At 58.0% G+C, this 115,343-nt stretch carries 92 protein-coding genes and 22 pseudogenes (2 of these 114 cut by a window edge); 64 read left to right on the top strand and 50 right to left on the bottom strand.

Annotated elements, in window-relative coordinates:
* The 4 genes and pseudogenes from nodU to NL154_RS28650 all read left to right on the top strand — a co-directional run.
* A protein-coding gene (gene nodU / locus NL154_RS28665) for a nodulation protein NodU (protein ID WP_430961119.1) crosses the window boundary here: on the top strand, positions 1–1,722 show its 3' portion. 3 nt of this gene lie to the left of the window's left edge; the window shows 1,722 of its 1,725 coding nt (coding positions 4–1,725); its start codon lies beyond the left edge, outside the window; it ends in the stop codon at positions 1,720–1,722.
* Positions 1,710–2,624 carry a nodulation factor ABC transporter ATP-binding protein NodI gene (gene nodI, locus NL154_RS28660; protein ID WP_430961120.1) on the top strand — a complete coding sequence of 305 codons (915 nt, stop codon included), beginning with the start codon at positions 1,710–1,712 and terminating at the stop codon, positions 2,622–2,624. Before nodU ends, nodI begins: the two co-directional genes overlap by 13 nt.
* Before the next feature lie 3 nt (positions 2,625–2,627).
* Positions 2,628–3,416, top strand: a complete 789-nt coding sequence (locus NL154_RS28655) for an ABC transporter permease (protein ID WP_430961121.1) — start codon at positions 2,628–2,630, stop codon at positions 3,414–3,416.
* 217 nt (positions 3,417–3,633) lie between these two features.
* A pseudogene (locus NL154_RS28650) lies at positions 3,634–4,235 on the top strand (OmpW/AlkL family protein); the annotation flags it as partial.
* Positions 4,236–5,035: 800 nt separating this feature from the next.
* On the opposite strand, the gene NL154_RS28645 reads toward NL154_RS28650, so the two are convergent.
* Entirely contained in the window at positions 5,036–5,323 is a 288-nt protein-coding gene (locus tag NL154_RS28645) for a hypothetical protein (RefSeq protein ID WP_430961122.1), read from the bottom strand.
* 543 nt (positions 5,324–5,866) lie between these two features.
* Here NL154_RS28645 and NL154_RS28640 point away from each other — a divergent pair.
* The 4 genes and pseudogenes from NL154_RS28640 to NL154_RS28625 all read left to right on the top strand — a co-directional run bounded on the left by NL154_RS28640 (position 5,867) and on the right by NL154_RS28625 (position 10,784).
* On the top strand, positions 5,867–6,085 hold the full coding sequence (locus NL154_RS28640) for a hypothetical protein (RefSeq protein WP_430961123.1): 219 nt from the start codon (positions 5,867–5,869) through the stop codon (positions 6,083–6,085).
* 1,297 nt (positions 6,086–7,382) lie between these two features.
* Complete coding sequence (gene hisC / locus NL154_RS28635) at positions 7,383–8,489, top strand: histidinol-phosphate transaminase (protein WP_430961124.1); 1,107 nt, start codon at positions 7,383–7,385, stop codon at positions 8,487–8,489.
* Positions 8,490–8,851: 362 nt separating this feature from the next.
* Positions 8,852–9,880 (top strand): LLM class flavin-dependent oxidoreductase, encoded by a 1,029-nt coding sequence (locus NL154_RS28630; protein WP_430961125.1) that lies wholly within the window; start codon positions 8,852–8,854, stop codon positions 9,878–9,880.
* Between the two features lie 416 nt (positions 9,881–10,296).
* Positions 10,297–10,784, top strand: a pseudogene (locus tag NL154_RS28625) (MucR family transcriptional regulator).
* A 5-nt stretch (positions 10,785–10,789) separates the two neighbouring features.
* Here the strand turns inward: NL154_RS28625 and NL154_RS28620 are convergent.
* Both NL154_RS28620 and NL154_RS28615 read right to left on the bottom strand, forming a co-directional pair.
* Complete coding sequence (locus NL154_RS28620; RefSeq protein WP_434734556.1) at positions 10,790–10,909, bottom strand: AbrB family transcriptional regulator; 120 nt, start codon at positions 10,907–10,909, stop codon at positions 10,790–10,792.
* A gap of 332 nt (positions 10,910–11,241) precedes the next feature.
* A protein-coding gene (locus NL154_RS28615; protein ID WP_434734541.1) for an IS3 family transposase occupies positions 11,242–12,344 on the bottom strand; the annotation gives its coding sequence in 2 pieces (ribosomal slippage) (positions 11,242–12,083 and positions 12,083–12,344; 1,104 coding nt in all).
* A gap of 95 nt (positions 12,345–12,439) precedes the next feature.
* Between NL154_RS28615 and NL154_RS28610 the strand changes: the two genes are divergently transcribed.
* Positions 12,440–13,632 (top strand): IS3 family transposase gene (locus NL154_RS28610; protein WP_434734555.1). Its coding sequence is split into 2 segments (ribosomal slippage): positions 12,440–12,692 and positions 12,692–13,632, totalling 1,194 coding nucleotides; the frame shifts between segments, so codons are not numbered across the junction.
* Positions 13,633–13,675: 43 nt separating this feature from the next.
* Positions 13,676–14,778 (top strand): IS3 family transposase gene (locus NL154_RS28605; protein ID WP_430961217.1). Its coding sequence is split into 2 segments (ribosomal slippage): positions 13,676–13,937 and positions 13,937–14,778, totalling 1,104 coding nucleotides; the frame shifts between segments, so codons are not numbered across the junction.
* A gap of 350 nt (positions 14,779–15,128) precedes the next feature.
* Here NL154_RS28605 and NL154_RS28600 read toward each other — a convergent pair.
* Entirely contained in the window at positions 15,129–15,350 is a 222-nt protein-coding gene (locus NL154_RS28600; RefSeq protein ID WP_430960997.1) for a hypothetical protein, read from the bottom strand.
* 129 nt (positions 15,351–15,479) lie between these two features.
* Here NL154_RS28600 and NL154_RS28595 point away from each other — a divergent pair.
* Positions 15,480–15,593, top strand: a pseudogene (locus NL154_RS28595) (transposase domain-containing protein); the annotation flags it as partial.
* 459 nt (positions 15,594–16,052) lie between these two features.
* Here NL154_RS28595 and nifT read toward each other — a convergent pair.
* The 13 genes from nifT to NL154_RS28530 form a co-directional block, all read right to left on the bottom strand.
* Positions 16,053–16,295, bottom strand: coding sequence for a putative nitrogen fixation protein NifT (gene nifT / locus NL154_RS28590; protein ID WP_430960998.1), 243 nt, complete (start codon positions 16,293–16,295; stop codon positions 16,053–16,055).
* Positions 16,292–16,618, bottom strand: a complete 327-nt coding sequence (locus tag NL154_RS28585; protein ID WP_430960999.1) for a nitrogen fixation protein NifZ — start codon at positions 16,616–16,618, stop codon at positions 16,292–16,294. The genes nifT and NL154_RS28585 overlap by 4 nt, the downstream gene beginning before the upstream one ends.
* Positions 16,619–16,698: 80 nt before the next feature.
* Positions 16,699–16,893, bottom strand: coding sequence for a 4Fe-4S binding protein (locus NL154_RS28580; RefSeq protein WP_069456679.1), 195 nt, complete (start codon positions 16,891–16,893; stop codon positions 16,699–16,701).
* Between the two features lie 34 nt (positions 16,894–16,927).
* Entirely contained in the window at positions 16,928–18,409 is a 1,482-nt protein-coding gene (nifB, locus tag NL154_RS28575) for a nitrogenase cofactor biosynthesis protein NifB (protein WP_434734554.1), read from the bottom strand.
* Between the two features lie 224 nt (positions 18,410–18,633).
* Entirely contained in the window at positions 18,634–20,280 is a 1,647-nt protein-coding gene (gene nifA / locus NL154_RS28570) for a nif-specific transcriptional activator NifA (protein WP_430961001.1), read from the bottom strand.
* A gap of 196 nt (positions 20,281–20,476) precedes the next feature.
* A complete protein-coding gene (locus NL154_RS28565; RefSeq protein ID WP_430961002.1) occupies positions 20,477–20,770 on the bottom strand; it encodes a ferredoxin family protein in 294 nt (97 codons plus the stop codon).
* A gap of 13 nt (positions 20,771–20,783) precedes the next feature.
* Positions 20,784–22,091 (bottom strand): FAD-dependent oxidoreductase, encoded by a 1,308-nt coding sequence (locus NL154_RS28560; protein ID WP_430961003.1) that lies wholly within the window; start codon positions 22,089–22,091, stop codon positions 20,784–20,786.
* A gap of 11 nt (positions 22,092–22,102) precedes the next feature.
* Entirely contained in the window at positions 22,103–23,215 is a 1,113-nt protein-coding gene (locus NL154_RS28555; RefSeq protein WP_416068586.1) for an electron transfer flavoprotein subunit alpha/FixB family protein, read from the bottom strand.
* 17 nt (positions 23,216–23,232) lie between these two features.
* Positions 23,233–24,084: an electron transfer flavoprotein subunit beta/FixA family protein gene (locus NL154_RS28550; protein WP_430961004.1), complete on the bottom strand. Its 852-nt coding sequence runs from the start codon at positions 24,082–24,084 to the stop codon at positions 23,233–23,235.
* 179 nt (positions 24,085–24,263) lie between these two features.
* Positions 24,264–24,626 carry a nitrogenase stabilizing/protective protein NifW gene (gene nifW / locus NL154_RS28545; RefSeq protein WP_430961005.1) on the bottom strand — a complete coding sequence of 121 codons (363 nt, stop codon included), beginning with the start codon at positions 24,624–24,626 and terminating at the stop codon, positions 24,264–24,266.
* Positions 24,627–24,727: 101 nt separating this feature from the next.
* Positions 24,728–25,927, bottom strand: a complete 1,200-nt coding sequence (gene nifS, locus NL154_RS28540; protein ID WP_430961006.1) for a cysteine desulfurase NifS — start codon at positions 25,925–25,927, stop codon at positions 24,728–24,730.
* Positions 25,928–26,041: 114 nt separating this feature from the next.
* On the bottom strand, positions 26,042–26,362 hold the full coding sequence (locus tag NL154_RS28535; RefSeq protein WP_430961007.1) for an iron-sulfur cluster assembly accessory protein: 321 nt from the start codon (positions 26,360–26,362) through the stop codon (positions 26,042–26,044).
* Positions 26,363–26,797: 435 nt separating this feature from the next.
* Entirely contained in the window at positions 26,798–27,337 is a 540-nt protein-coding gene (locus NL154_RS28530) for a peroxiredoxin (RefSeq protein ID WP_430961016.1), read from the bottom strand.
* Between the two features lie 552 nt (positions 27,338–27,889).
* Here NL154_RS28530 and NL154_RS28525 point away from each other — a divergent pair.
* The 18 genes and pseudogenes from NL154_RS28525 to NL154_RS28440 all read left to right on the top strand — a co-directional run.
* Positions 27,890–28,564: a nitrogen fixation protein NifQ gene (locus tag NL154_RS28525; protein WP_430961008.1), complete on the top strand. Its 675-nt coding sequence runs from the start codon at positions 27,890–27,892 to the stop codon at positions 28,562–28,564.
* Between the two features lie 111 nt (positions 28,565–28,675).
* Positions 28,676–30,004 carry a dicarboxylate/amino acid:cation symporter gene (locus NL154_RS28520; RefSeq protein WP_430961009.1) on the top strand — a complete coding sequence of 443 codons (1,329 nt, stop codon included), beginning with the start codon at positions 28,676–28,678 and terminating at the stop codon, positions 30,002–30,004.
* A 243-nt stretch (positions 30,005–30,247) separates the two neighbouring features.
* Entirely contained in the window at positions 30,248–31,465 is a 1,218-nt protein-coding gene (locus tag NL154_RS28515) for a cytochrome P450 (protein WP_430961010.1), read from the top strand.
* Between the two features lie 537 nt (positions 31,466–32,002).
* A pseudogene (locus tag NL154_RS28510) lies at positions 32,003–32,478 on the top strand (nuclear transport factor 2 family protein).
* Between the two features lie 196 nt (positions 32,479–32,674).
* The gene (locus NL154_RS28505) at positions 32,675–33,592 is read left to right on the top strand and encodes an SDR family oxidoreductase (protein ID WP_430961011.1); all 918 of its coding nucleotides are present in this window, start codon (positions 32,675–32,677) and stop codon (positions 33,590–33,592) included.
* Positions 33,570–33,749: pseudogene (locus tag NL154_RS28500) on the top strand (short-chain dehydrogenase); the annotation flags it as partial. The gene NL154_RS28505 and the pseudogene NL154_RS28500, both read left to right, overlap by 23 nt.
* Positions 33,742–34,041, top strand: a complete 300-nt coding sequence (locus NL154_RS28495; protein WP_430961012.1) for an SDR family oxidoreductase — start codon at positions 33,742–33,744, stop codon at positions 34,039–34,041. The pseudogene NL154_RS28500 and the gene NL154_RS28495, both read left to right, overlap by 8 nt.
* Before the next feature lie 192 nt (positions 34,042–34,233).
* Positions 34,234–35,266: pseudogene (locus NL154_RS28490) on the top strand (LLM class flavin-dependent oxidoreductase).
* Between the two features lie 587 nt (positions 35,267–35,853).
* The gene (nifH, locus tag NL154_RS28485) at positions 35,854–36,747 is read left to right on the top strand and encodes a nitrogenase iron protein (protein ID WP_430961013.1); all 894 of its coding nucleotides are present in this window, start codon (positions 35,854–35,856) and stop codon (positions 36,745–36,747) included.
* A 100-nt stretch (positions 36,748–36,847) separates the two neighbouring features.
* On the top strand, positions 36,848–38,401 hold the full coding sequence (gene nifD, locus NL154_RS28480; protein ID WP_430961014.1) for a nitrogenase molybdenum-iron protein alpha chain: 1,554 nt from the start codon (positions 36,848–36,850) through the stop codon (positions 38,399–38,401).
* A gap of 75 nt (positions 38,402–38,476) precedes the next feature.
* Positions 38,477–40,018, top strand: coding sequence for a nitrogenase molybdenum-iron protein subunit beta (gene nifK, locus NL154_RS28475; protein ID WP_430961015.1), 1,542 nt, complete (start codon positions 38,477–38,479; stop codon positions 40,016–40,018).
* A gap of 59 nt (positions 40,019–40,077) precedes the next feature.
* A pseudogene (locus NL154_RS28470) lies at positions 40,078–41,142 on the top strand (nitrogenase component 1); the annotation flags it as partial.
* Between the two features lie 60 nt (positions 41,143–41,202).
* Positions 41,203–41,685 carry a nitrogen fixation protein NifX gene (gene nifX, locus NL154_RS28465; protein WP_430961098.1) on the top strand — a complete coding sequence of 161 codons (483 nt, stop codon included), beginning with the start codon at positions 41,203–41,205 and terminating at the stop codon, positions 41,683–41,685.
* 4 nt (positions 41,686–41,689) lie between these two features.
* Positions 41,690–42,178 carry a NifX-associated nitrogen fixation protein gene (locus tag NL154_RS28460; protein ID WP_430961097.1) on the top strand — a complete coding sequence of 163 codons (489 nt, stop codon included), beginning with the start codon at positions 41,690–41,692 and terminating at the stop codon, positions 42,176–42,178.
* A gap of 1,068 nt (positions 42,179–43,246) precedes the next feature.
* A complete protein-coding gene (fdxB, locus tag NL154_RS28455; protein ID WP_430961096.1) occupies positions 43,247–43,564 on the top strand; it encodes a ferredoxin III, nif-specific in 318 nt (105 codons plus the stop codon).
* Between the two features lie 368 nt (positions 43,565–43,932).
* Positions 43,933–45,035 (top strand): annotated as a pseudogene (locus tag NL154_RS28450) (IS3 family transposase).
* Between the two features lie 107 nt (positions 45,036–45,142).
* Positions 45,143–45,382: pseudogene (locus NL154_RS28445) on the top strand (tyrosine-type recombinase/integrase); the annotation flags it as partial.
* A 125-nt stretch (positions 45,383–45,507) separates the two neighbouring features.
* Positions 45,508–45,630: pseudogene (locus tag NL154_RS28440) on the top strand (transposase domain-containing protein); the annotation flags it as partial.
* A gap of 125 nt (positions 45,631–45,755) precedes the next feature.
* Here NL154_RS28440 and NL154_RS28435 read toward each other — a convergent pair.
* Entirely contained in the window at positions 45,756–46,706 is a 951-nt protein-coding gene (locus NL154_RS28435) for a LysR family transcriptional regulator (protein ID WP_430961093.1), read from the bottom strand.
* Positions 46,707–47,843: 1,137 nt separating this feature from the next.
* Here NL154_RS28435 and NL154_RS28430 point away from each other — a divergent pair.
* Positions 47,844–48,857, top strand: a complete 1,014-nt coding sequence (locus NL154_RS28430; protein ID WP_430961092.1) for a LysR family transcriptional regulator — start codon at positions 47,844–47,846, stop codon at positions 48,855–48,857.
* A 1,186-nt stretch (positions 48,858–50,043) separates the two neighbouring features.
* Here NL154_RS28430 and NL154_RS28425 read toward each other — a convergent pair.
* Complete coding sequence (locus NL154_RS28425; protein ID WP_430961091.1) at positions 50,044–51,021, bottom strand: nodulation protein NodZ; 978 nt, start codon at positions 51,019–51,021, stop codon at positions 50,044–50,046.
* Between the two features lie 276 nt (positions 51,022–51,297).
* On the opposite strand from NL154_RS28425, the pseudogene dnaE2 reads away from it, so the two are divergent.
* The 5 genes and pseudogenes from dnaE2 to NL154_RS28400 all read left to right on the top strand — a co-directional run.
* Positions 51,298–51,826, top strand: a pseudogene (gene dnaE2 / locus NL154_RS28420) (error-prone DNA polymerase); the annotation flags it as partial.
* Complete coding sequence (locus NL154_RS28415) at positions 51,809–52,246, top strand: hypothetical protein (RefSeq protein WP_430961099.1); 438 nt, start codon at positions 51,809–51,811, stop codon at positions 52,244–52,246. The pseudogene dnaE2 and the gene NL154_RS28415, both read left to right, overlap by 18 nt.
* A gap of 54 nt (positions 52,247–52,300) precedes the next feature.
* Positions 52,301–52,732 carry a type II secretion system protein GspK gene (locus NL154_RS28410; RefSeq protein WP_430961090.1) on the top strand — a complete coding sequence of 144 codons (432 nt, stop codon included), beginning with the start codon at positions 52,301–52,303 and terminating at the stop codon, positions 52,730–52,732.
* Positions 52,668–52,997, top strand: a complete 330-nt coding sequence (locus NL154_RS28405) for a hypothetical protein (protein ID WP_430961100.1) — start codon at positions 52,668–52,670, stop codon at positions 52,995–52,997. The genes NL154_RS28410 and NL154_RS28405 overlap by 65 nt, the downstream gene beginning before the upstream one ends.
* 528 nt (positions 52,998–53,525) lie before the next feature.
* Complete coding sequence (locus tag NL154_RS28400; RefSeq protein ID WP_430962009.1) at positions 53,526–54,047, top strand: hypothetical protein; 522 nt, start codon at positions 53,526–53,528, stop codon at positions 54,045–54,047.
* A gap of 164 nt (positions 54,048–54,211) precedes the next feature.
* Here the strand turns inward: NL154_RS28400 and NL154_RS28395 are convergent.
* Positions 54,212–54,563 (bottom strand): annotated as a pseudogene (locus NL154_RS28395) (nitrogen fixation protein NifQ); the annotation flags it as partial.
* 1,618 nt (positions 54,564–56,181) lie between these two features.
* Here NL154_RS28395 and NL154_RS28390 point away from each other — a divergent pair.
* The 3 genes and pseudogenes from NL154_RS28390 to NL154_RS28380 all read left to right on the top strand — a co-directional run bounded on the left by NL154_RS28390 (position 56,182) and on the right by NL154_RS28380 (position 57,926).
* Positions 56,182–57,552 (top strand): hypothetical protein, encoded by a 1,371-nt coding sequence (locus NL154_RS28390; RefSeq protein ID WP_430961088.1) that lies wholly within the window; start codon positions 56,182–56,184, stop codon positions 57,550–57,552.
* A gap of 126 nt (positions 57,553–57,678) precedes the next feature.
* Positions 57,679–57,791, top strand: a pseudogene (locus NL154_RS28385) (IS110 family transposase); the annotation flags it as partial.
* Positions 57,765–57,926, top strand: coding sequence for a hypothetical protein (locus tag NL154_RS28380; RefSeq protein WP_430962010.1), 162 nt, complete (start codon positions 57,765–57,767; stop codon positions 57,924–57,926). The pseudogene NL154_RS28385 and the gene NL154_RS28380, both read left to right, overlap by 27 nt.
* 577 nt (positions 57,927–58,503) lie before the next feature.
* Here the strand turns inward: NL154_RS28380 and NL154_RS28375 are convergent.
* Positions 58,504–59,606 (bottom strand): IS3 family transposase gene (locus tag NL154_RS28375; RefSeq protein WP_434734541.1). Its coding sequence is split into 2 segments (ribosomal slippage): positions 58,504–59,345 and positions 59,345–59,606, totalling 1,104 coding nucleotides; the frame shifts between segments, so codons are not numbered across the junction.
* Positions 59,607–60,039: 433 nt separating this feature from the next.
* On the opposite strand from NL154_RS28375, the pseudogene NL154_RS28370 reads away from it, so the two are divergent.
* From NL154_RS28370 to NL154_RS28340, 7 genes and pseudogenes are all read left to right on the top strand, one after another.
* Positions 60,040–60,645, top strand: a pseudogene (locus NL154_RS28370) (AAA family ATPase); the annotation flags it as partial.
* A gap of 25 nt (positions 60,646–60,670) precedes the next feature.
* The gene (gene nifE / locus NL154_RS28365; protein ID WP_434734553.1) at positions 60,671–62,176 is read left to right on the top strand and encodes a nitrogenase iron-molybdenum cofactor biosynthesis protein NifE; all 1,506 of its coding nucleotides are present in this window, start codon (positions 60,671–60,673) and stop codon (positions 62,174–62,176) included.
* Complete coding sequence (gene nifN, locus NL154_RS28360; RefSeq protein WP_430961207.1) at positions 62,173–63,555, top strand: nitrogenase iron-molybdenum cofactor biosynthesis protein NifN; 1,383 nt, start codon at positions 62,173–62,175, stop codon at positions 63,553–63,555. Before nifE ends, nifN begins: the two co-directional genes overlap by 4 nt.
* A 31-nt stretch (positions 63,556–63,586) precedes the next feature.
* A pseudogene (locus NL154_RS28355) lies at positions 63,587–63,793 on the top strand (4Fe-4S binding protein); the annotation flags it as partial.
* A gap of 276 nt (positions 63,794–64,069) precedes the next feature.
* A protein-coding gene (locus NL154_RS28350; protein WP_430961217.1) for an IS3 family transposase occupies positions 64,070–65,172 on the top strand; the annotation gives its coding sequence in 2 pieces (ribosomal slippage) (positions 64,070–64,331 and positions 64,331–65,172; 1,104 coding nt in all).
* Between the two features lie 319 nt (positions 65,173–65,491).
* Positions 65,492–65,719: a hypothetical protein gene (locus NL154_RS28345; protein WP_434734552.1), complete on the top strand. Its 228-nt coding sequence runs from the start codon at positions 65,492–65,494 to the stop codon at positions 65,717–65,719.
* A 65-nt stretch (positions 65,720–65,784) separates the two neighbouring features.
* Entirely contained in the window at positions 65,785–66,780 is a 996-nt protein-coding gene (locus NL154_RS28340; RefSeq protein WP_434734551.1) for an IS30 family transposase, read from the top strand.
* Positions 66,781–66,879: 99 nt separating this feature from the next.
* Here the strand turns inward: NL154_RS28340 and NL154_RS28335 are convergent, their stop codons facing one another.
* Together NL154_RS28335 and NL154_RS28330 are read right to left on the bottom strand one after the other, a co-directional pair.
* Positions 66,880–67,617 (bottom strand): hypothetical protein, encoded by a 738-nt coding sequence (locus NL154_RS28335; RefSeq protein WP_434734550.1) that lies wholly within the window; start codon positions 67,615–67,617, stop codon positions 66,880–66,882.
* Positions 67,618–68,005: 388 nt separating this feature from the next.
* Positions 68,006–69,169, bottom strand: coding sequence for an IS110 family transposase (locus NL154_RS28330; protein WP_430961210.1), 1,164 nt, complete (start codon positions 69,167–69,169; stop codon positions 68,006–68,008).
* Positions 69,170–69,398: 229 nt separating this feature from the next.
* Here NL154_RS28330 and NL154_RS28325 point away from each other — a divergent pair, with 229 nt between their 5' ends.
* A complete protein-coding gene (locus NL154_RS28325) occupies positions 69,399–69,596 on the top strand; it encodes a hypothetical protein (protein WP_430962022.1) in 198 nt (65 codons plus the stop codon).
* 702 nt (positions 69,597–70,298) lie between these two features.
* Positions 70,299–71,147, top strand: a complete 849-nt coding sequence (locus tag NL154_RS28320; RefSeq protein WP_430961200.1) for a DUF932 domain-containing protein — start codon at positions 70,299–70,301, stop codon at positions 71,145–71,147.
* 179 nt (positions 71,148–71,326) lie between these two features.
* Here the strand turns inward: NL154_RS28320 and NL154_RS28315 are convergent, their stop codons facing one another.
* The 3 genes and pseudogenes from NL154_RS28315 to NL154_RS28305 all read right to left on the bottom strand — a co-directional run.
* Positions 71,327–72,304, bottom strand: coding sequence for an antitoxin Xre/MbcA/ParS toxin-binding domain-containing protein (locus tag NL154_RS28315; RefSeq protein ID WP_430961201.1), 978 nt, complete (start codon positions 72,302–72,304; stop codon positions 71,327–71,329).
* 2,119 nt (positions 72,305–74,423) lie between these two features.
* Positions 74,424–75,452, bottom strand: coding sequence for an IS110 family transposase (locus tag NL154_RS28310; RefSeq protein WP_430961170.1), 1,029 nt, complete (start codon positions 75,450–75,452; stop codon positions 74,424–74,426).
* A gap of 468 nt (positions 75,453–75,920) precedes the next feature.
* A pseudogene (locus NL154_RS28305) lies at positions 75,921–76,083 on the bottom strand (transcriptional regulator); the annotation flags it as partial.
* Here NL154_RS28305 and NL154_RS28300 point away from each other — a divergent pair.
* The 3 genes and pseudogenes from NL154_RS28300 to NL154_RS28290 form a co-directional block, all read left to right on the top strand.
* Positions 76,073–76,313, top strand: a pseudogene (locus NL154_RS28300) (aldehyde dehydrogenase family protein); the annotation flags it as partial. The pseudogenes NL154_RS28305 and NL154_RS28300 overlap by 11 nt on opposite strands.
* A gap of 333 nt (positions 76,314–76,646) precedes the next feature.
* Positions 76,647–77,132, top strand: a complete 486-nt coding sequence (locus tag NL154_RS28295; RefSeq protein WP_430961171.1) for a transposase — start codon at positions 76,647–76,649, stop codon at positions 77,130–77,132.
* A gap of 110 nt (positions 77,133–77,242) precedes the next feature.
* Complete coding sequence (locus tag NL154_RS28290) at positions 77,243–77,836, top strand: hypothetical protein (protein WP_430961172.1); 594 nt, start codon at positions 77,243–77,245, stop codon at positions 77,834–77,836.
* Positions 77,837–78,612: 776 nt separating this feature from the next.
* Here NL154_RS28290 and NL154_RS28285 read toward each other — a convergent pair.
* On the bottom strand, positions 78,613–79,047 hold the full coding sequence (locus tag NL154_RS28285; protein ID WP_430961173.1) for a DoxX family protein: 435 nt from the start codon (positions 79,045–79,047) through the stop codon (positions 78,613–78,615).
* Positions 79,048–79,075: 28 nt separating this feature from the next.
* On the bottom strand, positions 79,076–79,684 hold the full coding sequence (locus NL154_RS28280) for an FMN-dependent NADH-azoreductase (RefSeq protein ID WP_430961174.1): 609 nt from the start codon (positions 79,682–79,684) through the stop codon (positions 79,076–79,078).
* A 114-nt stretch (positions 79,685–79,798) separates the two neighbouring features.
* Between NL154_RS28280 and NL154_RS28275 the strand changes: the two genes are divergently transcribed.
* A complete protein-coding gene (locus tag NL154_RS28275) occupies positions 79,799–80,731 on the top strand; it encodes a LysR family transcriptional regulator (protein WP_430961175.1) in 933 nt (310 codons plus the stop codon).
* Positions 80,732–80,811: 80 nt separating this feature from the next.
* Here NL154_RS28275 and NL154_RS28270 read toward each other — a convergent pair whose 3' ends face one another.
* The 4 genes and pseudogenes from NL154_RS28270 to NL154_RS28255 form a co-directional block, all read right to left on the bottom strand.
* The gene (locus tag NL154_RS28270; protein WP_430961176.1) at positions 80,812–81,288 is read right to left on the bottom strand and encodes an Lrp/AsnC family transcriptional regulator; all 477 of its coding nucleotides are present in this window, start codon (positions 81,286–81,288) and stop codon (positions 80,812–80,814) included.
* 121 nt (positions 81,289–81,409) lie between these two features.
* Positions 81,410–81,553 (bottom strand): annotated as a pseudogene (locus NL154_RS28265) (diaminopropionate ammonia-lyase); the annotation flags it as partial.
* Positions 81,554–81,794: 241 nt separating this feature from the next.
* Positions 81,795–82,004, bottom strand: a pseudogene (locus NL154_RS28260) (aminopeptidase P family N-terminal domain-containing protein); the annotation flags it as partial.
* Between the two features lie 1,193 nt (positions 82,005–83,197).
* Positions 83,198–84,088: pseudogene (locus NL154_RS28255) on the bottom strand (trans-sulfuration enzyme family protein); the annotation flags it as partial.
* A gap of 81 nt (positions 84,089–84,169) precedes the next feature.
* On the opposite strand from NL154_RS28255, the gene NL154_RS28250 reads away from it, so the two are divergent.
* The 4 genes from NL154_RS28250 to NL154_RS28235 all read left to right on the top strand — a co-directional run bounded on the left by NL154_RS28250 (position 84,170) and on the right by NL154_RS28235 (position 89,749).
* Positions 84,170–85,657, top strand: a complete 1,488-nt coding sequence (locus NL154_RS28250; RefSeq protein ID WP_430961181.1) for a PLP-dependent aminotransferase family protein — start codon at positions 84,170–84,172, stop codon at positions 85,655–85,657.
* Between the two features lie 231 nt (positions 85,658–85,888).
* Entirely contained in the window at positions 85,889–86,380 is a 492-nt protein-coding gene (locus NL154_RS28245) for an MOSC domain-containing protein (RefSeq protein WP_430961180.1), read from the top strand.
* A gap of 27 nt (positions 86,381–86,407) precedes the next feature.
* Positions 86,408–87,337 carry a PDR/VanB family oxidoreductase gene (locus tag NL154_RS28240; RefSeq protein ID WP_430961179.1) on the top strand — a complete coding sequence of 310 codons (930 nt, stop codon included), beginning with the start codon at positions 86,408–86,410 and terminating at the stop codon, positions 87,335–87,337.
* 15 nt (positions 87,338–87,352) lie between these two features.
* The gene (locus NL154_RS28235; protein WP_434734549.1) at positions 87,353–89,749 is read left to right on the top strand and encodes a transketolase; all 2,397 of its coding nucleotides are present in this window, start codon (positions 87,353–87,355) and stop codon (positions 89,747–89,749) included.
* A 276-nt stretch (positions 89,750–90,025) separates the two neighbouring features.
* On the opposite strand, the gene NL154_RS28230 is transcribed toward NL154_RS28235, so the two are convergent.
* The 10 genes from NL154_RS28230 to NL154_RS28185 all read right to left on the bottom strand — a co-directional run bounded on the left by NL154_RS28230 (position 90,026) and on the right by NL154_RS28185 (position 100,505).
* Positions 90,026–90,757: an ABC transporter ATP-binding protein gene (locus tag NL154_RS28230; RefSeq protein WP_430961033.1), complete on the bottom strand. Its 732-nt coding sequence runs from the start codon at positions 90,755–90,757 to the stop codon at positions 90,026–90,028.
* A complete protein-coding gene (locus NL154_RS28225; RefSeq protein ID WP_069456852.1) occupies positions 90,754–91,521 on the bottom strand; it encodes an ABC transporter ATP-binding protein in 768 nt (255 codons plus the stop codon). The genes NL154_RS28230 and NL154_RS28225 overlap by 4 nt, the downstream gene beginning before the upstream one ends.
* Complete coding sequence (locus NL154_RS28220; RefSeq protein ID WP_430961031.1) at positions 91,521–92,387, bottom strand: branched-chain amino acid ABC transporter permease; 867 nt, start codon at positions 92,385–92,387, stop codon at positions 91,521–91,523. The genes NL154_RS28225 and NL154_RS28220 overlap by 1 nt, the downstream gene beginning before the upstream one ends.
* Positions 92,388–92,390: 3 nt before the next feature.
* On the bottom strand, positions 92,391–93,245 hold the full coding sequence (locus NL154_RS28215; RefSeq protein WP_083265208.1) for a branched-chain amino acid ABC transporter permease: 855 nt from the start codon (positions 93,243–93,245) through the stop codon (positions 92,391–92,393).
* Positions 93,246–93,302: 57 nt separating this feature from the next.
* Complete coding sequence (locus NL154_RS28210) at positions 93,303–94,550, bottom strand: ABC transporter substrate-binding protein (RefSeq protein ID WP_430961029.1); 1,248 nt, start codon at positions 94,548–94,550, stop codon at positions 93,303–93,305.
* A 130-nt stretch (positions 94,551–94,680) separates the two neighbouring features.
* Positions 94,681–95,841 carry a M24 family metallopeptidase gene (locus NL154_RS28205; protein WP_069456849.1) on the bottom strand — a complete coding sequence of 387 codons (1,161 nt, stop codon included), beginning with the start codon at positions 95,839–95,841 and terminating at the stop codon, positions 94,681–94,683.
* A 56-nt stretch (positions 95,842–95,897) separates the two neighbouring features.
* Positions 95,898–96,710 (bottom strand): 2-keto-4-pentenoate hydratase, encoded by an 813-nt coding sequence (locus NL154_RS28200; RefSeq protein WP_069456848.1) that lies wholly within the window; start codon positions 96,708–96,710, stop codon positions 95,898–95,900.
* A 50-nt stretch (positions 96,711–96,760) separates the two neighbouring features.
* Positions 96,761–98,233, bottom strand: a complete 1,473-nt coding sequence (locus tag NL154_RS28195) for an NAD-dependent succinate-semialdehyde dehydrogenase (RefSeq protein WP_430961037.1) — start codon at positions 98,231–98,233, stop codon at positions 96,761–96,763.
* A gap of 2 nt (positions 98,234–98,235) precedes the next feature.
* Positions 98,236–99,486, bottom strand: coding sequence for an iron-containing alcohol dehydrogenase (locus NL154_RS28190; protein ID WP_430962005.1), 1,251 nt, complete (start codon positions 99,484–99,486; stop codon positions 98,236–98,238).
* Positions 99,487–99,500: 14 nt separating this feature from the next.
* Positions 99,501–100,505, bottom strand: coding sequence for an Ldh family oxidoreductase (locus NL154_RS28185; protein WP_430961028.1), 1,005 nt, complete (start codon positions 100,503–100,505; stop codon positions 99,501–99,503).
* 25 nt (positions 100,506–100,530) lie between these two features.
* Between NL154_RS28185 and NL154_RS28180 the strand changes: the two genes are divergently transcribed.
* Complete coding sequence (locus NL154_RS28180; protein WP_430961027.1) at positions 100,531–101,292, top strand: GntR family transcriptional regulator; 762 nt, start codon at positions 100,531–100,533, stop codon at positions 101,290–101,292.
* A gap of 147 nt (positions 101,293–101,439) precedes the next feature.
* On the opposite strand, the gene NL154_RS28175 is transcribed toward NL154_RS28180, so the two are convergent.
* The 3 genes from NL154_RS28175 to NL154_RS28165 form a co-directional block, all read right to left on the bottom strand.
* On the bottom strand, positions 101,440–101,625 hold the full coding sequence (locus NL154_RS28175) for a hypothetical protein (protein ID WP_430961035.1): 186 nt from the start codon (positions 101,623–101,625) through the stop codon (positions 101,440–101,442).
* 136 nt (positions 101,626–101,761) lie between these two features.
* Positions 101,762–102,136: a hypothetical protein gene (locus NL154_RS28170; protein WP_069456843.1), complete on the bottom strand. Its 375-nt coding sequence runs from the start codon at positions 102,134–102,136 to the stop codon at positions 101,762–101,764.
* Positions 102,123–102,485 carry a winged helix-turn-helix transcriptional regulator gene (locus tag NL154_RS28165; protein WP_069456842.1) on the bottom strand — a complete coding sequence of 121 codons (363 nt, stop codon included), beginning with the start codon at positions 102,483–102,485 and terminating at the stop codon, positions 102,123–102,125. Before NL154_RS28165 ends, NL154_RS28170 begins: the two co-directional genes overlap by 14 nt.
* Positions 102,486–102,626: 141 nt before the next feature.
* On the opposite strand from NL154_RS28165, the gene NL154_RS28160 reads away from it, so the two are divergent.
* On the top strand, positions 102,627–103,466 hold the full coding sequence (locus tag NL154_RS28160; protein ID WP_430962004.1) for an SDR family oxidoreductase: 840 nt from the start codon (positions 102,627–102,629) through the stop codon (positions 103,464–103,466).
* A gap of 360 nt (positions 103,467–103,826) precedes the next feature.
* Here the strand turns inward: NL154_RS28160 and NL154_RS28155 are convergent, their stop codons facing one another.
* On the bottom strand, positions 103,827–105,560 hold the full coding sequence (locus NL154_RS28155) for a methyl-accepting chemotaxis protein (protein WP_434734548.1): 1,734 nt from the start codon (positions 105,558–105,560) through the stop codon (positions 103,827–103,829).
* A gap of 80 nt (positions 105,561–105,640) precedes the next feature.
* On the opposite strand from NL154_RS28155, the gene NL154_RS28150 reads away from it, so the two are divergent.
* The 6 genes and pseudogenes from NL154_RS28150 to NL154_RS28125 all read left to right on the top strand — a co-directional run.
* On the top strand, positions 105,641–106,912 hold the full coding sequence (locus tag NL154_RS28150) for a hypothetical protein (protein ID WP_430962003.1): 1,272 nt from the start codon (positions 105,641–105,643) through the stop codon (positions 106,910–106,912).
* Positions 106,913–107,348: 436 nt separating this feature from the next.
* A complete protein-coding gene (locus NL154_RS28145; protein WP_430962002.1) occupies positions 107,349–108,440 on the top strand; it encodes a type IV toxin-antitoxin system AbiEi family antitoxin in 1,092 nt (363 codons plus the stop codon).
* Positions 108,431–109,294 (top strand): nucleotidyl transferase AbiEii/AbiGii toxin family protein, encoded by an 864-nt coding sequence (locus tag NL154_RS28140; protein WP_430961021.1) that lies wholly within the window; start codon positions 108,431–108,433, stop codon positions 109,292–109,294. Before NL154_RS28145 ends, NL154_RS28140 begins: the two co-directional genes overlap by 10 nt.
* Before the next feature lie 418 nt (positions 109,295–109,712).
* Positions 109,713–110,873, top strand: coding sequence for an ImmA/IrrE family metallo-endopeptidase (locus NL154_RS28135; protein ID WP_430961020.1), 1,161 nt, complete (start codon positions 109,713–109,715; stop codon positions 110,871–110,873).
* Positions 110,870–111,364, top strand: coding sequence for a DUF4411 family protein (locus tag NL154_RS28130; protein WP_430961019.1), 495 nt, complete (start codon positions 110,870–110,872; stop codon positions 111,362–111,364). The genes NL154_RS28135 and NL154_RS28130 overlap by 4 nt, the downstream gene beginning before the upstream one ends.
* A 208-nt stretch (positions 111,365–111,572) precedes the next feature.
* Positions 111,573–111,704: pseudogene (locus tag NL154_RS28125) on the top strand (helix-turn-helix domain-containing protein); the annotation flags it as partial.
* Between the two features lie 13 nt (positions 111,705–111,717).
* On the opposite strand, the gene NL154_RS28120 reads toward NL154_RS28125, so the two are convergent.
* The 4 genes from NL154_RS28120 to tnpA all read right to left on the bottom strand — a co-directional run bounded on the left by NL154_RS28120 (position 111,718) and on the right by tnpA (position 114,425).
* Positions 111,718–112,014 (bottom strand): hypothetical protein, encoded by a 297-nt coding sequence (locus tag NL154_RS28120; protein ID WP_028747203.1) that lies wholly within the window; start codon positions 112,012–112,014, stop codon positions 111,718–111,720.
* Positions 112,014–113,645, bottom strand: a complete 1,632-nt coding sequence (gene tnpC, locus NL154_RS28115; protein ID WP_434734557.1) for an IS66 family transposase — start codon at positions 113,643–113,645, stop codon at positions 112,014–112,016. Before tnpC ends, NL154_RS28120 begins: the two co-directional genes overlap by 1 nt.
* 64 nt (positions 113,646–113,709) lie before the next feature.
* On the bottom strand, positions 113,710–114,057 hold the full coding sequence (gene tnpB / locus NL154_RS28110; protein WP_028749098.1) for an IS66 family insertion sequence element accessory protein TnpB: 348 nt from the start codon (positions 114,055–114,057) through the stop codon (positions 113,710–113,712).
* Positions 114,054–114,425 carry an IS66-like element accessory protein TnpA gene (tnpA, locus tag NL154_RS28105; RefSeq protein ID WP_430961194.1) on the bottom strand — a complete coding sequence of 124 codons (372 nt, stop codon included), beginning with the start codon at positions 114,423–114,425 and terminating at the stop codon, positions 114,054–114,056. The genes tnpB and tnpA overlap by 4 nt, the downstream gene beginning before the upstream one ends.
* 97 nt (positions 114,426–114,522) lie before the next feature.
* Between tnpA and NL154_RS28100 the strand changes: the two are divergent.
* Positions 114,523–115,343: pseudogene (locus tag NL154_RS28100) on the top strand (ISNCY family transposase) (its annotated part continues 484 nt past the right edge of the window); the annotation flags it as partial.

The following is a 115,343-nucleotide window of genomic DNA, read 5'->3' as shown; positions in this document are numbered from 1 at the left end:
CGCATCTGCGGAATTAAACTCACACACGACGGAGCAGTTGCCCTCATCGAAGACGGGAAACTTATCTTCTGTATTGAGCAGGAGAAGCGCAACAACAACCCCCGCTATCAAGCTATCGACAACCTTGACGCGATTGTCCAAGCCCTGAACGAACACGGTTTGAGCGTAGGGGACGTTGATCAATTCGTCATCGACGGGTGGGACGGAGAACTTAAATCAGAGTTCCAGGTCTTCAGCGAAGGCCTCCCCATAACTCTCAGTGGAGCTCCCTATGTCGAACCGTGGCCAGAGAGCCCTCTAAAGTCCCATGACAGCTCGGGTCTCGCGCTCAGCGGCTCGATCCTTCCCTACAAAAGTTTTCCGCACGTCATAAGCCACGTAGTCTCCGCGTACTGCACCAGTCCGTTTGCCAAAGCCGGAGAACCTTCGTTCTGCTTGGTATGGGATGGCTGCATATTTCCACGGCTCTACTATGCGGAGCCAAAAGGAATCCGATTAATCAAGTGCATGTTCCCGATGATAGGTCATGCCTATGCTGTCGCCGGCCATCACTTCGGGCCGTACAGGAAGGCGGATCCAAAAAGCTGGAACCTGGGTGTCGCCGGAAAGCTAATGGCCTACATTGCACTTGGCGCGGCTCAGGAGAACATCCTAAACGTGTTTCGGGAGCTCTACGAGGAACACTTCGCCGGAGAAACGCTGCTCGCGGTCGGTTATAGGGAAAACATTCATAATGCAGACGCATTGCTTGGACGCGTCAATGATTACTTCGACGCAAGCGCGTCCCGGTTACAGTGTGAAAAACCCCAGGATGTACTTGCTTCATTTCATGTTTTCCTTGAACGCCTCCTCGTTGGCGAGATGACGATTGCTCTACAGATGCAGTCGCAATTCGAATCCCGAAACTTGTGCGTGGCCGGCGGATGCGGCCTTAACATCAAATGGAACAGCGCGCTCAGAGCGAGTGGTCTGTTTGAATCAGTCTGGGTGCCCCCATTTCCCAACGACAGCGGATCGGCTATTGGCGCCGCCTGCTGCGCGCGTGCTGTCGAGCGTGGTCTCGCTCCGCTTGACTGGTCAGTTTACAGCGGCCCTAAGCTGAAGAGTAGCGCAATCCCGCCAGGGTGGGAAGCTGCTCCATGCACCTTGGCCGAACTCGCCAGGATATTGGCATCTAACGAACCGGTTGTTTTTCTTGCCGGCCGTGCAGAACTTGGGCCACGGGCGTTGGGAGGCAGAAGCATCTTGGCCGCCGCGACTTCCCCGAAAATGAAGGATCATCTCAACGAAGTGAAATTCCGCGAGCATTTCCGACCTGTAGCCCCAATTTGCTTGGAAGACCGCGCACAGGAAATCTTCGACCCCGGCACTCCAGATCCCTACATGCTCTTCGATCATACGACACGCCCGGAATGGCGAGCACGGATCCCCGCCGTAGTGCACCTTGATGGAACTGCGCGACTTCAAACGATCTCGCGAAACTATGAGCACGAAGTCTCGAAGCTTTTGGCCGAATATGAAAGTCTCACCGGTATTCCGCTGCTTTGCAACACGAGTGCCAACTATCACGGCCGGGGTTTTTTCCCCGACGCTGCAGCGGCCTGCGAGTGGGGACAAATAGGCCACGTATGGTGCGATGGCTTGCTGCTTACAAGGACGAGCGAAACCGATGTATCCCCGGTGGACTGCACGGCTTTCTCGGCAAGCACATGGCCGCGATAGCAATCAGTTTGATTGACGTCACGAAAACCTATATCGACCGAACTGTTGTCGATCGGTTTTCGTTCGCCGTCAAAAAAGGAGAGTGCTTCGGGCTCCTCGGGCCCAACGGTGCCGGCAAAAGCACGATTGCGCGCATGGTCCTTGGTATGACGCCGCCCGACGCAGGCAAGATCACGGTGCTTGGCGCACCAGTGCCTGCGCAGGCTCGTCTGGCGCGGGCAAGCATTGGGGTGGTTCCGCAATTCGACGACCTCGATCAGGAATTCACAGTGCGTGAGAACCTGTTGGTCTTTGGGCGCTACTTCAATATGAGCACCCGTCAGATCGAAGCCGTTATCCCGTCACTCCTAGAGTTTGCCAGACTTGAGAGTAAGGCGGATGCGCGGGTCGCAGGCCTTTCCGGTGGTATGAAACGGCGCCTGATGCTGGCACGCGCGCTCATCAACGACCCACAACTGCTCATATTAGATGAGCCCACCACCGGTCTCGACCCGCACGCGCGCCACCTGATTTGGGAGCGGCTGCGCTCGCTGTTGGCACGCGGCAAGACGATCCTGCTTACTACGCATTTCATGGAGGAGGCAGAGCGGTTATGCGACCGGCTATGCGTTCTTGAAGAAGGACAGAAGATCGCCGAAGGTCGGCCCCAAGGGCTGATCGACGAGCAGATCGGCTGCCAAGTCATTGAGATCAATGGCGGCAATCCACATGAACTGCGCGCGCGTATCAAAACATGCGCGCAGCGCATTGAGGTAAGCGGAGAAACCCTCTTTTGTTACTCCTCCGCTCCTGAGCAGGTGCGAATACAATTGCGGGACCGTACGGATCTGCGTCTTTTACAGCGCCCCCCCAATCTCGAGGACGTTTTTCTACGACTGACTGGGCGAGAGATGAAGGATTGAAAGATGTGGGAAAATTATGCGGCAGTTCTGCCTGCCAATGGCTGGAACTGGACTGCGATGTGGCGCCGCAACTACCTTGGGTGGAAAAAAGCCGCGCTTGTGTCAATTCTCGGCAACCTAGCAGATCCCATGGTCTATCTTTTTGGTCTGGGGACCGGCCTTGGTTTGATGGTCGGACGAGTCGAAGGCATGTCATATATTGCTTTCCTGGCAACTGGCATGGTAGCGGCTAGCGCGATGACGGCGTCTACGTTCGAAACCATCTATGCGGCCTTCGCGCGCATGCGCGATCAACGCAGTTGGGAGGCGATCTTATACACGCAGATGACCCTTGGCGACGTAGTGCTGGGAGAAGTCGCCTGGGCAGCTACCAAGGCGCTTTTGGCCGGAACTGCGATTGCGGTCGTCGCAGCCATTCTGGGTTATGCGGTTTGGTCATCCATTCCTTATGTGGTGCCGGTGATAGCCCTGACCGGAATCGCGTTTGCGAGTCTGGCAATGATCGTTGTGGCGCTCGCGCCCAGCTACGACTATTTCATCTTCTACCAGACCCTCATTCTCACGCCGATGCTGTTCTTGTCCGGTGCTGTCTACCCGGTAACTCAATTGCCCGGTAAAGTTCAGCAGATGGCGACATTCTTGCCGCTGGCACATGCGATCGACCTCATTCGCCCGGCAATGTTCGGCCGGCCAGCCGCCGACGTCATGTTCCATCTTGGAGTACTTTTCATTTTTGGCGTATTGCCCTTCTTCGTATCGACTGCCTTACTTCGGCGACGCCTAATGTCATAAAATCGGCGCCAAACACCAAGTTGAAAGGCACAGTCATCGACGTAGGACGGCACTACCGCGGGCGGCGCTCAGATTCAGCGGCTCTCCAGGTGATCCTCGGTTAGGCCGAGGTAATGCTTGTTTCAAGGAGACGTCAAATGAACATGGATGACGCACGGCTGAGATGGATCGCGGGCGTGGGTGCGGCTTTTTTCGCATGCGGGGCGGCCGCCGCGAACCTGAGATCATCGCCTGTGTGGCAGAGGATGTAGCGGCTGGGCTAAGCCCCTGGCAGATCCGCGTGCGTGGTTTGGGTGTCATCACTTCATCACTGAGGACAAGGGTTTAATCAACAGCGTGCCCGGCTCCGACCTTTCCTAGTCGGACTCGCTGATCCCGGAACTCGACATCAGCTACCTCTTCACCGACACATCGCCGCTGAACTTATCCTTGGCACGACCTATGCCAACATCAAGGAAAATGGCGCGGGCGGCGTGCCGGTCCGGAGGGCTTGGCTGCTGCCGCCAACGCTTACGCTGCAGTACCATCTCACCGATTTCGGCGCCTTCGAGCCCTATGTCGGCGCTGGCATCAACTACTCGATATTCTACAACCGGAGCGAAAAGCCCGGTTTCCATAACCTCGACGTCGACAATCATGTGGGCGCCGCGCTGCAGGTCGGTTTCTACTACATGGTTGACGAGCATTGGGGCGTGAACTTCGATGTGAATCTTCCTCGAAACCGAGTGGAAGGCTGATCATAGCGTTCTCGGGCCGCTGAGTGGCAAGGCAACAATCGATGCGTGGTTGATCGGCGCTGGCGTGACCTACCGTTTCTGAATGGACGATCACGGCCGGAGAAGGAGCCTTCTCTTCGATAGCGCCTCCCCATCCGTAATCGGCCTTGTGCGGTCTCGGAAGGCGGCGGCCACGGCCCTCGGCCTCTGTCTTTTTGCGAACGATACGGTGCGCGATTACGGCTCGACTGCGCGGCCTGAGCCCGGCGTTCTCATGGATGTTCTTCCGTTCCCCCGAGAATCGCGCATGCAACTGGAATATCATTCACCGTACCGCAGACCGACCGCCAACGCCTGGCCGATCAGAGACGCAACTCGCCGCAGAGTCACGTCTGGTGCGGCGAGATCACCTGGTGAGTGCCAACACGCTAGGCACGCTCTAGATCATGCGCCAGACCAGCAAGTCGAAGACCTGATGCGGCGCTGAACGTTTCGCGCGGCCGGCGTGCGCCTCGGCTACGTGCTTGCAGATGGCGGTTATGTGATAGCTCGCTTTCAAGCGATTTCCACACCCGCTGTCGATTGCGCGCCCACAGCCCCCACATTCCACATGGCCCCACGACATCACTGACCGCCTCATGTATTTCTCCACCTCTCGCCCAGCTGTTCATAGCTACGTCCATCGAACCATAGCACATGCCAAACAGAAAAAGTGCGATCGCCAGTCGCAGTCGCAGTATTGTCGGCGCAAGCCTATGTTGTCACAACCTTTCAGGCCCCAGTATACGTTCATTTCCTTGTTACTGCCGTGGTGGCCGGTGGGATCCTGCCGCAATGACTTGTTGGACAAGGTACGCTGTCCCAGATCGGCTTCAGTCGCGACAAGTGACGTCAACAACTCACTCAGTCCCGGTCCAGTACGATTTTCAATGACCTGAGGACGTCGGCTGCGTCGATGAGAGCGTCCCGGACTTGTTCCGGCGGCAGGTCGCGAACGCGCTCCGAGCATAACCTGAGATCAATCAGAACGTCTCGAGCACTGTGTATTCCTGCGACGCTTGTCTGCCTACGCATGTCGCGGATGGTATCGATTGATCGGTCTAAGAGGCGGCTTACCTCATAGTGCGTGAGTTTCTCTACGCCGTTTGCAGCCCTGATCAGCTCTGCAATAAAATCCGTCTTTAAGCTCATGGTCCAAATCCTGCCGGCTCATTCTTGAGACAACTGTGCCGAGTCTCGCGGCGGTGCTAAATGTTCCTCCGGCCTACATGCGATTCTAGTTGTAACATTGGGGAAGACGGGTCCTCCGCATGGTACAATCCGCGCTCTGCATTAATCAAGCCGCGTGTCTCAAGAGCGGCGACTCGGCCTTGTCGGGGGTTTTTGAGTCACTGAATGTCTTCTCGCACTCGCGCAAACGGACAGGAGGTACGTCAACGATGGCGATACACTGACCAGTCTGCTTTAGCCCCGCAAAAGCCTGAGTTTCCTGCAAGAATAAGGCCCCTCGAGGGAACATCATCATCTGTGACAAACACCGAATCGATGGGTCGATTACCGGTTGGCAGCATTGGAAATGCGCAGCAGCGTCCCAATGGTATCGATGGAGAATGATATGACTTGCTTCCGTCATTACCCGCAGACGATTTTCCCGCCAAGAGGCTGTGGGTACCGGCCAAGAATGGTGAAGGCTGTTAGACCATCCCGCAGTCCTTGCTCATCCAGGAATAGCCAATGCGACTCGTCAAAGTGGACCATCTGAGTAACCGCACAACCGAGCAAGTCACTGATCGGCTCAATACCGACGGCGCCGACAAGCTCAACAGCTCGAAGAGCGCAGTTCTGGATAAACTGTTTTTCACGGCATCGCACCCTGAAACGGCGGGCGGATGTGCGCCACGATCCCTGTCGCTGTTTCCGTCGCCGTCAGTCCTGTGCGACAAATGGCCCTGAACTGCGGCATTTGATCTGCTATGTCGCGCCGCCTTCGCGCGCAATCATGTTTTATGCCACACGCAAGATAACCGCCCTGTTCTGCGGATTGTAAGGAACGAAACGTAAGCGATCATGAGACCACCAAGAGGCACCGTATGGCTGCCGAACGCTTGGCTTCCGGGAGCCGATTGGGCTGATCGCTACGAGATCCTCGCTCTGGCCCAACGGGTGACAGCAGCTGAGGCGGCCCGGCGAGCGCTTGGTAGCGCACCCCGCTCGGTGCGAAACATTCTGAATTTTCGAAACCGCCTCATGCCGTTGGTCGGTCTGAACGCAACCGCGGACACGAGGCATTTCGACCTGGTCGCCAGCTCCCACTAGTGCACAGCGACGACTGCCAAACATTCGGCTATGATGACCCTCACCTGCTTTTTCGCCTGATCTTGGATGTCGCTGAAGGGCCGGCTGATGGCCAGATGTCGGCATGACCACCCTGGTGCGCCGCAGGAGCCTTACCGGGTGGCTCTATCTTGCGGCTGCCATTCGCTTTCATAAGACGATTATCCCGCCCTTGCTCACGGTGGTTGAACGCCTCTGCTGAAACAGCCCAGTTGTTCGGCGACAGTGGAATTCGTCCAAGTGGAAGGCGCCGCGCGATACGTACTCAAAAACGTCCGCATTCCTCTACCAGCCGAAGCGCCTCCGTTCGCCTTCCATTTTCCAAAGCGCGCGGGACGCATCGCTCGCCGGCTGTGGAAAGCATTATGAAAACAACAACTCTGATCATCCTGCGTGGAGATGCTCAGCGGAATCTCAAAGCGGAAACAGATTCAACTCGTCCACACGTTTTTCGCGAACCTGCGATCACAAGCTCCGGCAAGCGGAGTAGTGAACGGGTAAAGCAGTGGCCGGCATTGTGGGGATACACCACATCGCTGCAGTTACTCACTACCGTGAGCTCTTGCTTCGCCATGCACCACACGTAGTTACCTCTGAGTCGGGCCACCAACGGACCCCCTCGTCAGTGTCGAGACAATTTCGTCCAGGCACTTGAGCTCGGGTCGAGGCGCTCGAGCAGAGCCACTGTGTCTTCAACGCCCAACACATGAGTGATCGTCCTAATCCAAGTATGTTTTTCATATTCATCGCATCTATGGCTGCGATGCAAATAAACGATTTTGCTTGAGCGGCAGACCTGAACTAGAAGAATCGTGCATTGAGTTTTTAGGCCAGTAACCGCACGGCGCCTGATAATTGACTCGCGGTGAATGGCTGAGATAGCGACTATCCTCTGCGACTGCAAAAGAGAAGAACTATGTCTGATACCAAACTGCAACGCGTGCTTTCGTCTCTTTCAGAATTGTATAGACAGCTAAATCCTCTTCCGTCAGGTCCGGGACCAGATGCCGACTGCGTCAAACTAAACACAAACGAGAATCCATTTGCCTTGCCGGCAGCGGTGATGCAGAGCGCTGTTGCTGCTCTCGAACGGCAGTATCTATATCCGGAGGATGATAACGTCAGCTTGAGGGAAGCAGCTGCCGCATCCTATAACCTTTCCCCGGATCAGGTGATCGCCGGCAATGGGTCCTCCGAACTTCTTTCGCTTCTATACAGAGCATTCCTTGATCCCGGTGACAGCGTCGCAATGTTGTCACCTGGCTTTGCATACAACCACAAGCTCGCGCTGCTGCAAGGTGCTCGATTGCTTGAAATCAGATCCGGCGAGCCTTGCTCGTTGCCGATACACAAACTGCTTTTCGGTCCTGCAAAGAAGGCCAAGTTCATTCTCTTGGCTAATCCGAACAATCCTACCGGCACTTTTGCCCCGATTGCCGATATTGAAAGCCTCGTCGCACAGTCTGACCGGTTGATCGTGCTGGACGAAGCCTATGTTGACTTTGCGCCTGACAGTGCTCTCCGTTTAATTGACCGCTATTCGAACCTTCTGATATTACGAACGTTCTCCAAGAGCTATGCGGCGGCCGGCATTCGCGTTGGCTTCGGCTTTGGCCATCCTGAGGTTATAGGGCGGCTGCGCAATCTCCAGAACATGTTCAACATGAATGTGATCGCCCATGCGGTCGGCGTCAGCATCCTTGCTCACCGCACGGACTACGAGGAGAACCGTAGACAGATTAAGTTTGAGAGAGAGCGCGTGAGGTTCGCACTGTCGCAACTTGGGTTCTCTGTAGCGCCGTCTCATGCGAATTTCCTGCTGGCCCGCGTGCCATCAGGGCGAGACGGCGCTTGGTGGCAAACCTACTTGAAGCAAAAAAAGATACTAGTGGCCGTACTCCCTGATGAGGGTCTGGAAGATTGCATTCGCGTTAGCATCGGGACAAAATTGCAAATGGATGCATTCCTTGAGGCTGTCGATGAGATTTTGGGAGCTGAGAGCTCCACACGATGGGCCGTTTAGCAGCTACATTCCGTTCTGTGCGAATGATGGCAGCAATAAGACAGAGAGCAACGATTGCAAGATCTCCCCACGGCGTTGGCCAGCTCTACCACTCCCTGGGGAAGGAGGCTGTTGCATGGCCCGCTTGCACGTGTCTACGTCGTGTTCTCCAGCCGTCAAACTGCAGAACCAGCATACAGTCGCGAAGGCAATGAAGCTTTTCACGGCAGAAGCACACTAAAGATGTTGAGCAACGGCCGGGCGTGCAAGGACGTGTGGCCCGGACTCTGCATCAGTAGTGATGTCCGGCCAAGAAAAGCCCTGAATCTAATTTCGCTTGAATCAAGGTCCGGAGCTCTCGGAACAAAGTCGGAGACGGTTTAATGAGAAAAGCCCTTCCTTCAAACCTAACTTTCGGTATATTCGACCATCTGGACGAGGATGGTAACGACGTTGCACGACAATACGCAGACCGTCTCAAGCTGGCGGAAGCGTATGATCGGCTCGGCTTTTATGCTTACCATGTCGCGGAGCACCATTGCTCGCCGCATGGAAGAGGCCCATCACCAAACCTGTTCTTATCGAGTGTCGCGCAGCGCACCCGTCACCTTCGTCTCGGCCCCCTCACCATGCTGCTTAGCCTTTGTCATCCGCTGCGTGCATTTGAGGAGATCTGCATGCTTGACCATTTGAGCGGTGGCAGGGTCGAGTTGGGGATAGGCCGCGGCTCCCTTCCGATCGAGCTAGCTTACTTCGGGATTGGTGCGGACGCAGTGCCAGGACGATATCTCGAAGCCAGCGAAATCCTGATGGAGGCGATGAGGGGCGGCACTCTTTCTTACCGCGGCCACCATTTTAAGCTAAACGATGTTCCTTTGACCCTGAAGCCTCATCAGCGCCCGCACCCGCCGACATGGATCGCCACCAACAAACCCGAGTCTGCACGCTGGGCCGCTGCAAACGGCGCGAACATCGCGTCCCTAGGTCCTGCCTCATTCGTTCGCAAGGTCACCGACGCCTTCCGCTGCGAGAAAGGACACAACAGTTACGCGAACGACCAGGCGCCATTCCTCGGACTGCTTCGCATGATTGTGGTCGGGCAGTCTGCAGACCATGCATATTCGCTCGCCGCTCCTGCTTTCGAACGATGGCTTGAAACTTTCAAATTCCTGTACGTTCTAAATGAAATCCCGGTTCCGCCGAATCTCCCCTTGAGCTTCGATGCAGCAATCGAAAGTGAATTGTGCGTGGTGGGAACGGCGGATTTTGTCCGACGGGCTCTGCTAGATCAGGTGGAAGAGGCGGGAGCAAACTATCTCCTTTGTCAGGTGGCTTTTGGGAGCCTGCCCTTGGACGCTTCGCTGTACACCGCGAGGATGCTTCAATCCGAACTCATGGATCGGGTTGGCTGAGTACCATGGTGCCTTGTCGAACTCAGATATGCGGAAACGCACTTCTTTCTCTCCCCATGCGTGGCGCAGTCCATATGCTTGATTAAGGTCAGGTCCGAAACGGGTGTTCCTTATCTGCGAGTTGAATGTTGAATGGCCGTCATGCGCGATCAAGAAGCGGGTTTGAGCACGAGGCGCGGAGGAAGAGGGGAAGTGGTTTTAACGCCAGAATACTGATAGTGACGTACGGCGCGCGGGCATGAAAGTCCACGCCAATGAAACGATTGGCAAGGCTGGAGGGGACAACCGCACTGTTGTCCGACGCATTCTTTGCGTTCTCGATTAACCCAGTGGTCAAGTTTTCGGTCGGATGCCTTTGCATTAACTTGGCCGAACTCTACTAGGCACAAATTGACGGGCGAAGAGCAATTAGCAAAATGCGTTCGAACGCCAATGAGCGGCAACTCAAGCTTGCCGGCAAGATCGTCGCGGCTTATCTAATCCGCAATGTCGTCTCGATCAACGATTTGCCGCATGTGATTCAGCAAACCCATGCGGCGCTGAGGAGTGCCTCTCGAATATTCCAAGGCAAGGAGGAGCCTGTCGTCGGAAAGCGGCGCCCCGCAGTGCCGATCAGGAAAGCGGTCGCCGAGGACTTCATCATCTGCTTGGAAGATGGCAAAAAGTTCAAGCTGCTGCGGCGGCACCTGATGGCAAATACGGTCTGACGCCGGAACAATACCGCTGCAAATTGGGACTCCCGGCCGATAACCCGATGATCGCCCCGAGCTATTCTCGTCAGCGCTCCCAGCTTGCTGCGTCAAGATGGAGTAGGACGGGGACGAACGTCCCATCCACCGTCCGCACGGGCCCACCCATTTCAGCGATCATGGAACCCGCATGGCCCTTGCAAGAGCTTTTCTGAACTCCTTAGCGCTTCACCCATCGAAACACGGCAGCCGCTCCCGCTACTATTAGAAAGAGACGGACGATATGGTGGAGAACAACGAACGGGACCTCGACGCCAAGCGAGAGAGCGATGACGCTCATCTCGGCGACACCTCCCGGCGAGTAGGCGAGCGCGAGGGAGGCGAACCGGTCTCAACGTTCATCCATTGCAAAGATCAAACCAACCCTCCATAGTTGCGCTCAATGTAAGGGTTGGGTTGTGATGCTTAGACAAACTTACGATCCGAAGGTGACGCGAGAACTCGCGGTAATGAAGGTTACATTCCCTTTGATTGGATTTGTGATCTGCGTCGCCATTCTTGGCCTTTATTGACCTGCCACGGGTAATTTCCTCCAGAATGGATTAGAGTCCGGCCCATTGTGAACCGCCCCCAAACGTTGGACCAGCGAAGGCTGGAGTTTTCCGGCTTCTTTCAGGGAGGCGGGCTGGTTGCGCTTCCCGAATTTATCAGCGATATCGGCACCTTGTTGCCGATCGCGCCATGAGGCCGTTCTTCGTTATAGTATCTAAGCCAATCCTCCATCTTTTCGCGGGCATCCGCAAGGGTCAGAAACCAGTGTTGGTTCAGGCATTCGGCGCGGAAGCGGCCGTTGAACGCTTCTATAAAGGCGTTGTCGGTCGGTTTTCCAGGGCGTGAGAAGTCCAACGTGACGCCCTTAGCATAGGCCCAGAGATCGAGATCGCGAGACACGAACTCGGTCCCCTGATCGACACGGATCGTCTTGGGATAGCCAACGTTCCGGCATACTCGTTCCAAGGTTTGCACGACATCTTCACCTCGATAGCTGTGACGCGGATCGAGCACCGGCACATAGCGTGAGAAGGTATCCACCACCGTGAGCACCCGCAGTTTCTTGCCGGTCGCGAGTTGGTCGTGAACGAAGTCCATAGCCCAGACATCGTTCGGACCGACTGCCATTTGCCGACCTTCCCTCAGCTTGGCTTTGACCCGGCGTTTCGGTGTCTTATTACGCAATTGCAGGCCCAAGTCCCTGTAAATGCGGTAGGTCCGCTTGATGTTGGTACCCCAACCCTCGCGTTCCAACAGTACCTGCACACGACGATAACCGTAGCGGACACGGGTCTCACAGATCTCACGGATACGACGTTCCAGACCGGCCTGATCGGCACGACGAGAGGTGTAGTGGTAGGTTGACCGATCGAAGTTCAGCGCCCCACAGGCACGCCGGATCGAGATCGCCCAATCCCGGCACATGCCCTTCACCATCTCCCGCTTGCGAGCAGGCCTTAGAGCTTTCGGCGAATGACGTCCTGCAGCATCTCACGATCGAGCGTCAGGTCCGCGACAATCTTCTTCAGCCGCGAATTCTCGTCCTCGAGCTGCTTCAGCTTCTTCATCTCCGGCGGCAACATGCCGGCATATTTTTTCTTCCAGTTGAAATAGGTCGCCTGGCTGATCCCCGCCTTGCGGCAGATCTCTGCAACGGGCACACCTTCGTCGCCTTGCTTCAGAATGAACGCCTTCTGGGCGTCCGAAAACTGCGATGCCTTCATCGTCTTCCGTTCCTTTCCCAGCCAGGAAAATGCACCGGAAACTCTAACCAAAACTGGTCCAGTTTGAAGGGTTCAGATCAATTGAGGACGGACACATGAAGAAGCAGAGATTTACAGAAGAGCAGATTATTTTGGTGCTGAAGGAGCAGGAGGCGGGCGCGAAGGTGGCCGACTTGTGCCGCAAGCACGGGATTTCAGACGCGACCTTTTATAACTGGAAAGCCAAATACGGCGGCATGGAAGTCTCCGAGGCGAAGCGACTGAAGGCGCTCGAAGAGGAGAATGCCAAGCTGAAGAAACTGCTGGCCGAACAGATGCTGGATGTGGCCGCACTCCGCGAGCTTCTCGCAAAAAAATGGTAGGGCCTGCCGCCAAGCGTGACGCCGTTGCGCATCTGAGGGACATTATGGGTCTTTCGGAACGGCGGGCCTGCCAGATTGTGTCGGCTGATCGCAAGATGATCCGCTATCGGTCCTGCCGACCGCCGGAGGTCGAATTGCGAACGAAGCTGCGCGATCTGGCCAATGAGCGGCGGCGTTTCGGATACAGACGACTGTTCATTTTGCTTCGGCGTGATGGAGAGCTGTCCGGCGTCAACCGCATCTACCGGCTGTATCGGGAGGAAGGCCTTTCCGTTCGCAAGCGCAAAGCCAGACGGCGTGCCGTGGGTACGCGTGCGCCGATCCTGGTCGAAGCCAAGGCTAATGCCCGCTGGTCTCTGGATTTTGTCCACGACCAGTTCGCCTGCGGACGACGATTTCGGGTGCTCAATATCGTCGATGACGTGACACGTGAATGTCTGGCGGCAATCCCCGATACATCAATCTCGGGACGTCGCGTTGCCCGAGAGCTGACAGCACTCATCGAACGACGCGGCAAGCCCGGCATGATCGTTTCCGACAACGGCACGGAACTCACCTCGAATGCGATCCTCGCGAAGGACCACAAGGTCGAGTGGCACTATATCGCGCCGGGAAAGCCTATGCAGAACGGCTATGTTGAGTCCTTCAATGGCCGGATGCGCGACGAGTTGCTCAACGAAAGTCTGTTCTTCGGCCTCGATCATGCTCGTAGTGCCATTGCCGAATGGGCCGACGATTATAACAATTTCCGGCCACACTCGTCGCTCGGATACCAAACCCCGGCAGTCTATGCCGGGACCATCGCCGCAACCGGCTCCAACGCTGCGCAAGATGAAAGCTACGCGTTTCCGCCGGTTGCTACCAACGCGCCATTCGGCGTATCAGAAAATGATCTGAACCCTTCAAACTGGACCAGTTTTGGTTAGAGTTTCCGGTGCATTTTCCTGGCTGGGAAAGGAACGGAAGACGATGAAGGCATCGCAGTTTTCGGACGCCCAGAAGGCGTTCATTCTGAAGCAAGGCGACGAAGGTGTGCCCGTTGCAGAGATCTGCCGCAAGGCGGGGATCAGCCAGGCGACCTATTTCAACTGGAAGAAAAAATATGCCGGCATGTTGCCGCCGGAGATGAAGAAGCTGAAGCAGCTCGAGGACGAGAATTCGCGGCTGAAGAAGATTGTCGCGGACCTGACGCTCGATCGTGAGATGCTGCAGGACGTCATTCGCCGAAAGCTCTAAGGCCTGCTCGCAAGCGGGAGATGGTGAAGGGCATGTGCCGGGATTGGGCGATCTCGATCCGGCGTGCCTGTGGGGCGCTGAACTTCGATCGGTCAACCTACCACTACACCTCTCGTCGTGCCGATCAGGCCGGTCTGGAACGTCGTATCCGTGAGATCTGTGAGACCCGTGTCCGCTACGGTTATCGTCGTGTGCAGGTACTGTTGGAACGCGAGGGTTGGGGTACCAACATCAAGCGGACCTACCGCATTTACAGGGACTTGGGCCTGCAATTGCGTAATAAGACACCGAAACGCCGGGTCAAAGCCAAGCTGAGGGAAGGTCGGCAAATGGCAGTCGGTCCGAACGATGTCTGGGCTATGGACTTCGTTCACGACCAACTCGCGACCGGCAAGAAACTGCGGGTGCTCACGGTGGTGGATACCTTCTCACGCTATGTGCCGGTGCTCGATCCGCGTCACAGCTATCGAGGTGAAGATGTCGTGCAAACCTTGGAACGAGTATGCCGGAACGTTGGCTATCCCAAGACGATCCGTGTCGATCAGGGGACCGAGTTCGTGTCTCGCGATCTCGATCTCTGGGCCTATGCTAAGGGCGTCACGTTGGACTTCTCACGCCCTGGAAAACCGACCGACAACGCCTTTATAGAAGCGTTCAACGGCCGCTTCCGCGCCGAATGCCTGAACCAACACTGGTTTCTGACCCTTGCGGATGCCCGCGAAAAGATGGAGGATTGGCGTAGATACTATAACGAAGAACGGCCTCATGGCGCGATCGGCAACAAGGTGCCGATATCGCTGATAAATTCGGGAAGCGCAACCAGCCCGCCTCCCTGAAAGAAGCCGGAAAACTCCAGCCTTCGCTGGTCCAACGTTTGGGGGCGGTTCAAAAACGCTGGACCTCTAATCGCAGCCGGATGAAAGTTCAGTGGCAGGTCATTATCTATGGCGACTTCATCATTTTGAGCGTTCCGTTGTGACAATAGAGGCCGTTTGGGAAGAGGAAGTCAGTCGTCGTGGCGTGACGGTCATAATGATGGCCGATCTATCTTTTTCAAGGACTACCCCCACCGGGGAGTCCTTGCCGTGTAGATACCAGTTTGAGATCGGGACGCCTCATGATGGATTCAAGGTCGGGGACAGGCTCGACATCGTGCCAGCGACCGGTACTTGCCAACGGGCTGATATCATTGGGCGAAGCGCGCTTCGCTCAAATCCTGCGGGGCATATCCATTGCCAACATGCCAGTCCATCAGGTCTCGAAACAGGCTCAGCGAGCGCCACGTGCATTGCCGACCCAAACCTTCGTTTGACATTTTGGCGGCGTAAACGCCCGCAAACTCCCGATATGGACCGTAGACCAGCTTCCGGTATAGGGCGCTGCGATTCAAATAGTCAGTTGCGTTCAAGTGTCCTCTCCTTCGCGTCAATTGCGACGGAGAGACCCTAAGTTATGCCGACTAGGCGACCGCTATACTGCAGAAAACGTTGGCAAAAACTTGCTTAATCGGCATAGTTCGACGGTCGGCATTAACGGCAAAATGAACAACGTCGATCCGCTCGCCTGGCTCACGCAAACGCTCGAGCGCATCGCCAACGGCTGGCCGAGTTCAGAAATCGACGCGCTGATGCCGTGGAACTACGCCGGCTGAATGGCCTCAGCTTGCCGCTTACAACCATCACACGACCTTCGCAATTCCTCTTGTCCACGGGGATTGGGATGCTACGGCCGAAGACGGTGACACCGTTAATCATCCTGGCCGAACCTTCGCGCTCGACAAATCGCGTCGTCGTCGCGCCGCGAGCGTTAGACTTCAGTTCCCCACGGCGCAGGAAAGGTGCCATTGCGGTAGTCATGGTGAACTCCTTCATTAGAGGGCTTGGGCCCCCAATTGCAGCAACGGGGTCCATTCCATCGGCAGGCGCACTGCGGCAAGTCTAGGGCTTGAGAGTGATGCACCGCCGGCGGCGAAGGACAACGGCTGCTCTACCACGAGCGCAGAGTGTACGTACGAAGCAGATCTGACCTATTCGACGCCACAGGTTCATCCGCGCCGGGTCACGCTGCTTCGGGTCGCGGCTCCGACGACGCCCGGAAGTCAGTGATGATTTCATGATGTTCCTCTTTGGGCTACTATACCAACATCATCGTTCACGATCTTTCTTGCCTCGACGGTGACCGGTAGACGGGTGTCCTTCGGAAGCTCGGGCAGTAGGAGCCGCCAGCCGTTTGCAAGCACCACAAAGCCGCCCCATATGCTTTCGTTCTCAATCTCGACGATCGGCTCTTCAATATCCTTCCTGGGAACATATGCTGATAAGCCATTGTCAGTTCTGCGGATTGTTATTTTCATCTGGCTTTTCCTTCGCTCCGATGCGTGCATTCGGCAGCAGATTTCAGACTTGGGACCTCCTCGAGGCTCATCAGTTCACGCGCACGCATTCCTACGACGATGCCACGATCAATCCATTCGACGGCATAGATGTAAAACTGCTGGAGAAAAGTCCCCACATCGCGCACAAAACCCGCGTCGCCTTTCCTGACGAGGCTTGCTCCGATCTCTTTCCCGGGATAGGTGCCGTCGTTCTTGATGTGACGTGTCGCACAAACCCGCTCACCCGGCATAAACCGCGGAGGATTATGGATTTCGACCTCCTCTTCGCGTCCAACACCCATCGCCATTTCTTTCATCGTTGCGGTTACAGGGAAGACTCATGGCCGGCCGCGCGCGTAAGCCCGGCCATTGCATTCCGGGTTTAAGCCGGCACGCAGGTCTTCGGCATCGGACATACCGAGGCGCATTGCTGTGCCTCGTAAACTCCCTCGCATTCGGTGCACTTGTCAGGGTCAATCACGTACTTCTCGCCCTTCAACTCGATGGCATCGGAAGGACATTCGAACTCGCAGGCACCGCATTGGGTGCATTGGGATGCGATGATTTTGAAGGCCATTGATCAACTCCTGTTTTTGTCTGGATAGGCAAGCTCAAGCTGTTGCCTGCGATAGATCGATGCCATGCTCAGCCGCGTAAAGAGCGCTAATCGCGGCTTCGATGTAATAATAGCCAAAGGCCTCCGTTGCCCGGATCCCAGCTTCCATGAGCTGCTTCTTGGGACAATTTCCAATCTTGGCGCACAACACTACGTCTATGCCTTCGAGTGCAGCAATGATACCACCGAGGGTGCCTTCCTCGCCCCAGCCCCCACGGCAATACGGCTCGATCTTGCGATGCCCCACAAATTTAATCCCTGTCTGCGAGGCTTCATAAACTTGGAACTCCTTCGCATGGCCGAAGTGTTCGTTGATGCGTCCGCCCCCCTTCGTCGCAACAGCCACTTGAAGCGACCCGCGCGTGCTCATTGATGCAAGCGTCGTCATAGCCTGGTTCTTGGCTGCCAAATGGTCATCGAGTATGTGTGCGACCACCTCGCGGTAAGCACGACGCTTGCCACCGTTGTAGCCAAGTTCGGGCGGAATCTGGTCGAGCGTGAACTCCTGGCCGCGATCAGTGCCGAGAAGGCCGACTGCATCGGCACGGCACTGTCGGCAGTGACGCATCAGCTTGGCGCCGCCTTCGAGACGATCCTGAAGCGCCTTCAGTTCGTGCGCATTTGGGCCGCGCTGTCCAGTCAGGCCAAAGCAGGTGCCGTGTGCCGGGTCGGAGATCAGCGGCATGACGTTGTGCAGAAATGCGCCGCGCTCTTTGACCCATTTGTTGACTTCGATCAGGTGCTGGTCATTGACGCCGGGGATCATCACCGAATTAATTTTTGTTAGGATGCCGCGTTCGCTCAGTATCTCAAGCCCCAACATCTGCCGCTCATGCAGGATTTTGGCAGCATCCATACCGGTGTATCGGCGATGACGATAAAAGATCCACGGGTAAATCTTCTCGCCGACTGCAGGGTCAACCATGTTGATGGTGATCGTCACGTGGCTGATGTTCATTTCGGCCAACTGATCGACATGCTCCGGCAGGGCAAGTCCATTAGTGGAAATGCATAGCTTGATGTCCGGGATCTCCCTAGCGACGCGTTCGAAAGTCGCCCTCGTCTTCTCCCAGTCGTAGCAGGCATCGCCCGGACCCGCGATGCCGAGAACGGAAAGCTGCGGCAATTCGTTGGCGACGGCAATCACCTTACGCAGCGCCTGGTCCGGTGTCAGCTTTTCCGAAACGACACCAGGCCGACTTTCGTTGGCGCAATCATATTTACGATTGCAGTAGTTGCATTGGATATTGCAGGCTGGTGCGACTGCGACGTGCATACGCGCAAAATAGTGGTGCGCTTCCTCTGAAAAGCATGGGTGATCCTTGATCTTCTCCCAGGTAGCCGAATCCATGTCGGTTGGCCTCGAGGACAAGCCGCAGGACGAGGATGCGCAGCCACCGGATTTCGCGGTTGTCAGCAACCGCCCAGAGGATGTCGTCTTGGCCAGGCTTTCAAGCGAAATAATCGGTGCACTCATCGAACAGCTCCACTGGTGAGTAAGGTCGTTGTCAGAAATGCAAGCGCTGTGCCAACCAAATAAGACCGTAATTTCAATACGTTGCTGTTTCGTGTTCGATTTGCGACAATTGCTCCGACGCCGTTTTGTCGAAGTCGCGACAATAAGCAGCCAAATTGGACAATAGACCCGCGTGCCTGAGGAAGAGGGGTTGGTCACGCCCAAGATAACGTCGGCTCACCGACTTAGATCTTCTTCACCGGTATACGATGGCGACGTAATGCATAGCCAACTTGCCGCGGTGTGAGGCCCAGAATCCGAGCTGCCTTTGCTTGAACCCAGCCGGCCTTCTCCATAGCACTGATTAGCAACTCTCGGTTGGTTAGATGTGGTGCCACCGTTAAGCCGGCCGGTCCGGTGGAGTAACCGCAGCTGACCGGGGATTCGACCGTTCCATTGAGTGTATTGCCCGCAAGTGGACGGTCAGCGCTTTTCCAGAGCATTGAAGAAAGGCATTGGTCTTTCAGACAGGAGAAATCTGATGGAAGGATCGTCCCCGTACGCGCGAGAGTGGCGGTCCTCCGGACGCAATTTTCAAGCTCTCGGACGTTGCCGGGAAAGTTGCATTTTGACAAGAGCTCGAGCGCAGCTGGCGTGAATGTGAGATCCCGATTGTTTTCTCGGTTGAATCGGTCGAGGAAAACCGTCGCAAGGCGTGAAATATCTCCATTTCGCTCCCTGAGAGGCGGCAAAAATATGGGTACCACATTGATCCGGTAGTAGAGGTCGGCCCTGAACTCCCCATCCGCGACTGCCGCCTCTAGATCCTTGTTCGTGGCGCATATGAGTCGAACGTCCACCTTGAGTGTTTTTGTGCCGCCGACTCGCTCAAGCTCACCCTCCTGCAGGACGCGCAACAGTTTCGCTTGAAAGACCGGCGAAATCTCGCCGATCTCATCGAGCAGCAGGGTTCCACCGTGCGCCAATTCGAAACGACCGGCGCGCTGGGAGATGGCCCCAGTAAAGGCGCCCTTTTCATGTCCAAACAGTTCCGATTCCAGCACGCCTGCAGACAGTGCGGCGCAGTTCAACTTCACGAAGGGCTTCTTTCTTCGAGGTGAAAGCTCGTGAATCGCCTTTGCAAAGAACTCTTTGCCTGTGCCGCTTTCACCCCTGAGAAGTACTGCAGAATTGGTTATTGCAACAACTTTCACGCTTTCGACCACCTGTTTGAGCGAAGGGCTTTCCCCAACGATCCAATCGATTTTTGTGAGGCGCTGGCCAGGTTCGGGGAGTTCCTTCTTGCCTGAACTAGTTTTGCGGGCTTCTTCCTCGCCCAAGGTTGGTTGACCATCGCGGCTCTGGTGGCGATCCAACCGAACGGCCCGGGCCGCAAGGTTGGCAATCATGGACAGGAAACGTACCTCTTCCTCGAATTGTATCCTGGTGCCGCCATCCTGGATGCGGTCGAGCCATAGCGTTCCAAGCGTTTCTTGATCCACCTTCATCGGGACACCAACGAAGGTGGTCGGGCCGGTGGCATTCGAGCTGGTTTGGAGCTCAGCCTGGAACAGGTCCGACTTGCAAGTGTCCGGTACGACCAGTGGCGCGCCTTTTGCGACGATTCTGTCTATTGCAGCCTTCGCCGGAATGCAGCGAGCGCCTTGAGATGCTTGCTCCACGCCAAGCGTTGCAACCATCTCGGGCGCTCCTCCAGCATTCAGAACGACGATTGCGCCGCGCCGCATTGGGAGCATTGCGGAGAGGGCGCTAATGACATTGGCAAGCTTGGTCTCGAGACTGGCTGGACCAATCAAGACTTTCGATACCCGATAGATACCTCTGGCCCAGAAATCCGGTTTGTGCATGGTTTGAGCGGATCGTTCAGTCATACCCTCATTGAGCCCATTGTGCAGCATTTCAGCCTGGAGACACCGTCCGGACCGCTCATGCTCCCAACGAGAACATACCGCGATGCTAATATTATCAGGTGCTTACATCGGCACTTGAGAGTACGCGAATGTAGCCGTCTTGCTCGATAAAAGCGAGATGCTTTTGGGTTTCATGAGGACTAGAGTTAGCTGCTCATTAACCGAATTTGAAGAGGACACCGAATCCACCTCGTGGGTAGCTCCAATCGATATCACCGTTTGCTTCGCACAATACTCTACATGTACCGCACTCCATGCACCCGTCAGCAGTAACTTCCACTTGTCCGTTTTCATTCACCTCATAACATTGGGCTGGGCAGATCCGCGTCAGTGCGAACAAGTTTGCGCTCGGAGACAGATGCGGTCGCACTTTAATATGTGGCCGCCCCGCATCCACCAGATAGCGATTCTGGTAAAGCCTGTCCTCGATGCGAACGAATGGAGCTGTCATCTCGTTTCTCCCTTTAGCGCCAAGCAAGTGCCAAGCGGACCGCGTCGCTGAACAGTCCCCATCGCGAACGTGCCTTGACAAAGGCGGCCGTAGTCGCTTTTTCCTTCTCGATCTTGGGTGTGCCGTCGACGCGCACGAAATTTTGCGCTGCCTTGGACAGCAGCTGCGGGTACGTAAAAAAAAAGTTGCGTGAGTTCGTGTGGAGCAGGGCAGGCATGTCCTTGTATTTTTTAAGGTCTTTCACAACAAAAGATTTGTCCAGCATGGCCTTGTAAAGGGAGAGGTTTTCCTGGGCCATCGAGCATCCTTGGCTCTTGATTATGGATATCGCCTCGCCGGCGATGCGGCCCGACGTCATGGCGAGATTAGAGCCCTCGCGGTGCACGGCATTGTTAAGCTGCCCCGCGTCACCAACCACAACCCAGCCGTTTCCAAAGAGCTGCGGAATTGCCTTGTACCCACCTTCCGGAATCAGGTGCGCCGCATATTCCTTAACCTCCGAGCCCGCAAGTAGTGGGCGGATTGATGGGTGGTCCTTGAAGTCGTCAAGAAGGGTATATGGACTTTCCATGGTCGCTGCGAAATCGGAGACAAGGCAGCCGAAACCGAGTGAGACTGATTCCTTGTTGGTATAAAGAAATCCCAATCCGGCCATTCCGTGCGAGATTGTCCCAGCCGCTTCAATAACACAGCCTTGATCGCCGGTAAGGCCGAAGCGCTCGCGGATGACCTCTTCCGGCAGGAAATGCATTTCCTTGACAGCGAGTGCCACGGCCTCGGGTTTCGGCACCTTACGAAATCCTGCTCTCGTGCCGAGCAGGCCGTTGACACCTTCTGCGAGGACGACCACTTCCCCGTGGATGGGATCACCAGCACGATCGGTGCGTACGCCTATCACCTTGCCCCCGCCATCGAGAACCAGCTCCGTCGCCGTCGTCTCGCACAGAACTGTCGCACCGGCCTCGCGCACTTTGCGCGAAAACCACTTGTCGAACTGGGCGCGAATGATCGTGTAGCGGTTCGGCGTCGGCTCATTAAAATCGTCCGACCGGTAGTGCACTCCAGTGTGCGAAGTGTCGTCCATCAGCCAAAAACGCTGCTCGATTAGATGCCGCTCAAGAGGTGCGTCATCCCGAAAATTCGGAATGATTGTCTCCAGCATGTTGGCGTACAGTATGGCGCCTTGGACGTTCTTGGAGCCCGGGTACTCTCCGCGTTCCAACTGCAGCACCTTTAGGCCGCGTCTTGCCATCGTGTAAGCAGCCGCGTTTCCAGACATACCGGCGCCGACGACGATAGCGTCGAATTTCTCGTTGGTCATAGGGTCCTACCTCAGTTCACTAGTCTGATATGATTGCCCGGTGCCAACCGTCTGATGAAAACTTCCGTCAGTGCCGGCAAAAAACTGACCGCGTCGGCGACAACACCGATATTGGCGAAATCGAAGATTGGCGCGTTCGGATCAGTGTTGATAGCGACTATGAGATCAGCTCCCTCGACGCCAACGCGATGCTGGACCGCGCCCGATATCCCAGCCGCGATATAGAGTTTCGGCCGGATCGTTTTGCCAGTTTGGCCGATCTGCCGATCAGCCGCCATCCACCCCTTTTGCACTAACGGCCGAGAACAGCCATAATCGCCGCCGATCGTTTGCGCGAGATTCTTCAGGAGCTGCAGGTTGTCAGCAGCGCCGAGTCCAAGCCCGCCGGCAACTACTACATCCGCATAGGCGAGATTAGCGTTTTCCGATTGGCCATCGGAAAGGAAACCGACGACTTTCGTGACGATCTCATCCTCGAGCATCCGCAAATCATGCCGGATTACCCGCCCGATTCGCTTGTTTGACCGCTGTGGCATGCGCATGACCCTTGGTCGCACAGTTGCCATCTGAGGACGGCAATTGAGCGTATAGATCGTGCAAAGCAAGGAGCCGCCGAATGTGGGCCGGGTGGCTGCGAGGGAACCGTCGGCATCCACATCAAGTCCAGTGCAGTCGGCTGTGAGCCCCGTCAGCAGTGTGGTAGCTACGGAACCGGCGAGGTCCCGACCGAGCGTCGTCGCGCCGAGAAGCAGAATTTCGGGTTTATAGGTGTTGACGAGATCTGTTAGTGCTTTGGTAAAAGACTCGTTTATATAATCGGTGAGCAGCGGCTTCTCGACGAGGTAGACCAGGTCGGCATCATAGGCGAAAGCCTCAGCGACAGCATGCTGGGTAGAATCTCCGGGCGGCCCGAGAACAACACCCGCGAGCTGCACGCCCAGCTGGTCAGCTAGTCTGCGTCCTTCGCCGAGAAGCTCGAACGAGACCGGGTGGACCTGACCGCGCTCCAGCTCGATGAAAACCCAGACGTGCTGGTAGTTCTTGAAGTGGTCAGGAAGGTTCTTCTTGGTGCCGGCTCGGCCGAGCGCAGCGGGTGGCGGTGCTTTAGTTTTTCGAGTTCCCATTATCTGCTCCTATTTCGTCACGCGCTATCAGCAGAGGAGAGTTCGTGTTGCAGCGCCGGCTGGTGAGTGAAGATGGACGCGACCAGCTCTTTAGCTATGTCGTGCACTCTCTTGTCGGTAGTGTCGATTTGCACCGCTTTTTGTTCTCGCGGGGTTGGAGCGAAGACCCGCTTGACGACCGTCGGTGAACCCCGCAGCCCGCATTTGGTGATGTCTTCAATGCCGGCTTCCTCCGCATTCCACTTGACGATCTCGCTGCGCGCTGCGCGCAAGGCGTCATCAAGTGAGCCGCGGCGAATGACGGTGGTGCCCTCTAGCATGGTGATGAGGCAAGGCAATTTGCTTTTCAGAACGTGCGTTCCGCCTTCCGAGCGGCGCTCGACCGTAATCGCGCGCGCGCTGAGATCTATGGAGGTAATCTTCGCAACATAGGTCAACTGCACGAGGTTCAGGCGCTTTGCTACTCCAGGGCCGACCTGGGCGGTGTCGCCATCGATTGTCTGCTTGCCTGTGAAGACGATATCGGGCGTGTCAAAGCTGTTGCCAATCTGCGATATTGCCTGAGAAAGTGCGAAGGAAGTCGCCAACGTGTCAGAGCCGGCAAAGTGACGGTCAGTCAGGAGTATCGCCCGGTCTGCGCCATAAGTGAGTGCCTTGCGCAGTGCTTCCTCTGCCATGGGCGGGCCCATGGTGAGCACCGTGACTTCGCCGCCATGGAGGTCGCGCACTTTGAGGGCTTCTTCGAGAGCAAACAGGTCGTAAGGGTTTATAATGGTCGGCACGCCTTGGCGCATAATCGTGTTTGTCACGGGATGGACGCGTATCTGCGCTGAGTCCGGTACCTGCTTTATACAGACTACAATGTGCATGAGGTTTCTTTAGCTCCGATCGCATTTGGCCCGAAGGTTTCGCCTGTCTTCAAAGCACCAATCATGCCAACCACATGACTTGTCAGTAACCGACTGGAATTTAAGCATTGTTCGTTTCTGTACGATTGGATTGCTGACAGTCTTGTCGGATTTGGGACATAATATGTCGTAAACCAAACTCACCTGTCGCTTCCGAAAGACTTCAGCACGGTTTCCAACGGTACAAACGTCTGCCCTGGCGCGGCAGTTTTAGTCGGATCGCGTTGCTCAAGCACCCTGAACACCCGATGTGATAGTGGCGAAGAAGTCGCAAAATCCGCGTAGGCGCGTTCCAGCGCGTCGCGCGCACGTGCGCGGTGGTCTGAAAAGTTCCCCTCAGCCAGGTACTGTCCCATGCGTTTCATGATGTGGAGCCGTGAGACGTCGAGCACCTTCGACTCATACGAAACGTCAAGGACCTCAAAGAATTCCTCGGCAGTCGACAAGCTCAGTAGCCGCGCGAAAATTGCGTCACTCGAAACGGCCTCGCCATCACAAGTCATTGCATTCTCCTATAGGTGGGATTAGTTTTCTGGTCCTAGTTGCTTGCTAGACGCTGAAGCCGACCCGGCAGCGGACCTTTCAAGCCGTTCCCGTAAAATGATCAGCGTGCTGCGGCCGCGGAGTTGTCTATCCTCCGCCTTTCACCTGCCGCAGAGAATGGAAACGAACCGCGAAGTTTCATCACAATTCCAGGTATCACCTCGAGTACCTGATCGACATCCTCCTCGCGGCTGAAGTGTGAAAAGGAGAAGCGAACTGCGCCGAGTGCCGCAGCGTCGGGGTTCATCGCCTCGAGAACATGGCTCTTTCGCGAGGAGCCAGAGCTGCAGGCGGAGCCAGACGAGCAGGTGATGCCGTGGCGATTGAGGAGAAACTGAACGGCTTCACTGCCGATGCCCTCGAAGACCACATTTGTCGTGTTAGGTAACCGCGCGAGCGGATCGCCGGTGACGAAGGTCTTGGGAATGCGTTCGAGAAGTCCTTCCTCCAAACGATCGCGAAGCGATTTCACCCATGTGATTTCCTCGTCCATGCGCCACAAGGCAAGTTCGCCTGCCTTGCCCAAACCTACAATCCCGGGCGTGTTCTCTGTTCCCGCGCGTCGGTTGCACTGCTGGTGCCCACCCATGATAAGTGCATGAAAGGGCACGCCGCTCTTTATGTAGAGTGCTCCGACGCCTTTCGGTCCATGGAACTTGTGACCGGAGAGCGACAGCATGTCGATTGCGGTCGATTTCAGGTCCACCCGAAGCTTACCGATCGCCTGCACTGCGTCAGTGTGGAAAATTGCGCCGACATTCTTGGCCATCTCAGAAAGCCTGGCCACGGGGAAGGTCGTCCCGGTCTCGTTGTTCGCCCACATAATTGAGACGATTGCTACACGATGGGTGAGGGCGGCCCGATAGGCGTCGAGATCGAGTCGGCCATGTTGATCGACCGGGATCCGGTGCACCTTGATTCCTCTTGTTTTTTCAAGGTGACCACAGAGCGTTAGAACCGCCGGGTGTTCAACCGCTGAAGTGACGATTTCTGATCGCTCGGGCATCACGTCCAGCGCCGAAAGAATCGCCGCATTGTTGCTTTCGGTCCCGCCCGACGTAAAGATGATCTCATGATCGAACTTGGCACCGATCAGCGCTTGCAATTGCTGGCGCGCCGTCTTCATCGCTGCGCCGGCAGCGGCGCCAATGTCGTGCATCGACGAGGGGTTGCCAAACTGGTCCGCAAAGAACGGCAGCATTGCCTGGAGAACTTCGGAATCGACGCGTGTCGTTGCATTGTTATCGAGATAGATCGACATCCAGGATGGCCCTCCGCCTACTTAAATGACGCCAGGAGCACGCTGGGACACCAGCACTGATGCGGCATTCTTGATCCTCCTTTCATGATGATCTCGTATTCTCCTTCTGCCCGGTCAGCTAAAGGACTTCCCGCAGGCGCAGTTCTCGCTCGCGTTGGGATTGTCGAAGATGAATCCGGGTGAATTCACATCCGTTGTGAAATCGACTGTCATGCCGCCGACGTGAGGTTGAGAGTCTGAGTCTACGAATAGTTTGACCCCTCCCGCCTCAATGACAGCATCGCCGTTGCGTGACTCGCTTTCCAAAACCAGGTGGTATTTGAAACCAGAGCAGCCGCCCGCTTGCACTTTGATGCGTAATCCAGTCGCCGGCTTGGGAGCCTTTGAAAGCGCAAATTTCACTGCGGCAATGGCACTGTCGGTGAGCGTTATCATAACCCGTTTCCTGTTTCCAAGTTGCGCTTGCGAAAAAGCGATGCACTTGGCGTGCCAACAGAAAAACTGTTCGAAAACAACACCCCATCCTAACACAGAGGTGTCGCATGTATGACACCGTTGAAAATCCGACATTGCCGAGTTGATCACACCGAGTTCGTGTTAGGGTTTGCCGGGGCTGGGCAAAGGAGGCTATCCTCTGCCCCCCGACATCAGATGGGCGCCGCGACGCAGACGGGCGAAGCTTAGAGGCTATAGCGGGCAGCGCGTCGGACGAAACGCGCTGACTGTGTGGAACTCCGTCTTTTGCCCTGCTCAGCGGCGGGGATCATAAGAGAGTGCGATGGATTAGTGCCGACGGCAGCTGCGGAGCGCAACGTCAGCGCTCGGGCTCCACGACATCCACAGAAGCATCAAAATCCTGTTGGGGACCGCTCAAGAGGCGGGAGCGGTCCTCAAGGTTTCGAGAATGTTCTGCGGAGAAGAGACCTCATAGGGATCGGACTCGCAGTTGTCAGAGAGACCTTCCTCTTCAAACCATTTTTCCACTACGCCATCATTGACCACGGCGGCGTAGCGCCAAGAGCGCATCCCGAAGCCAACATTGTGCTTTGCGACCAGCATGCCCATTTTGCGAGTGAATTCGCCGGAACCATCCGGAATGAGATTGACCTTTTCTACCCCCAAGGCCTTACCCCACGCATTCATGGCAAAGGCATCATTGACTGATAGGCAGTAGACCGACTCAATCCCCGCATCCCGGAACTCGTCATATAGCTTCTCGAAATCGGGCAATTGCCGAGTCGAGCAAGTCGGGGTGAACGCACCGGGAAGCGAAAATAGAACGACGCGCTTGCCGCTGAAGTAATCCTCGGTTGTTCTGACTTCCCACCGGTAGAGATTCGGCCCCTTCACTGTCTCGTCGCGAACGCGCGTATGAAAGGCAACGAAGGGAATTCTTTTTGTCATCGGCATCTGCATTTCTCCTTTTTCATTGGCATCAGCATCCTTCGGAAGAGAACCGGCGTCTTCGCCGCGATTGGCAGCTTGGCGGCTACCGACGAGCAAGCAGCAAGGGCCGTGCCACTTGACATCCAAACTGTAGCAGCACTGCTTTGTGGCGGCATGGCCATGTTGGTGTGCGCGTATTGGCTTTGGCCACAAACTCCAGCAGGCGCCTTTCAAGGCCCAGCCCGTCGGCGCGATGGGCCGGCAGCTGCTGGCGCGTACTATCGCCTGCGAGGCCGATTTGCCGCGTTACGGTTCGGCGTTTCCTGTTTAGTATCCGGCCGCTACTCTTGGCAGAGAACCGACATCTCATGTTATCCTTGTCGTCCTCCTGACACGGCCGCATCCCCCCGAGCTCCTGCCAGACTTTCGTTTAGTCCTTGACTAGCAACCACAAAGTTACCTCTTCGGCTCGGCAGATTCGATTGGCACGACACTTGAACCGACTTGGCCAGAATTGCCTTGCGGCAAGCACCCGCGGGCGCTCGGTGTGGTGGAACGAAGAGGGAAGGAAGCAACATGTCAAATCTAGCTCAAGTCCGCGCTTTGTCGAAAGGGAGAACAGTCCTTGGAGCCGGAATCTCCGATCGGCCCGGTTGGCGACAATTGTCCAAACTTCTAGGCCCCGGAGTCTGGCCGTCCGTAGATCTCAAAATGGATTTCGATCAGTACGTGCTTACTTGTGTCCTTTCGCGTGCGCTTGAGGAGATCGATGCCGGCGAGGCAACTGCGACAGAGGCAACGGGCCTTTCGCAAGTCGAGCTTCGAGACATCGTGAACCGCAGTTTTCCCGCACCAACGATTCACGCTTTCTCCCTGGAAGACGTCAGCGATGCGGAGCCTGGCATGGAGGAGGAGCTTCTGCGCGGTCTGCTGCTCGCGCATGCTCGACCGGACGATTCAGCGAGCGTAAGTTTCGCCAAGATCATAGCCCGCCGTGCTTTACGCCACGACCATCTCTGGAGGGAGCTCGGCCTTTTCGATCGGGTCGAACTCAGCCGTTTGCTCTCAACCCATTTCCCCAAGCTTGCAGCCGGCAATACCGACAACATGAGGTGGAAGAAGTACTTTTACCGCAAGCTCTGCGAGGCTGAGGGATTTTCGCTGTGCACGGCGGCCGCTTGCCAAGAATGCAAGGAACTGGAGAGCTGCTTTGCCCCTGAGGAAGGGGAAAGCGTTCGCGTGGAGCCCTAGTGGGAGCCAACGCTGAGGCAGGCACCGCCGCCGACACCGGCTGTGGGCCGCTGCGCCTCGCCGATTCAGCGTGCCGGTTTACGACACGTGCATGTACCCGTGGAGGCTATCATGTCGATTGCAGAACATTACGCGGAGGTCCGCGGCAAGACACCCTTTTATCGTCACCTCTATGTCCAGGTGCTGGCAGCGGTCGCCGCAGGCATCCTGCTCGGCCATTTCTATCCGGATATCGGCACTGAGCTCAAACCGCTCGGCGACGCCTTCATCAAGCTCGTCAAGATGATCATCGCGCCTGTCATCTTCCTGACGGTCGCGGCCGGTATTGCTGGCATGACCGATCTCGCGAAGGTCGGCCGTGTCGCCGGCAAGACAATGCTCTACTTTCTAACCTTCTCCACTCTCGCCCTCGTCATCGGCCTGGTGGTCGCGAATGTGGTGCAGCCGGGCGCGGGTATGCATATCGATCCGGCCTCGCTCGATATAAAAGCGGTCACCACCTATGCCGAGAAGGCGCACGAGCAGTCAGTCACCGGCTTCCTCATGAGCATCATTCCGACGACATTTGTCAGTGCTTTCGCCGAGGGCGACATCCTGCAGGTGCTCTTCATCTCGGTCCTTTTCGGCATTTCGCTCGGCAAGGTCGGCAACAAGGCCGAGCCCGTCGTCCATTTCCTGCAGGCGCTGACGCTACCGATCTTCCGGCTGGTCGCCATACTCATGAAAGCCGCGCCGATCGGCGCCTTTGGCGCCATGGCCTTCACCATCGGCGAGTATGGCATCGCCTCGATTGCCAACCTCGCCATGCTGATCGGCACCTTCTATCTGACGTCGTTCCTGTTCGTCTTCGTCGTGCTCGGTGCCGTTGCCCGCTACAACGGCTTCTCAATTCTCTCGCTCATCCGCTACATCAAGGAGGAGTTGCTGCTGGTGCTCGGCACCTCCTCCTCGGAAGCAGCACTCCCGGGCCTCATGAACAAGATGGAGAACGCGGGCTGCGCGCGCTCGGTGGTCGGCCTCGTCATCCCGACCGGCTATTCCTTCAACCTCGACGGCACTAACATCTACATGACGCTTGCGGCACTCTTCATCGCTCAAGCGACCGACACTCCGCTCTCCATCGCCGACCAGATCCTGCTCCTGCTCGTCGCTATGCTGAGCTCGAAGGGGGCCGCCGGCATCACCGGCGCCGGCTTCATCACGCTCGCTGCCACTCTCTCGGTCGTTCCGTCCGTACCGGTCGCCGGCATGGCGCTGATCCTCGGCGTCGATCGCTTCATGTCGGAATGCCGCGCGCTAACCAACTTGATCGGCAATGCCGTCGCGACTGTGGTAGTGGCGAAATGGGAAGGCGAGCTTGCCAAGGCGCATCTTGCAGCCGCCCTTGCAGGCAAGGCGCCAATCCAGACCATGCCGGCGGTTGTCAAGCCAGCGGAGTAATGCTCTTGAGGCCGGACAATAAATGCTTTTTTTGCGCGACCTATTTCGCAGATCGCGTCCACTTCTTGCGGCGCCGCCACAGGCTGCCTGTCTGTGCAGCAGGTATTTACCCCAACATTCCCGCATTCTTGATCGTCGCCCAAGGGGCAAAGAACGATTTCTGACGGAGTTCTCCCGATCGGTTCCGCTCAGATCCTCGACAGCCCACGCAGTTGATGAGTGATTGACAGAAGGACAAAGCGCGTGACGACCAACACCATTCCAGATCATGTACCGCGCGAACTGGTGCGGGACTTCAGTCTTTTCAGTTCACCTGGCATGGCTCCGACGCCTAACGGCGATCCGCACGCTGCCATTGCCTGTGTTCATGACGGCCCTCCGATCTTTTACTCTCCGTCCAACACGCGAGATGGGCGAGGTACCTGGGTCATAACACGCGCGAGAGACCAGCGGCGGGTGCTGCAGGATACAAGGACCTTTTCCAGCCATCGCAGCATCTTGGGCTCCGCACTTGGCGAACATTGGCCGGTCATCCCGCTCGAACTGGATCCGCCGACCCATGGTGTCTTTCGTGCACTGCTAGATCCTCTGTTCTCATCCAAGCGGGTGATTGCACTCGAGCCGACTATCCGCGAGAGAGCGCGCGCGCTGATCGACCGCATAGCGAGAGAGAGAACCAGCTGTGACGTCATGAGGGAGTTTGCCTTGCCCTTCACGGTCAGCGTCTTCCTTAGCTTTCTCGGGCTTTCGCAGAGGCGATCTGAAGTGTTTGTTGGCTGGGTAAGCGATTTACTCCACGGTAACGCAGACAAGCGAACGGCAGCAGCCCGGTCTATCGTGGGCTTCATTGACGAACTTGCAGCCAGGCGCCGCAGGACACCAGCTTTTGATTTCATGACTTTTGTCGTGCGGGCGGAGATTGATGGCCGCTCCTTAACAGAAGAGGAAGTCCGTGGCATCGGTGTGCTTTTCTTGGTCGCGGGACTCGACACGGTCGCGGCTGCCATAGGCTTTGACATGGCCTATCTCGCACGCAATCCAAAGGACCAAGAGTTGTTGCGGAACGAACCGGATCGGGTCATGCTCGCCGTTGAAGAATTGCTGCGCGCCTATTCAACCGTTCAGATGATCCGCGTGGCCGCGAAGGATATCGTGTTCGAAGGCGTGCCGATCCGTAAGGGTGAGTATGTTTCGTGCGCCACTATGATTGCGAATCGTGATCCATCGGAATTCGCGTCCCCTGAGACTATCGATCTGGCACGACGGGGGAACCACCACACCGCTTTTGGCTATGGTCCACACGTTTGCCTCGGAGCGCACCTTGCACGGCGAGAAATTGTCGTTGGCCTACGCGAATGGTTGGCGCGCATCCCGACTTTCCGCATCAAAGAGGGTACGGCGCCGATTACCCGTGGCGGTCATGTATTCGGGATCAAGGATCTCACTCTGACTTGGACCTGATCGGGCTCCGGCCTGTACGCAGACGCGCACGGCTCAAAACGCCCAACCGCTCAACGACCTGCAGCGGCTTTAAGGGCGTTAAGACGACTGTCGCCTTTATCGGCGTTACGACAGAGGCTCGTTCGAGCCCATTTCTCCTACATTGAGGCTAAGTAGCTGGGCGCTCATTTAAATGCATTCTTGGGGTGGTCAGCCAGGTTGGCATGAACTTTGAACGTCCTCCATTGAGCGGCAGCGCCAAGTTGCTAGTGAGCACACTACCACGGATCTGAGGTCCGAGTGGCCGCGGTTTCAGGAACCATTACCGCACATTCGGTTGAGTTCTCGGGTCAAGGTGGAAGCTTAGACCGTCGTAAGCGAAAGGGAAAAACGAGGTGATGAAGACCAGACCGGCCCTGTTGGGGAAATCTGGAAAACTTCGTTGTCCGGTCCAGGTGTGGCAGCAATGAGCTTCGCGCCGGAAACCGTGAATCTTCGCCGATAACGCGTGGTCCTGAGGACACGCTTCATAGAATTTTCAGAACCTCTATTGAGCCGATGCATCAACCAACCATGACCCAACTCTTCGACCGGGAAGCAATCCGCGACTGTCTCCAGACGAGGCCGCTTTACGCAGCATTGGCCGGATGCAACTGACAATCACGGAAGTTACTGCGGCTCCGCCGGAGGGTTCATTCAGCTTGCGCTTAGTGTCTTCAAAACCCAGCCGCGCAACATCCACCAGCTTGCAAACATAATGGTCGAGTTCGTGGGCTCGGCAGAGGCCGCGATCGAAAGTTATTTCATCGCGCTGCAGCGCGGACCCGATGAGGCAGATGCTCCTGTGCGGACGCTACTGTGATTTGGTTCAGAAAAGGGAAGGGGAGTGGCGCATCCTCGAACGCACCGTAGTCTATGATTGGGTTGAAGAGCAGAGGCCCGCGACTTTCACTGAAGCTGAGCGGTTTGGTCCTCGCCAGCCGATTGGGGCACCGCACCCGAATGATCCCGCCTACAAACTCTCTGCCCTGTGAAGACACGTCTGGACGATTCCCCGGTTCAGCCAGGGCGGGTCATCATCGTGACAGATGCGGCAGGGGGTATTGGTCGTGCGCTGGTCGATATATTTGCCACGAGTGGAGACATCGTAGTCGCGGTTGACCTTCCAGACAGCGGTGTGTCGAACTGAGCCGTCATCTCGGCAAGCCCCATCTCGGCCTTGAGTTCGAAGTGTCGCGACACGACGATGTCCTCGCATTCTGTACCCTTCTGGACAAAGGATTCTCGCAGATTGGAGTGCTCGTCAATAATGCGGGAATAGGGCCGACGATGGCTGCGACCGTCGATACGCCCATCCAAGATTTTCAAAGCGCTCCAGCAGTAAACCTCATCGGGCCGTACTGGGTGGCGTGCGAAATCGCCAAGCTGATGAAACCTGGCGCAGCCATCGTCAACGTCGCTTCGCTTGCTGGCCTCCTCGGCAACCCAAAGCGCAATGGTTACGCCGCTTCGAAAGCTGCGCTGATCTCAATCACGAAAACGCTGGCGTGCGCAGGGGCTTCGCGTGGCATCCGCGTGACAGTGGTAGCCCCCGTTTACGTGCATACGCCAATGGTCGCGGAATTAGAAACAGCTGGCAAGTTGGACGTTAGGGCAATAAGGCGCGGCGTGCCGATAGGCCGATTGGCTCGTCCCGACGAGATCGCGCGAGCTGTGCACTTCATGGCCAGTGAGCAGGCAAGTTACATCACCGGATCGACGCTTGTAGTCGATGGTGGCTGGATGTCATTCAGCCAGCCTCGTGAAGCCCACCGGACTCAGGGTAGGACGCCCGGAGTAGAACTCTTACGCCCGGTCGAGGACACCGATGCGCGAACGGTGGTCGTGATAGACGGTGCTAAAGGCATAGGCGCGGCTATCGCTCGCCGCTTTGCAGCGAGGGGCGATACGGTTGTGATCGCTGACGGAGGCGGTGGTGCAGCGGTAAAGCTCGCTGACTTGCTCGGCGACAAGCACCTGTCAAAACGCGTGGAAAGGACAGTCGAGAGCGACGTCGTCGCTCTCTTCGAAGAATTGCGGAAGCGCTCCAGCCACATCGACGTCTTCGTCAACGGCCTTGGCGTGAATGCACATTCGCCCCGATCTTGAGCAGCCTGCGGCAGGGCTCAAAAACACTCTGCGCATAAATCTAACTGGCGCCTTCACCTGCTTACGCGAGGCGGCGATATCGATGCGACCTGGTAGTGTAATCCTGTATCTCGCAATGAGTTGCAGGCTCTTACCGCTCTCGATGAATCATGCTTACGCCGCGTACAACGCCGGCCTTGATATGCTTACCCGGTGCATGGCGGCCGAATTCGGGGCCGCTTGGAATCCGCATAGCCACAGTCGCTCCACGTCACATCCGCGCGTCTGGCGACATCCAGTGCGAAAAGGCTACCGGCACAGGCCCGAGATCGCTCCGACAGGAGATCCCTTTGGGCAGGTTTGGGGAACCGGAGGAAGTCGCCGAAGCCGTCTACTTTCTGGCATCGTCTGATGCCTCGTATATCAACGGCTCGATCCTGCACGTGGACCGAGGCTGGAGCTCGTCCTGAGACGCGGGGAGCTGAGAATTCCCATATTGGTTGTGGAGCTCTTAACCACAATGAAACCCCGTCGACAGAGTCGCTTCATCGATCATGGGAGCGTGCTCGTGAATCGAGGTCGTGCCGGGCACACCTACATGCCCGTATTGACCGCCCAGTCATCACGAGCTGTGTGATCCTTGCCGCAAACAAGGAGACACAATGGAGTTCGCAATCATCCTGGCTGCCCAGCGAGGCTATCTACCATCTTGCGATAGCGTCATCCGCAACTCAGTAGAGCAGGCCGTTCTTTCGGAGCAGGCTGGCTTCCGCACAGCTTGGTTCGCCGAGCACCACTTCACCAACTACAGCCTTGTTCCGTCGCCCTTGCTGATGGTCGCCCACTGTGCCGGATTGACGAGCACCATACGCCTCGGCTCCGCGGTCTGCGTACTGCCACTCTATCGACCGCAGCGCCTGCTGGCGGAAATCGGCTTTGTCGATATCGTTGCGAACGGCCGACTGGAGCTCGGCGTTGGTTCAGGATACCAGCAGTTTGAATTCGACCGCTTCGGCGTCAATGTAGATGAGGCGCCGGCCGTCTTTTCGGAATGCCTCGACATCTTGCTCAAGGGTCTCAAGCAAAAGATCTTTTTACGCAGATACCTGCGACGGCGATTTCAGTGCGAACTCTTCAAAAGCCAGCCCCGCCGATCTGGATTGCCACCGGGTCCTCCAAAACAATGTGCCGAGCCTATCGTGAGGGACACAACCTTTTCGTTACGGCCTCCATGAGGGCTTGGAAACTCTGGGCATGCTGCGAGACATCATCCAGACCGCCGCTATATCCGAGGGCAAAAGGTCCGTGACGCCAAGCTGTCGCTTTTGCGCTGCTGCTATGCCAGCGATAATGGAGCGGAAATCAACCACTACCTCGATAACGCGCGCTTTCAGCGCCGGCTGTCCGAGGCCCTGCATCAGCGTCGCAACAGAGCAAGGACGGCTACATGTTGGAGGAGGTGCCGACGCACCAGAACCTCTCGTTCGGACTATGCGCAAGAACCTGCCCATCGGGAGCATAAATCGCGTGATTGATCGCCTTCTGGAGGAGATCGAAGTCTTGAGGCCGGACCAGATTGCAATTCAGACGCAGTTGGGGGATCTGAACCAAAGAACGATGCTGCGCCAGATAGAGCTCTGGGGAGACAGGATCATCCCAGCAGTCCAGAAATCTCTCGGGCAGCCGGACACTTGAAGTTGTCTGCCTGATTTTCAGATCAGCTCACCTTCCTCACACGCTATCGCAGTACCCGGCAAGTGCAAGCCGGGCCTCCAGATGTAGGGCACACATGGAGCTCTTCCGAAGGCACCAGCTCGTGGATCGTCATAGGACGAATGCACATTCATACGACAGTACCCATTTGAGCTCCGATGGCCGAAGTCAATCGCGGTTTAATCCAGTGAGGGCCGGGAAAGCAGCGTGAAGCACACTTGGACGAACGTCTGGCACTTCGCGTTGATAAAGCCTCCACGAGAAGAGCGCTCCCATCCCCTCCTCAGCCCTGATCGGCAGCATCGTCTTGTCGGATCTTACGTCTGATAGGCGACGCTTACGACAATTGCTGGTTACAATTGTCGGTTCCGCGACAAGGATTTGCTTTGTGATGCAGGTAGTCTCGTTTCCGCATAAGTAACTGGTAACGTACAACAATGTAACTCTGTTCGGTCTACCCGCCGAGTTGGCACGGGTCTTGTAACCATCCCTACGCAGGCGGCAAAAGCTGCCGGCGACATTCATTCTGCGGGCAACCGCGATGGTTCGAACAAACGAAGGAAAGCAACATGGCAGGTCTGCGTCAAATCGCATTCTACGGCAAAGGTGGTATCGGCAAGTCCACCACCTCTCAAAATACGCTCGCGGCCCTAGTCGATCTCGGGCAGAAAATCCTTATCGTGGGCTGCGATCCCAAGGCCGACTCCACCCGCCTCATCCTGAACTCGAAGGCGCAGGACACGGTCCTGCATCTCGCGGCAAAGGAAGGTTCGGTGGAAGACCTCGAGGTGGAGGACGTGCTGAAGGTCGGTTACAAAGGCATCAAATGCGTAGAGTCGGGCGGCCCCGAGCCGGGCGTCGGTTGCGCCGGGCGCGGCGTCATCACGTCGATCAACTTCCTGGAAGAAAACGGCGCCTACGATGATGTCGACTACGTCTCCTACGACGTGCTCGGCGACGTGGTGTGCGGCGGCTTCGCGATGCCCATCCGCGAAAACAAGGCCCAGGAAATCTACATCGTAATGTCCGGCGAGATGATGGCACTCTATGCCGCCAACAACATCGCTAAGGGGATCCTGAAATACGCCCACTCGGGCGGCGTGCGGCTTGGCGGGCTGATTTGCAATGAGCGACAGACAGACCGCGAACTCGATCTCGCCGAGGCACTCGCGGCCAAGCTCAATTCCAAGCTCATTCACTTCGTGCCACGCGACAACATCGTCCAGCACGCCGAGCTCAGGAAGATGACGGTTATCCAGTATGCACCGGACTCCAAGCAGGCGGCGGAATATCGCGCGCTAGCCGAGAAGATCCACGCCAATTCGGGCCAGGGCACCGTCCCGACCCCGATCACGATGGAGGAACTCGAGGACATGCTGCTCGACTTCGGCATCATGAAGACGGACGAGCAGATGCTTGCAGAACTCCAGGCCAAAGAAGCGGCGGTAGCAGCAGTCCAGTGACTGCCTCGCAGACGAGGTCGGAACTTTACCCGGCGCAACATTCCACCAACGCTGCCTCTTCTTGGAGGCATCACCCGAACCGCGAAAAGGGGGCAGGCGAATGAGCCTCGATTACGAGAATGACAGTGCTCTCCATGAGAAGCTTATCGAGGAAGTGCTGTCGCATTACCCAAACAAAGCGGCGAAACGTCGCCAAAAGCACCTCAGTGTCGCATCGGATAGCGAGGAGGTCTGCGAGGAGGGCCAGGCCATCTCCGAATGTGACGTAAAGTCGAACATCAAGTCCATTCCAGGCGTAATGACGATCCGCGGCTGCGCCTATGCTGGCTCCAAAGGCGTGGTCTGGGGCCCGGTCAAGGATATGGTCCATGTCTCGCATGGGCCGGTCGGCTGCGGTCAATATTCATGGTCGCAGCGACGCAACTACTATGTCGGCACAACAGGTGTCGATACATTCGTAACGATGCAGTTCACCTCCGACTTCCAGGAGAAGGACATCGTCTTCGGTGGCGACAAAAAGCTGGAAAAGATCATCGATGAGATCGAGGAACTGTTTCCCTTGAACAAGGGCCTCACTATTCAGTCCGAATGTCCCATCGGTCTCATTGGCGACGACATCGAGGCGGTGTCGCGCAAGAAGGCCAAGGAGTACAAAAAAACAATCGTGCCGGTACGCTGCGAAGGCTTCCGCGGCGTCTCGCAATCGCTCGGCCACCACATCGCCAACGACGCCATCCGCGACTGGGTGTTGGACAAGGCAACCTTAGATTTCGAGCCCGGCCCCTACGACGTAAATATCGTCGGCGACTACAACATCGGCGGCGACGCCTGGGCCACCCGCATTCTGCTCGAGGAAGTGGGGCTGCGCGTGGTCGGCAACTGGTCGGGGGACGCGACGCTCGCGGAAGTGGAGCGTGCCCCTAAGGCCAAGCTCAACCTCATCCACTGCTACCGGTCGATGAACTACATCTGCCGGCATATGGAGGAAAGATACGCCATCCCCTGGATGGAATATAACTTCTTCGGCCCCTCCCAGATCGAGGCCTCTCTGCGCAAGATTGCCAGGCATTTCGGGCCTGAAATCGTGGACAAGACCGAGGCGGTCATCGCCAAGTACCGGCCCCTTGTCGATGCGGTCATCGATAGATATCGACCGCGACTCGAAGGCAAGAGAGTGATGCTCTATGTCGGCGGTTTGCGCCCCCGTCACGTCATCACCGCCTATGAAGACCTCGGCATGCAGATCGTCGGAACCGGCTACGAATTCGCTCACAACGACGACTATCAGCGCACCGGCCACTACGTGAAGAAGGGCACGCTGATCTATGACGACGCAACCAGTTACGAACTGGATAAGTTCATCGAGAGGATTCGTCCCGATCTTGTTGGCTCCGGCATCAAGGAAAAATACCCCGTGCAGAAGATGGGCATACCTTTTCGCCAGATGCACTCATGGGATTATTCCGGCCCGTACCACGGCTATGACGGCTTCGCCATCTTCGCCCGCGACATGGATCTTGCCGTAAACAGCCCGATCTGGGACCTTTACGAAGCACCATGGAAGAAAGACGCCATGAAGCCTGACGCGGTCGCAGCCGAAATAAGGACCCGACCTCCCGCGACCACGATGGCGATGAACGCCAGCACCCATTGATCCGCAGAAAACCTGAAAAGCCTCGACGCCCCTTTACCGGCGTCTGGGCAAGTCAGATGCAACAAGGTGATGATCATGCCACAGTCGGCCGAAAATATTCTCGACCATGCTCCGCTGTTCCGGGAGCCGGAATACAGAAAGATGCTAGCGGAGAAGAAGCTGAATTTCGAATGTCCGCACTCCGATCAGATCGTAACTAACCAAGCTGAATACACCACGACGTGGGAATATCGCGAAAAGAATCTTGCCCGCGAAGCGCTCGTGGTAAACCCAGCCAAAGCCTGCCAGCCGCTGGGCGCCGTATTCGCCGCCGCGGGGTTCGAGCGGACCATGTCCTTTGTGCATGGCAGCCAGGGCTGCGTTGCTTATTACCGGTCGCACCTTTCTCGGCATTTCAAGGAGCCCTCATCGGCAGTCTCATCCTCGATGACAGAGGACGCGGCAGTGTTCGGCGGCCTGAAGAACATGGTCGATGGACTCGCCAATACTTATGCGCTCTACGACCCGAAGATGATTGCCGTCTCTACCACCTGTATGGCGGAAGTCATTGGTGATGATCTGCATGGCTTCATTGAGAATGCCAAGAGCGAAGGCTCAGTCCCTCCCGAATTTGACGTGCCCTTCGCCCATACGCCTGCCTTCGTCGGCAGCCACGTCGACGGCTATGACGCCATGGTCAAAGGCATCCTGGAGCACTTCTGGAAAGGCAAGGAGCGCACGGAGGCGGCTGGCACGATTAATATCATCCCGGGCTTCGATGGCTTCTGCGTCGGCAACAATCGCGAACTCAAGCGCCTGCTCAACCTTATGGGCGTGTCCTACACCTTCATCCAGGATGCCTCCGACCAATTCGATACGCCATCCGACGGCGAATTCCGCATGTATGACGGTGGGACGAAGATCGAGGACGTGAAAGGGGCCCTCAATGCCGAAGCGACACTGTCGCTGCAGCACTACAACACCCGCAAGACGCTCGAGTATTGCCAGGAGCTCGAGCAGGCTACCGCCTCCTTCCATTACCCGCTCGGGGCCAAGGCAACCGACGAGTTCTTGATGAAGGTGTCGGAGATTTCCGGCAAGGAAATCCCCGAGACAATACGCTTGGAACGCGGCCGACTGATCGACGCCATGGCGGACAGCCAATCCTGGCTGCATGGTAAAAAATACGCAATCTACGGCGATCCCGACTTCGTCTACGCGGTGGCCCGGTTTGTCATGGAGACTGGCGGGGAGCCGATCCACTGCCTCGCCACCAACGGCACGCCGGCCTGGGAAGCGGAGATGAAGGAACTGCTTGCATCGTCCCCATTCGGCAAGGATGCCCAAGTCTGGTCGGGCAAGGATCTCTGGGCTATGCGCTCGTTGCTTTTTACCGAACCGGTGGACCTGATGATCGGCAATTCCTACGGCAAATATCTGGAGCGGGACACCGGGGCACCACTGATCCGGTTGACGTTTCCCATTTTCGATCGTCACCACCATCATCGTTTTCCGCTCATGGGCTACCAAGGAGGGCTCCGCGTGTTGACGACGATCCTCGACAAGATCTTCGACAAGCTCGATCGCGAAACGAGCAAGATCGGTGTGACGGATTATTCTTATGACCTCACGCGGTAAAAGCAGCGGTTGGCTGAGACGCGGCCAACCCTCTTCCAATGGACTGGGAGAATGGCGTAATGCAATCGCCCACTGCTAAAATCCAGGATGTTTTCGACGAGCCCGGCTGCGAGATAAATCGAGCCAAAGATGACAAGGCGCGCAAAAAGGGCTGTTCGAAACCGCTAACCCCCGGCGCGGCAGCCGGAGGCTGCGCCTTCGATGGTGCCAAGATTGTGCTGCAGCCAATCACCGACGTCGCACATCTCGTTCATGCACCGCTCGCCTGCGAGGGCAATTCCTGGGACAATCGCGGCGCGGCTTCGTCCGGAGCAACCCTTTGGCGTAGAAGCTTCACGACCGACCTCACCCAGCTCGACGTGGTGATGGGGCAAGGCGCGCGGAAGCTTTTCAGAGCAATCCGCGAGATTAAGGAGGCGCATGCGCCGTCGGCGATCTTCGTATATTCGACTTGCGTGACGGCACTGATTGGCGACGATATCGAAGCCGTCTGCAAGTGCGCAGCAGAAAGGTTCGACTTGCCGGTGGTGCCGGTCAATGCACCCGGCTTCGCCGGTTCCAAGAACCTTGGTAACAAGCTTGCGGGCGAGGCATTGCTTGATCATGTCATCGGTACGGTGGAGCCGGACGACGTCGGTCCTTACGACATCAATGTCCTTGGCGAATTCAACCTCTCCGGTGAGTTCTGGCTGGTGGCGCCGCTGCTTGATCGGCTAGGCATCCGGGTGCGCGCCTGTATTCCTGGCGACGCGCGTTTCCGCGATGTCGCCTCAGCGCACCGCGCCCGCGCAGCCATGTTGGTGTGCTCGACGGCACTCATCAATCTTGCCCGCAAGATGGAGGAGCGCTGGGGTATCCCGTTCTTTGAGGGCTCATTTTACGGCATCAGCGACACTTCAGAAGCTCTCAGGCAGATCGCCAAACTCCTGGTGGCGAAGGGCGCCAATCCAGATCTCATCGAGCGCACCGAGGCCCTGATCGGTGAGGAGGAGGCGATTGCGTGGAAAAGACTTGAGGTATATCGCCCCCGGCTCCAAGGCAAGCGCGTACTCATCAACACCGGCGGTGTGAAGTCCTGGTCGCTTGTAAATGCATTGACGGAGATCGGCAAACAACTTCCAGGCCAACCAGCACACGCCATCGCCCGAGATGGTCGATGCACTGCGGAAGCGGAGTAATGCCGGATGAATTCGGTTCGTCGCCTGTCGCTCGTCGCTGACGAGATCCACCCGCGGAATCACCGCGCATTGCGCATCGCGATTGCGACGCAGGATATGAAAGCGCTTAATGCCCATTTCGGATCGGCCAAGCACTTTGCAGTCTTCGACGTGACGCGCGACGGCTGGGATTTGGTGGGAGCGGTGAGCTTCGATGACGTCTCCGACGAGACCGGGAAGCATCGGATCGAGGGCGATGACCGGATCACGCCGAAGGTCAACGCGTTGAGCGGCTGTCACCTCCTCTTTTGTGTGGCTATCGGCGGACCTTCCGCAGCCAAGGTGGTAGCGGCGAAAATCCACCCGATAAACGTGGGTCACCCTGAACCCATTCAAGACGTGCTTTCGCGAACCCAGAAAATGCTTAGGACGGCTCCGCCGCCGTGGCTGCGCAAGGCTCTGGCGCAAGCAGGTGTCGCCGAAAAGAAACCGTTCGAGGACGAGGACTGATGTCATGAAAAAAATGTCGGCCACTGCGGGCACGCCCGCTGTCAACGAGCACGAGGCGGCGCTTGCCACCCCTTTCGTCAGATGCCTCACGCGGCTGATCCGCGCTGAGGATGCTTATGGACGGCAGGACGGCGCATCGGACGTCGAGCTGTTGGCAAAATTCATCGTCATCGAAGACCAGCGCCGTCAAATCCCGATCATCTGCGATCCCGATGCGGATGTCATGTTGAGGCTCAATCTCTTTTACACCGCCGTCGGCCTTACAATCGAAGCGCGCACCGGTCTGGTGGCGTCGCCGACTATGATGATCAGCTATGAGGGCTTTGGGCGAGTGCTTCTCACGACGGGGCGGCTGGTCGTCTTTTCGAAAACAGTGCGCGACGTCCACCAGTTTCGCTTCGCGGCGCTTCGGAACCTCGCCGAGGCCGGTGCAAAACTCGTCGACGATGCGATCGCTGTTATCGAAGCCTATCCCGAAGTGGCGCGAGCCTGACGGTCGAACCGTCAATAATTTAATCGCCGGCCCTCTCTGCGCTTGAGGACCGACGTGGGCAGCGGCGAGCTTTGCTGTCGACACCACCTGCCGGCGAGGAGCAATGTGTAGCGATCCAAACGGTGGCGTCGACATTTGTCGGTTCAGCGACACAAGCTCGTTTACCAAATTTTTCTTTGCCTCTGAATAAAGGACTGAAAAGCCGCAACAAACTCCGTTCTTCGTCCAGCCGCCAACTGGCACAAGTCTTGAAGACATTCCATTGAGAGGCGCCGAAAGCTGCCGATCGGTAGGGATCAACGAGGAAAGGTAAACATGGCAGGTCTGTGTCAGATCGCAAGGAGTTGCAAGGAGCGCATGGGCACGTGCGCCGCCACGCGGAAGTATGCTCGCCTCCCTTATCGATCTCGAACCAACATGCATATCGTCAGCGGCGACAGGAGGATCGATTTCAGCTCCCTTATTCTGAACTTGAAGGAGGGGGACTGCGCGGCAGCGCCCATACGTTTCAGATTGTCGGCGGTTCCGATCCTTTCCACATCGCCGTCGCGCTTGCGACGCGCGCACCAGCCGGTGGCTCCCCGGATTAAGACGAGGGTCAACGAGGGCTTCTGGATGCCCGAACCTGGTCGTATTCACCGACGCCTGCCGGTTGGGCTCCGAGACGCTTGGGAAGCTCGCCGGCCGCCGGTGCGAAACTGGTGGGCAATGCGAGCATTGAGATCCATGGGTATACCGAAGTGGCAGGGTTGATGGTCGACCTGGCGACGACAAACCTCGGCCGTCCCGTTTTCCCCGGGGGGCCGACGTCAGGCAGCGGGGCCACTCTCTCCACATGCCCCACAGGTCCCGCTGCCGCGGCCGTCTCAAAGGTCGAGGCTCGAAAAAGCCTCGGCACATTTTTGCAATGGCGGACCGATGATCAGCAGACCGCCACCGATAGGCTGAATAACAAAAACCGGGACACGGGCGGACGAAGACGGTTGTGACGGGATGAGATCGTGTCCGACTTGGAAGACATTCCACATTCGGCCGCTGCCGAGAACAGCCTGCGTTGGAGAACTTACGATGACCAATCATTTCTTTACCCGCGATGGCTCGACGTGGATTCCGCAATATCTGACGACGATTGATGCCGTGACCTGCATTGGCTGCGGCCGCTGCGCCAAAGTCTGCTCGCGCGAAGTCATGCACCTGCACGGCGTCGACGAATCGGGTGAAATCCTCGGCGCCTGCGACGGCGAGGAGGAGGACTTCGATGGCGAGCTCAGTCGTACGATCATGGTTATCGACCACGCCGGCCGCTGCATCGGCTGTGGAGCCTGCGCCCGCGTCTGCCCGAAGAAGTGCCAAACCCATGTCGCGGCTGACCAAATTGTTGGTTGATCTGACGGAGAACCAGGAGAACGGGCGTTGCCTTTCAAGCCCTTATGTCGCGTCCTGCAATTGGTCGAGTGAGTCGACCTTCTAGCCGTGTACTTTGTCTCGCACGCAAAGTAATCATTACAGCACTGGGTACTTCGGTGCTTTTTCTTGTTGCCTATTTCGGAAGCGTTCATTTTTTTAGTTTGGCGGGAACGGTGGCAAGCTCAGCACCGACGGCGTGCAGGCACTGCTGAACAAATATGTCGCCAAAGCGCGCCAGCACTGCGCCTCCCTTCGCTCAAAGCGGGTGACGTGCTCCCGTTAAATTAGGCCATTCAGACCTGGAATTTTCCACTTATGATCCCTGTTGGGCAGAAGAGGAGAATTCGATGAAGGCCTCGAGGTTTTCGGAAGCGCAGATCGCCTTTGTTCTGAAGCAGGCGGAGGACGGGACGCCGATCGGTGAGGTCTGCCGCAAGGCAGGAATTTCGGACGCGACCTTCTACAATTGGCGCAAAAAATATGCCGGTCTGATGCCGTCAGAGATGAAGCGGTTGCGGCAGCTCGAGGAGGAGAACGCCAAGCTGAAGCGGATTGTTGCCGACCTGTCGCTGGACAAGGCGATGCTTCAGGACGTGCTGTCAAAAAAGCTCTGAAGCCTGCCCGCAAGCGCAAGCTTGTCGACATGATCAAGGCAGACTGGAAGGTTTCTATCCGGCGCGCATGTTCGGTGCTGAAGATTGACCGGTCGCTTTATGTCTACAAGTCCAGGCGCGGCGAGCAGGCCGAGTTGAAGCTGAAGATCAAAGACATCTGCCAGACACGGGTGCGTTACGGTTATCGTCGCGTTCATGTCCTGCTCAAGCGCGACGGCTGGCCCGTCAATCCGAAGCGAATCTATCGTCTTTACAAGGAGATGGATCTGCAACTCCGCAACAAGGTTCCCAAGCGTCGGGTCAAGGCGAAGCTGCGAGCCGACCGGACGGAGCCGACCCATTCCAATCACGTCTGGGCAATGGATTTCGTTCATGACCAGTAGTTGGCCACCGGCCGCAAAATCCGGGTGCTGACAGTCGTCGATACCTTCTCGCGCTTCTCACCAGCAGTCGATGCACGCTTCAACTACCGGGGCGAGGACGTGGTCCAAACGCTCGAACGAGTATGCCGGCAAGTCGGTTATCCCGCGTCCATTCGCGTCGATAATGGCAGTGAATTCATCTCCCGAGATCTTGATCTCTGGGCCTACCACAAGGGTGTCGTGCTCGACTTCTCGCGCCCAGGCAAGCCGACGGACAACAGCTACATCGAGAGTTTCAACGGCAAGTTCCGGGCTGGGTGCCTGAACGCTCACTGGTTCATGAGCCTTGACGACGCGCGCTTGAAGATGGAGGATTGGCGTAGAGACTATAACGAATTCCGGCCACACAGCGCGATCGGCAACAGGGTGCCGATTTCGCTGATGAACGGCTCATCGGCACCCCCGCCGAGCTGAGCTTTAACCCCGGAAAATTCCAGCTCCCGCTGGCCCAAAATCGGGGTGCACTTCACCAAAACCGCTGGAGCTAACTCAAAACTGGATAAAACTTGGGGGCAAGGTCACGGGTGTCGCCCCATGTCTTGCGGCACAGAGCTGCCATGGAGTTGCTGCAGGCGGGCGTCGATTGCTCGGTCATCGCCCTGTGGCTGGGCTATGAGGCGATGGAAACGACGCTGACCTATATTCACGCACATCTTGAACTGAATGAATCCGCACTCGCTAAGCTGAAGCCGTACGAACGCGCCAAGGCCGAGCGATTTCGACCAAACGACCGGCTTCTGGAATTCCTGAACTCCCTCTGAGCATGAGAACTATGCCGAGTGTCAACCATCGGCCTCCGGCCGAACTGGTCGGAAACGCGCCGTGTGCCGTCCCTGTCAGAAGAGGCATTCGGCATAGTTCGCCGGTCGGCATAAACGGCAAAGCTGTCGAGCCACTGGCCCACCTAACCGACGGGATCACCTGGATCGTCAACGGCCATCCCTACAGTCAGATCGATGAACTTCTGCCCTGGGCGTATGCTGAGAAGTCGATCAAGACCGTGGCCTGAAAACACCGCTTACGATCAGACTACGCAATGGATGGCTACATTAAGTGCAAGGGCAAGAAGGGCCTTGTGCAGCGGCGACACCCAGCACAGCATGAGAACTGTCAAAGTCTGGCGGAATGCATTTCTCAAACGCCCCCGGGCCTAGGACGTCCGTTGGCGTTAGTCAGGGCAGCCATGCGGCCGGCCTCCTGTAGCAAAATCTCTTGCATCCATATGCTTGCCTGATCCCTGTTGCGACGGGCGGGCCACTGGACAGCCATGGTAAATGCTGGAAGTGCCAGCGGGAGCTCGACGATCCGCAAGGGAATTATCTTTGCGAAATGACAGGCGAGCCGCAAGGGTATGGTCGCTATACGCTCGGTCCCTGACAGCAGCGGCGGGATCAAGCTGAGGCCGGGCGCGACGACCTCAATGCGCCTCTTTAGACCGTGCTCGACCAATAACCATTCTTCGATTGAGGGCTTCAGCGCAGGCCCGAACTTGGCTACAACATGCCCCATCGACAGGTATTTTTCAAGGGAAAGCTGCTGTGAAAGTTGATGGTTCATGGCGCAGCCCACGCAGACGAGTGTCTCGTCAAACAGTTTCGCTTGGGGATGCGCGTTCGACATGAACTGCTCAGGAAGGATTAGGAAATCGATTTCACCGCGCCCGAGTAGCTCATTGGGTTCATCGGCGGGAGCCAGCAATTCAAAGCCTACGGCTGGAGCCTCCCGCACCACACGCTCTACAACCTTTTCGAAGAAGACAAGCGTCACGAAATCGGACACAATAATTCTGAAACGACGCTCGGACATGGCAGGATTGAACACGTCGCATGAAATGATGGAAAACTGAATATGAAGCAGAACATCGCGGACTGCGGGGGCAAGGTCTTTGGCACGCGGAGTTGGGAGGAATTTGCGGCCCTGCATTGTAAACAGCTCGTCGCCGAAATAGGTGCGTAGCCGGGCGAGAGCAGAACTCATGGCCGGCTGACTGAGGTTAATGCTACGTGCAGCTGCGGTGACGCTTTGTTGTGACATCAGAGCATCGAGCGCAACTAGAAGATTGAGATCGAGACCCTTAAAACGCATGCTTTGACGTATCCACAGTGGGGATCATTGACATCCAAACAGTAACTCAATTGCCGAATCGACGCCGTCGGGGTAACGGCACTCAAGGCAAGTCACGGGTCTCTATGAAACCGCGAAACAGGGATCAGGCGCTCAGTAGAACTCGAGTTGTCGTGTCTTAGGACACCTCACGCTAATGGACGCACCGACCCAACGTGGCTGCGTCAATTTGACCGCAGCTAATCGTCATGATTCATTTTAGCGGCCATCAAGTGCATGGCACGAACATGAATAGGCACCCGCGCATCGAGATTCGGAATAGCTTTCGGTGTCGCGCAGCCTTGGTCCAGCGTATGGCTGCCTTGGTGCGTGAGTTCGACGGCAGAGCACGCAGCCCCCATTTGTGCGCCCCACCGCCCACTGCTAAACCGCATCATCTTTGTTGGGCCTAGCTCCGGGCTGCAATGTCGTGGACACATCAATGGGATCTCTCTCCGATAAATGAATGGTAAGGACATCCTAGTGCTTTCCGGCGTTTCCTTGCCATGCAAACTGCAAATCCCAACATGCGCTGCGGGCATGATTGAGAAACTCTTTGCGAAGACGCGTTAGCGAAACAGCGCTGGCATAGGGCTCATCAACACGGCCGGACAGGTCCGCTGGCGCGACACAGTCCTGAGCGTCGGACGTGAGGGCCTCCAGTTAGTACGAGCACATTGACCAAGAAGGATGAAAACGAATGTATCCATGGCGTGGATGACAGCCATGCGAAAACTCGATTTTTCCCATCTCGGGAAATTCGACTACAAAGGCGTTTGCACTATCGCAGGCAAAATTGAGTCACGCCGAGAGGCATTGTTGCAAAGGCTTATAATTTGGCAATCCGGGCGTCCAATAAACGGAGTTCAGAAACGAGTATAATCGGGCATATGTCGTGCATGCTATTTTGGCGCGTTGAACTAAACCGAAGTTTTGGATTCAGGGAATGCCTGCACAGCGTCCATACCGCGCCGGACGATTGAACGCATCCTTATAGCCTAAGTGCTTCCAACCGGCCCGGCGTTCGCTATCGTGAAAGGCGGAGGAAGGGTTTCTTAGTCCCCCGCAAAACGGCCAAGGGTGTGGAGTGAGAACATCATTGTCCGAGGAGAGAAAATCATGAATCGACCCGTTTGGAAGGGGCCACATTCGTTCATCGTTGACAGTGACGCCGCACAGGAACGGCAGATGCCAAGCTTGACATCAATCGACCTTAACCTGCTGGTGGAGCTCGAGGCGCTATTGGAGTACCGGAATATAACACATGCGGCGCAACACGTTGGCCGAAGTCAACCGGCAATGAGCCGGGCACTATCAAGACTGCGTGGCATGTTCAATGACGATCTGTTGGTTCGCGGCTCGGGCGGTTTGGTGCCGACGCCGCGGGCCGAACGCCTGGGCAATATGCTGCCGTCTGTATTGAACGCGATCCGCGAAATGGTAAATCGTAGCTTAACCCCCAGAGACATGCGCTGGAAGGCAACTATCGCGATTCCCGACCATCAAGCGCTCATCTTGCTTCCGCGTCTATTGCCCCGTCTGCAGGAGCGTGCACCTCATCTCGACATCGTCACCAATCCGCTGTTGGACTGTGCGCTGCGGCGGCTTGAGCAAGGTGAGATTGATTTAGCTGTTGGGCAGATCAGTGCCGCACCGCCGGGCTTCTTGCGGCGTAAGCTTTACGCGGACCGCTTCACCTGTCTGCTACGCCACGACCACCCAGTGCTAGAGCGAGAGTGGAGCATAAGTGCCTTCGCTGAGTTGCGTCACGCCTCCATTTTGTCAGACGCCAACGACCGCTTCGGTCAGGTCTATGACGGACTTTCCAAGCTGGGGATATTGAACCGGTATCCGATCGCGGTCTCCAATGTGCTGACGGCGGCAGTTGTGATTGCGGCGACCGATCTTGTCCTCGTCATGCCGGATCGCATCGCTACCCAGATCGCTACCATGTTGCCGCTCGCGGTTCTCCATCCTCCCGTGAACCTGACGCCATATGAGGTTGCGCTGATCTGGCACGAGCGTTCCCATCGTGACCCGGAACATCAGTGGCTCCGCCACGAAATCGCCGCGGCAGCGCGACCTGACCGGAACGCCCCAAACGACAAATCAAAGGGTGAGGAGACTGAATGATAGGCTTTGGGCTTTTGGACCGGGCGCATCTCTCAGGAAGCCGGCCGCAGGACGATGCCCTCGGGCACCTCGCCTGCAGTGGCAAGAGGCCAGAGTGCAATCGGCAACGTGCAGACGAGCGCCGCGATCATTTCTTCTAGTGGTTTTGCGGTCGTAGGCACGCTTTCGTCGAACCAGCGGGCAGGGCGCCGTCCTTCTGGAACTGGAGAAAGCGCCAAGCGAGCTGAATAGTGCCACGCCGCACGCAGGCACTGCCGGTGCGCGCGCGAGCCCCTTCTCGCGGCGGCGCTATCCAGCCCCAGGCTCACCAGCGATGCTCGACATAAGGCTTCTGCAAAGGCTCGCATTTGATCGCGGGAACAAATGCGGCGGCCTGACATTGCACCTAGCTTATCTCGATCAGAGTAGCGAGTGTGCCACCGTGGTCAAGAGCTGTGAGGGAAGGGCCTGTGGCAAACGGCTTTGCCATTCAAAGTGGCTCAGATCGTGCGCTTGCGCTGTCCGAGCGCACCGGGTCTGAGACTGAATATCTTAAGCGACTGAAGCACCCGGAGCTAATACGACTGCCTCGCTATCGCTCTCACCAAGGTGTGCCCATCCATTGCACGCGTCAACTCGCGCAGGCTGGTCGCGCTTTTCTAACGCCCTCACACCAGACTTTTCTACGGAGCTCAAGGTCGACGCTCCAAAAACGCGATCGGTAAGCCGACGCTCTTGTGCATTTGCAAGAGCTCGCGCTGGCCTCGCGATATCAGTCCTGGCACAAATCCGGAGTTCACGAAGGCCTCTTCGTCAAGAGCGATCAAGTTCTCCTATGATTACACAAACAAGACGCATGCCGTGGCGCATTCACAGGGCCTATGGTACCTTTATTCAGCACCAGTTCGGCTAAAGTTTTCCCCGTCCTGCCCGCGCGATATCAAAAGTTCCTTGGTCGTCGCCAGTTTTAAAAACTTCGATGATTACCTAGGAGCCGTAGGCGTTCGCTGACTAGAGAGACTAGTCGCGCTTCGGGGAAAACACAGAGCGCGCGCCGGCCTGGATTCTTCATAGCACAGGTTTGCTGATCCGTTAATCCTGGATGCCTTAGACGGCGCGCAGCAGAATGCCGCCGTAGGGAGGCGGACTAATGTCTGGAAGCCAGTTGCTGGACGTGCGAACGGTTAGGCACCAGGCCCCATGGAGATCAGAGATCCTTTGACACTCCATCAATCAAGATTAATCGATTCGGATCATGCACATCGAACTCAATTACCCGAGGCACAAAAAGGCGAGCATAGCGTGTAAAGGCGCTCGTCGGCGGGAAGCGAATTACGGTGTCGCATCGCCCCAGTAGATACATCTCAACGATAGCCGAAATTCCGCCGTCAACCCCAAGCTCTGGAACGTGCAATGGGCCGGTTTGATGTGATCGGAAATGCTTAGGGACAGTGATAAGATCGGGGAGCATGGCCGACAAGTAGGCCATCACCTGCGCGCTATCCGTGGACAAGAATATCCGCACAGGCTTCGGGTGGACTAACGTTTTTGCCTTATCAATGGCGATGCACACCTGACGCATCGCCAGCTCCGGATCGGCCCAATAGGGTGAGTGGTCCATAATGTCTTCGCCGTTGCCATGCCGAACATGAACGCCAATGACACTGTGCCCCGTAAAGCTCTCCTGATAGATGGTTTCTATGCGGCTTTGAATCTCAGATCGAGGCTTAACGCTCCGAAAAATCTGCCGTTCTGCCCCCTCATCGCAACGCCACATTAAGCACGCGTCGCACACCACAGTTCTAGCGGCCACATCACCTCGGGCCTGAAAAAGCTCGCTTAGTTCATCGCGTTCGCGGAAGACCTGCTCATTTGGTCGGTAAAGGCAATTGATTGACGGCTTATTCCACCAGTCTGGGAAGAATGGTCCCGGGAATGATAACTCGTTGATCTGGTCGTCGCAAATAACGGACACGCCCGCAATTTCTTTGATCGGTTCGAAAAACACCGGAAATGCGTTCGCGAAGGGCTGGTCAAGATAGCACGATCCACGCCAGTCAATAGCGAGCACTCGCCCTGTGCGCTGCGCGTACTGCCAAGCGGCAGCCAACGACCATAGACAGTCACCAAAACCCGTACGCCTCCGAGAGACAATGTACCGTTTCTTCAGGTGATTATGAAGCATGTGCGGCGTCCCCGTTTCGGAAGGACGCGAGCTGTATCTGCGGGGTTGTTGCATCCTTAACAACACCGAGGGAGTTGACCACGCAGCGCCGTGGGGAACTTCTGGGTTCCTTGCAGGGCTCACTAGTTCTAATGTGGCCACTTAAATTGGTAAAATTTATTGTTTGGATAGTTCTCATCCATGCGCCCGATCACAGGCTTCTGTCTAGTGCGTGCAGATCCTGACTGAAGGATTTGACGGTGTTCTCTATCGTTCGCTTCGCCCGCTCGCAGGGGTATTCTCTGCCAGGGGCCGGGCTCGGCGGCGAACTCGGCTGTCTGTTATATCCTCGGAATCACATCGATCGATCCTGATCTTCTGTTCGAGCGTTTCGTTTCCCAGGAGCGTGACGAGCCACCGGATATCGATGTCGACTTCGAACACGAACGGCGCGAGGAGGTGATCCCAATGGATCTACAAGACCTATACGCATCAGAAGGCGGCGCTCTGTGCGACGGTGACAAGTTATCGCGCCAAGGGCGCCATCCGCGATGTCGGCAAGGCGCTTGGCCTGCCGGAGGACATGATCAAGGCGCGGTCATCGGGCATGTGGTCCTGGTCGGCCGAGATGGCCGGCGAACGGAACCTTCGCGAGCTCAACCTCAATCCCGATGATCGCCGGCTAGCGCTGACCTTGCAGCTTGCGCAGCAGCTGATGGGCGCGCCTCGCCACCTCGGCCAGCACCTTGGCGGCTTCGTCCTGACCCACGACAGGCTCGATGATCTGGTGCCGATCGAACCTGCGTCCATGGCCGACCGGCAGGTGATCGAATGGGACAAGGACGAGGTCGAGGAGCTGAAGTTCATGAAGGTCGATGTGCTGGCGCTTGGCATGCTAACCTGCATGTCGAAAGCGTTCAGGCTGATCGAGGAGCATAAAGGCAGATCTATCGATCTTGCCAACATCGAGCACGAGGATCCCAAGACCTATGCGATGATCCGCAGGGCCGACACGCCCGGCACCTTCCAGATCGAGAGCCGGGCGCAGATGTCGATGCTGCCCCGGATGAAGCCCAAGACTTTTTATGACCTAGTGATCCAGGTGGCGATCGTCCGGCCGGGACCGATCCAGGTTGACATGGTCCATTCCCATCTTCGGAGGCGTGAGGGCAAGGAGAAGCCTGAATATCCAACACCCGAATTGGAAGTAGTTCTCGGCAAGACTCTTGGCGTGCTGCTCTTTTAGGAGAGCGCCATGAAGGTGGCGATGGTCTGCGCCGCCCTGATTAAAAGCTAGCCCATGGGTTTTTATGCCGTCGCCCAGATCGTCAGCGGAGCCAGGAACCACGGTGTCGAAATCCGCACGATGTGCATCAACCGCTCTCGTTGGGACTGCACGCTGGAACCGATCGAAGGCACCGATCGTCACGCAGTGCGGCTAGGCATGCACCTGGTGCGGGGACTTGCCACCGCCGATGCCGCCCGCATCGTTGCTGCACGCGCCGATCAGCCCTTCGACAGCGTCGACGACATGTGGCGGCGCTCCGGCGTGCCGGCTGCTTCACTGGTGGAACTGGCGGAGGCCGACGCCTTCTTGCCGTTTCTGGGGCTCCAACGCCGTGATTCGCTCTGGGGCGATCAAGGGCCTGCGCGACGAGCCGCTGCCCTTGTTTGCCGCAGCCTCCGAGCGCGAGAGCAGGTCGATCGCGGAGCAGCAGGAACCGGATATTGAACTGCCGCAGATGACGGATGGGCACAATGTCATCCAGGACTATAGCCACACCGGTCTCACCCTACGCCAGCATCCGATCGCGTCCCTGCGCAAAGATCTTGCCGCGCGCAGCATCAACACCTGCGAGGAGGCGATGTCTGCCAGGGACGGTCGCTGGCTGATGACGGCAGGTCTCGTTCTCGTCCGGCGGAAACCCGGATCAGCAAAGGGCGTGATGTTCCTGACGATCGAAGACGAAACCGGTCCTGCGAACGTCGTCGCCTAGCAGCTCTTTGATCTTTCGGGCGACCTGTCGGCTTTGGCCGATCGTGATGAAGCATTCAAGCTTCGAACCGGTTGCGGCGACGAGTTCGCCCATGGCTCGCCGGGAAGACAGGATCCCAGAGATGGCGCCGCCGTGAAGACGTGTGATATCTATATTCCGGATCTTCGACACGCTAGGCCGGCAGAACCAACACGGCGAAACCGGTTGAGCAACCGGCAAACGCATCTGCTCCCGTACTCGATGAGATCGAAGATCTCATCCAGCTCGAAGAAGAGAATAACAGACTTCGCAAGCGTCTCGGGTTGGACTGATCAGCGAGCGACCCAACGGCTCACGGAACGCCCGTAGCAGCTGTTTTTCAGTAGGGGAGAGATTGCCGAGCCCGGCTCGTGGGCGCGATTGAGTTGGCGTGTGAGGATATTATTCGCTGCGGCAGGAGCGCAGTCCCAAGTTGCTCAAGGTGAGAACACTATGAAGACACTGTAGAAATTTCTTGTTCAATTGGCGTCGCGGCCACGACCGGCAACGGTGCAAGAAAGTTCGATTGGGCATGCCATTGATCCCGAGGCGGTTGAAAGCAAAGCGGATCAAACGTCACTACCTGCGTCTGATTCAACGACTGCTTCCGGCGTACCTGATAGTGATGAGGACCTCTCCGCTGCCCAGGTGTCAGTGGCGTCGAACAAGCCGGAAGGCGATCCCGACGTCGTTCAGGCACAAGTTCCCGCGGTTGATGCTGAGGATGCTCAAACCCCGGCAGAGAGTGCACTCCGTCATTCGGATACCGAGCCGGGCGAGTTGGTGGCGTACAGTGGCCCAAGCATAAAGTCTCAAAGAAAACCGCAGACCGATCGTCGTCAACGGGCAAAGAGGGTTGATGCCGACGTGGTCGCGCAAGGGTCCGTAGCCACAAATGAAAGCCAAAGCATCAAATCGTCCTCTTCCGGGGATGCTTTCTTCGATCAAGTGGCAAGCCTTGACAACGAAATCAAACAGCTGAGAAGCATGCTGGCAAAAAAGCTTTATCTGCAAAACGTTCAGCTTAAATAGATGCTCGAGCGATTCGCCGTGCTGTAAGCTTGGCTACTGTTTAAGATTATATGAGTGAAAGAGCCGCAGCGGACGTTCGCTATCGAATTAAATAGGTGCGATGGCGCTCAGCAATACGTATCCGTCGAGAACTACGCGAAGAATTTTGCCCCCTCGGCTTCAAGTCAGTCGTGCAGCTTTTTTACGAGAGGCAGGCTGTCCCGGCGGCGGCGGCGTCGCGGAGCGTTTCGGATCTCGATGCAATCTCCGCAAGTGGGCGCGGTACAAAGCGAAAAGCCTTCGGCGTCGCAGAGCTTGCGGTAAAGGTACCTCTTCCATCTCATGATATTGGTGTTGCCAGCTGCCAATGTGGGAAAATGGGTCGAAGCAAGCGGCTAAGCTCGGATCGGTCATAAAAGCCAAGAGCCTGCCAGAGATGCTCATCGCGCAATGCTCGCCGGCAACGATCTTGGCGATGCGGGCGCTCGCGGGGTCGCCCGGTCGCTCATTCGGAATACCCCGCAGAAGTTCTTCCTCTGCCGCAAAAGGACACAGGCGATTACATACTGGTCGAAATCCATCTCCACGTCCTCCGCAGCCATTGCCTGGCTTCGGCCGATCGCGAGCGCCGTTCGAGTTGATACGAAATTCGTATCCCGTGAGGGTCCTGTTCCCGACGGAATGCGGATCTGACGTCGATCTAACATGTGCCTTCTTTCTACCGTTGCCCTGCGCAGAGTCAAACCCACCAGCAGCTCCTGCGTCTCACGGCGAGGACGGCGCAAGAGCCGTGCTAGTAGCCTTGCGAATGTAATTCAGAGGGTCAGACGAGGTGGAGGCACACCCGTTGAACGCATGTTGTCGTGGAAATGACAAACGCGACAGCGCTGCAGCTCCTTGAGCTGAGCCATCGTCCACCCGGACATGCTCCGGGGGCGTGCGCTGCACTGTGTCATACGCAAGTGGCGGGATTAGCGCTATATCGACAATTACGCAGCCAAGAAAATTGTACCACGAATGCCTATAGGCATCCGCTAAAAGCAGCTTTCGTGGACCGGCGGCGCCTCGGCGTATCCATGATGTGGAATTAGTCTATTGAAACAATGAATTTTACCAAATTGATCGGGGTGTTGCATACAACGGCAGCTCGAAAGAAGCAGACAGCGCAACCTGTGCCGACCCCATGTCCTTTTCGGAACGGTCGGTGAGACTTAATCCGAGATGATCACGGAGCTCTCACCAGAACTGGAGACAGCCAACATGCAAAGCAAGATCGATGTATGCGACTCGGCCACAAAGGTCGCGCCACACTGTGATCTAGGAGTCCTAAATTTGATGGCAGGCATCATAGCGCGTAGCTTTAGTGGGCCACCGAACAGCCTCTTCAAGGCTTTTCTGTCGTTGGCCAATGCGACGCGCAGCTGGCGCGAAGTTTGAACCATCTACGAGCGGGCTGGGTTCGTCGCACCTTATGGAAAGGCCGAGCGGCGCGCGCGTCGTCTCTCCGACTTAGGCTGGCTGCAGCGGTATCGCGGTGTGGCGAAAAGGACAGAGGCAAGGGCTGAGCACCTTACAGTGCTCTCCAATTTGACTGATATCCAGCGCATTGAAATGGGCTCCAACGCAGTCGAGCGCGTTCCGATTGCCTTGGAATTAAAGCCGTGGTGGTGATCTCAGCGACCGACGCGGTGCAGCTTATGCCACACCGAATCGCGACAAGAATCGCCACCATTCTGCCCTCGCGATTGTTGATCCGACTATGGAGCTGAAGCCTTACGAGTTCTCGCTGATTAGGCACGAGCGTTGCCATTCGCGCCCCCGAACATGCCTGGCTGCGTAGCGAAATCGCCACGGCGGCCAGAACACAACAGGCGCAGGAATGATAGCGCCCGAGTCTGCGGCGGCGTGGTCTTCGGAACAGAAGATGGATTCGCAGCCGTGAACCCTGCTCGCGCAAGGACATCGCTCAAAGTGTTTCCTCAAATAGAGCGGCTAGGATCAATGCTCTGCGTCAAAGCGACATGCGTGCGCGGATGGTTTCAGAATGAATTCCAACATTCCCACTGGGATAACCGGTACGAATTTTGCCCGATGATAGAGTCCTAGGGGTCACTAACACGGGCGCCCGTATACTAGGAAAAAGGAGTGAAGCGAAGTGGCGAAGACAAGTCGGCCGAAAATGGGCGCGCACAATTCTCGCGAGATCAAACCCCCGCAATTGGCACTCACGGAGGCGCCGCCGCACACGAGCATGGATGTCTGGATCCAACAAGCAGAGGACGAGTACGATGCTCGAAAAGAGGCCGTGAGACGAATAGACGCCTGGTTGAAGGATGGTGATGTCAATGCGGTGCTGAATCTGTCATCGCTCCATTTGACCAGCCTGCCCGACCCGCTCCCAGCCGAACTTCGATGGCTCAATGCGGAGCGAAACCGGCTGGCCTGCCTAAGCAACGCGCTTCCAGCGGAACTCCAGAGGCTCAACGTCGAATGCAATCGGTTGATCCGCCTTCCTGAAATTCTTCCCGCCGGACTAAAGACGCTTGAGGCGAGCTCTAATCAGCTTGTCTGCTTGCCCCACAAACTTCCTTTTGGGCTCCAAACGCTCAAAGTAGACCTCAATCAGCTCACCACCCTAGACTTTAATCTCCCGGCGACGCTCCAGACTCTTCAAGTGAGCTACAACCGGCTAACCAGCTTGACCGGAACACTGCCGGTTGGGCTCCAAACCCTCGGCGCCGCATACAACCAGCTGACCAGTCTGCCCGACGAGCTCCCTCCGGGGCTCAAGACGCTCAATGTAGTCGGCAATCAATTGGCCTTGCTGCCCGCTAGCCTTCCTCCCGAAATCAAACAACTCATCGCCAGATACAACCGCCTAACCAAGCTGCCAAATAGCCTTTCCCCAGGCCTCGAAGTGCTCATTATCGACGGCAATCGGCTGGCGTGCCTGCCAACGACGTTACCGGTCCGACTAAAAACACTCGAGGCAAGCTACAACCTGCTGACCAGCCTGCCAGACAACCTTCCCCCAGGGATCCAAACGCTCATCGCGAGCGGCAACAGGTTCACGAGCCTGCCAGACAACCTTCCGCGCGCACTTAAGGTGCTCGATGTATGCGGCAACCAGCTGACCAGCTTGCCCGTCTCACTACCGGAGGGGCTCAAGACGCTAAGTGTTGGCAGTAACCAGCTTGCCCAGTTACCCGCCAACCTCCCTGCCGGGCTCAGGACACTTGTTGTCGAGGACAACCGCCTGACCTGCTTGCCCGATAAACTCCCCATCGGGCTCAAGACACTGGTCGCTAGGCGCAACCATGTTACTAGACTCCCTGAGAGTTTGCTGTTGCAGCCGGACTTAGAGTGCGCGGTTTTTCTTGAAGATAACCCTCTCTTTGAGCAGGAGGGGACTGACCTTGCCGAAGCAATCAGTGTTCAGGGTTACTCCGGTCCGGTGGTCTTCGTTTCGATCGCCGCGGGACTTCAGCAAGATGGTAGGGGCGAATTTCCCTTTGCCTTCGACTGAGATTTATCGATAATGGCAATCGCGAAAGTAAATTGAGGCTGACCTGATGTGGTGGACGGCCTCCGCTCCCGGCATCGCAATGTGCCAAAGTGTGGCTGTCGAAAGTCACAAAAGGGAGAGCCGTCCATGGAGGAGATTACCACAATTGGTCTGGATATCGCCAAGCATGTATTTCAGGTTCACGGGATCAAGGTGCTGAAGCCATCACGAATATGGTGCGCATTCACAATGACGTCGTGCGCGAGTATCTCGACCTGGAGATGCGGATCACGTCTTGGGCCGGCGCCGAGCTTCGGCGTTTCCTCCCCGACATGGACGCACTGATGGGCGGTCACTACGATTGGGCCCGGCAGCAGAAGCGTTATGGCGACTGACAACTATGTCTTCGACGCAACGGTGGAGGCGGAAGATTTCGGAGCCGGCAGTCGAACGCCAAAAAGATGAATGAGCAGGGATTGGCATTTTAGAAGCTCCCGCCCAGACCCTTTGGTTTGATCGATCAGATGCGGCGTGTCTGCACATTCAGCATCTGCGCATTATCGCTCAGAATGAGGCCTTCATGTGTTCCGGGCCGTCGGCCGGCGCATAGTAGCTGAGAAAACCCCAGAAGAACCCAACCAAGTCCGTCCCCTGCAGGTCGGTCCTGACCAGCAAGCCGTATGCGGGCGCCTCGTGATCTGGATCCGCGTAAAGCCGCTTTCGCTATCGAGAGCGACGAAGGGCCATGTCGCGCTATAGCCGATCTGCGTGAGCATCCCGTCTGGTCGTGAGAGTGCTTGCGCGACGAATGTCGGCCCGGGACGTCTGGCGGCGCCGCATTTGGCACAAGGAGCGTGACCGGCCATCGATGACCTGCCACTGAACTTTCATCCGGCTGCGATTAGAGGTCCAGCGTTTTCTGAACCGCCCCCAAACGTTGGACCAGCGAAGGCTGGAGTTTTCCGGCTTCTTTCAGGGAGGCGGGCTGGTTGCGCTTCCCGAATTTATCAGCGATATCGGCACCTTGTTGCCGATCGCGCCATGAGGCCGTTCTTCGTTATAGTATCTAAGCCAATCCTCCATCTTTTCGCGGGCATCCGCAAGGGTCAGAAACCAGTGTTGGTTCAGGCATTCGGCGCGGAAGCGGCCGTTGAACGCTTCTATAAAGGCGTTGTCGGTCGGTTTTCCAGGGCGTGAGAAGTCCAACGTGACGCCCTTAGCATAGGCCCAGAGATCGAGATCGCGAGACACGAACTCGGTCCCCTGATCGACACGGATCGTCTTGGGATAGCCAACGTTCCGGCATACTCGTTCCAAGGTTTGCACGACATCTTCACCTCGATAGCTGTGACGCGGATCGAGCACCGGCACATAGCGTGAGAAGGTATCCACCACCGTGAGCACCCGCAGTTTCTTGCCGGTCGCGAGTTGGTCGTGAACGAAGTCCATAGCCCAGACATCGTTCGGACCGACTGCCATTTGCCGACCTTCCCTCAGCTTGGCTTTGACCCGGCGTTTCGGTGTCTTATTACGCAATTGCAGGCCCAAGTCCCTGTAAATGCGGTAGGTCCGCTTGATGTTGGTACCCCAACCCTCGCGTTCCAACAGTACCTGCACACGACGATAACCGTAGCGGACACGGGTCTCACAGATCTCACGGATACGACGTTCCAGACCGGCCTGATCGGCACGACGAGAGGTGTAGTGGTAGGTTGACCGATCGAAGTTCAGCGCCCCACAGGCACGCCGGATCGAGATCGCCCAATCCCGGCACATGCCCTTCACCATCTCCCGCTTGCGAGCAGGCCTTAGAGCTTTCGGCGAATGACGTCCTGCAGCATCTCACGATCGAGCGTCAGGTCCGCGACAATCTTCTTCAGCCGCGAATTCTCGTCCTCGAGCTGCTTCAGCTTCTTCATCTCCGGCGGCAACATGCCGGCATATTTTTTCTTCCAGTTGAAATAGGTCGCCTGGCTGATCCCCGCCTTGCGGCAGATCTCTGCAACGGGCACACCTTCGTCGCCTTGCTTCAGAATGAACGCCTTCTGGGCGTCCGAAAACTGCGATGCCTTCATCGTCTTCCGTTCCTTTCCCAGCCAGGAAAATGCACCGGAAACTCTAACCAAAACTGGTCCAGTTTGAAGGGTTCAGATCAAAATTACCCGTGGCAGGTCATCGAGAATGAGTTCAGTGACGATCCGATCGTCGCTACCAAACCAGTCGCTAGCTAATTCGTTCGCCTCCATTGTCGAAGCACGATGATTCCGCTGCCGCCATCAATAACCGAGATCAAGCACAGCATGCGAAACGCTAGTCGGCTTTGTCGGATCGGCGACACAGACTTGTTTAGCCAATCTGCTGTTCGGCTCACGCAATTTGTTGAAAAACAACCAAAAAATTTTTCTTGGCTTCGATCAGACAGTTTGGCACGCATCTTGAAACTCTTCGTTACGAGGCGGCGCGAGCTGCCGATGGCCATTGCGCGATAGATGAAAGAAGGAAAGCAACATGGCAGGTCTGCGTCAAATCGCATTCTACGGCAAAGGTGGTATCGGCAAGTCCACCACCTCTCAAAATACGCTCGCGGCCCTAGTCGATCTCGGGCAGAAAATCCTTATCGTGGGCTGCGATCCCAAGGCCGACTCCACCCGCCTCATCCTGAACTCGAAGGCGCAGGACACGGTCCTGCATCTCGCGGCAAAGGAAGGTTCGGTGGAAGACCTCGAGGTGGAGGACGTGCTGAAGGTCGGTTACAAAGGCATCAAATGCGTAGAGTCGGGCGGCCCCGAGCCGGGCGTCGGTTGCGCCGGGCGCGGCGTCATCACGTCGATCAACTTCCTGGAAGAAAACGGCGCCTACGATGATGTCGACTACGTCTCCTACGACGTGCTCGGCGACGTGGTGTGCGGCGGCTTCGCGATGCCCATCCGCGAAAACAAGGCCCAGGAAATCTACATCGTAATGTCCGGCGAGATGATGGCACTCTATGCCGCCAACAACATCGCTAAGGGGATCCTGAAATACGCCCACTCGGGCGGCGTGCGGCTTGACGGGCTGATTTGCAATGAGCGACAGACAGACCGCGAACTCGATCTCGCCGAGGCACTCGCGGCCTCCGATGGACTGGGAGAATGGCGTAATGCAATCGCCCACTGCTAAAATCCAGGATGTTTTCGACGAGCCCGGCTGCGAGATAAATCGAGCCAAAGATGACAAGGCGCGCAAAAAGGGCTGTTCGAAACCGCTAACCCCCGGCGCGGCAGCCGGAGGCTGCGCCTTCGATGGTGCCAAGATTGTGCTGCAGCCAATCACCGACGTCGCACATCTCGTTCATGCACCGCTCGCCTGCGAGGGCAATTCCTGGGACAATCGCGGCGCGGCTTCGTCCGGAGCAACCCTTTGGCGTAGAAGCTTCACGACCGACCTCACCCAGCTCGACGTGGTGATGGGGCAAGGCGCGCGGAAGCTTTTCAGAGCAATCCGCGAGATTAAGGAGGCGCATGCGCCGTCGGCGATCTTCGTATATTCGACTTGCGTGACGGCACTGATTGGCGACGATATCGAAGCCGTCTGCAAGTGCGCAGCAGAAAGGTTCGACTTGCCGGTGGTGCCGGTCAATGCACCCGGCTTCGCCGGTTCCAAGAACCTTGGTAACAAGCTTGCGGGCGAGGCATTGCTTGATCATGTCATCGGTACGGTGGAGCCGGACGACGTCGGTCCTTACGACATCAATGTCCTTGGCGAATTCAACCTCTCCGGTGAGTTCTGGCTGGTGGCGCCGCTGCTTGATCGGCTAGGCATCCGGGTGCGCGCCTGTATTCCTGGCGACGCGCGTTTCCGCGATGTCGCCTCAGCGCACCGCGCCCGCGCAGCCATGTTGGTGTGCTCGACGGCACTCATCAATCTTGCCCGCAAGATGGAGGAGCGCTGGGGTATCCCGTTCTTTGAGGGCTCATTTTACGGCATCAGCGACACTTCAGAAGCTCTCAGGCAGATCGCCAAACTCCTGGTGGCGAAGGGCGCCAATCCAGATCTCATCGAGCGCACCGAGGCCCTGATCGGTGAGGAGGAGGCGATTGCGTGGAAAAGACTTGAGGTATATCGCCCCCGGCTCCAAGGCAAGCGCGTACTCATCAACACCGGCGGTGTGAAGTCCTGGTCGCTTGTAAATGCATTGACGGAGATCGGCGTCGAGATCGTTGGCACCTCCGTCAAGAAATCGACAGTCGAAGACAAGGAGCGGATCAAGCAGATCCTCAAGGATGAAAGCCACGTGTTTGAATCAATGTCGCCACGCGAGCTTTACGATATGCTCTCAGAAAAGAAGGTCGACATTATGCTGTCGGGCGGGCGCACGCAATTCATAGCGCTGAAAGCCAAGACGCCCTGGCTCGATATCAATCAGGAGCGTCAGCACCCCTACGCCGGCTATGACGGCATAGTGGCGCTCGTTCGCCAGATCGACCTCGCCATTCATAACCCGATGTGGTGTCAAGTGCGCGAGCCGGCACCGTGGGAATACCAACCTACAGTGAAGGAAGAACTGCCTTGTAGGCAGGGCAAAGTCGAGGTCGCCCACCCCATCGCGGAAGTGGCCACACAACAGCCGCCGACGGCTTCGGCGCCCCTTGAGGAAAGCCGATGAAGCGCGTTCTTCCTCAAACCAAATCGGCAGCGGTCAATCCGCTAAAGTCGTCTCAACCGCTCGGCGCCGCTCTCGCTTTTCTTGGGGTCCGCGGTGCCATACCGTTGTTCCATGGCAGCCAAGGCTGCACGAGCTTCGCCTTGGTCCTTCTGGTACGTCATTTCAAGGAAGCCGCTCCTTTGCAAACAACGGCGATGGACGAAGTGGCGACGATCCTCGGCGGCATGGACCATCTGGAGGAGGCGATCCTCAACCTCAAGACGCGCACGAACCCGGAACTGATCGGGGTCTGTACCACGGCGCTGGTCGAAACCCGAGGCGAAGATTTCGCAAGGGATGTCGAAAAAGTCAAGTTGTTGCGCGCGAAAGAACTTGCAGGCACGCACATCGTGCTGGCCAACACCCCGGATTTCGAGGGCGCGATCGAGGAGGGCTGGGCTAACGCTGTCAGCGCTATGATCCAAAGAGTTACACTGAGTGGTCAGCAGGCGAGGCAGCCAAAGAAGGTCGCGATTTTGCCGGGCTGGAATCTGACTGTCGCTGACATCGAGCATTTGCGCGAGACGGTGGAAAGCTTCGGCCTCAAACCGGTGATTCTGCCCGATCTTTCCGATTCCCTCGACGGTACCGTGCCTGACGGCCGTTGGGTGCCGACCACCTATGGCGGCATCGACGTCAAGAACATCGAAGAGCTTGGAACGGCGGTGCAGTGCATTCCAATCGGCGAGCATATGCGCGGTCCGGCGGAGGTGCTGCAGAGACTGACCGGAGTGCCTTACACGCTGTTCCAGACCCTTACAGGGTTGAAGGACGCCGATCGGTTTGTCTCGCTGCTTTCCGCAATTTCCGGTGCGCCGGCGCCAGCGAAAATCCGCCGGCGCCGCGCTCAGCTACAGGACGCGTTGCTCGACGGGCATTTTTATTTCAGTGGCAAGAAGATTGCCATTGCCGCCGAGCCCGACCAACTCTATCAGCTCGCCACGTTCTTCACCGGCATGGGCGCAGAAATTCGGGCAGCCGTCACTACGACCGGCACCTCGAAAATACTCGAGAAAGTGCCTGCCGATCCGGTTCAGGTCGGTGATCTTGGCGACCTCGAGGGGCTTGCCGGGGGCGCTGATCTTCTCGTCACCCATTCGCATGGACGACAAGCGGCCGAGCGCCTGGGCATTCCGCTCATGCGCGTTGGCTTCCCAATCTTCGACCGACTCGGCAGCCAGCACAAGCTCACGACGCTCTATCATGGGACGCGCGACCTGATCTTCGATGCCGCCAACATCTTCCAGGCCGACCAGCACGCGCCAACGCCTCGATCACTCGATCCATTCCGCAACCGAGAAATGACAGATGAACGACGCCCGTCGCCTATCGCTCGTTAATGACGAAGTTCACTCACCGACGCCGCAAATCGAGGTATGCTCGCGCGACGTCATGCATCTTTACGGCGTTTGACGACGCGGTGAAATCCTCGGCATCTGTGACGACGAGGACGATGAGCTCGATCGCGTGATCATGTTGGTGGACAATGGGCGGCGCTGCATCGGCTGTGGAGCTTGTGCCCGCGTCTGTCCGAAGAACTGCGAGACCCACGCTGCAGCTGACACGATCGCTGCTTGAGTTGTATCTTTTGGCGCCTGCTGTTGTTCCCGTGCGCTCCCCACCGGCGGTCTACCTCGTCTCGCATTAAATTTCGGACTTCGGTTTCTGCGTCTCGATGCGCGCACCGGCAAGACCGAGTTCGACCAGTACGTGACGAACATCCAGCACCCCGATGTCAAGACGAAGCGCATCTCGCTTCGGGATGACCTGCCACTGATCTGAACGCTTCAAACTGGACCAGTTTTGGTTAGAGTTTCCGGTGCATTTTCCTGGCTGGGAAAGGAACGGAAGACGATGAAGGCATCGCAGTTTTCGGACGCCCAGAAGGCGTTCATTCTGAAGCAAGGCGACGAAGGTGTGCCCGTTGCAGAGATCTGCCGCAAGGCGGGGATCAGCCAGGCGACCTATTTCAACTGGAAGAAAAAATATGCCGGCATGTTGCCGCCGGAGATGAAGAAGCTGAAGCAGCTCGAGGACGAGAATTCGCGGCTGAAGAAGATTGTCGCGGACCTGACGCTCGATCGTGAGATGCTGCAGGACGTCATTCGCCGAAAGCTCTAAGGCCTGCTCGCAAGCGGGAGATGGTGAAGGGCATGTGCCGGGATTGGGCGATCTCGATCCGGCGTGCCTGTGGGGCGCTGAACTTCGATCGGTCAACCTACCACTACACCTCTCGTCGTGCCGATCAGGCCGGTCTGGAACGTCGTATCCGTGAGATCTGTGAGACCCGTGTCCGCTACGGTTATCGTCGTGTGCAGGTACTGTTGGAACGCGAGGGTTGGGGTACCAACATCAAGCGGACCTACCGCATTTACAGGGACTTGGGCCTGCAATTGCGTAATAAGACACCGAAACGCCGGGTCAAAGCCAAGCTGAGGGAAGGTCGGCAAATGGCAGTCGGTCCGAACGATGTCTGGGCTATGGACTTCGTTCACGACCAACTCGCGACCGGCAAGAAACTGCGGGTGCTCACGGTGGTGGATACCTTCTCACGCTATGTGCCGGTGCTCGATCCGCGTCACAGCTATCGAGGTGAAGATGTCGTGCAAACCTTGGAACGAGTATGCCGGAACGTTGGCTATCCCAAGACGATCCGTGTCGATCAGGGGACCGAGTTCGTGTCTCGCGATCTCGATCTCTGGGCCTATGCTAAGGGCGTCACGTTGGACTTCTCACGCCCTGGAAAACCGACCGACAACGCCTTTATAGAAGCGTTCAACGGCCGCTTCCGCGCCGAATGCCTGAACCAACACTGGTTTCTGACCCTTGCGGATGCCCGCGAAAAGATGGAGGATTGGCGTAGATACTATAACGAAGAACGGCCTCATGGCGCGATCGGCAACAAGGTGCCGATATCGCTGATAAATTCGGGAAGCGCAACCAGCCCGCCTCCCTGAAAGAAGCCGGAAAACTCCAGCCTTCGCTGGTCCAACGTTTGGGGGCGGTTCAAAAACCGCCGAGGCTCTAATCGCAGCCGGATGAAAATTCAGTGGCAGGTCAGGGAGAACAAGTTCGTCAAATGCGGGGACGATGCGGATCCGGAACGCGACAATTTCCCTTGGTACTATTCCGATACCGCCAGTGGGTCGTCCGGTGCGGCCGCATTCACGGATGCCTAGCAGGTGGTGTGCTTGCATCATGCGGGTGTTCCGGTCGCCGGATGGTCGACGGCGAGGAACACTGGGTGCTGACCAACAAAACCAACGCGTTGCTAAAATGACCGTCGAGAAAGTGCACTGGCTGGCGAATGAAGGCGTCCGCATTTCCAAACTCATTGCTGACATCCAACAGCAGGTCGCCGCCCCCGGCTTCGCACGCTCCACGCTGGTCGACGATCTCATCACTGACGCGACCGGGGCGAAACCGTTTGCCGGCCCTCCCGTTTCCGTTTTCCAGCCGCCTGGTTGTCCCATAATTCAAGTTATGCCAGATGTTATAACATAGCGGGGCACATTCTATCTCGAACTGCAACAAAGGCGCTAAGCTGCCTGCTTTTCGGGAGCCATGGTTTGATCCGTACCTTTTCGCATTTGAGTTTTGACGAACGCCGATCGATTTCCAGGATGTTGGATCAGAAGTTTAGCCGGTCTGAGATCGCCAGACGCCTCGGCCGGGACCGCGCGACCATCTCCCGGGAGATCAAACGCAACTACTGGCACGATCAGGAATTCCCCGATGCCGAGGGCTACTGGGCGATGACCGCCAACGACATGGCGCGCGACAGGCGCCGGCGGATCGGCAAGCTCTTTCGTCGCGAGGATCTGCGGAACGAAGTGATCGGAAAGTTGGAATCCGGCTGGTCGCCGGAACAGATTGCTGGACGACTGAAGATCGAACCAGCGGCCAAGGCAAGCGTCTGTCACGAGACGATCTACCGATATGTCTATTCACCGGAAGGACAACGGCAGCAACTGGCGCGGCTTCTTCCGGAACGGCGGAGAAAGCGCCGGCCGAGATATGCTCGCAAACCGCAGAACCCGGTCTTTCCAGATGAGCGTTCGATCAAACATCGGCCGGAAGCCATCAACGATCGCAAGGAATTCGGTCACTGGGAAGCCGATCTGATGATCTTCGAAAGGGTTCAGGGCAATGCCAATGTGGCAACGGTTGTCGAGCGGATGAGCCGGTTCACCATGCTGTTCAAGAACAACGACCGGCAGTCCAAGCCGATCATGGAGCGGCTCATCAACGTGCTCAGCCCCCTGCCCAGGCATGCCCGGCAAAGTTTGACGTTTGATCGCGGATTTGAATTCGTCTCCTGGCGGCGACTGAAGCAAGGAATGGGAACCGATGCATGGTTCTGCGATCCGTCTGCGCCCTGGCAAAAAGGCTCCGTTGAGAACATGAATCGGCGGATTCGGCGTTACCTGCCGAGGGATACTGCTGTCCTGTCCGTTCCTGATGAATCGATACGATCACTGATCGATCGGTTGAACAGTACGCCGAGAAAATGCCTTGGGTTCCGCACCCCAGCTGAAGTGTTCAGGCGTGAAGTGAACAAATGACGGCAAGCCGGGGCGGAGGACGGATTTCATGAATGATCCTGCGGTGATTGCGCGGCGAGAGAAAGTGTTATTAGGCAGCCAGCGGCAGAATAGAGATCGTCAATGCACGCCGATATCGCTTTGCGTATCCGATTCCAACTGCAGGCAAGCTGCCCAAAGTGGCGTCTTGTGGAAGGATCCATCCTGCAGAAGAGTGAGCCCCTCTCGTGCCTCGTAGAGCAAGCCGAGCCAGCATAAGCGTTGGAAGACGCCATACTGAAGATCGGATTTCAACTCCCAGGCTTCTATGGTCATTTCGGTGTCCGACAAAGGCGTCAGGTCTGGATAGAGGATTTTCACAACGTCCATTGGCGTGCAACCTTCTCTGGCCTTGATATTGAGAAGATTGAGGAACATGCGCCACCAGCGTAACCGCGCTCGGACCTCCTCTTCCCGCTCGGTGGCGTGGACATAGGAATAGAGATAATCCGTGGCGACCAGATCGAAGAAGGCTTGCGGGTTCACCAAAAACTCCCGGCCGCGTCTGGTTGGCAGCAGCACATCCTTTTTCCGGCGAAGAAGCTTCAGATGACGGGCCATATCGCACACGACCCAAAGCGGCGGCATGTCGCTTTCATTGAGCACCTTGTTCATGCTGTAGAGGTCCTCGGCTGTGAATCCTGGCCAGAGGAAGTGCACAGCGGCCCAATGCACGAACTTGCGGTTCATGGCGCCGGTCGCCGTCAATCCTATGCCACCCTCACCGTCAGCATAGGCAACCGAAAGAAGCATGCCGCGAAGAAGTGGTGACAGCGCGGCGATGTCGACGTCACCTTGCAGGTTGATTTCCGGAAGCATCGTGCGGCTTTGATCCCCAACTGCGCAATGCAAGTCCCAGCGAGTATCGAGCGGTAAAAGAACAATTGCTAGTGAGAAAGCTCACATGAGGATTTCGCCGTCAAGATCAATCATAGTTTCATAGCGTGCCCCTTCGATTTCGTATCGAACCCATGGTCTGAGCCACCTTGCTTGACGCGGCACGTTTCCGTCACCGGTTCAAACTCACATACGGTCGCCGTTTTGTCCGGCAGCACCATTATCCCGCTTGCGTAGCGGCAAGGCTCAGGAGAACGGGACCAATCTAAAGCGCGGCATTTGAAGCCCGACTTTGCGGCGGTTCGCTCACCTGGATCCGCCAGGAGTGATCAGTCCTGGAAGATTTGTGTGTTCGGCAATTTTTTGGTCGTCAGGCGGTCTTCATGACAGCCCCCTCGATGACAACACCCGCAGTGACAAACTTCCACAGCGCGATAAGGAGTTTGCGCGCCAGGGCAACTATCGCGGCTTTCTTTAAGCGTCCACCATTCGACTGAACCCGATCCACAAACCAACGGCTGAGCGCTGATGCTGGCTGATTGCGTAGCCACAACCAAGACAGTTGAATCATCGTGGTGCGCAGCCGAGGGTTTCCTGCTTTTGAGACACCCTGTTCGTGGTCGATGGTCCCGCTCATCCATGGGGTCGGTGTCAAACCTGCATAGGCGGTCTGCCGCCGATTATCAAAATGCCGGGACAGGGCTTCGGTCCAAAGAACGGCGGCAAATTCAGCGCCAACACCCTTCAAGGACAGCAGCATCGCTGCGGGCGAGGTTGCCTCAACCGCTGGCTGCTCGGACGTCGATAGGAGAGAATTACGCTCGCTCTCCACTGCAGCGATCTGTTCTAGCAGCAACTCGAGACGGTCGAGTTCGCGATTGATTTGAGCCTTCAGGTGTTTCGGTAACTCGCGCCCATCTCCGGTCTGGAGCTCCTCCAGCCGCTGACGGCGATCCTTACGGAGCGGTTGATAGCCGCTGACGCCTTGAGCAAAGAGTAGCCCCTTCACGCGATTGACATGGCTGACCCGTTCAGCAATCAAAACTTTGCGTTCCCGGCAAATCCGACGCCGATCTTCGTCCTTCGGATCTGGCGCTCTGACCATCGCACATACGCGTGGCTCGCCGCGCTTGAACGCGAGCAATGTGCGCGTCAGAGCCTCTCCATCGATCTTGTCGGTCTTCGCACGCCGACGTCGACGGGAGGTAGCGATAGAAGCTGCGTCAACAACGTAACTCTCGACGCCGTGAGCCTCCAGCACGCGATGTATCCAGAAGCCGTCCAGTCCCGCCTCTTGGATCGTCACGATGGGAAATGACTTCCCTGTTCTCAACCGCGCCTTCTGTTGTAGCTGCTGAAAGCGATCCAGCAGCTCGCCGACATTGCCACCGGCCACTACGTGCTTCGACATCTTCTCGCCACTACCCGGCGACAGCGAAGTAACCAGCCAGGTCGATCGGCTTAGTTCCAATGACACAAAAATTGCGCCAAGATCAGTGCGGACAGCGGTTGGATGAATGGATGCAGGTTCCATAAACTGCTCCTCCTGAGCGAGTGTTTTGATGCAGCCTCACTCTGCCAGAGCATCGGCCGCTGTTCACTCCTCATGGGATCTAAAGCCGAAGGGGTGCGTCATCACCCGCCCCCGCTCCGACCTTTCAACCCGGCCCAGCCGGTCGGATCGGGGGCTGATCTCCCTGCCCTGTAGTAGCCTTTAAGCCCTTGTTGCATTTACATTAGAAGTCACACGCATCAGGAGGCTTATGAAAACATTGATGCTTTCGCCGCTTGAAAGGGCCTGCCTTCAATGGGTGTCCAAAGGCAGGACGGCCGTTGAGATCGCCCTGCTCGAGGGAAAAAGCGTCATCGAAATCGAACTTTGTCTCGGGCGGGCGCTGACCGCGCTTGGAGCGCAATCGATGATGGAGGCGCTTAAGAAGGCATCCGGCCCGGACACCTAGCAGCGCTGACGAGGCAGCGAGGCAAGAAATACTTTCAAACGTCGAGCAAAACCGCGGCCAGTCATCGAGACGTCCTGGCCAGGTTGCCGGTATCGACCCATTCTTCCCAAGGCCGCTGGCCCAACTCCGCCGGGTGGAAACGCCCGGCATTTTTTCTCATTCTCTCCAGCGAGCGCCCAAAGCCGGTTCATAGGCGTGCGACGATCGGAGCTGTTGCGCAGCAACTCACATGGGTTCCCGGCAAGGGCCTATAGCCATCAGAAGATATTTTGGTGGCGGCATCTTTGAGCCACCGCCCGTTTCAGGCGGCCGCGCTCTATACCCATGGCACGGAGCCAGCCTGCGGCCGTCTCCGCCGATTCCGGTAACGATCGCTTGTCCAGCGGCTGCTCACGCATCCGGTGTCGAGGCTCGTTCCGGCCCAACTTTGTTGTTTCCGCCCCTGACATCGCCGGCCGGGCCGGTCAAGCGGCCCGTGAAGCCGCTCCATCTTCCGCACCAGTCCGCAAGCGGACCCGAGAAGATCTCCCGCCTTCCGCGCCACGCCACTTGACAGTCCCGCCCGCCGCCGTGGGGCGGGCTTTCGCCCTCCCCCCTCTGTCCAAGGGAATGTCAGAGGCCATTCCCCCGGAAAGACGGGGAGGCTTCGCCCGAGGGGGGCTTGCCCTTCGGGGTGGCAGCGGGAAACTTTGGAGACAGACAATGAGCATCTACACCGACACCGCACGTTTCGACACCGGCCGCGCGCTGACCGAAACCGAAATGCGCCGCATCGCGCCGTTGATCTTTGCCGTGACCGCCCATGAAAGTCGGTCCGAGCGTTTCAAACCCATTCCGACCATCGAGGTGCTGCGCGGCCTCATGAACGAAGGCTTCATGCCGGTCGGCGCCAAGCAGTCGCGCAGCCGCACGGAAGGCAAGGCGGATTTTACCAAGCACCTCATTCGCCTGCGCCGCGTCGATGACGGCAAGGTTTACAACGTCGGGGACACTGTTTGCGAAATCCTGCTCAAGAATGCCAATGACGGCACGAGTGCCTACGAGCTTATGGCGGGGCTTTTCCGCGTCCGTTGCCTCAATTCCTTGGTGACGCAGACCGGCACCATCGACGCCATCAAGGTTCGCCATTCCGGAGATGTGCAGCACAAGGTCATCGAGGGCACCTATCGTGTTCTCGGCGAGGCAGAACGAACCCTTGCCGCTCCGCAGGATTGGTCGACCTTGCGGCTGAATCATGAGGAGGCCGACATTCTCGCGGACGCCGCCCATGTCTTGCGCTTCGGAGACAACGAAGGGGAGACCACGACGCCGATCAAGGCGCAACAGCTGCTTGTTCCCCGCCGTCACGACGACCGCGCCAATGATCTTTGGACTGTCTGGAATGTGGTTCAGGAAAACGCCATCAAAGGTGGGTTGCGCGGCGTCGGCCGTGACGATCTCGGCAGGCCACGCCGTGTGAAGTCCCGCGCCGTCAACGGCATCAATCAGGATATCAAGCTCAACAAGGCGCTCTGGCTGCTCGGCGAGAGGATGGCGGCGCTGAAGGCGTGAACAGGCAGGCAAATGCGCCCCCGAGAGAGGCGGCGCATTTGCCTTTCGTGTCAGCAGGTCATGAGCCGGACCGCCGATGCTTGCCGTGTGCCTGGCCCTTGCCGCATACGAGCGGTGCGGACCAGGACGAGGGATGCCCCAAAGCCTCATCCCTCATATTCCCTTCCCACCCATTGATTTCAGGAGTTGGAGGACAAATCATCCTGTTCGCCGGCCTTGTCGAGCTGCTCGCGGATATAGGCTTCGATATAGTGGAAGACCTCGACCGCGCCAGCATCCGTCTCGATCAGGTCGATCGGGCGAAGGTCGTCGAGATGCGCGTTCTCCCTGCGCGCCCATTTCAAAGTTTCGCCATCGGTGCGTAGCACCGGGCGGGCCATCTCCAGCATTTTCGCGAGGTGATGCGGCTTCGCATACCATGAGTGCGGTTTGACGCTGGCCCGCCGGCGCCCGGGGACAACTTCGGGCAATTGCGACGCCCGCAACTCATCCTCCGAGATATGCCGCCTGACCCAATGCGCAAGCTTGGCCAGCGACACGTTTGCCTCGCGTTCGAGATCTCCGCCCGCGCCGACTTTGCGCGTTGGGATCACCAAGCCGCGAACGATGTCGGGGCAACGCACCTCCAACATCTCCAGCGCCGGCACAAGGTCGGTGTCGTTGGTGACGAGCACCACCTGGTCGACGTCGCCGCTGAGCGCATCGTCATAGAGATGAAGTGCAAGATTCACATCCGACTGCTTCTCCTCGAGCTTCCAGACCTGAATCTTGTCGCAGTCGCGCGGCCAGCGTTTCGGATCGTCGGCGGGAACGATATGCTGGTTGGCCTTGTAGAGCGAATAGTGGCCCATCACGAAGGACAGCCTGCCACCGCAATGCGTCGTCAAGGCATTGTGATATTGGGCCTGCGAAGAAACCGAGTCCTCTCCCTTGGCCGCACTTTCGATGATCTTGGCCGTGAAATATTTGATCGCGCAGTCCGTATGCAGGGCCATCGTTGCCGGCTCGGCATCCGGCGCTGGACGGTAGAGGATCGACGGCAGGATTTGCGTTTCGAACAGGGAAAGAACGTCGAGCCATTTGAACGCCGTCTTGCGTAGGCAGCCGTAATAGAGATTATAGCCGTCGATATAGACGCGTGTTCGTAACGTCGGCAATCCTGCCCCCAAGACATAAAAAAACCGGCTTGCGCCGGCTTTTTACCCCAACCGCCCGGAGCCCATGTCTCTCAGGATGCTGGGTTAGTTGTTAGCTCTCAACATAGTGTCGAGTCGTCCTCCAGTCAACCGATATCGACGGCTCACCACGCGCTGAAACCGGCGATTTCGCCGAGAATTCAGCTAAATGGGCATTCTTCGGGAAATTCGCAATGGAATTTCAGGGTCCCTCGCAGGCGGTGAATCGGGAGGCGGGCCACCGCCCATACCGGTCGGCCGCGCTCTATGCCGATGGCACGGAGCCAGCCTGCGTCTGTCTCCGCCGATTCCGGTAACGATCGCTTGTCCAGCGGCTGCTCGCGCATCCGGTGTCGAGGCCCGGTGCGGGCCGCCTTGCTTGTTTGCGCCCATGACATCGTCGGCCGTTCGGATCAAGGGGCAGGCGCGGCAGAGCCGCTTGTCGCGCCGGCAAAAAAACGGCTTTCCGCCTTGAACTCGGCGGGATATGGAAGAAGAAGAACCAGAACGGCGGCGACTACTTCAGCCTCTCGGTCAGCACCGGCCACGGTAGGCTCAATGCCAATCTCGGGCGCTATCCCGGTCAGGACGATGAGGATTTGATGGCTGTCATCCCGTGGGATTGATCCTTCGATCGAAACACCGGCACTGCCCGAAGGGGACCGTTCCCCTTCGGCGCAACTGGCAGAGCCAGTGACCGCCGGCACCCGCGTCGAGCGGGCGCGCTGCGGTACGAGAGGAGCCCTGAACCCCTCCCCTCGTGCTTCCCTGCCCTCCCGAAAGAGATCGTGCTGATCGCAGCCATCTTGATGTTCGGCCGAAAGGGATTTTGCAGGTGGTGAGACCGTTTTCCAGCCGCAGCGCCGTGGGACGGCGCGGCCGCGGCCGCAGCGAGCCGCAGGCGAGCGAGCAGGCGGAGGAAACCCGCGCTCCCCAATTGCGCCGTAGGGTTTTCCGGAGCCTCGTGGGAAACGGTCACTTGCGCATGGATAGCAAACGCGCCCGACATCAAGACCCTTCTCCAGGACTTAGCACCCGCACCTTCGGTCATGGTCCCAAACTGCGTTGAACGACTTGGGACAGGACAAGGAGTCCCAGGGGCCGCCCCCATTCATCGAGCTCCCCTGCCCGCCCTGACCAAGCGGAGCGCAGCGAGCGGGGGCAGTCGGTCCCGGCTCTCCCTTCGGGTCGCTATGCTGAGCCTCCTGCGGCTGCCCTCTTTCCGCTCCCTGCGCGACGAGAATTCCCGAAATCCCGCCCTCGCGGTCGGCGCTATGCTGATTTCTCCGATACTCTTCATTGTCTCAGGACCGCGCCTGCTCGTTGCACGTCGCGGCGGCGCGGTCGGAGGGCTGTGTCTCCTGATCGGCTCTCCTCGGGCGCGGCGTTGTCGTCACGGAACCGACCTTCGGTTGGCTCGGAGCGCGGCGTTGACAGGAACGACCGCGCGTCTTGGGCTAACTCTTCTCGAGGAACCGGATGCCCTCTTCGGTAAGGCCGATGGAAGTCTGGCTTCCTCTGGTTGATTGATCTCAACGAGCTTGTAGTCGAGTAGGATCCGCAGGCGCCGCCACGGCATATCGAGCTCCTCACCACGCACAATGATAGCGAGGTCAGCGAGAGCGTCTTCGCGTTGCTCCACTGTCATCGGCGGAACGTCATGCTAGTCTCTTGTTTCCATTGATCAACTCCGGCTCGTTGCCTTCTCGTTGTGGTCGTAGGCGACACCGCCCGTACCGGTCGGCCACGCTCTATGCCGATGGCACGGAGCCGGCCTGCGTCCGTCTCCGCCGATCCCGGTAACGATCGCTTGTCCAGCGGCTGCTCGCGCATCCGGTGTCGAGGCCCGGTGCGGGCCGCCTTGCTTGTTTGCGCCCATGACATCGTCGGCCGTTCGGATCAAGGGGCAGGCGCGGCAGAGCCGCTTGTCGCGCCGGCAAAAAAACGGCTTTCCGCCTGCGGCAGAACCTTCCGTTTTTTCCCCGTCACGACCCCTTGACCCGCCCGATGCATTCCCAGCCCCACTCTCACCGATCTTCGTCCTTCCGTTCGCTGACCTCCTCACACGCCGACGATCCGTCCTGACTTCAGCTCAGCCATCTTACGCTGCCGCCAGAGCGGAATCCTTGTAATCTTCGTTCTTGGTCATCATTGCCCAGATGGATCGAGCCATTTTGTTGGCGAGGGCGATCGCAACGAGCATACGAGGTTTGCGCGCCAGCATCCGTGCCAGCCACGAGTTCTCAGGTGGGGCTTTCCGGCATGCCCATCGAATGACGGTCATCGCGCCGATGATAAGAAGCCGACGGATGTCGCGTTGTCCCATCTTCGATGTTCTGCCGAGCACCTGCTTTCCTCCGCTCGAATGCTGTTTTGGCACCAAGCCGAGCCAGGCCGCAAAATCTCGTCCTCTTCTGAAGGTCACCATGGTGGGCGCGAAAGCCTCGACTGCCATTGCCGTAATCGGTCCCATTCCGGGCATGGACATAAGGCGGGCGGTGCTCTGCGAACGCTTCGCTTCCGATCTGAGCGCCTTTTCCAGCGATGCGATCCGAGAAGAGAGCACTCCTATCTGGTCCAGATACAGTCGAGCGGTCTCCACAACGATAAGGTCGAGGCCCGTGTCGTGATCTTCAACAATCTCCGCCAGCAACGCCAGGCTCGCAATTCCCTGCGGTGCGATGACACCATGCTCGGCCAGATGTGCTCGAAGGGCATTGATAAGCTGCGTTCGCTGACGGACGAAGAGGTCCCGCGTCCGGAAGAGCATGGAGCAGGCCTGCTGCGGTTCAGACTTCGGAACGACAAAGCGCATCGACGGCCGGGTCGCTGCTTCCACGATCGCTTCCGCGTCGGCAGCATCATTCTTCTGTCGTTTGACGAAAGGCTTCACGTAAGCCGGCGGGATCAATCGAACCTCGTGGCCAAGCTTGCCGATCTCACGCGCCCAGTAATGCGCTGTGGCACAGGCCTCCATCGCGACCGTGCATTTGGGCAGTTCCGTAAAGAAGGTGACCACCTGGCCGCGAGACAGCTTTCTGCGCAAGACCAAACTTCCATCGCTTCCTGCGGCATGAACCTGAAACACCCGCTTTGCAAGGTCCAGGCCGACGATGCTAACTTCCTTCATGGATGCTCTCTCCTCTAAGTGACGTTCTGGCGAACATCACTCAGGCACATTGCAATGCCGTCGGAGGGGGCATCCACTCCATCAGTTCTCAGTGGCAATCAACAGACTGGCGTTCGACTTAGGGATTTAGCGGATCTAAGAGCTTTCGGGCATATCTCTGCATACACGAGAGAAACCAGTTACTTCAGCACGATCTTTCACTGAAACCGCCTCGAGGTCTCTCCGAGTTGGCATCTGCGAAACAATTCTCCCTCCTCTATTTTTATCCTCATCATTAGAGGCAACGGTGATCTCGCAGACAAGAACAGTTTGCATATTGCGGCCATCTGATTTCCAGATGGCCGAGGTCGTGGGAGGTAGCGGGGCTTCAGTCGAACTTCGGATAGGCAAGGGGATCAATTGCACAGTAACGACTCTCCGCATGACCGGCAGCCGCCTCTTGTTCAATTGACGCTAGCTTTTTCACGGTCAACGTCGGAGCCTGGGACGAACCCCAAGGACATCTCGGATAGAAAACTCGAGTGAATTCGCAGACACCGGGCAAGGTGGAGAGGATGTCGTTGTGAATACGCTCAAACGCGCCGGCATTCTCGACGTCCACACGCATGTAATCGGAACCACGCGCAGCCAATGACACGATCTACGGTCTTGCCGCCTATTTCTACGCCTCCAATCTCAAACGCGTCTGGAAAGTGGCCGAGGCGCTTGAATACGGCATGGTCGGCATCAACACCGGCCGTATGTCGTCGGAAGCAGCCCCCTTCGGCGGCGTCAAGCAGTCAGGGATCGGTCGCGAGGGAATCTCGGCACGGCCTCGAGGACTATCTCGAGATGAAGTATCCCTGCATGGGCGGGCTTTAGTCCGCGGGCCATGCTCATCAACGTCACAGATATCCAATGGATTCCGTGGCCGCGTCTTGCTCAATCAGTCAACTCCATTCCGTGACCTGAGTTGCTAGAAGAAGGTGAGTGGTGATCGCAGTGTCCCTTCCGCTTGGCGCATGAACCGCCTCGCTCATTCGGTTCCCACAGGTCACTGCGACGGCACCATCGAAGCCCGCCATTCGTTTCACCGGGGGAAGCGAAGATCTGCTGCAACGGTCGATCGAAACTTGTCGACGCGTAATCCAAACCGCATGCTGTTGACTCACCCCTTCAACCGTTTGAAAAGAAGTTTCCAACCGGGAGCTTACCATGGCGGACGAAGAAAATCTGGAACAGGCCCAGCCCTTGTCCAGGGCCGAGACCAGCGAGACGGCGCATCCCCCGAAGAGGCGCACATCATCGGCGAAGGGGAAACGTTTGTCTGCCGGCGCGAAAGCGAGCAAGGCTGGGCCGCCTGCGAACAGTGTGCGGCAGCGCCGTTACTCCGACAGCAAGCGCGCCGAAAAGCTCGCGCAGATCGAGGCGCGCGCATCGGCCGGCGACACCCTGAAGACGGCGATCAAGGACGCCGGGATTTCCGAGCAGACCTATTACCAATGGAAACGGACCGCCGGCGCGGTGGAGGCGCCCGCCGCCAAACCCCAGCCAGACGCCAGGGTCGAGCCCAGCGCCGGCGTCGATACTCTGGCGGACCTGGTCGCGCTCGAAGAGGAAAACAAGCGGCTGCGCCAGCAGCTCGCGGAAAAGCTTCGCGCTGAGAATGCCGAACTGCGCAAGCGGCTCGGTCTGGACTAGGCTGACAGGCTATACCGCCTGCGTTGCAAAAACGCACGCCTTTGCCTATCTGTGCGGCGAACCCCACGTGTCACGGGGTCACGTTCCTTCATTTCCGGATAAAGGTCTGTATGAAAGCAAGACGCAATTTCATTGTCGAATTCAAGTCGGGCCGGCGTCAGCAAAGAGGCCAAGGCGCCTCGATCTGGGGTGATACCGACCTCAAGGCGATCGCGCGTGCGGTGGAATCCGATCTGGCGGTGACCGGCGTTGGCGCTGACGCAGAGCTCGGTGCGGTGCGGCCATCACCTGCACCCCATCGATCCGAGTCCAGAATTCTCGAGACGATCGTGAAACCCGACGAACAACCGTCCGTGGCGGCCCTCGTGAAGGCGACGACCTCTGACTTGCCGACCCAGCCGGCGGATTTGCCACAACCATCAGCGAAAACGGATGACGCTGCAAACGTGCCAGTCCCCGTCCCCGCGCAAGAAGAGACAGCCCCCGCTGCTCCTATGAGGCGCCGCGCTGCCTTGAAAGCGATGGGGCCAAAAAAGAAAACGCCAGCCCGATCCGTTTCCGCGGGGATATCGCAGCAGGCTGGCGCAGAGGACCTCAACGCGCTCGAGGCCGAAAACCGCCGGCTGAAGGCGCTGTGGCGGGCGCATCTGTATGCGGAGAATGCTGAGCTTCGGAACATGTTGGCCCGCCTTTCCGCGATCTAACGCATCAAGACCCTTGCCGTTGACAAGGACGGTCGGCGATCCGGCAGACCGGAGCGATCGATGGCGCAGCGCCGCTCGCGGTCCCGGTTGCGCTCGCTAATGATCGACTGGTCAAAGGTTCAATTCGTTGCCGACGGTGCTGAAGCTCCCGTTTCGTGCCGCGGCCGCGACCTATCGGAGATGACGGAAGCCCATGTTGTACACCTGACCCATTGGTTTGGGAGCTAGTTGATTTCGTAGGGTTGATTGCATTCTTGCCATCGACCGAACAACAGGAGGGCCACCGCCGCGCCGTTGAGTTGCGCCTTAGTCCCAAACATCTCGCCGCTGAGTGAATGTGCCTTGGAGAGGACAAGGGGCCATCGGACGAGCCGATCGCCTCTTGTTTGCAGTGGCTCTGGCTTCGTATCAGGTATGGATGTCGATGGAGGATGCCTGCGATGATGTAGGCGTTGCCAGCCAGCGCCCACTCGATCAGCACCTGTCTTCTTGCTTGCGGCAGCACCCCTCCCAGCGGAAACTGGAGCCTTGGCGTGAGGAACTTAAATGCATTGCCTTTTGGGTCTGGAAGACTGCTCTAATCCAGTCCGTCCCTGTCACAGACGGCCATCGGCTCCGCCCCGTTGGCGACGATGATGCCGCGGGCTATGGCGTAGCAGGGTTCCTCCAGCACCAGGGAGCTTCCGGGGTCGATGAGGACCCGCGAACACAGGCCGATGGCCTGCTGCAAGCCGCTGACGACGCTTAGGGGACTGCTCCCTTTGAGGCGCGGTCCTCTACCGGCGCGGCGCGACGGGCGCCCGCTTGCCGCGGCCCCACAGGATGAAGGCCACGAGGGGAAGCAGGATGAAGTTTAGCGGCAGGGCGGCAAATTCGCCCCGCATGGCATGGAAGATGATTGCGCAGATTTGCAGCAGTGTGCAGCCAAGCGCCGCAAGCACGGTGAGGCGCGGCTGGATGCGGGTAAGAGCAGGCAAGAGGATGCCGATCCCACCCGCTACATCGATCAATCCGGTCAAGCGCAATAGCGATGGGTACTCGACCGGCCATTGGGTCTGCCACATAGCGGCCAGGGCCTCGGCGGGCATGAAGAGTTTCTGGAAACCGAACAGAATGAAGGCGGCGAACATCAGCGTTTGAACGCTCCAGAGGCTGATTTGCAGTACTTTCCCAGCTGGCTGGATGGGAGTGGAGACGGTGTTTGCTTGCATGGAAAGCTCCTGTTTCAGTAAAGCGGCTTCAGGCGGCGATACGAGCGATCCGCGCCCGCGCGGCGGTCACGGCATTTGCGGCGCCATCGGCGCCTCGGTTCACACCTTCGACACGGATCACCTCGACATCGGTGATGCCGATGAAGGCGAGCACTGACTTCAGGTAGGGCGTGGCATGATCAAGCGCTGCCGCCGGGCCTTCGGAGTAGATCCCGCCCGAGGCTAAGACGATGTAAGCCTTCTTGCCCTTGGCCAGTCCCTCGGGACCGCTAGCCGTATATTGGAAGGTCCTGCCTGCCCGGCCGATATAGTCGATCCAGGATTTCAGATTCGAGGTGATGTTGAAGTTAATGAAGGCGGTGCCGATTATCAGCGTGTCCGCCGCCAGAATCTCCGCCACCAGTTCATCTGACAGGCGGAGTGCAGCCGCTTCAGCAGCGTTCAGATCTTCGGCGGCTTTGTGGATTCCGGTCGTGAACCCACCATCCATATGCGGTAACGGGTTGGCGGCGAGGTCACGGTGAACAAGGGCGCCGGTAGGATTGGCTGCCCTTAGCCGTTCGGCAAGCTCGGCGGCGATCTGGGTCGAGAAGGAGCCGGGGCGCGGACTGGCGGTGAGAAGCAGGATGGATGACATGTGCAGTTCCCTTCGAAAGAATGCGGCAGGTGAATTAGCCATGATGTAAAGCTTGCTGGTCATCGGGAAAATCGGCATAAATTCGAACCAACATATCGATACGGTCGATGAGAGATGCAGCCGCACCCAACCTTGGATCAATTTCAGGTATTCCTTGCCGTAGTGGAGAAAGGCAGTTTCTCGGCGGCGTCCCGCGCGCTCAATCGCACGCAATCGGTCATTAGCTATACGATCGCCAATCTCGAGGCGCAGCTAGGAGTGGCGCTCTTCGGCCGTTCCGGGACGAAGCGGCCGCAACTTACAGAGGCTGGCAGGTCCGTTCTCGAGGATGCGCGCCGGTTGCTTGGGGATCTCGATTTGATGCGGGCGCGGGTGAAGGCGCTAAACGAAGGACTTGAGGGAGAGCTGCCCCTCGCCATCAGCAGCGCCGTGCCTTCAGACATCGTTGTCGCTGTGCTGCGCGCCTTCCGAAACCTGTACCCAACCGTGTCTGTGAATGTCACCGTCGGCACGCTCGGGATCGTGATGGATGCGGTCATTACCGGGAGGGCGACCGTCGGCTTCGGCGGCTTTATGGCGACGGGAAATCATCAGATCGTTTCCGAACGGATCGGCCATTCTGCGATGATACCCGTCGCAGCTCCGGACCATCCCCTTGGAATGCTGGACCGGACTATCAGCGTTGCCGACGTCAGGGACGAGACGCAGCTCGTGGTATACGACGCCTCTGGGCTGACAAAGGGACGCGACTTCAACGTCTTCTCACTCAAGACCTGGCGGGTCAGCGACAACGCGACCAAGCATCAGTTTATCCGCGGCGGATTGGGCTGGGGCGGGCTCCCGGCATCCCTGGTCAAGGGTGACATCGCCGATGGCCGCCTTGTCCGGCTTGCGTTTCCCGCTTTCGACCAGGGCGAGTATCCGATCTACGCCATTCACAATGTCGCCAACCCGCCGGGCCCTGCCGCGCGGTGGCTTACCACCGAGGTTCGCGCAAGGCTGTCCAGCGAATTCCACGGCTCGAATGGTGTCGGCACCGATCCGTGACAGCAGGTCCTCAGCGCTCGTGGTTACTCGAGTGCGTGACTGTTCTCTCGAAGAATACTCACCAGTCCGGAAATATAGGTTCAAACAGGAATTGGCCCATACGTCTTCACGTTCTCCATCGACACACAGGTGCGGAAACTTCTGACATTCCCACCTTCGAAGAAAAGGGTTCTTGTAAGCTCGTTGTATTCTGCCATGTCGCGGACGTTGAGGATGAGGATAAAGTCCATTTCCCCCGTCACATAATAGCACTGCTGGACCTGCGGACATTTGCTGAAACGCTCCTTCATCCCGTCGAGAAGGTCCAGCCTTTCGTTGTCGGTGGTGACATGGACAACAATCGTGAGCGGACGACCGATGGCCGTCTCATCCAAGACCGAAATATCGCTACGTATGTACTTCGCTTCACGCAGATGCTGCAGCCGCCGCGCCACCGCGGGCGGAGACAGGCCGATCTTGTCAGCGATGACCCGCTGAGGTGTCTGGTTGTCCTGCTGGACCAGCCGCAAGATTTTGAGATCGAACTCATCAAGGTCGGATGCGATAGTTCGAGCCACGAAAGTCTGCGCACCGACGACAAGGTGCTTCTCGGCACCGACGCTCCCAGTCTTGTGCGCCCCTATCTCAGACTGTGGCGCGACGAGACTGCCACTCCGCTGATCTCGCTTGATGAGGTCCTCCGGCGACCACCGGACGCTCGCGGAAGGCCAGTTTGCGCATCGCGCTCTTGGCCTCGTCTTCGGTCACTGTGACGAACGCGCTGGAGGTCGCATCCAGGATGCGCCAGGCAACCATTGAAGGGGTGTAGCACTCGAGCATCGCCTGGTTCGACGACGACCGTCTTGATGGCCTCGTGCCCTGTGGAGGCCTGGGTCCGCTGAGCACATCTGCTGGCTTCGATCCCACGATGTTTTCGTAGGAGGCCGGATCGGTCGCGCCCTCGGTGTTGATGAGCAGAACCCACGGAAATCCTGTTCCCGGTCGTCATGGGGCTTGCGGTGAAGAAGGGCAATGACGAGTGCTTCGGCCTTCTCTATGGCTAATGCCCGCACTGGCCCGGCTGGGCCTGCCAGGTGCGGATGTCCTTCATCCATGTCAGCGCCATCTCGGGCGCGCCGATCTCAGGGATGACGGCGACCGGATCGCCCTCAAGCGGAACGACCACGAACCACGGCCGGGTCGGGCTTTCCCAGAACTGGGAATCGAAGCCCGTGAAATAGCGGACGTTGGGCGGTGACGAGACGAGCAACGCGTCGAACTTGTGCCTGTGCATGATCTGGCGTGCGCGACCGCCACTTGCTTTCCCAAGCTGGAAACATGGCCGTAGGAGAAGGCGCTGAGAACGGCGCCTATCGCCAACCAGGTGCCCGCATGGAAGAGCGGCGACCAGGCCGGGGCTCCGACGAACGGCTCCAGCCGCCCTGTTTGCAGCAAGAGTTCGCTCAGGGGCGAGATCAGGCGGGTTGCCATGAGCCATCCGATGAGGAGTGCAAATGGCGCCATCCTCCGGAGGGCGTCAAGGAGTTGGCCCGCATCGGGGCGCTCATCGACAAGATAACGCAGCATGATGACTGGCCCATAGGCGCAGAGCATGGCAACTTCAGGCCCCAGAGCTCGCGTCGCGGCAATCAGCAGGAGGAGACTTCCGCCGAGCCAGACGACCTCGCTGAGACACTCGCGGGATGAAGCCCCGATACCTGCTTTTCTAGCCATCCTCCAGTAGAGCGGCAACCAGAGCGCATTCAGGGCGACTTGAAAGAAGCTGGCGTTGACAGCGAGCATGGTCGGATCGCTTCGAGAGAAGGCGCCAGCGACGATCGCACCGTTACCCATGCCGCCCCACAGGATCATTGTCTGGCTCAGCAGGCTGAAGGCCATGAGATAGACCGGTTGCAGGTCGAGCCTGCGCAACAGCAGCATTGTCCCGACGATTCCGACACCGAACCCGGTCGCGGATTCAGAAAACGGGCCGATCAGGAAGCACGCCGCAAACAGCAGACTCCGCCTGGACTGCCTGTTCTGCTGGAGGCTCTCGACCGGCATCTCGGCATCTCCTGGCCGAATAGCCATCTGCCAGAATAACAGCCCGCCCAGTATATATGGCACGACGATCCAGCCGATCCACGCGCCGCGAAAGAGTGCGCTGGCGCCATCGTACATCTGGAATTCGCCGGGCGCCGCGCCGAGCGCGACACCCATTGCCACCAGCAAGCCGATGCTCGCGGCAACGAGCGTAGAAGCACGACCACTTGCCAGCAGGCCGATGACGATGAGCGCGGGTAATGCCCAGACGATGTAAAGCAATGCCGTCGTGATCCTCCGTCGGCGTCTGAACTTGCTATGCGTCAGGGCAGATCCTGCTCGAGCAAGGTCAGGCAGTGTGCCACCTTCTCTTTTGCAAGCGGCGGCAGAGGGAGGATGGGGCGGGGCGGCTCGGCCTGGCAGACGCCAAGCAGATCGGCCATCGGCGGGATGCGCTTCGAGCGTACGGGCGATCGCCAGAGCCGAGGCGCTGTGCCGATCGATCCGAAGCGAGAGTGTTTTCAGACCGCGCATGATCAGAAAGGCCGAGTGCGGCGCCAAGGTCGCACCGGTAATGTAACGCAAACCGGTTTCGTGCAAGCGGTGGAGCGTTTCCGCGTCGCCGAGTAGCGCCCCACCCAAGGTGTCGCCATGGCCGTTGATGTATTTCGTAAGAGAGTGAAGCACGATATCGGCGCCATGCTCGATCGGCCGCTGAAGTGCGGGAGAAGCAAAGGTACTGTCCACCGCGACTTTCACCCTATGCGCGTGCGCGCGCTCTGAGATTGCGGCAATGTCGAGAATGCTGCTGAGCGGGTTCACGGGTGTCTCGAAGTAGACGAGCTTGGTCTTTTCCGTGATCGCCGCGTCGAGGTTCGAGGGATCAGAGAGGTCCACGGAAACGACCTTGATGCCGAAGCGCGGCAGACCTTGCTCCACCATCGCGACAGTATTCGAATAAAGCGTCTTGTGAACGAGAAGCTCGTCGCCCTGCGACAGCAATGAGAGGATCAGAGTGCCGAAGGCGGCCATTCCGGTCGATACGACAAGGCCCGCCTCAGCCCCCTCCAGATTCGCAAGCCGCTGCTCGAGAATCTCTGTGGTCGGGTTGTATTCCCGCGCATAAAGTCTGCCGCCGAGCGCTGCTGCGGCGTCATTCGCCTCGACGCTCTCGAAGCCGTAGGTCGAGGTCAGGAAGACTGGCGGCTGGACTGCCCGTTTGTAGTCCACCGGGCTGAACGCATGATGAATGGCTCGCGTGTCGAATGCGTAGCTTGCCGCGTGAAAGTGGTCAGATTGCTTCTGACATTTGTCATGCTCGCTGCCGCCTGTCATAGCTGGATCGTATCCTCTTTGCTTTGGCCCAGACTGGCATCATACTGGCCGGCATGAAACATCCAGTTTGGCAGAAAGAATATGGTCCAGTCGGAAAACCAAGCGGCGGCAGCGCACGCGCCCAGGATGGGCGCACGCAGGATTTACGAGGCGCTCAAGAGTCAGATCCTTGGCCGTGTCTATGAAGCGGGAAGTCAACTGCCATCCTCACGCAGCCTGGCCAATGAACTGCATGTGTCGCGGACAACGGTTACAGTTGCCTATGAACAGCTTGCCGCTGAAGGCTTTGTGGAGCTGCGCCAAGGCGCCCGCCCGCGTGTGACAGCGCTGGAGCTGAGACAGCGGCCGCGAGAATCCGACACCACACAGGAGGCGTTCGGGCCGCTTTCTGCTTACGGCGAAAGACTTCGGGCGCTTTCGCCGTGGCTCGACTATCTGCCAACCAACCTGGCGGTTGATTTTCGATACGGCGATCTTGCCCCATCTGACTTTCCGGCACTGGCGTGGAAGCGCGCTATCAATTCGGTGATTGCCCGAAGACCCGGGCGGCTGGCCTATGAGGACCCACGAGGATCCCGGCGCCTGCGGCAAGCCCTTCAGGGTTACCTTTGGCGGGCACGGACGTTGCAATGCGATCTTGAACAAATCATCGTCGTCAATGGTTCCCAGCAAGGGCTGGATCTCTGCGCTCGGATCCTCCTCGACGCGAACAGCGCATTTGTGATGGAGAATCCCGGCTACCGAATGGCTCGCCAGATCTTCTCAAGCACCGGGGCTTCCGCCGTGGCAGTGGACGCGGACGCGGGCGGCCTGAAGACCCCGGACTTATCAGGAATCGACGCCCGGATAACCTATGTAACACCATCCCATCAGTTTCCCTTGGGCGGTGTCATGCCGATCAGCCGTCGCCACCAGCTTCTCGCTTGGGCTCGGGATAGAGACGCCTATGTGGTTGAGGACGACTACGACAGTGAGTACCGGTACGACATCAGCCCGGTTCCGCCCCTCCAGAGCCTGGCGGACGGGCGCAACGTCATTTATCTGGGCACCATTTCAAAGACACTGTCGCCGATGATGCGCATTGGCTACCTCGTGGTGCCAAAACAATTGCAGGAGGTGTTCGCAACCGCCAAGCAATTGACCGACCGCCATACACCCATGACCGAGCAGGAGGCGCTCGCCTCACTGATCGAAAGTGGCGCCTATGAGAGCCATGTGCGTCGCGTCAGACGACTGAATAGGGAGCGCCGTGAGACATTATTGAGCGCTCTTGAAACTGCATTCGGCGACCGCGTCACGGTCGAGGGTGCGGATGCCGGATTGCATGTCGTCGTCTGGTTCAATGGGCTGCCCGGATCAGCTGAGATCGCCCTAATGGATGCCGCGCGCCAACGCGGCGTCGGCCTCTACGGTATTTCACCGCTCTACGATTCTGAACCAGGGGCAACTGAGGCGCCACGCGAGCGGCTCGGCTTGGTGATGGGCTATTCGGCGTTGACACCGAGGCAGATCGAGAAGGGCATTCAACTTGTCGCCTCGGCCGTCGATGCGGTGAAGGGTGCGGGCTGACAGCAAGACCCGGCTCGCCGAGCATCTTATTGCATCCTCTCGTGGCAAGCCTCTACCTTCGCCGAACTGGACTAGGAACATGCTGATAAACTGGCACTGTTGACGAAGCCAGTTCCACGGCAGATTTCCCCATCAGCCGGGACTGGTGAGACATGGGATGATCCCATGATGAGAGCAGTAGGCCACTGGCGCGGAGATCCATGTCGATCGAAGGCAAGCGGGAGCCGATACATGACTTGGCAGGGGAGTCTGCTCCACATTCACATCGCGCCGGCCGCTTCCTACGAGATGGAAGAACTGGCGGAGGCGCAGCTCATCGCTGGCCGCGGTATTTTGGGCGACCGCTATTACCTCGGGACCGGTACGTATTCGCCCAAGCCGGACGTCCGTGAAGTCACGCTGATCGAGGCTGAGGTCCTGGAGGCGATTGCCAAGGGAGAGCCGAAGATTCCCGGTTTCAAGGGCACGCTCGCGCCCGAAGATCACAGGCGCAATCTAACGACCCGCGGCGTTCCGCTCGGCCACCTCGTCGGCAAGCGCTTCCGGGTCGGTGAGACGGTTCTGCGAGCGGCACGAATGAACTTTCCCTGCAAATACATCGAGGAGCTGCTCGGCATGCCGGGCCTCTACGAAGGGCTGCTGAACCGTTCCGGTCTCAACTGTTCGATCGAGGTCGGTGGTATCATCCGTCCTGGCGACCCGATCCTGCCAATGGACGAGTGACGCGACATGGGATCTCCGCGTATCATCATGAAACTGATCGTTGCCGGCGTCCACGACGAGCCGGGCGACGTCCGCGTGATCGAGCTGAGGCACTCGCGCAGGCCTCTTCTGCCGGCCTTCGAACCAGGATCGCATGTCGACGTTCATCTCCCCGACGGAAAGGTACGCCAATACTCGCTCTGCGGTGATCCGGAAGATCTCAGCCGCTACACGATAGCGGTGAAGCGCGAAACCAGTGGCCGGGGCGGCTCGGCATGGATCCACGAAACTATCGCACCAGGCGCCGAGCTGCCCGTATCCGCCCCGCGCAATCATTTCCCGCTCCGGAAGGGTGACGGGCCGGTCCTTTTGCTGGCAGGCGGTATCGGGATCACACCCATTCTTGCGATGGCTCGGGCTCTGTGTCGGCAGGGCAAGCACTTCGAACTCCACTATTTTGCGCGAGGCCGGAACTTCGCACCTTTGCTGGGGACCTTGGAGGACACCATCGGCTCCGAAAGTCTGAGGCTCCACTTCGACGATCAAGTCGAAACCCGGCAGGACATTCATAGCCTGTTGTTGGCGCGGCCCGATGGTGCGCAGCTCTATTACTGCGGGTCTCCCAGCTTCATGGCCGCCGTTGCACAAGCTTCACGCCACTGGCCGGATGGCACGGTCCATTTCGAAGCCTTTCAGCCGCCGGTCCGGGATAATGCGCCACCCGAACCGTTCACGATCCTTCTTCGTAACGGGACAGTCGTTCCGGTACCTGCAGACGAGTCAGCGCTATCGGCCATTCGCGCCGCCGGCGTGTTGCTGATGGCGTCCTGCGAGAACGGCGTCTGCGGAACCTGCGAGTGCGGGTATTTGGAAGGACAGCCAATACATCGCGATGCAGTGCTTTCAAACGAAGCCCGTAACTATCGCTTTATCCCGTGCGTGTCGCGCGCGACGGGCGTTCTGAAACTCGACCTGTAAAAGAAGGGGCAGAGGATGAGCTCCAAGATCAGCTACCTGCAGGAAATTGAACGCTGCGTTTCCTGGCTCGCCGCCTGGACGATCCATCACGCGAACCATATCCGCGAAGCGGACGAGGTGAAGGTCGGCGGGCACCAGGCTTCGTCGGCTTCGCTCAGCACCATCATGATCGCGCTCTACTGCTCGGCGCTTCGTCCTCAGGATCGGGTCGCGGTCAAACCCCACGCAGCACCGATATTCCATGCTCTCCAGTATCTGGCAGGCAACCAGACCCGCGAGAAGCTCGAAAACTTCCGCGGTTTCAAGGGCGCACAGAGCTATCCGTCACGGACCAAGGATGTCGATGACGTCGACTTCTCCACCGGCTCGGTCGGTCTCGGCGTGGCGCAGACGCTGTTTTCTTCATTGGTCCAGGACTATGTCTCCGCACATGGATGGATGAACGATCGGCCTGAAGGACGCATGGTCAGCTTGATCGGCGATGCCGAGATGGACGAAGGCAATATCTATGAGGCCTTGATCGAAGGTTGGAAACACGGCCTGAGAAACTGCTGGTGGGTCGTCGACTACAATCGTCAATCGCTGGACGCCGTCGTTCGCGAAGGCCTCTGGGAGCGTTTTGAACAGATATTCAGAAACTTCGGCTGGGACGTCGTGATCCTGCGCCATGGCTCTTTGCAAGAAGCCGCGTTTGCCGAGCCCGGCGGGGACAAGCTGCGGCAGTGGATCGAGACGTGTCCGAACCAGCTCTATTCCGCCCTGACCTTCCAGGGCGGCGCGGCGTGGCGAAAGCGACTGCTGGACGAGATCGGTGATCAGGGGCCCGTGACCGCCTTGATCGAGCGACGTTCCGATGAGCAACTGCAAGCGCTCATGGTTAATCTCGGAGGGCATGATCTGCCAAGCCTGCTCGAGGCCTTTGAACAAGCTTCGCAGCACGACCGCCCGGTCTGCTTCATCTGCTATACGATCAAGGGATATGGCTTGCCGCTTGCAGGCCACAAGGATAACCACGCCGGTCAGATGACTCCCACGCAAATGGAGGGGTTCCGCCAGCAGATGGGCGTAAAGCAGGGACAGGAATGGGAGAAATGGTCCGCAGCTACCATGCCGGATGCTGAGCTCGACGCGTTCGTCGCTCAGATGCCGTTCTTCAGCGAGGGCCGCCGCAGACTGTCTTCGCCGGCGATCCCGGTTCCTCCTGCGCTTCCCTTCCCTGGGCAGCCAGGCAAGCTGCTTTCAACCCAGATGGGCTTTGGCCAGATTCTGAACGATATCGCGCGTGGTGACACACTGCTTGCCGAGCGCATTGTCACGACCTCTCCGGACGTGACTGTGTCAACCAACCTCGGCCCCTGGGTCAATCGGCGCGGGTTGTTTGCCCGTGAGAGCATGTCCGACCTCTTCAAGGCGGAGCGGATTCCGTCGACCTACAACTGGGAGTTCGGTCCTAAAGGCCAGCATCTCGAACTGGGGATTGCCGAATCCAACCTGATGATCATGCTTGGTGCACTTGGTCTTTCCCATTCGATCAACGGCGCCAGGCTGCTGCCCATCGGCACCGTCTATGATCCGTTCATCTACCGCTCGGCCGACCAGTTGAACTACGCCTGTTACCAGGATGCGCGTTTCCTGCTGGTTGCAACACCGTCCGGCGTAACGCTAGCGCCGGAAGGCGGCGCGCACCAGTCGATCGGCACGCCATTGATTGGTATGGCGCAGGACGGACTGTGCTCTTTCGAGCCGGCCTTCGTCGACGAGCTTTCGGTCATCATGCGCTTCGCCTTCGACTACATGCAGCGCGACGGCGAAGGTGACCCCGATGAAACCACGTGGTTGCGCGATCAGACCGGTGGATCCGTTTATCTGCGCCTGTCGACGCGCCCGCTCGAGCAGCCAGCGCGCCAAATGGCTCCTGAGCTGGAGCAAGACATCATCAATGGGGCCTACTGGTTGCGGCGGCCTGGGCCAAATGCCAGCGTGATCATTGCCTATCAGGGCGTCGTCGCACCCGAGGCGATCGCCGCAACCGGTTTGCTCGCCGAAGATCGACGGGACGTCGGATTGCTGGCGATCACCTCCGCGGACCGGCTCAATGCCGGCTGGCAAGCTGCTGAACGCGCCCGACAACGTGGAGCGGTCGGGGCGATGAGCCACATCGAGCGCCTGCTGGCGCCTTTGTCACGCGATTGCGGGATCGTCACGTTGATTGACGGGCATCCAGCCACGCTCTCCTGGATTGGAGGCGTCTATGGTCACTGTGTCAAGTCGCTGGGGGTCGAACATTTCGGCCAGACCGGCACAATTGCCGACCTTTATCGGCATCATGGCTTGGATAGCAATGCTATCATGCACGCGGCTCAAGCTGCCAGCAACGGAAGGGTCCCCCGCTATCTGCAGGCGCTTTCATGAAATTGGGCTTCGGGCTTTCGAAACAGCTTCTGTGCGGTGATATCCCTGGTTCAGCGGAAGACTGATTTAGGTAATCGATCCTCCTTTAGAGCTTGCTGGGCGCTGGGCGTCCAGATTTGCGGCCCGCTGGTGTCCAAAGAGAGTTCGTCTTAGAGAATCTATCAAGCGGCTACCGTTAGCAGCCGCTTGAGCAGTCAACGGATCGCGCTGCTTCCGCTTTCTCGACAAAGTCGAAAACTTCAGAAGCTGGCGGCTGCGGCCGCACCTGACCGTCCTTCAAACTGCTTCAGCGTGAGCGCCAAGATAGATCTTTCCGACGACGGGATTGTTCATGATGCTCTCGGCGCTCCCATCAATCTGGTTTTTTCCCTCTGCAAGAATGTAGCAGCGATCGGAAATCTCCAGCGCCTTGTGAGCATTCTGCTCAACCAGCAGCACGCCGACGCCTTGTCGATGACTTATCTCGCGTATGTGCTGGAATACTTCGTCTGTCGCCTTGGGCGACAGGCCAGCGCTTGGTTCGTCAAGCAGCAAGACCGAGGGTCCGGCCATGAGCGCCCTGCCGAGCGCCACGACCTGCTGCTGGCCGCCGCTTAGCTTGCCAGCGGTCGCTGTCCAGTAATCGGCCAGGTTGGGCAGAATTTCACGCACCACCGCCTGCCGCTCCTTGACCGAACCCGGGACGGCAAAAAGACCCATACGCAGGTTTTCTTCGACGCTCATCGTGGCGAATACGTTGCGCACCTGAGGCACATATCCCAGACCGGAGCGCAAACGATCACGCGTCGGAGCAAGGGTGATATCGATCCCCTTCAGCTTGATGGTTCCCGCTTTGGGCCTCAACAGGCCCGCAAGTGTCTTCAATAAAGTTGACTTACCGCAACCATTCGGACCGATAATGGTGACGATCTCACCTGCGGCCAAATCTAGGCTCACTCCATGCAAGATCTGCATCTCGCCGTAACCGGCGACAAGGGACTCGGCTGTTAAAATGATCTTCTTGTTCATGCGCTCACCCCTCCAAGATAGGCGTCCAGCACTTCCTTGTTCGATTGAATCTCAACAGGCGTGCCTGCGGCAATTACCTGCCCCCTGTCCATGACGATCACCCGCTCGCACAGTTCCATGATGACCGTCATGTTGTGCTCGATGATCAACAGCGTCACACCAGAGGCATGGATGCGCCTGAGAACCGCCATCAGATGTCGTATGAGGGTCGGATTGACTCCGGCGGTAGGCTCGTCGAGCAACAACAGCTTTGGGTCAGCCATCAGGCAGCGGGCAAGTTCAAGAAGCTTTTTCTGACCACCCGAAAGTAGGGCTGCCGGGTGTTGAGCCTTTTCCCCCAAGCCGACCATTTCCAAGACCCCCTGCGCCTTCTGCAGGTTGATCCTTTCCTCGTCGCGAACGCGCTTGCCGGGCAAGAGGACCGACCGCACCTGGTCGCCGAACTGCCCCTCGGGCACCAGCAGGAGGTTCTCAAGCACGGTCATCTGTTTAAGTTCGCGCGGAATCTGAAACGTGCGGCGAAGGCCGAGCCGTGCGATATCGTGCGCGCTCAGCTTTTCGATGTGGTTCCCATCGAACAGGACCTCGCCGCTGTCGGGGCGAACGAAACCACTGACCAAACTGAAAAGGGTGGACTTTCCGGCTCCGTTCGGCCCGACGAGCCCGGTTATGCTGCCGGCGCGGACGGAGAACCGGCATTTGTTGACGGCCTGCAGGCCTCCAAAACGCCGGCTGACGTCCTTGATCTCGAGTATCTGTTTCATCATGCCCTCCCCGGGCGGTAGCGAACCATTACGATCGCGATCAATGCAAGTCCGAGCACCATCAGGCGCAGAGCCGCCAATTCCACACCATCGACAAATGTGATGTAGTCCTTGAGCAGGCGCGTCCCTTCAAGAAGCGCAGCAACCAGAGCCGTGCTCAGGAGAGTTGCCACGCTCGAGCCCTGTGTGCCAATCAAGACGGCCGCAAGGACGTAAATGCTCACGTTCGGACCAAACATATCCGGCGAGATGTAGCTGAGGTAGCTGGCAAAAAACGCGCCACCCAAGCCAGCCAAAGCTGCGCCCAACAGGAATGCTTTTGTCTTGTATGCCAGTGCGACCTTGCCGACGGAGGTGACAACGCCCTCGTCTTCCCGGATCGCCTTGAGCGTCCGCCCGATGGGGTAACGCTCGATACGCCGGGTGAACCAGAAGGCGAACGCAAGCGCGAGTGCCGTGACGACCAGAAAGGAAGTCTCCGATCCAAGTCCGGGGAATGATGCGGGACGCGGTACGCCTGCAACCCCGTCAGGTCCCCCCGCCAGCCATTTCTCATTCAGCAGGACCAACCTGACGAACTCGCTGAAACCGAGTGTTACAATGGCGAGGTAATCCTCGCGCAGACGCGGTGTGAACATTGCAACGGCAGCACCGAAGACACCGCTCAAGGCCGTCGCCACACCGACCGCCAGCAGAAAGGGGACGCCCGCTTTCGAAAGAAGGGCAAACGTGTACGCGCCAACTGCGAAGAATGCGACCTGACCCAGATTGATAAGCCCGGTTAAGCCCCATTGGATGTTGAGACCGAGCGCCACAAATCCGTAGATGCCCGCAAAGATCAGGATCGCGATGAGATAGTCGATCATGGCTTAGCTCCTGGATTTCACAAGGCCGCTTGGGCGAACCAGCAAGACGAGGGTAAGTACGAGAAATGCCAGCGCGGTTTTGTAGCTCGATGGCAGGATGAAGAGGCTGAACTCTGACGTCAGGCCCACCAGTACCGCGGCAAGTGCAGCACCGACAACACTCCCAAGACCGCCCAGGATCGCGACTGCGAAAAGGGGTATCAGAACGCGCCAGCCAAGAAGCGGATTAAGAGACGTCTCGGTCGCCAGCACAATTCCGCCGACGGCAGCGAGGAAGCCGGCTGCAAACAAGACGGCGCCATAAACCCGTTCAGGCTGGACACCTGTTACGATGGCAAGCTCGGGATTGGTCGACGTTGCTCGTACCGCGCGACCAAACTCGGTGTAGCGCAGGCCCAGGAAAACCCCTGCAAGAATGACGATGACCAGCCCGATGATTGCAGCTTGCACCGGCGTGATGATGAAGCCGGCAATGATGAACGGTCGCATCGGCAGGATCGGGAACTGCAGGTTTCCGTTGCCCCATCCGAAACGAACCAAATTTTGCAGGACCAGCATCAGCCCCAAGGAAAGCAGCACCGGCGGGAGAATTCCAGCCTTCCGCACGAAGCGGAAAGCCGTCTGGTCGACCGCAAGCGCAATAAGGCCTGTAACGACCGCCGCCAGAAGCCCAGCCGCCCACAGCGGCAATGAGAAACCGCAGAGAAGAAGCGTGAGATAGGCACCGAGCGTCATGAACTCGGGGATTGCAAAATTGGGATAGCGCAGCACACCGTAGATGAGCGAAATGGCTGCCGCTGGCAGACTCCATATCGCAGCCATCACGAGCGCCGAGATGAGGTAGATCTTGAATTCCATCGTGGCGTTACCTTCGGCTGAAGGCGCCGCACCAATGCGGCGCCTTAATCGGTGCGATTAAAACTGCACTTCGCTGATCTTCCCGACAGGAGCGGTCTTGCCGTCCTTGACCTCGGAAACGCGGAAGTTCGCCTTTGCAATGTTGCCGTTGGCATCGAAGTCGAGCGGTCCCGACGCGCCGTCGTAGTCGATGCGCTCGCCCTTTCGCAGCGCTGCCACCCCTTCAGCAAACGACGTGACCTTGGTGCCGCCAGTGCCGGTGATCTCACGGATCGCCTTGTCAAGCGCCTTGCCGTCTGTCGACTTTGCCGCTTCGATCGCAAGCGCAAGAATGACCATTTCGTCATAGGCCTGCGCGCCGAAGGAGTAGTAGCGATCAGAGCCTAGCTGTTTCGCGAGCCGCTGATAGGCGGGCGAGTCCTCGGAAACGCCCTCTTCGACCAGAAGCAGGCCGTCCGCTGCAGGACCGGCATTCTTGATCAAGTCGGCACTGACAGAAAAGCCCGGGACGATAAAGCGGGTGGTCAAGCCTGACTGGTAAGCAGCCTTCAGGATCGCGATCGTGTCTGGTTCGTAGCCAGAGATGTGGACGAAGTCGGGCTGGTCAGACAGGACGCGCGCAACTTCCGTGGTGAAAGTCGTTTGCTCCTCGTTATACGTGACGAAGCTCGTGATCTTGCCGCCGCGCTCTTCGAAGCGCTGCTTCAGAGCGTCAACTGTGCTCTGGGTGAAGGGTACGTTCAAGCCGAGGACCGCTGCCTTTTTCCAGCCTTGCTGGGCGGCGTATTCGGCGTAAGCCTTTCCGAACAGCAGGTCGTCCGGTTCAAGCCGGAACACATGTCCCTTCTTCTGGACTTCTGTGATGCGGCTCGCACCCGAATTGGACAGCAGGATCAAGCCCTTCTCTTGGACAATGGGTGCAACGGCAAGCGTGACGCTGCTTGCCCAGGTTCCGAAGATTGCGCTCACCTTGTCGACGTCAACGAGCTTGCGCGCAGCGCGAACGCCAGCCTCAGCATTGGTCTCGTCGTTCTCCTCAACAAGTCTGATCTTACGACCCAAGGGTCCGCCGGCCGCGTTGATCTCCTCGAGTGCAACTTTCGCCGAAGCGAGCATTTCCTGACCAAATGGACCGCCTGCGCCAGAAAGTGGCATCAATGCTCCCAAAACGATCTCGCTGTCGTCGGCCGCCGCTGGGCTCGGACCCAGCAAAGCGGCAAGGGATGCTGCGCTGACGCAGGCTGCCAGGAAGAGACGGCGCGAAGATGTCGCCCAGCCGCTGGATTGAATCTGTGCTTTTTTCATTTTTGAGTTCCCTCTGTTGAGTTTATGCTGATTGGATGTACTGCTGTGGACGCCTTGGGCGGCGTCATCTTGCCTCCTTCTTTGCTCTTAGCTGGCGCGCGATTCCTCCTCGCGCCGCGCTCACCACATCTCAAAAACCGATGTCACGCGGAAAGTCGGTAGTGTTCCTGGCACCATCTTCGGTGATGAGCATCACATCAGAATGTCGGAAACCGCCGACACCCGGTATGTAGACCGCAGGCTCGACCGAATTGACCATGTTGGCCATGAGCTTTCCGGAATTGTAGACCCGCAACTCTCCACGCTCTTCGCGTCCGCCAGCACCGATCATGATACCGAGCGCATGTCCGGTTCCGTGGCGCACGTAGTCGGCAAGGTCGACCTTTCGGAAAATCTCGCGTTCCATAAGCGCCATGTCTGACATGGTGACGCCCGGCTGAAGCGCCAGCTTGATGGCATCGAAGGCTTCATTCACCGCGTCGAGCGGCTTCTTCTGAGCCTGCGTCGGCTCACCGAACACAAACGTGCGTTCAAGTTCGGTGCAGTAGCCCCACATCACGGGGAAGATGTTCAGTGCAACCAGATCGCCACGTTTCAGCCGCCGACTGGTCGGATGCAGATGCGGCGTGAGTGTGTGATCGCCAAACTGGGCGTAGGCATAGGTGCTCGTGAGACCATTGATGGACAATGCTCCCATTGCCTTGTTCGTCTCAGCGACTGCGTGCGCTGCCACCGCAAGCTCGGTGACGTTCTCGTGAAGAGCTTCAAGAAACGCATTTGCGCCAATTTTTGCCAACTGGCCGCCGAGTTCGAGAAGACGGACCTCTTCATCGGATTTGATGAGACGCAGGTCCTCAATCAGTGGGCTGATCTCAACAAATTCCGCCTGTGAGAACCTGGCTGTCAGAGCGCGATGGATGCCGACCGGCATCAGCGCTTCCTCGATCCCGATGCGAACTGTGCCTGAACTCTGTCGGGCAATGAAATCGGCGCACATCCTGAGGCTGGTATGGACGACATTCTCGTCATCCCCATAAGCGAGAACCTCGTCGAAAACGCTGTGAGCTTCCATGGTCTCTTGTTCGAGCGCTGCCCCGCAAACGGCGCTGGTGCCGGATACGGGCAGTATCGCCCACATGGGTCGGCCCCACTCCGAAAGCAGCGGGACACCGCTCATGTAAAAGACGCTGTCAGCCGTATGCATGAACGCGAAGTCGATGTTTGCGGCAGCGAGTTTCTGCCGCAGCGCCTCGCTTCTGCGTGTCATTTCGGATCTTGAAAAATAGGTCATCCCCTCATCTCCTTTCTTGATTTCCGGTTGTTTCAACAGGCGGGCGGTTGCGCCTGCTAGACAAGATCCAGGCTGATCTCCTCGAATGCGATCCCGGACGTCGTCGCCTTCCATCGCTGGCCAGATTGGGCAGGCAGGGCGACCGTTAATGTACCGGTGGTGACGATGTCGCCGGAAGCCAACGGCTGGCCACCAAAGCGCTCCAGCTCACGCACCAGGTAGCGAAAGGCCTTGATCGGGCCCCCAAGCACTTGAGCTCCCCCTCCGGTCGCGGACAAACCCTCGTCGCTGGACAACGTGGCAGTAAAACTCTCAAGTTGCGCTGCCCACTTCCCGTGGTCGCCAGCAATCGGGTGTCGCTCGCCAAGAAGCAAAGCAACATGGACACCAGTGGCTGCGCCGTCGGCGACCTTGAATTGCCAGTCCGGAAAGATTGACGTGCAGACCTCGAAATCAAGTGCCACCCACTCCACGCAGTCCAGCAGCTCTTCTTCGTTCATCTGAGTATTGGGCGCAGCCTTGAGACCCAGCGCAACCTCCGCCTCCATACGGACATTCGGCCAATTGCGAACCTCAAGGGTGCTCGTCTCGCTCAGCTGAAACGTCGTCGTATCGTAGAGATAATTCCAGAGCGGCCCAGTGATGCCGTAGCCTGCCCAAGCGGCTGAGTTTGTGAAGCCGATCTTCCGACCGATAATCTTCTCCCCATTTGCTTCTCGCCTCCGACGCATTTCCTCCACCACCCAATAGGAGTCCGTCAGCTCGAAATCAGGGTGCCGCTGTGAAAAGGGCACGACTTCTGTCAACACACCACGCGTTCGGAACACCTCGTCGGCGATTTCAGATCTGATAGGATTTGTCAGCGACATCTTTACCTCGTTTTTGTTTGTTGTTCCCGGATCAGGAGTTTCTCAAGCTGTTACCAGGTCACAGCAATGTACTTGGTCTCGCAAAATTCCAGGATGCCATGATGAGCTCCTTCTCGCCCAAGTCCGCTTTGCTTTACGCCGCCGAACGGCGCGGCTGGATCTGATGCCAGGCCACGGTTGAGACCTATCATTCCAGCCTCGAGTCTCTCCGAAACGCGGAGGCCGCGGCCAAGATCACGCGTGAAGACGTAGGCGATCAGGCCGTATTCGGTGTTGTTGGCCGCAGCGATAACCTCATCTTCGCTTTCGAAGGTGCTCAAGGCGGCGATCGGCCCAAAAATTTCCTCGTTGGCAATCGCCGCATCAGCTGGGACATCGCGAATAACCGTGGGTGGGAAGTAGAAGCCGTCTTGATCAAGGGCAGCACCTCCCGTGAGCACCTTCCCCCCGCGCTCGGTCGCATCCGTCACCAGGCCACCAATTCGATCGAGTGCCTTCCTGTTGATGACCGGTCCGCACTGGGTGGATTTGGAGTAGCCTGCACCGACCGTCAGTGCCGCCATGCGTTCCGTAAGCTTTTGCGAGAAAGCTTCGACGATACCCGTTTGCACATAGAAGCGGTTGGCAGCCGTGCAGGCTTCGCCGCCATTGCGCATCTTAGCAACCATCGCGCCCTCGATGGCGGCATCCAGGTCAGCGTCATCGAAAACTATGAATGGTGCATTTCCACCAAGTTCCATTGAGCAGGAGATGATCGTGTCGGCCGCTTCGTGCAGGAGCTTTCGACCGACTTCAGTAGAACCGGTAAATGACAATTTGCGGACACGCGGATCATGCAACATCTTGCTGACCACGGCGCCTGACCGTTCAGTCGTGATCACATTGACAACACCATCCGGCACCCCCGCCTCAGCATACAGTGCTGCAAGCGCATAGGCGGTCAACGGCGTCTCTGTCGCCGGTTTCAGCACGCAGGTGCAGCCGGCGGCAAGGGCCGGTGCGATTTTGCGTGTAGCCATCGCTGCGGGAAAGTTCCAGGGTGTCACCAGGACTGCAACGCCAATCGGTTGATGTTGAACCACGATCTTGTTCGCCCCTGAGGGGGCGGTCGAGATTTCGCCGTTCAGGCGAACTGCTTCTTCCGAGAACCAGCGAAAGAACTCGGCGGCGTAGGTCACTTCACCGTGGGCGTCACTCAATGCCTTGCCGTTTTCGAGGCTGATCAACTCCGCCAACATGTCCTTTCGCTCGACCATCAGCTCAAAGCATCGGCGCAGAATCTCTGATCTTTTCCGCGGTGCTGTCGCCGCCCAGGCCGGCCCCGCATCGTACGCCGCCTGAACAGCGTCTAGAGCATCTTCGATCGTTGCGTCGGCAACGTCTGAGATGACAAGACCGGTAGACGGGTCAAGAACGTCGATGCGCCTAGCCGAGGCTCCAGGGCGCCACTTTCCAGCAATATAGAGGTCAGTAGGGACTTGTTTGAGGTCAAAGCTGATCTGGGACGTCATTGTTTGCGTCATTGTCAATTTACCTTCCATGCTTTTACATCGTTCCTCAGTCCAATTCGATCACCCGTGAAGGCAGCGCCGACCAGACTCGTCATGACTGTCGGATCGAGAGGGCGCGGATTGTTCTTGATCAGTCTGGCACTGCCCATCGCCTGTTCGGCAACTTGCGGCAACTGAGCCTCCACGATTCCCAAGTCGGCAATCGACTTCGGGATTCCAATCGACGCGAAGAGTGCTGCAACCGCATCTATCGTCTCGCTGGCAGCGTCGAACGAGGATCGGCCCTCAAGATCAAGTCCCATGGCCTTGCCAATCTCGACCAGTTCCGGCTCGCAAAAATTGCGATTGAGCTCCATTACGTAGGGCATCATGACAGCGACGCCCGCGCCGTGGGCCGTGTGGGTCATGGCTCCAATCGGATACTGGACGGCGTGAGCCGCTGCAGTCCCGGCCGTCCCGAAAGCAAGACCTGCTGTCGTCGCCCCCAGCATCAGGCGTTCGCGCGCTGTGTGATCGTCGCCATGATCATAAGCACGTTTAATGCTGCAAGAGATGTGGGATATGGCCAGCAGGGCATAGGCATCGCTCAGGGCGTTTTTGCCCAGGAAGACATGATCATGCACGATCGTGTCGGTCGGTGTGCGACGAATGGTCGTGTAGGCCTCGATTGCATGTGTGAGCGCGTCGGCACCGGAAACTGCGGTGAGGCTGGGCGGACAGGAGTACGTCAGTTCAGGATCGCAGATCGCCGTGTGGCAAATCAGTTCCGGACTTGCAATTCCGACTTTCACAGCTCGATCGGGATCTGTGATGACTGCCACCGGCGTTACCTCAGAGCCGGTCCCGGAGGTGGTTGGCAGAAGAATCAGCGGCAATATGGGACCGGCGACCTTGAACTCGCCATAATAGTCGCTGGGCTTACCCTTGTGTGCGAGAAGCAGTGCACAAACCTTGGCAGCGTCCAGGCAGCTGCCGCCGCCGATGCCGATGACGAGGTCTGCACCAAATTTGCGGCCGGCTTCCACACCCTGAGCGATGCACTCAAGCGGGAGTTCCGCAATGGTGCCGTCGAAAACGTGCACTGCCACACCTGACGATGCCAGACCGTCCACCATCTTGCGAAAATCTGCCTCGTTGCTCAACCGAGCGTCCGTGACGACTAGCGCACGACGACCGAGCTTTGCGGCATAGCCCGGAAGGGCGGCGCGTTGGCCGGCCCCGAAAACGAGATTGCGCGGGGTGCGCAGGGCTCCAAATAGAGTCAATAAAACCTCCTGTTTCATTCAGCAGCACCAAGGCCGGCTAGAACTTGAATTTGTTGCCAGACTTCCTCAGCAAGCGGCACGCCCTCCTTCAGGCGCTGGTCGCGACAGGCTCGCCCGCGCTCTCCAGGGATCACGACGGCCGGAAAGCCATCTGCTGGCTCCAACGCGCGGAGTGCCTCGAGATAGGCCTGCAGGTCCCGCTGCGGACCGTCGATGACAATGAATAGGTCTCCCTTGTTGCACACCGTCGTATCGTCGAGCGTTCCCGTGACGTCTCGCCCGATCGCGGCTCCGGCCAGGCTTGTCACAAGCAGCTGAAAGCCGAGACCCAAGGCGTATCCTTTTGCTTGACCGAAGGGAGCAATTGCCCCCTTCTTCGCGGCGGCCGCGTCTGTGGTGGGATTTCCGTTTTCATCCAGCGCCCAATGAGGGGGGATTGGCTGGCGCCGGTTGGCGTGATCGTGAATCTCGCCCATCGAAACAACACTCGTCGCCGTATCCATCATGAAGGGAGCACCACCCGTCGGCACGCCTATTGCGATCGGATTGGTCCCGATCATGGCCTTGCGCCCGCCCCAGGGATGAACAAGCGCCTCGCTCGTTGACAGTGCAATGATCGATAAACCGTGCTCTGCTACACGCTCTGCGTACCAGCCGAGCATCCCTATGTGATTAGAATTGCGGATGGCAGCGACGGCAATGCCGGTGACCTTCGCACGCTCTATCAATGAAGTAATCGCCCGGTTCGCGACGACCGGCCCAAGACCGCGCTGACCGTCGACGGCCAGAAACGCCTCCTTGCGCCATCTATGCTCGCCCCGGGCGTGCGGGTCCGTAACGCCGTTCTCAATCCGGCGAATGATGCGACTGAGGCGCAACAGCCCGTGGGAGGGTACCCCCCTCAAATCGGCTTCCAGCAAGAGATCAAGCTGTTCTGATGCGTGCTCTTCCGGTACGCCGGCGCGGTGGAGGGCCAGCCGGGCAACTTCGCGAATATTATCCACGGAAACCGTAATCATAGATCAAATCCGATCGGATATCTGATTGCATTTTCCGCACTATGTTGATAAGAAATTGCTGCGTCAAGAAGGAATTTTGAAAATGACGAATCGAAATGGTGAGCTGAAGAACGGCGACACAGGATTGCTACGGCGCCCCACCCGGCTCGGCGACGAGGTCTATGGAGCCATCTACTCACAGCTCATGTCACTAAAGATCCCGCCTGGTGGTCGCATTGCCGTCGACAATCTGGTGCGGGAACTCGGCGTCTCGCAAACACCCATCCGTGAAGCGCTTTCACGGCTTGAAGCTCAAGGGCTGGTGGTAAAGACGCACCTCATCGGATACAGCGCAGCGCCGCAGATGGATCTTTCGGGGTTGGAGCAGCTTTACGACCTTCGCATGCTGGTGGAGCCATTTGCGGCAGCCCAGGCGGCGAAGCTTATGTCTGACGAGGCCATCACATCGCTCGAGGCCATCGATTCGGATATGCGTCAGATCCGCAACGAGGATGCGCGTTCAGCCTACAGCCGCTTCGCGCAAAGCGACGGCGCCTTTCATGATGCAATTGCTGTCGGCAGCGGAAACGCACTTATTCATGAGGCGCTGGCACGTCTTCACACCCACGTGCATCTTTTCCGCCTCTATTTTCACACGCGGGCGACTTCCGATGCAAACAAGGAGCATGCGCGGATTCTAGCCGCAATCAAAGACAGGAATCCTAAAGGGGCCGAGGCGGCGATGAGAGATCATATCGAGCGCTCCCGCAAGCGATTCATGAAGTTCTTTACTGATGCCCAAGGCTGAGCTCAGCCTCTGCTGGAGGCTATAGAGTGCCGACAATATAGAGCCTTAATTTTCATACCATTCCTCAGGCCGGGCGTGGGATCTGTGCCGGGTGACGCGCCCAACACCCTGCCCCCCGTCCGCCGAAACAGCCGATGTCAGGTGACCTTATACTGCCGAGTGGCGTCTTCGCCTCCTCCTGAACGGTAGGACCGCTTCTGTGGCACATACCGCTTTCGATCTGCAAGGAAGGACGGTCCTTGAGGGGATCGCCGCAGGCAGCGTCTCCGTCTTTGCCACCAGCTTCTCGACCACGCCATCGACAATCTTCTTGTGGACAATTATCCGCTCCATCGACATGCGGATGTGGCCCGATTTCGTGATTGCGCCGAAAGTTGCCGCCTGAACCGCAGCAACCGGGTGACCGATCTTCGTTGAACGGGTGAAGCTCACCCGCCGCACCGCCGGATCAGCGACATCGCCCTGATGACTAGGCCAGGGACGGGGCGCTACCCCGAAATTTGAGAACAGCAGTATCGCCGCAAGCCAGCGGCACCGCAAGCGCCAAGACAACGACGATGACTCGTTCCAGGGCGCAATGCCCACAGTAGCGCCTGCAGGAACCATACTGCCATCGCCAGCGAAGCGGGCAGATCCGGAGGAATGACTTCGTTGTTGATCTGGAACGCCATTGCAGCAGCTTCTTCAACATGTCAGCTGCGAGGCACACGTTGAAATCGGCCCATACCTGGGTCGCGCCGATCTCGGCCTTCATCACATGGGCAAAATCGGTATCCCAAGCGCCGAAGCCTGCGGGAGTAAAATGCAAAGGCTGAAGCAAAAGCCCGGCGTTATGCACGGGCATCATAGGCCTGCTGGGCAGCCAGCACGGCATCCATATTGTGCTCCGCCCAATGTGCCAGCGCCGAAACGGTTTCTGTCAGTGTCCGCCCAAGAGACGTCAGCGTATATTCCACCGTCACCGGTACCGTCGGAAAAATCGCCCTTGAGATCAGGCCGTCACGTTCCAGCTTCTTCAGCGTCTGGGAGAGCACTTTCTGGGAAATGCCCTTTATATCCCGCCTGAGATGGTTGAAGCGTACCGGCTCGCCTTCCAGCCGGTCAAGGATTAGAAGCGCCCATTTATCCGCCAGCCGGTCAAGAACGAGCCGCGTCGGACACCGGTCTTCAAAAACATTATAGGCGTGCTTCATCTTTGTTTTTCCTTTGCTTTCGTCTCAACGGTTTCCTTGAAGTAACCACGTGACCCGAAAGTGCCCTCTTTCTTTCAGTGCAATCGGACTCTATCTATCTATCAGAAACAAGGTTTCCAATAGATACTAAGGAGATTGTTAATGAAAGGCAAGATTCTCGTTCTCGGCGCAACCGGGAATGTCGGCACGCCCCTCGTCAAGGTACTCCAGGCCAAGGGTTACGCAGTCCGCGCCGCTTCGCGTTCCGGCAAGTCAGTGGAGGGCGCTGAAGGCGTCGTGTTCGATTTCGCCAACCCGGCGACCATCGCACCAGCCTTCGCCGACGTCGATGCCGCCTACGTCATGCTGCCGACCGGATACGTCGATTCCAAGGGCCTGCTGTTGCCGGTGATCGCGGCCGCCGCCGCCGCCAACGTCAAAGTCGTTTTTCAGAGCGTACTCGGCGTCGATGCCGATGACAGTATCCCTTACCGCCAGGTTGAGATCGCACTCGAAAAAACCGGCGTTCCCTACGTCATCCTGCGTCCGAACTGGTTTGCCGACAACTTCCACACATTCTGGAAGGCCGGCATCGACCACGGCGAGATCGCCGTTCCGGCTGCAGACGGGAAGTCCAGCTTCATCGATGCGCGCGACATCGCCGAAAGCGCAGCAGCGGCCCTGACAACCGAGAAGTTCGACAACAGAGCCTTCAACCTGACAGGCCCCGAAGCTCTCGGCTACGCCGAGGCGGCCAAGCTCATTTCGGCGGCAATCGGGAAAGACGTCGCCTACAATCCCCTCAACGACGAAACATTCATCGGCATTCTGACCGACGTAGGCGTACCGGCCGATTACGCCTCGTTCCTCGCATCGATTTTCTATCCGGTCCGTGAGGGCTGGACTGCCCTCGTCACCGCTGACGTCGAGGTGCTGACCGGAAGGCCGGCACGCAGCCTCGAAACCTACGTCCAGGACAACATCACCCTCCTTATGGCCTGATCCGGCAGCTAGTGTAGTCGCGGCTATGGCATCTGAAGAGCAAGAGAACGGAAGTACTTAATCGACACCAGTCTCACTGGAAGTGTTCCGCGCCCAACGTTTGTCGTGGCGAAGCTTGCTCGCGCTGCGGGAGACACCCGCCAGAGGGGTTTTACGCCGGCATACAAGAGGATCTCATGGATGCTGTCTTCGGACCCAGCAGGCGCCTCACCTTGTCGGAGCGTCATCTTCCCGTTTTGCCACTCGACAAATCGTGCGGAACTCCAGTCGAGCAGGAGCTATTCAAGTTCTTCGTTAGTCAATACTCGCAGTCCCAGAATCTGATTCGTAAGAGCTGCATTGATAGTGACCGCACCGGAATTATTGCCCCGGTGCAATCACTTCGTCCGGGGCGTCGGCAGTTTTGCTATCGACGGCGAGAGCGTTTGCAACCACCGCAAGCATGCGCCGAGCCGGTGAGACCCTTGGCGCCCCGCCCGGCTCCGTCATCCCTTCATTTGCAAGCGAAGCGCTCCTCTTATTTTCTAGTTGGAAGCCCGAAACGATACCGCGAAGGCGCCTTACCTCGTTGGCCAGTGCAACACTGGCGGCGGTGGATTCCTCCGCCATGGCAGCATTTTGCTGTGTCACATCATCCATCTGGTTGACGGCCCGGTTCACCTCGGCAAGCGCCACCGACTGATCGTTGGCCGACGCTGCCACCGCGTCCAGCTGGCTGTTGATCCGCAGGATTTGACTTTCGATTAGTTCGAGGACCTCGCCGGTGTCGCGAACCAATTGCACACCATCGGTGACCTCGAGCGCAGAATTGTGTATGAGGTCCTTGATGTCTTTAGCCGCCAAGGCGGACCGTTGGGCTAGTTCACGAACCTCCTGGGCGACAACGGCAAACCCCTTGCCGGCCTCTCCTGATCGCGCCGCTTCCACGCCGGCGTTCAGCGCCAATAGATTGGTCTGAAACGCAATCTCGTCGATGACGGAAACGATATTTGTTATCTCAGCGGACGATTGCTCAATCCGCTGCATCGCCGACACTGCCTTGCGGACGACTTCGGCGGATCGCCGCGCTGATCTATTTGCCTCGACCGCCAGCTCACGCGCCTCGTCGGTGCGCTTAGAGGATCCGACGACATTTTGCGTGATCTGATCAAGCGCCGCTGCGGTTTGCTCTAGCGTGGCCGCCTGTTGCTCGGTGCGCCTGAAAAGATCCTGCGCGCTCTGCGCCAGCTCATGAGCACCGGCGTCAATCGATCCCATCGCGGAAGAAACCGCGTGCAAACTGCCGGAAAGCTGGCCAACCGCTGCATTGAAGTCGGACCGCAGCGTCTCGAAATCCTCGGCAAACGGGTTCTCCAGCCTGAAGGCAAGATTGCGATTTGCCAGCTGCTGCAATGCCTCGGCCAGTTCAGCGGTCGTCGCAGCGAGCGTTTGAGCCCGGATACGCTCCGCTTCAGCCGAGCGAGCACGATCCTTCTCAGCCGTAATTCGACTGGCCTCGACGCTCTCCTCGAGCTCGCGCGCCCGCAGTTCATTATCCCTGAAGACCTGCACGGCCCGGGCCATCGCGCCAATCTCATCGCGCCGGTCGGCCCCACGAACCGTTGCAGCCAGGTCTCCGCTGGCAATCACTTTCATCGTCTCGGCTATTGCCCCGATTGGCTTTACCAGCCAGGAGCGGACCGCTAAGAACCCGAATGCGGAGACAAGAAGCAGAGCGAATGCGGTTGCCCCCAGCGTCCAGACCGACGTCGTCCTGACGGCTTTGGTAACGTCGATCCGCTTCTGCTCCGACGCCGTCGCCATGTGGTTCGCAACGGCGATGAAGCGCGGCGATATTGCCGCAAACGCAGGCTGGCACAAGCTCAGGAACAGCTGCTGGACCGTGGCAAGCTCGGCTTCGCTTGCCCCGCGCCCCACGGCGATTGCGGCGCCACAGGTATCGTTTAGCAGCGAGAAGCCGTCCGATTTCAGCTGCGGAAGTTCGGCACTCCCGGGTGCAGCAGCGATCGCTTGATCCATTGATTTCAAAAAACTCGTCTGCGCATCCTTGAGAGCCGCCTCAGGCCTCGCCCTCGCCTCCTTCGCCCGCGTCATCATCATATCGCTGATGCTCGACCGCGCGCGGCCTCAAGGCTTCGGTTCGCCTGAGTCAGATAAAGAGTGGCCGCCGCATCTTGGTTGAGCAGGTCGCTATAAAGAAGCTAAAGAGCGCGCACGCTGCAAACGCCACACTTGCCGCGCTGGATCGCGAGCGGGCGACGCTTGCGGATACCGCGGAACGCCGGGCGCTTTCGCTGCAGAATGCGGGGCTGCCGACGTCTGTTTCTGCCGGCGAGTTGAGTCTGCAGCGTGCACGCCTCGACATCGCCGACGCACTTGCCGCCCTTGACGAAGAGATTGCGCTCGTTCGAACCATGCTTCCTACGGAGGCGGCGCAGTTCGTATTTGACCAAGCACCGCTATCTGACCTGGTCGAACGCGTCTCCGCTCAGATCGGCGCACGCGATCATGTATTGCAGCTTCATTTGGCGGGACTGGCCCGCGAGAGCGAGGACGCCGCAACGCAGCGGGATCGGCTGCGCGCGGAATATGCCGGAATCCAGCAACGCTTGCGGGACTGTCGGGAGCAGCTAGCGGCGAAGGGAAGCGAGCTAGGCGAACTCCAAGCCTTGTGGGACATCGCCGCACCGGAGCAGCCGTGGAGCGAGGCGGCATTTTTACGGCTCAAGACAAAATTGACGGATGAGCAGGACAAGCTGGCCCGCGCCGACGCGCATATCCAAGCGGCGCGAGCGGCCTGGACAGCTGAAGCGCGCCGTTTGCAGTTGGTCGAGCTTCGCGCCACCATTAAGCCCGCGGAGGACCAGCTTGCGCGGATGACCGCGCGTATTGCTGCTGCAACGCGTGCGCAGGCGTTGTTCCAGGATACCTACACCACGGTCAGCAAGCGGCAGGTCCGAGATCTTGCCAAGGTCGTAAACCCGCTGTTCGCGCGAATGCACGCCAACCGGGTCTATGATCGCATCAATCTCGGCGAGGACAGCGAGTTCCTTCATTGGTTGGCCCACGCTGGCGACGCGCAGCTCGACCCGGGCAAAGACTTCAGCCAAGGACAGCGACAGGACCTGGCTCTCGCACTTTTCCTGGCGCGTGCGCGGAGCCTCGGCGGAACGTTCTTCCTCGATGAGCCGGTGGCCCACCTAGATGATCTCAACCGCGTCGGTCTGCTTGATATTCTGCGCACCACAGTGCTCGAAGAAAGCCAATCGGTTAACATGGTCATCACGACTTCCAGCCGAGCCTTGGCGCGTCATCTTATTGAGAAGTTCGCCAACATCGGCTTAGTCGAAACGCCCGAGGGGCGAGTGCACCCGCTCAGTGTCATCGAACTTGATGGAAACAGCAGAAGCGGGGTTCAGCTAAGCAATATCTACCCCCTCGTTTAGTTGCCAACGCGGTCAACTTGCGCGCACTTCCTAAACGCTGGGACGCGGCAACGCCATTAGTTTCTCGTCTTTTTAAGCCATCGCGGGAGCGACCGAGCGGCGGCTTTCAGGATGAGCGTTGACGCATCTCAATGGCTGACATGGGGGCGCAAAGACGCCGGTACCCGCACTTCGCTTCGATGATTCTTGGAACTGCAGACCACACCCTACGAAATCAGATCAGTTGATGTGAAAGGAATCGAACCGCTGGCACGTCCGCTGCTTTAGCTAAGCCTCTGATACATTGGCTATTACGTAGCATGGGCGCGAGCAGACTGCGGCAATTTCACTGAAACCCACCATTTCACTGACCAGTGAAATGGTGCGGCATCCTGAAATCAGTTGCCAATTTCACCAAAATGGTATATTTCACTCTCCAATGAAATCCTACAAACGAGTGAAAGAGATCGAATACAAGATGGCTGACGCACTGCGCCAGCAGCTAGAACGGATTCCGTCGCTGGAAATCGAGTCCATCAACAACGACTGGGACATGAGCACCAGCCGCAATATGCCGCTGGCGCGCCCTGATATTCTCGCGCATGTCAAAATGGCAGACCATATAGTTACGCTGGTCTGCGAGGTTAAAGAGCCAGCATACCCGCGTCAGGTCCGAAGCGCGATTGATCAGCTCTATGCCTATATAACGAGATATCGGCTCCAAGAGGATGCCGATGTCGTTGTGCCCATCGTCGCGGCCTCGTGGCTATCTCCCGAGTCCCGCGAGATCTGCGCGGAGGCGGGAATGAGCTGGCTCGATCTTGCCGGCAACTGCCGGATAGCCTTCGACGGCGTCTATATCGAGCGGGAAACAGCTGACAAACCGAAGCCGGCGGCGCGCAACTACCGTGCCGTCTTTTCGCCGAAGGCGGGACAGGTACTGCGCACGCTTTTGCGCGATCCTACACGAGCCTGGAAGGTCAATGACCTTGCCGGGGCCTCAGACGTCAGCCTCGGCCATGTGAGCAATGTCCGATCGGCACTTCGCGATAGGGAGTGGGCAAAGGTCGATGATGAAGGCCTTCACCTGACCGCTCCTGACGCGTTGCTAGATGCCTGGCGCGACTCCTACGAGCCGGTCCGTGGTAAGCGGTCGTTCTGGTACAGTGTCCTCCATGGGCGCCAGTGGGAGGAGACGCTTCGCGAAGCGTTGGACCGGCCCCACATTGCAGGGCACGCGATGCTTGGTGGTCTTTCGGCAGCGCAGTGGCTCGCTCCCTATTTGCGCGGCAGCATGACGACGCTCTATGCAGATCCGGCAGTCATGCCGGAACTGATCGAGGCGCTGAAGCTGAAGCCATCGAAGAGCGGCGCCAATGTCGAAGTCGTCGAACCGGATGATCTGGCCATTCTGAAGGAGCGTGTCAAGATTCCCGGAGCGCCACCCGTAACCTCACCGGTCCTCACCTATCTTGACCTTTCGCATCTCGATGATCGAGGGCGCGAGGCTGCTGAACATCTGCGAGAAAAGTTGCTAAAATGGCATTAGCGCCTGATCCACAGTCCGCCGCCGACTACACCGACCGCGTCAGCGACGCGGTCAAATCCGCGCTCATGGAGATCGGGCAGATCCTTGGGAGCTTCGAGGGTAAATTCGCCGTTGTCGGCGGAGCGGTGCCGTGGCTGCTTCTGGAAGCCGACGACATGCTGCACGTCGGCACGATCGACATTGACCTGACGCTGGACGCGGAGGCGCTTGGCGACGGCGAGTATGTGCGGTTGGTCGAAGCCCTCATGGGCCATGGTTACGCGCAGAGCGCGGAGCACCGGCGGTTCCAGCTGGTTCGCACGATTAACGTGGCCGACGGGGGGCCGCCCGTTGACGTCATTGTCGACTTCCTGATGCCGCGCGATGCTGAGATCGAGAAGAACATACCACCTCTTTTGTCGGAATTCGCGGTGCAGCGCGCTTCAGGTGCGGAGCTCGCCGTGCGCTTTCATCAGCTGACGGCGATCGAAGGCGAGATGCCTGGCGGTGGGCATAATCGCGTGCAAATCGCCGTCGCCTCGATACCAGCGCTGCTTGCCATGAAGGGCCATGCACTCATGCGCCGCCACAAGCGGAAAGACGCCTATGACGTCTACTATTGCATCCGCAACTACGACGGCGGTCCCGAGGCGCTTGCGGAGGTCTGTCGTCCGCTGCTCGACATCAAGGACGCCCTCGAAGGCTATATGGGAATCGCGGAGAAATTCGCAAAAGAGGATATGATCGGACCGGTATGGGTGCGCCAGTTCGTCGAGGGAACGCCCCATATCGGCGAACGCACGCCGGAGCAGTGGCAGACTGATGCTTTCGGTCAGGTACACACTTGGATGACCGCGCTCGGGCTGACCAAATGAAAGTCGTCCGGCTGTAGCGGCCCCCCCAATCACCGAATTTCGTGCTTCATCACAATAGTCGGACGGGCTGCAAACTCGGGCCCCATACGGTATTGCAGTTGAAGGGATACGAACCGCAAACCCGTGATTCGTAGAAGGCGCATAACGATGGACCTATGCTATAGAGCGGGTTCTGGACCGTCGACGCGATGCTGACCAGCCGCTTGCTAATTGAATTTGGGGGAGAAACGCCACACATTTCATTCGGCGCGGTTTCATCCGACATCGAGCAATCTTCGTTAGTGGTTCTAACAAGCGCTTACCGATTCGTAGCTCCCCGCCTTGGAAAGCTTTATTCTTGTGCGAAAGTTTCGCATAAGATTTCGTTACCAAATTCCGATATGTACGAGATGGCATATACTCGCAGGCTCCGCACCCTATGACCGACGCAATGATCAACGAGAAGGTTCTGGCTTGGGCGGTTGAACGCGCCAAGATCCCGCTCGACGTCGTCGCGAAAAAGGTCAACGTGAAGCCGGAGCGCATCGCGACCTGGATCGAGGGCGAAGAACGCCCGACCTTCCGCCAGGCACAGAGCCTGTCTAGCGCGCTGCATATTCCGTTCGGATACCTCTTCCTGAAGGAACCTCCGGAGGAAAAGCTTGCGATTCCAGATCTTCGAACCGTTGGCGGCGACCCAGCCCGTAAGCTCGATTTAAACTTCCGCGACCTCCTGAATGACGTTCTCTTCAAACGCGACTGGTTCCGTGATTTCATCCAGGATCACGCCGGCCGCGAACTGGAATTCGTCGGAAAATACACGCTCAAGGATAGCGCCGAGACTGTCGCCGCCGACATGCGAAAGTCTCTCTACGGTGAAGGAGGGCCGCCGCAGTCCGGCAATTGGGAAGAGCACCTACGCATGCTCATCGACAAAGCTGAGGCGGCCGGCATCTGGGTCATGCGCAACGGGATCGTCGGCAGCAACACCCGCCGCCCGCTTTCCGTCAGCCAGTTCCGTGGCTTTGCCATCAGCGACAAAGTCGTTCCGCTGATCTTCATCAACGGAAAGGATGCCAAGGCAGCGCAGATCTTCACCTTTGCGCACGAACTCGCGCATATTTGGCTTGGCGAAAGTGGCGTTTCCAACGTCCAGCTGGGCGACGCGAATTATGGCGTCCACCAGAAAGTCGAACGCAAGTGCAACGAGATCGCCGCGGAGTTCCTGATTCCCGCGGCCGGTTTCTCGGCACAATGGCGCGCAGCGGACAGCCTGTCGGACAATGCCGACCGGCTGTCTCGCATCTACAAAGTCAGCCGCATCGTCATCGTGCGGCGCGCGCTCGATCTCGGCTTGATAGATCAGGCGAGCTATTCTCGTTTTTACACAACCGAAGTCGCGCGGTGGAGCGATATGCCGGCAAGCGAGGGCGGGAGCTTCCACAATAACCTGCCCTTGCGCAACGGGTTGCGTTTTACGCGTGCGGTCGTTAATCAGGCGGTCGGCGGCGGGTTGCTTCTGCGCCATGCAGCATCCTTGTTGAACGCCCAGCCGACGGCGATCCTCAGCTATCACAAGAATGGTCGCCAGACGCAATGAAGTTTCTGCTCGACACGAACGTCTTCATCGAGGCGAAGAACCGATATTACGCATTCGACATCTGCCCGGGCTTCTGGGACTGGATGGATGCGGTCTGCGACGGCGACGTCGCGTCAATCGTCAGTGTTCGCGACGAGATGACCGGCGGGAATGACGAACTGGCGGACTGGGCTAAGGACCGGAAGGATGCCGCCTGGTTCCTGGCCGTCGATGACCTTGACACGCAAGGCAATTTCGCCGAGATCGTCCAGCACGTGGCAACGGCCCACTATAGCGAGTCGGCCGTTGCAAAATTCCTGGACAGCGCCGATTCTCTGCTGATCGCCAAGGCCCGTTCGATCGACGCCACCGTAGTCACGCATGAACTGCCCAACCCGGAGTCGAAGAAGCGCGTCCTGATCCCGGATGTCTGCCTGGTCTTCGACGTTCCGTTCATGAACACATTTGAAGCGCTCCGCCAATTCTCCGCAAAGTTCGTTTGGTCGGCTTAACTTCCATGCCCGGCATGCCATGAGACGGAAACCGATATTCCCGTCGATACATTAGGCGATATGTTATTGTAAGGGCTATTTAGTAATGCGACAGTTGGGCCAGTTAGAGATGCGACAGTCTCGCCTCTCGACGTGCTGGTCAATACCAACGTTGGGAGCAAGGATGACGACTTCAGCCTGGTGGAGACCATGAGCGTTCGGAGTCGTGATGTCCTGTTTGATCACCATGTCGCAGAGAGAATTGCATCGCCTCGAAGTCATCCAGAAGATCCGCGACCGGCGCCTGAGCGTCGTCCAGGCGGCTGAACTGCTCGATCTCAGTCGAAGCCAGGTCCATCGTAACGGACCGATTGTTACCGCGGAGATTTCGCTTTGAAGCGGGCGACCAGCTCCTCGTCGTCGACAAAGCTATCGAGGAAGTCGTTCCATTCGTCGGTTGAACGGCGAGCGTAGGAGAGCATCTGTTCCAGTTCCTCCATGCCGTCGTCTGTCAGCGCGGTGATGGATTCGTCCTCCCCGTTATAGACGCTGATGATGCTGCCGTAGGTCAGGTTATCATCGTTGGAGATGATTGCCCGGAGAAGCTCCGGATCCTCGCCGAGAATTTCAGCGACATATTTGATCGTGCGGACATAAGTGATTGTTGCCATCAGGCTGCCTCGGCGCAGATGGTGACGACAGGCGACCAATTCCAGGGAAGCAGTTCGTCGAGGCGATTGATCTTGTGATCGTGGATGCGGTCGAGCAGATCGGCCAGATAGGCCTGCGGATCGAGGCCATTCATCTTGGCCGTTTCGATGATCGTCATGGCACGCGCCAGGGTCTCCGCCCCCGTGTCGGCTCCTGCGAAGAGCCAATTGCGTCTTCCAACTCCTATCGGACGCAGGGCTCGCTCAGCGGCATTGTTGTCGATGGCGACACGACCGTCGTCCAGGAACAGGCAGAGCGAGGACCACCGGCTCAGGCCATACCGGAGAGCTGTCGCCAAATCGCTCTTGCCCGGAATACGGGGCAATTGCGCTTCGGCCCAGACACGCAATGCTTCTACCTTTGGCTTGCTGAGCTTCTGGCGCGCGGTAAGGCGGACATCGGCAGGCTGACCCGCGATGTCGCGTTCGATGTCGTAAAGCGCGCCGATACGGTCGAGGGCCTCGCGCGCGATCACGGATTTGTTCGAGGTCCAGATATCATGGAAGTCACGTCGCCAATGCACCCAGCAGGCCGCCTCACGGAAGCGCCGTTTTCCGTCCGTATTGGGTTCGTAGAGTTTTCCGTAGCCTTTGTAGCCGTCTGCCTGAAGGATGCCACTTGCCTGCTTGAGGTGACGATGGACGTGCTCTTCCTTCCAGTCGGGAGCAAAATAGTAGACCGCACCAGGCGGGGCTGCGCCCGCCCATGGACGCTGATCTCGAACATACGTCCAGATCCTGCCTTTCTTCACGCCTTTGCCTAACCCCCTATCGCGTAGCGAGCGATCCAGCACACGGATCGGGGTATCGTCGGCATGGAGGAGGTCACTACCCATGATCGCGGCCTCAATCCGCTCGATCAGAGGCTGAAGCACCTGCATGGCACGACCACACCAATCGACCAGCGTGCTATCGGGGATATCGGCGCCCATGCGGGCGAAGATCTCGTTCAGACGATACAATGGCAGATGGTCGTCGAACTTCGAGACCAGGATGTGAGCCAGAAGTCCAGCCCCCGCCATGCTGCCCGGTATCGGACGGCTCGGGGCCGGCAATTGCACCATCTTCTCGCAGCACCGGCAGGACTTCTTCAATCGAGCGACCTCGACGACCTTCATCTGCGCCGCGATCATGTCGAGGATTTCGCTTACGTCTTCGCCAACAAGGCGCAGTTCACCACCGCAATCGGGGCAGCAGGTGCCAGGATCGAGTTCTTTGCGCTCGCGAGCCGCCTTTTCCGATACCCGCGAACGACGGCGCATAATCCTTTCGGGCGTGCTTGCCACAGGTGCGGCAGGCACGGCCTCATCGACCTCATCGACCTCATCGAGCGGCTTCGTGCCGCTTTCCGCCGCGGCGATTAGAAGATCCTCGAGCGCCAATTCCAGCTGCTGGATTTCCCGTTCGATCTTTTCCGAGGACTTGCCGAAGACCTGTTTCTTCAGCTTGGCGATGCGCAGCCGCAGGGACTGGATCAACTGGTCATGCACCTGCAATGTCGCCGACATCTTCGCATTTTCCGCCTGCAAGACGGCGATCATTGCCTTCAGGAAGGCCGGATCATCGGGAAGATTTTGGGGCGCGCTCGACATGAACCTGACTACCATAGGTCAGGGCGAGTATCCATAAAAACAAGCAGATTCAGTGGAGATAAATTCAACCGACACGCGCCGGCGGCGCGCCCCAGTTCGGACGTCGCCAATCGATCCCTTCCCAAAGCATGGCCATTTGCGCCGTTGTCAGCCGGGCCGTTCCATCTGCTGCTGAAGGCCATGGAAACCGCCCCTTCTGCAAAATTTTGTAGTACAGGCAGAAGCCCTGCCCATCAAAATAAAGCAGCTTCAAACGATCGCCACGCCTGCCGCGAAAGGCGAAGACCGCGCCGCCTGTCGGCTTCTGGCGCAATACATCCTGCGCAAGCGCAGCCAGGCCCTCTATTCCTTTGCGCATGTCCGTGATCCCGCAGGCCAGGTACACCCGCACGCCGGTCCCTGGTCCGATCATGCCGCCTCCACCGCCCGGATAAGTCGCTTCAGGGTGGCGCCGTCCACAGCGCTGTCGAACCGAAGGCTGCGACCGCAGATCAATCGCAACTCGATCATCCCAGGCGGGTCTTGACGGTCTCCGCAGACCTCGATCTGCACGGCATTCATGTCCACCGGGACAAACACCGCATTCGCAGAAGACGACAAAAGTCCCTGCTTCTTCAGCTCACTACGCCAGGTGTAAATCTGCTGGCGCGTCACATCGTGTCGCTGCGCAACCTCAGTAACCGTCGCCCCCTCGATCCCAACCGACATGACAATCTCGAGCTTCTGTTCGTCGCGCCACCGGCGCCGACGTTCCTGCCCAAGAATCTCGACACGCAGCACATACCTCGCCCAAGACACGTCGCTAACGACGTCGTTAAACACGTGTCTTAGGCCATCAAGGCTTTATCCGGCAGGCGGTGCCAATCGGGCGGTTACGGTCCATCGGCTGCTGCAGGCCTATCAACGGGATGGTCCGGCCGGTCTTGTTTCTAAGAATCGATCCCGACCGAGCAATCGGCGCCACAGCGAGGATTTTCGCAATGCGGCGCTGGATCTGATCCGCGAACGCTATCTGGATTTCGGTCCGACGCTGGCGCGCGAGAAGCTGATCGAACTGCATCAGATTTCGGTCGCCAAGGAGACGCTGCGCCAATGGATGACCGAGGCTGGCATCTGGATCTCGCGGCGCGAACGTAAGAAGCGGGTTTTCCAGCCGCGCGGCCGGCGGGATTGTCTCGGCGAGCTCGTCCAGATCGATGGCTCGCATCACTGGTGGTTCGAGAACCGCGGCCCCAAGTGCGCCCTGCTCGTCTACATCGACGATGCTACCGGCAAGCTCTTACATCTGCGGTTTGCCGGATCGGAGAACACGTTCGATTACTTGCATGCGACGAAGGCCTATCTGCAGCAATGGGGCAAGCCTCTGGCGTTCTACAGCGACAAGCATGGTGTCTTTCGTTCGATCCATGCGTCGGAGAAAGACCGGACGAGCGGCCTGACGCAGTTCGGGCGAGCGCTTTATGAGCTCAACATCGACATCATCTGCGCCAACACCCCGCAGGCCAAGGGACGCGTCGAACGAGCCAATCAGACGCTGCAGGATCGGCTGGTGAAGGAACTGCGGCTTCGCGGCATCGACACGATCGAGGCCGCAAACCTCTATGCACCGGCGTTTATCGAGGATTTCAATGTCCGTTTTGGCAAACCGCCGCGCAATCCGAAGGACATGCATCGTCCTGTGGCCGATCATGAGAACCT

The sequence above is a fragment of the Rhizobium sp. YTUHZ044 genome (assembly GCF_051123975.1).
Taxonomy (GTDB): Bacteria; Pseudomonadota; Alphaproteobacteria; order Rhizobiales; family Rhizobiaceae; genus Rhizobium.
The sequence above is the reverse complement of the archived record's forward strand: the minus strand, read 5'-3'. Positions and strand labels throughout refer to the sequence as shown.

Bases quoted from the DNA above. Each gene is read 5' to 3' on its own strand.
- nodI (WP_430961120.1), top strand. From the start codon at position 1,710: ATGGCCGCGATAGCAATCAGTTTGATTGACGTCACGAAAACCTATATC.
- NL154_RS28655 (WP_430961121.1), top strand. From the start codon at position 2,628: ATGTGGGAAAATTATGCGGCAGTTCTGCCTGCCAATGGCTGGAACTGG.
- NL154_RS28645 (WP_430961122.1), bottom strand. From the start codon at position 5,323: ATGAGCTTAAAGACGGATTTTATTGCAGAGCTGATCAGGGCTGCAAAC.
- NL154_RS28640 (WP_430961123.1), top strand. From the start codon at position 5,867: ATGCGACTCGTCAAAGTGGACCATCTGAGTAACCGCACAACCGAGCAA.
- hisC (WP_430961124.1), top strand. From the start codon at position 7,383: ATGTCTGATACCAAACTGCAACGCGTGCTTTCGTCTCTTTCAGAATTG.
- NL154_RS28630 (WP_430961125.1), top strand. From the start codon at position 8,852: ATGAGAAAAGCCCTTCCTTCAAACCTAACTTTCGGTATATTCGACCAT.
- NL154_RS28620 (WP_434734556.1), bottom strand. From the start codon at position 10,909: ATGAGCGTCATCGCTCTCTCGCTTGGCGTCGAGGTCCCGTTCGTTGTT.
- nifT (WP_430960998.1), bottom strand. From the start codon at position 16,295: ATGAAAATAACAATCCGCAGAACTGACAATGGCTTATCAGCATATGTT.
- NL154_RS28585 (WP_430960999.1), bottom strand. From the start codon at position 16,618: ATGGGTGTTGGACGCGAAGAGGAGGTCGAAATCCATAATCCTCCGCGG.
- NL154_RS28580 (WP_069456679.1), bottom strand. From the start codon at position 16,893: ATGGCCTTCAAAATCATCGCATCCCAATGCACCCAATGCGGTGCCTGC.
- nifB (WP_434734554.1), bottom strand. From the start codon at position 18,409: ATGAGTGCACCGATTATTTCGCTTGAAAGCCTGGCCAAGACGACATCC.
- nifA (WP_430961001.1), bottom strand. From the start codon at position 20,280: ATGACTGAACGATCCGCTCAAACCATGCACAAACCGGATTTCTGGGCC.
- NL154_RS28565 (WP_430961002.1), bottom strand. From the start codon at position 20,770: ATGACAGCTCCATTCGTTCGCATCGAGGACAGGCTTTACCAGAATCGC.
- NL154_RS28560 (WP_430961003.1), bottom strand. From the start codon at position 22,091: ATGACCAACGAGAAATTCGACGCTATCGTCGTCGGCGCCGGTATGTCT.
- NL154_RS28555 (WP_416068586.1), bottom strand. From the start codon at position 23,215: ATGGGAACTCGAAAAACTAAAGCACCGCCACCCGCTGCGCTCGGCCGA.
- NL154_RS28550 (WP_430961004.1), bottom strand. From the start codon at position 24,084: ATGCACATTGTAGTCTGTATAAAGCAGGTACCGGACTCAGCGCAGATA.
- nifW (WP_430961005.1), bottom strand. From the start codon at position 24,626: ATGACTTGTGATGGCGAGGCCGTTTCGAGTGACGCAATTTTCGCGCGG.
- nifS (WP_430961006.1), bottom strand. From the start codon at position 25,927: ATGTCGATCTATCTCGATAACAATGCAACGACACGCGTCGATTCCGAA.
- NL154_RS28535 (WP_430961007.1), bottom strand. From the start codon at position 26,362: ATGATAACGCTCACCGACAGTGCCATTGCCGCAGTGAAATTTGCGCTT.
- NL154_RS28530 (WP_430961016.1), bottom strand. From the start codon at position 27,337: ATGCCGATGACAAAAAGAATTCCCTTCGTTGCCTTTCATACGCGCGTT.
- NL154_RS28525 (WP_430961008.1), top strand. From the start codon at position 27,890: ATGTCAAATCTAGCTCAAGTCCGCGCTTTGTCGAAAGGGAGAACAGTC.
- NL154_RS28520 (WP_430961009.1), top strand. From the start codon at position 28,676: ATGTCGATTGCAGAACATTACGCGGAGGTCCGCGGCAAGACACCCTTT.
- NL154_RS28495 (WP_430961012.1), top strand. From the start codon at position 33,742: ATGCTTACGCCGCGTACAACGCCGGCCTTGATATGCTTACCCGGTGCA.
- nifH (WP_430961013.1), top strand. From the start codon at position 35,854: ATGGCAGGTCTGCGTCAAATCGCATTCTACGGCAAAGGTGGTATCGGC.
- nifD (WP_430961014.1), top strand. From the start codon at position 36,848: ATGAGCCTCGATTACGAGAATGACAGTGCTCTCCATGAGAAGCTTATC.
- nifK (WP_430961015.1), top strand. From the start codon at position 38,477: ATGCCACAGTCGGCCGAAAATATTCTCGACCATGCTCCGCTGTTCCGG.
- nifX (WP_430961098.1), top strand. From the start codon at position 41,203: ATGAATTCGGTTCGTCGCCTGTCGCTCGTCGCTGACGAGATCCACCCG.
- NL154_RS28460 (WP_430961097.1), top strand. From the start codon at position 41,690: ATGAAAAAAATGTCGGCCACTGCGGGCACGCCCGCTGTCAACGAGCAC.
- fdxB (WP_430961096.1), top strand. From the start codon at position 43,247: ATGACCAATCATTTCTTTACCCGCGATGGCTCGACGTGGATTCCGCAA.
- NL154_RS28435 (WP_430961093.1), bottom strand. From the start codon at position 46,706: ATGCGTTTTAAGGGTCTCGATCTCAATCTTCTAGTTGCGCTCGATGCT.
- NL154_RS28430 (WP_430961092.1), top strand. From the start codon at position 47,844: ATGAATCGACCCGTTTGGAAGGGGCCACATTCGTTCATCGTTGACAGT.
- NL154_RS28425 (WP_430961091.1), bottom strand. From the start codon at position 51,021: ATGCTTCATAATCACCTGAAGAAACGGTACATTGTCTCTCGGAGGCGT.
- NL154_RS28415 (WP_430961099.1), top strand. From the start codon at position 51,809: ATGGCCGACCGGCAGGTGATCGAATGGGACAAGGACGAGGTCGAGGAG.
- NL154_RS28410 (WP_430961090.1), top strand. From the start codon at position 52,301: ATGGGTTTTTATGCCGTCGCCCAGATCGTCAGCGGAGCCAGGAACCAC.
- NL154_RS28380 (WP_430962010.1), top strand. From the start codon at position 57,765: ATGGTGCGCATTCACAATGACGTCGTGCGCGAGTATCTCGACCTGGAG.
- nifE (WP_434734553.1), top strand. From the start codon at position 60,671: ATGCAATCGCCCACTGCTAAAATCCAGGATGTTTTCGACGAGCCCGGC.
- nifN (WP_430961207.1), top strand. From the start codon at position 62,173: ATGAAGCGCGTTCTTCCTCAAACCAAATCGGCAGCGGTCAATCCGCTA.
- NL154_RS28345 (WP_434734552.1), top strand. From the start codon at position 65,492: ATGACCGTCGAGAAAGTGCACTGGCTGGCGAATGAAGGCGTCCGCATT.
- NL154_RS28335 (WP_434734550.1), bottom strand. From the start codon at position 67,617: ATGCTTCCGGAAATCAACCTGCAAGGTGACGTCGACATCGCCGCGCTG.
- NL154_RS28330 (WP_430961210.1), bottom strand. From the start codon at position 69,169: ATGGAACCTGCATCCATTCATCCAACCGCTGTCCGCACTGATCTTGGC.
- NL154_RS28325 (WP_430962022.1), top strand. From the start codon at position 69,399: ATGAAAACATTGATGCTTTCGCCGCTTGAAAGGGCCTGCCTTCAATGG.
- NL154_RS28320 (WP_430961200.1), top strand. From the start codon at position 70,299: ATGAGCATCTACACCGACACCGCACGTTTCGACACCGGCCGCGCGCTG.
- NL154_RS28310 (WP_430961170.1), bottom strand. From the start codon at position 75,452: ATGAAGGAAGTTAGCATCGTCGGCCTGGACCTTGCAAAGCGGGTGTTT.
- NL154_RS28295 (WP_430961171.1), top strand. From the start codon at position 76,647: ATGGCGGACGAAGAAAATCTGGAACAGGCCCAGCCCTTGTCCAGGGCC.
- NL154_RS28290 (WP_430961172.1), top strand. From the start codon at position 77,243: ATGAAAGCAAGACGCAATTTCATTGTCGAATTCAAGTCGGGCCGGCGT.
- NL154_RS28285 (WP_430961173.1), bottom strand. From the start codon at position 79,047: ATGCAAGCAAACACCGTCTCCACTCCCATCCAGCCAGCTGGGAAAGTA.
- NL154_RS28280 (WP_430961174.1), bottom strand. From the start codon at position 79,684: ATGTCATCCATCCTGCTTCTCACCGCCAGTCCGCGCCCCGGCTCCTTC.
- NL154_RS28275 (WP_430961175.1), top strand. From the start codon at position 79,799: ATGCAGCCGCACCCAACCTTGGATCAATTTCAGGTATTCCTTGCCGTA.
- NL154_RS28250 (WP_430961181.1), top strand. From the start codon at position 84,170: ATGGTCCAGTCGGAAAACCAAGCGGCGGCAGCGCACGCGCCCAGGATG.
- NL154_RS28245 (WP_430961180.1), top strand. From the start codon at position 85,889: ATGACTTGGCAGGGGAGTCTGCTCCACATTCACATCGCGCCGGCCGCT.
- NL154_RS28240 (WP_430961179.1), top strand. From the start codon at position 86,408: ATGAAACTGATCGTTGCCGGCGTCCACGACGAGCCGGGCGACGTCCGC.
- NL154_RS28235 (WP_434734549.1), top strand. From the start codon at position 87,353: ATGAGCTCCAAGATCAGCTACCTGCAGGAAATTGAACGCTGCGTTTCC.
- NL154_RS28230 (WP_430961033.1), bottom strand. From the start codon at position 90,757: ATGAACAAGAAGATCATTTTAACAGCCGAGTCCCTTGTCGCCGGTTAC.
- NL154_RS28225 (WP_069456852.1), bottom strand. From the start codon at position 91,521: ATGAAACAGATACTCGAGATCAAGGACGTCAGCCGGCGTTTTGGAGGC.
- NL154_RS28220 (WP_430961031.1), bottom strand. From the start codon at position 92,387: ATGATCGACTATCTCATCGCGATCCTGATCTTTGCGGGCATCTACGGA.
- NL154_RS28215 (WP_083265208.1), bottom strand. From the start codon at position 93,245: ATGGAATTCAAGATCTACCTCATCTCGGCGCTCGTGATGGCTGCGATA.
- NL154_RS28210 (WP_430961029.1), bottom strand. From the start codon at position 94,550: ATGAAAAAAGCACAGATTCAATCCAGCGGCTGGGCGACATCTTCGCGC.
- NL154_RS28205 (WP_069456849.1), bottom strand. From the start codon at position 95,841: ATGACCTATTTTTCAAGATCCGAAATGACACGCAGAAGCGAGGCGCTG.
- NL154_RS28200 (WP_069456848.1), bottom strand. From the start codon at position 96,710: ATGTCGCTGACAAATCCTATCAGATCTGAAATCGCCGACGAGGTGTTC.
- NL154_RS28195 (WP_430961037.1), bottom strand. From the start codon at position 98,233: ATGACGCAAACAATGACGTCCCAGATCAGCTTTGACCTCAAACAAGTC.
- NL154_RS28185 (WP_430961028.1), bottom strand. From the start codon at position 100,505: ATGATTACGGTTTCCGTGGATAATATTCGCGAAGTTGCCCGGCTGGCC.
- NL154_RS28175 (WP_430961035.1), bottom strand. From the start codon at position 101,625: ATGGAGCGGATAATTGTCCACAAGAAGATTGTCGATGGCGTGGTCGAG.
- NL154_RS28170 (WP_069456843.1), bottom strand. From the start codon at position 102,136: ATGCCCGTGCATAACGCCGGGCTTTTGCTTCAGCCTTTGCATTTTACT.
- NL154_RS28165 (WP_069456842.1), bottom strand. From the start codon at position 102,485: ATGAAGCACGCCTATAATGTTTTTGAAGACCGGTGTCCGACGCGGCTC.
- NL154_RS28160 (WP_430962004.1), top strand. From the start codon at position 102,627: ATGAAAGGCAAGATTCTCGTTCTCGGCGCAACCGGGAATGTCGGCACG.
- NL154_RS28155 (WP_434734548.1), bottom strand. From the start codon at position 105,560: ATGACGCGGGCGAAGGAGGCGAGGGCGAGGCCTGAGGCGGCTCTCAAG.
- NL154_RS28140 (WP_430961021.1), top strand. From the start codon at position 108,431: ATGGCATTAGCGCCTGATCCACAGTCCGCCGCCGACTACACCGACCGC.
- NL154_RS28135 (WP_430961020.1), top strand. From the start codon at position 109,713: ATGACCGACGCAATGATCAACGAGAAGGTTCTGGCTTGGGCGGTTGAA.
- NL154_RS28130 (WP_430961019.1), top strand. From the start codon at position 110,870: ATGAAGTTTCTGCTCGACACGAACGTCTTCATCGAGGCGAAGAACCGA.
- NL154_RS28120 (WP_028747203.1), bottom strand. From the start codon at position 112,014: ATGGCAACAATCACTTATGTCCGCACGATCAAATATGTCGCTGAAATT.
- tnpC (WP_434734557.1), bottom strand. From the start codon at position 113,645: ATGTCGAGCGCGCCCCAAAATCTTCCCGATGATCCGGCCTTCCTGAAG.
- tnpB (WP_028749098.1), bottom strand. From the start codon at position 114,057: ATGATCGGACCAGGGACCGGCGTGCGGGTGTACCTGGCCTGCGGGATC.